Genomic DNA, 96,579 nt, shown 5'->3' on the forward strand with positions numbered 1-96,579 from the left:
CGCTTCGCGCTGACGCGCTCGTCCTCAAACGCCGGACGGGCTGGAAATAGCCCCTCCGGCGTTTGAGGAGCGGGGTCTGGGGCGGAGCCCCAGGAGCAAGGGACGGGAAGGGGCGGAGGGGGCGAACAACCCTCCGACCGGAGCCGCGCAACGAATCTCCGCCAGGTCGGCAACCCGCGCAACGAATCGTCCGCGCACACGCAACGGCTGCTCCTTGTCCCCCCGAGCCCCCCGCCCGTAGCGTCTACCTGGCCCCCAAACCCCTCCGTACCGGCAAGGAACACGCATGCGCACAGCCCTGCTGCAGAGCTCCGGCCGCCCCGGCTCGGTCGTCGAGAACCTGCGGGTCCTCGACGAAGCCGCGGGCCGCGCCGCGGCGGCGGGTGCCGGGCTGCTCGTGGCGCCGGAGATGTTCCTCACCGGGTACGCGATCGGCGACGACATCGGCCGCCTCGCCGAGCCCGCGGACGGCGACGCGGCGGACGCGATCGCCGAGACCGCCTGCCGCCACGGCGTGGCCGTCGCCTACGGCTACCCGGAGCGCTCCGGGGACGCGGTCTTCAACTCCGCGCAGTTGATCTCCGCCGACGGCACCCGGCTCGCGAACTACCGCAAGACCCACCTCTTCGGCTGCTTCGAGCAGGACCACTTCACGCCGGGCGAGCAGCCCGTCGTGCAGGCCGAACTCGGCGGGCTGCGGGTCGGGATCATGATCTGCTACGACGTGGAGTTCCCGGAGAACGTCAGGGCGCACGCCCTCGCCGGCACCGACCTCCTGCTCGTGCCCACCGCGCAGATGCACCCCTTCCAGTTCGTCGCCGAATCCGTCGTGCCGGTGCGCGCGTTCGAGAACCAGCTGTACGTCGCGTACGTCAACCGCACCGGTCAGGAGGGGGAGTTCGAGTTCGTCGGGCTCTCCACGCTGGCCGGTCCCGACGGGGTCGCCCGGGTCCGAGCGGGCCGTGGCGAGCAACTGGTCCTGGCCGACGTCGACCCGGCCTTCCTCGCGGCCTCGCGCGAGGCGAACCCGTATCTGGAGGACCGCCGCCCCGGCCTCTACGGGTCCCTCGTCTGACCCTCGCCTTCCCCTCAAGGGCTTTCCCTCAAGAGCTTCACCGCAAGGAGTCCGTACCCCATGACGTCCACCGTGCCCAACGCCGTCCAGCACGTCGACGTGCAGCAGCCGCCGATCACCATGTTCGGCCCGGACTTCCCCTACGCGTACGACGACTTCCTCGCGCACCCCGCTGGGCTCGGCCAGATACCCGCGACCGAGCACGGCACGGAGGTCGCGGTCATCGGCGGCGGCCTCTCCGGCATCGTGGCGGCCTACGAGCTGATGAAGATGGGGCTCAAGCCCGTCGTCTACGAGGCGGACCAAATCGGCGGGCGGCTGCGGACCGTCGGCTTCGACGGGTGCGACCCCTCGCTCACCGCCGAGATGGGCGCCATGCGGTTCCCGCCCTCCTCCACGGCCCTCCAGCACTACATCGACCTGGTGGGCCTGGAGACCCGGCCGTTCCCCAACCCCCTTGCCGAGAGCACGCCTTCGACAGTCGTCGACCTCAAGGGCGAGTCGCACTACGCCACTTCCGTCGACGACCTTCCGCAGGTCTACCGCGACGTGATGAACGCCTGGAACGCCTGTCTCGAGGACGGCGCCGACTTCTCCGACATGAACCAGGCCATGCGCGAGCGTGACGTGCCCCGCATCCGCGAGATCTGGTCGAAGCTCGTCGAGAAGCTCGACAACCAGACCTTCTACGGCTTCCTCTGCGACTCGGAATCCTTCAGGTCCTTCCGGCACCGCGAGATCTTCGGCCAGGTCGGCTTCGGGACGGGCGGCTGGGACACCGACTTCCCGAACTCCATCCTCGAGATCCTGCGGGTCGTCTACACCGAGGCCGACGACCATCACCGCGGCATCGTCGGCGGCTCCCAGCAACTGCCGCTGCGGCTGTGGGAGCGCGAGCCGGAGAAGATCGTGCACTGGGCGTACGGCACCTCGCTGGCCACGCTGCACGACGGAACCCCGCGCCCGGCCGTGACCCGGTTGAACCGTACGTCCGGCAACCGGATCACCGTGACGGACGCCAACGGCGACATCCGCACCTACCGGGCGGCGGTCTTCACCGCCCAGTCCTGGCTGCTGCTCTCGAAGATCGCCTGCGACGACTCGCTCTTTCCGATCGACCACTGGACGGCGATGGAGCGGACCCACTACATGGAGAGCTCGAAGCTCTTCGTGCCGGTCGACCGGCCGTTCTGGCTGGACAAGGCCGTCGACGACAGGGGAAACCCGACCGGGCGTGACGTCATGTCGATGACGCTCACCGACCGTATGACGCGCGGGACTTATCTCCTCGACGAAGGCCCTGACCGGCCCGCCGTCATCTGCCTCTCCTACACCTGGTGCGACGACAGTCTCAAGTGGCTGCCGCTGTCCGCGAACGAGCGGATGGAGGTCATGCTGAAGTCGCTCGGCGAGATCTACCCGAAGGTCGATATCAGGAAGCACATCATCGGCAACCCGGTGACCGTGTCCTGGGAGAACGAGCCCTACTTCATGGGCGCGTTCAAGGCGAACCTGCCCGGCCACTACCGTTACCAGCGGCGCCTGTTCACCCACTTCATGCAGGACGGACTACCCGAGGACAAGCGGAACATCTACCTCGCGGGCGACGACATCTCCTGGACCGCCGGCTGGGCCGAGGGCGCCGTCCAGACCGCCCTGAACGCCGTCTGGGGTGTCATGCACCAGCTCGGCGGCACGACCGACCCGACCAACCCCGGCCCCGGCGACGTCTACCACGAGATCGCGCCGGTGGAGCTTCCGGAGGACTGAGCCCGCGGCACGGGATCAGTTCAAGGCCCGGTCGAACGGTGTCAGTCCGGCATCGGCGTCAGAAGCATGCGTCCCGCGAAGCCGACCGCTCCGTCCAGCCGGTCGGTGAACTCCTCGGCGAGGTCCGGCAGTCGGCGCAGTGCCCACAGCGCGCGGGCCGTGGACCAGGTGGCGTCGCGGGCCCGGTCCAGGCTCCACGCACCGAGCAGATGAGTCAGCGGATCGGCGATCTGGAGGAGATCGGGACCCGGCATCAGCTCTTCGCGGATGCGCTCCTCCATCGAGACGAGGAGATCGCCCACGCGGTCGAACTCGTCCTCCAGCTCGGCCGGTTCGCAGCCGAGCGTACGACAGGCGTCCACGACCGCGAGCGCCAGGTCGTGTCCGATGTGCGCGTTGATGCCCGCGAGCGCGAACTGAAGCGGACGTACACCGGGATGCCGCCGGAACTGGAGCAGCGGCCGCCAGCAGGCGGGCGGACACCCTTCCTCGGCCACTCGCAGATAGCGTTCCGCGAACCGTACGTCCAGCGTGACCGCGGCCCCGGGATCCGTGAAATCCCCTGCGTGCAGGCGCCGGCCGACCTCCTCGGTGACGGCGAGGTAGACGCGGTTGAACACCGCGATCCCGTCCCGCTCGGGGAGGGTCGCGTCCAGGGTGCGCATACGGGAGACGACCGTGTCTACGGGAGTGGTGAAGTGTTCCAACAGCGCCATGGGGGCAGCGTCCCGGTCCTAGGCTGATCGCAGTGCCGCCGGGCCGGACGCTTCCCCAGAACGGGGGAACCCGTCCGTGGCGGGAGTGGGGGGAGCAGTACGTGTCAGGCTCACGTGCCCAGCGGGCGGCCGAACGCAAGGCCGAACGCGGGAGGGCGGCCCGGCGCGGTGCCATGGTCGCCGCGGCCTCGGTCGTGGTCGCGGTCGGCAGCGTCACGGGGATGATGTCCGCGCTCGGCGACGGGCGTCCGTCCGACGACGCCGGACCCCTGGTGACCCGCGCGCCAAGTCTGCTGCCGCTGCCCGCCGTTCCGACCCCGCCGCCGACCAGCACCTCGGCCGCGCCGTCCCCGTCCAAGTCGCCCCCGTCCGGCTCCCCTTCACCCCGGCGGACCCCGAAACCCTCCATCAGCAAGGAGAAGCCGGCGACCTTGGCCGCCTCCACCCGGCTCTACCGGCACCCGGAGTCCCAGGTACTCGACTGGGTCGCGGCCAATCCGGGCGATTACCGGCGCTCGGTGATCGAGTCCCGGATCGCCGACCGCCCGGCCGCGGTCTGGTTCGCCGACTACACGCCGTCCGACATCACGGCGCGGGTCAGGGCGGTCACGGCGGGCGGTGCCACACAGGGCCGGGTTCCGGTCGTCGTGGCGTACACGATCCCGGGGCGCGACTGCGGCGGCGCGTCGGAGGGCGGGGCTCCCGACCTCGCCGCGTACGACGGCTGGATCGACAACTTCGCGGCGGGTCTCGGCTCCCGCGAGGTCATCGTCATCCTGGAGCCCGATTCACTCGCCCAGGCAGACTGCCTCTCCGCCGCCCAACGGGCAGGCCGGTTCGCCTCGTTGGCCCGCGCCGGACGCGTCCTCAAGGCCGCGAACCCCCGGGCCCGTGTCTACTACGACGCGGGACACTCCGCCTGGAACCCGGCCGTCACCCAGGCGGCGTTCCTCGAACAGGCGGGCGCGGCCTCGGCAGCCTCCTCCGACGGCGTCTTCACCAACGTGTCCAACTTCCACCGTACGAGTACCGAGGCCGCCTACGCCCGGCAGGTGCTGTCCGCTCTCGGCGGCCCCGCGAGCCTGGGCGCCGTCATCGACACCAGCCGCAACGGCAACGGCGCCCCTGCCGACGGCGAGTGGTGCGATCCGTCGGGCCGGAGGATCGGACAGGCGCCGACCCTGAACACCGGAGAGGCACGGATCGACGCCTACCTGTGGGTGAAGCTGCCGGGCGAGTCGGACGGCTGCAAGGGCACTCCGGGGACCTTCTCGCCCTCGTACGCCTACGAGTTGGCGCGCTGATTGTCCTCGTCGTAGGACGAGGTGCCCTCGTCGAGCAGCGGCTCGCGCGTCTTGAGGTGCGCCGGGGCCAGCGCCCGCAGCGCGTGGTACCCGACGATGACGACGAGGGTGCCGAGCGCGATCCCGCTCAGCGAGAAGGTGTCGGTGAACGTGATGGTCACGTTGCCGATGCCGATGATGATGCCCGCGGCGGCCGGTACCAGGTTCAGCGGATTGCGCAGGTCCACGCGGGCGTTGAGCCAGATCTGGGCGCCGAGCAGGCCGATCATGCCGTACAGGATGACGGTGATGCCGCCGAGGACACCGCCCGGGATCGCCGCCACGATCGCGCCGAACTTGGGGCAGAGACCGAAGAGGAGGGCGAAGCCGGCGGCGGCCCAGGAGGCGGCCGTCGAGTAGACGCGGGTCGCGGCCATCACACCGATGTTCTCGGAGTACGTGGTGTTGGGCGGCCCGCCGACCGCCGTGGAGAGCATCGAGGCGACGCCGTCCGCGGAGATCGCGGTGCCCAGCTTGTCGTCCAGCGGGTCGCCGGTCATCTCGCCGACCGCCTTGACGTGGCCCGCGTTCTCGGCGACCAGCGCGATGACGACGGGCAGCGCGACGAGGATCGCCGACCACTGGAAGGACGGCCCGTGGAAGGCGGGCAGGCCGACCCAGTCGGCCTCGCCGACCCCGGAGAGGTCGAGCCGCCAGTGGTCGGTGACCTTGCCGCTCGCGTCCACCGAGTGGATCCGGCCGAAGATCCGGTCGAAGGCCCAGGAGATCCCGTACCCGAACAGCAGGCCCAGGAAGATCGCGATCCGTGACCAGAAACCACGCAGGCAGACGACGGCCAGACCGGTGAGCGCCATCACCAGCAGCGCCGTCCACTGGTCCTGGGGCCAGTAGGTGGACGCGGTCACCGGCGCCAGGTTGAAGCCGATCAGCATGACGACCGCGCCGGTCACGATCGGCGGCATCGCGGCGTGGATGATCCGCGCGCCGAAGCGCTGCACGGCCACGCCCACCAGGAACAGTGCCACGCCGACGACGAACACCGCGCCCGTGACCGTCGCGCTGGTGCCGCCCTGCGCCCGGATCACCGCGGCGACGCCCACGAAGGAGAGCGAGCAGCCGAGGTAACTGGGCACCCGGCCGCGGGTCGCCAGCAGGAAGATGACGGTCGCGACGCCGGACATCATGATCGCGAGGTTCGGGTTGAGGCCCATCAGGACGGGCGCGACGAAGGAGGCCCCGAACATGGCCACCACGTGCTGGGCACCGAGCCCGGCCGTGCGCGGCCAGGAGAGGCGTTCGTCGGGGCGGACGACCGCTCCGGGGGCGGGCGTGCGCCCGTCGCCGTGCAGTTTCCAGCGCACACCGAGGTCCATGGTGAGGCTTCGCTTTCTCTGTGTGTGAATCTGTCCGGACCATTGTCAGGGTCAGCCAGCGGTCCTACGCTCGCACGGTCCCACTCATGAACTGCGTTCATATTTCTGATCGGAGTGTCTGATGAGTGCAAGCCCACGACTGGGCGTGCTTCTTGCGGCCGTGATCACCCTGGCGGCCGTCGTCGTCCCCTCGGCCGTGGCCGAGGCCGCGCCGAAGGCCCCGAGGACCGCGGTCCTCGACGGCGCCGCACTGCGAGAGGCCAAGGTCCGGCTGGACCGCGGCGACCGCCGACTGGGGCGCACCCTCGCGAACTTGACGGCCCGCGCCGACAACTGGCTGGACCAGGGCCCCTGGACGGTCGTCGACAAACCGAGACCCGCCCCCGGCGGCGACGTCCACGACTACCTCAGCCAGGCCCCCTACTGGTGGCCCTCCCAGCCCAAGACCGCCGAGAATCCCTGGGGTTGCCCCTACGTCCAGCGTGACGGCCAGCGCAACCCCGAGGTCGACACCGGCACCGACCGGCAGGACGTCGAGAAGGTCTTCGACTCGGCCTACGACCTCTCACTGGCCTGGTACTACACGGGCAAGAGGCAGTACGCCGAGAAGGCCGCCTCCGTCCTGCGCACCTGGTTCCTCGCCCCCGGCACCCGTATGAACCCGAACCTCGACCACGGGCAGTTCATCCCCTGCAAGTACGACGGCCGGGCCATCGGCATCATCGACTTCTCGCAGTCCTACACGAGCGTCCTGGACGCCATCGCGATCCTCGGCACCGGTGCCCCCGGCTGGTCCAGGACCGACCGCGCCGACATGCTCGCCTGGAACATCGACTTCCGCGACTGGCTGGCCGACAGCCCCTTCGGCAAGGAGGAGGGCGCCGCCAAGAACAACCACGGCACCTTCTACGACATGCTGCTGGCCGGCCTGGCGTACGCGACCGGCGACAACAGTCTCGCGCGGCGGACCGTCCTGGACGCACGGGCCAGGCGGATCGACCCGCAGATCGCCGCCGACGGCAGCCAGCCCCAGGAGCTGGCCCGCACCCGCAGTTGGCACTACTCGACCTTCGACCTGGTCGCCTACACCCGGCTCGCGGCCATCGGCCGGCACGTCGGCGTGAACCTGTGGTCCTACGAAGGCCCGGACGGCCAGAGCCTGTTCAGGGCGGTCCGCTATCTGCTGCCCGCCGCTACCGGGGCCGAGCCGTGGACGTATCCGGAGCTGGAGTTCTACCGGTTCGCGGCGAGTGACGTCGTACACGCGGCGGCCGACGCCGGTGACAGGGCGGCGCGGGCCGCGGTGCCGAAGCTGGAGGCGCCGCCGGGCGGGGACCTGTGGGCGCTGCGGCCGGCGGCCGAGCAGCTGGACTCGATAGCCGGCTGAGCCGGCCGGGCGGGGCGGCGGGTCCCAGGGCCGGTACCCCGGTCGTAGGTCCTGGATCCGGGGCTTCTGAGCGTTTGCTTAGGATGGGGGTGTCCTTTCAGCCACTCGCACCCGTCCCGTAAGCCTCAGGAGCCCCGCCCGTGACCGCCGAAGCCCCGATCGCCCCCGCTCTCGCGTACGGCCGGCTCGTCCCGGTCGCGGTCCACTTCGACGACCTCGACGCGCTCGGGCTGCTGCACAACGCCCGCTACCCCGTGCTGGTCGAGCGCGCCTGGACCGCGTTGTGGACCGAGCGCGGCTTCGGCTTCGACGGCGACTGGGAGGCCGCGGGCGACTTCTGCAACGTGGTCAAGGAGCTGCGGATCAGCTACGAGGCCCCGGTGGACCGGCCGGGCGCGTACGCCGTACACCTCTGGCTGGAACGGCTCGGCAACACCGGACTGACGTACGGCTTCCGCTTCTGCTCGGGCGATGGTGCCCTGACGTACGCGCACGGCACGCGGGTCCTCGTCAGGCTGGACGCCGGAACGCTGCGCCCGACGCCCTGGAGTGACCGGTTCAGGGCCGTGGGCCGGGAACTGCTGCGCCCGGCGGACTGACCTTCGTCCGCTCCCGGTCGCCGCCGCGCAGCACACTCGCGAAGGCGGCGACACCGCACGCCAGCACCGTCACCAGGCCGAACGACACCATCAGGCTGGTCGCCTGCGCCAGCGTGCCGATCGCGCTCGGCGCGACCAGGCCCGAGGTGTACGTGATGGTGGCGACGCCCGCGATCGCCTGGCTGGGGTTGGGGCCGCTGCGCCCCGCCGCCGCGAAGCACAGCGGGACCACGACCGCGATGCCGAGGCCGAGCAGCGCGAAACCGGCCATCGCGACCGCGGGGTGGTCCGCGACGACGATGAGCAGGCCGCCCAGCACCGCCAGGACACCGCTCACCCGCACCGTGCGTACCGCGCCGAAGCGGTTCACCACCGTGTCGCCCACGAGCCGGGCCACCGCCATGGTCAGCATGAAGCCGGTCGTCGACGCCGCCGCGAGACCGGCCGAGCTGCCCAGTTCGTCCTGGAGGTACACCGCCGACCAGTCCAGGCTCGCGCCCTCCGCGAACACCGCGCAGAAGCCGACCGCACCGATCAGCAGCGCCGACCTGGGCGGCAGCGCGAACCGCGGCGGCGGCTCCTCGTCCTCGGTGGGCTGAAGATCGAGCACCCAACGGCAGACGATCAGTCCGAGAACCGTGAGGGTCGCCGCCGCCAGGCAGTGGTGGAGGCGCGCGTCCGAGCCCAGATGCGCGGCGACCGTGCCAGCGGCCGAGCCGGTCAGGGCCCCCGCGCTCCACATGCCGTGCAGTCCGGACATGATCGACTTGTCGAGGCGGCGCTCGACCTCCACGCCCAGCGCGTTCATGGCGACATCGGCCATGCCCGCCGTGGCGCCGTACGTGAACATCGCCAGACAGAGGCTGAGCAGGTCGGGTGCCATGGCGGGAAGGACCAGCGACAGCGTCCACAGCGCCAGCAGGCCGCGCAGCGCGGTGCGGGAACCGAAACGGTGGCTGATCCGGCCGGCCAGTGGCATCGAGACGGACGCGCCGAACGCCGTGAAGGCGAGCGCGAGACCGAGCTGGCCCGTGCTGATCCCCGCGTGGTCCTGGATCCACGGCACGCGGGTCGCGAAGGACCCGGTGACCGCGCCGTGCACCGCGAACACGGCGGCCACGGCGTACCGTGCGCGCTTCAACTCGCGCATGTCGTAGACCACTTCACCCATGGTGCCGCTGCCCTCCCGGACGTCCTCCCCGCACTGCCGACGTAAACTATCAGGAACCCTGCCTGATAAATAGATAATTTACGGCCGGGGCACCGGACCGAGGTCTCCGTGCCCGCACTGATCTGGAAGGATCCCGGCATGCCCGCATCTCCGAGCACCGCCCGGGCCATCAACGACCGGCTCGCCCTGCGTCTCATGCAGCGGGAGGGCCCTTTGACGGCAGGGCAGTTGAAGCAGCTCACCGGACTGTCCCGGCCCACCGTCGCCGACCTCGTCGAACGTCTCACCGCCGCCGGACTGATCGCGGTGATGGGGGAGTCGGGGTCGCAACGGCGCGGCCCGAACGCACGGCTGTACGGGATCGTCGCCGGCCGGGCCCACCTGGCCGCCCTCGACGTCCGCACCGAGGGCGTCGCCGTCGTCGTCTCCGACCTCCTCGGCACCGAACTCGCGCGGGCGTCGGTGCCCATCGCGGACGACGCGGGCACCGGGCCCGCCGTCGAGCAGGCGGTCGCGCTGGTGGAGCGCACCGCCAAGGAGGCGGGGGCCGAGCGGCTGCACACGGTCGGTATCGGTGCCCCCGGTCTCATCGACCCCGCGACCGGCGAGCTCCGCGACTCCTCCGGCCTTCCCGCGTGGCACCGCCGGTTCGTCGCGGCCCTCCAGGAGCGACTCCCCGGCGCCCGTGTCCTGGTCGAGAACGAGACCAACCTCGCCGCCCTCGCCGAACAGCGCGAGGGCGCCGCCCACGACCGCGACACCTTCGTCCTGCTCTGGCTCGGCCACGGCACCGGCGCGGCCGTCGTCCTGGACGGTGTCCTGCGCCGGGGTGCCTCCGGCGGCACCGGCGAGATCGGCTTCCTGCCGGTGCCGGGCACCGCGAAACTCCCCTCGGCGACGGACTGCGAGGGCGGCTTCCACTCCCTGGCCGGGGCGGCGGCGATCGCGGGGCTCGCGGCGGAGTACGGCGTGACGGCGGAGGGGGCACCGCACGAGCCGTACGCGGCGGCGCTGGTCCGGGAGGCGGTGCGGGCGGAGACGACGCTGGTTCAGGGGGCCGCAGGGGAGACGGGCGCGGAGATGGGGGTGGATCGGCGGGCGGGGGAGGCGGCGGTTGCTCAGAGGGTCGCAGGGGCGACGGATGCAGAGGTGGCGGTGGATCGGCGGGCCGCGAAGACGGCGGTGGTCCAAGGAGTTGGGGGTGCGAAGGCGAAGGCGCTGGTGGCCCAGGGAGTCGCGGGGGCGGAGCCCGCAGTCCGGGCGTCACTGTTCCTCGATGCTCTCGCCGACCGCCTCGCCATCGGAGCCGCGTCCGTCGTCGCCGTGCTCGACCCCGGCTGTGTCGTCCTGGGCGGCGAGGTCGGGCAGGCCGGTGGGGGCGTGCTCGCCGCGCGGGTCGGGGAGCGGCTCGCGCGGATGTCGCCGTTGCCCGTGGAGATGCGCGCGAGTGCGCTGGGCGGAAGCGCGGTGCTGCGCGGCGCGCTGCTGACCGCGCGCGAGGGCGCGCAGGACGAGCTGTTCGCGCCGCCGACCCGATAGGTCCTCGCGCCCGGGCCAGTGGCGGGGGCTGTCGCGCCGCAGGTCCCCGGCGACCCGGAGCTGGGCGAGCGGGTCTTCGTGGCGGCGGCCTGTCACCGCCTCCGCCATCAGTGCCACGGCGATGCTGTCGGAGTCGGTGCAGGTGTACCGGGGCCCCGGACGGTTGAAGGCCCGGCGGCGGGGCAAGGGCCTCCGTCACCGCCGCCGGGCCGATCGGGGGCGGGCGCAGCAGTCGCTGATCGTCCGGCCGGTGTTCGCCGTTCGCCGGAGCCGATGATCGCGACCTTAAGAGGACTAGACCAGAGCGGTCAATAGGTATGGACCAGTAGCGGGCCCTGTGGCGACGCGAAGGCCCAGGCGGGCGCGGTGGCGCGGGAGTTGACCGCCTGTGCGGTGGAGTGGCAGTGGAGGCACCCGGTCTGTGAGCCAGCCCACAGACCTTCGCCCGCATGACCGTCGATCGGGCGTGGCACACTGACCGTGTACCAGTAGCAGCGCACTCCGGGGTCGGTGAAAGTCCGAACCGGCGGTTACAGTCCGCGACCCGGTCGCTTCCAGCGGCCGGTTGACCAGGTGAAATTCCTGGACCGACGGTTAAAGTCCGGATGGGAGGCAGTGCGCGGCGGGCGGGCATACGTGCGCGCTGCCGATTGTTTCGACCTGTCCTGACAGGACGAGTCCCTTTCGGCATCGTTCCCGGTGTCGCAGTCCGTTTCATTCTGTCGTCATCGACAGGCCCCGGAGTCCGTGCCCCTTGAGGCAGGAGGACCCGGGAAGTGTTCACCGGAATCGTCGAAGAGCTGGGTGAGATCACCGCCGTCGAGAACCTCGGCGACGCCTCACGCTTCCGACTTCGTGGCCCTGTAGTCACCGAAGGTGCGCAGCACGGCGACTCCATTGCCGTCAACGGCGTCTGTCTCACCGTCGTCGAGCACGAGGGCGACGAGTTCACCGCCGACGTCATGGCGGAAACCCTGGACCGCTCCAGCCTCGGCGCCCTGGCCGTCGGCTCCCGCGTCAACCTGGAGCGACCCACCGCGGTGGGCGCGCGCCTGGGCGGGCACATCGTGCAGGGCCATGTCGACGGCACGGGCGCGGTCATCTCGCGCACGCCGTCCGAGAACTGGGAGATCGTGAAGGTCTCGCTCCCCGCGGACCTCGCCCGGTACGTGGTCGAGAAGGGCTCCATCACCGTCGACGGCATCAGTCTGACCGTCGTCGAGGCGGCGTCCGACTACTTCACCGTCAGCCTCATCCCCACCACCCTCGCGCTGACCACGCTCGGCCTCAAGCAGCCCGGTGACCCGGTCAACCTCGAGGTCGACATCATCGCCAAGTACGTCGAGCGACTCCTCGGCAGCACGGGGGCCACGCCGTGAACTGGCTCAACTCCGAGGCCTTCACCCTCTTCGGCCAGCACATCAAGTGGTCCGACATGATCGGCAACACGATCGGTCTGATCGCCCTCGCGCTCGGCTGGCGCCGCTCCATCTGGACCTGGCCCGCCCAGTTCCTGTCCGGTGCCATCCTCCTCGCCGCCTTCGCCACGGCTCACCTGTCCGGCAGCGCCGGCAAGCAGATCGTCGTCATGGTCGTCGCCGCGTGGGGCTGGTGGCAGTGGAACCGCGGCCAGGGCCGGGCGCAGGACGGCTCCATCGCCGTACGGTTCGCCACCTGGCGCGAACGCGCCTGCCTGGTCGGCGCGGCGGCGGTCGGCACCCTCGCCGTCGGCGGCCTGTTCACCGCCTTCCCCACACTGTCGTGGGACCCCTGGCCGGACGCCTACATCTTCGTCGGCACGGTCGTCGCCATGTACGCCCAGGCGCGCGGCATGGTCGAGTTCTGGTTCGCCTGGCTGCTCGTCGACCTGGTGGGCGTGCCGCTCAACTTCGCCAACGGCTTCGCCTTCTCCGGTTTCGTCTACGTCGTGTACGGCGCGCTCGTCCTGTGGGGCATGCGCGACTGGTGGCTGCGCTCCCGCAAGGCCGGGCAGCCCGTCCTGGAAGGAGCCCCGGCATGACAACAGCGCCGGTCTGGTACAGCAGGGACAACATCGAGGACTTCGCGCTCGACCCGGTCGAGAAGGCTATCGCCGACATCGCGGCCGGCCGCCCTGTGGTGGTCGTCGACGACGAGGACCGGGAGAACGAGGGCGACCTCGTCATCGCCGCCGAGAAGGCGACCCCCGAGATCGTCGCCTTCATGATGAGCGAATGCCGCGGTCTGATCTGCGCCCCCATGGAGGGCGACGAACTCGACAGGCTCAAGCTCCCGCAGATGGTCGACGACAACACCGAGTCGATGAAGACGGCGTTCACCGTCTCGGTCGACGCGTCCGGCGCGCACGGGGTGACCACCGGCATCTCGGCCGCCGACCGTGCCACCACCCTCGCGCTCCTCGCGGACGGCGGCGCCCGGGCGGAGGACTTCGTCCGCCCCGGCCACATCTTCCCGCTGCGCGCCAGGCCCGGCGGAGTCCTGGTCCGCAACGGCCACACCGAGGCGGCCGTCGACCTGGCCCGTCTCGCCGGCCTGCGCCCGGCGGGCGCGATCGTGGAGATCGCGGGCGAGGACGGCCGCATGCTGCGCCTCCCCGAACTGATCCCCTTCGCCCGCAAGCACGGCCTGACGATCATCTCCATCGAGGACCTGATCGCCTACCGCCGCGCCGCCGAGCCCACCGTCCGTCGCGAGGCGAAGACACAACTTCCCACCGCCTTCGGCGAGTTCACGGCGTACGGCTACCGCTCCACCGTCGACGGCGTCGAGCACGTCGCGCTCGTGCACGGCGAGATCGGTGACGGCGAGGACGTCCTCGTCCGCGTCCACTCCGAGTGCCTCACCGGAGACGTCTTCCACTCGCTGCGCTGCGACTGCGGTCCCCAGCTCCAGACCTCCATGGAGCGCATCCAGGCCGAGGGCCGGGGCGTCGTGGTCTACCTGCGCGGCCACGAGGGGCGCGGCATCGGCCTGCTGTCCAAGCTGCGCGCGTACGAGCTCCAGGAGCGCGGCCGGGACACCCTCGACGCCAACCTGGAGCTGGGCCTGCCCGCCGACGCCCGCGACTACGGCGCCGGCGCGCAGATCCTCGACGACCTCGGGGTGACGAGCGTCCGCCTGATGACCAACAACCCCGACAAGACCGACGCACTCGTCCGGCACGGCCTCAGGGTCACCGGCAGGGAGCCGATGCCCGTACAGGCGGGCGAGCACAACCTCCACTACCTGCGCACCAAGCGGGACCGGATGGGCCACGACCTGCCCTGGCTCGACACCACCACCGTGTCGGCCTGCGGCAACCAGTAAGAGCACAAGAACAGCACTGAGGAGAGACGTGAGCGGCAAGGGTGCACCTGAACTGTCCGTACGCAACTGCGGCGACCTGCGCGTCGCGGTCATCGCGGCACAGTGGCACGAAAAGGTGATGGACGGCCTCGTCGACGGCGCGCTGCGCGCCCTGCGCGAGCTGGGGATCGACGAGCCGACCCTCCTGCGGGTTCCCGGCAGCTTCGAGCTCCCGGTCGTCGCGAAGGTCCTCGCGGGCCGCGGATACGACGCCATCGTCGCGCTCGGCGTCGTCATCCGCGGCGGCACCCCGCACTTCGAGTACGTGTGCCAGGGCGTCACCCAGGGCCTCACCCAGGTCTCCATCGACACCGGCGTCCCCGTCGGCTTCGGTGTGCTGACCTGCGACACCGAGGAGCAGGCGCTGGACCGCGCCGGCGTCGAGGGCTCCCACGAGGACAAGGGACACGAGGCGGTGACGGCCGCCGTGGCGACCGCGGTCACCCTCCGCTCGGTATCCGAACCCTGGCACTGAGTGGTACGGCCGAGCGCGTAGGGTTGGGACCACCATGTCCAATAAGACGTTCGAGGAGCTCTTCAGCGAGCTCCAGCACAAGGCCGCCACCGGCGATCCCGCCACTTCGCGCACCGCCGAGCTGGTCGGCAAGGGCGTCCATGCCATCGGCAAGAAGGTCGTCGAAGAGGCCGCCGAGGTATGGATGGCCGCCGAGTACGAGGGCAAGGAAGCCGCCGCCGAGGAGATCTCGCAGCTGCTCTACCACGTCCAGGTGATGATGGTCGCGCGCGGGATCTCCCTCGACGACGTCTACGCCCATCTGTAGAGACGTGCACGCCCACCTGTAGAACAAGCCCGTTCCGCGGAACCCCCCTTCACGCAAAGGAAGCCGACCTCATGCTGCGCATCGCCGTCCCCAACAAGGGTTCCCTGTCAGGACCTGCGGCGGAGATGCTGCATGAGGCCGGCTACCAGCAGCGCAGGGAGTCCAAGGAACTGCGGATCGTCGACCCGGAGAACGAGGTCGAGTTCTTCTACCTCCGCCCCCGCGACATCGCGATCTACGTCTCCTCCGGCCGCCTCGACATCGGCGTCACCGGACGCGACCTGCTCATCGACTCCGGGGCCCACGCCGAGGAGATCCTCCCGCTCGGCTTCGCCCGCTCCACCTTCCGCTTCGCCACCAAGCCCGGCACCGCCAAGGCCGTCGAGGACCTGGCCGGCCTGACGGTCGCCACCTCGTACGAGGGCATCGTCGCCAAGTACCTCGCCGACCGCGGTCTCGACACCTCCGTCGTCCACCTCGACGGCGCCGTCGAGACCGCCATCGAACTGGGCGTCGCCGAGGTCATCGCGGACGTCGTTGAGACAGGTACCTCGCTGCGCAACGCGGGCCTGGAAGTGTTCGGCGACCCGATCATGAAGTCCGAGGCCGTCGTCATCCGCCGCGTCGGGGCCGACGCCGCCGAGGAGGCCGAGCCCAAGATCGCGCAGTTCCTGCGCCGTCTCCAGGGCGTCCTGGTGGCACGGACGTACGTGATGATGGACTACGACTGCCGCGCCGAGCACCTGGAGAGGGCCGTCGCGCTCACTCCCGGTCTGGAGTCGCCGACCATCTCGCCGCTGCACAACGAGGGCTGGGTCGCCGTCCGTGCGATGGTCCCGTCCAAGGAGGCCCAGCGGATCATGGACGACCTGTACGAGCTCGGCGCGCGGGCCATCCTGACCACGGCCATCCACGCCTGCCGGCTCTGAGGGACCTCACACCATGTCGGAACTTCCCGCTATGCCCGTCACTTTCCGGCCGCGGCGCACCCGGGCCGTCCTGGTCGGCACCGGTGTGGCGATCTTTGTGGTGCTGACCACAATCGTGATGCTCCTGGAGCAGCTCGGCCCCGGGGAGAAACTCAGCTTCGTCCTCACCGGCGCGCTGATCTTCGGGGTGCTCCTGATGCTGGCCCGGCCCAAGGTCGTGGCCGACGAGAGCGGCGTCACCGTCGTCAACATCGCCAGCAGCAGACACCTGGCCTGGGCGGAGATTCTGCAGGTCAACCTGCGGCCGGGCGACCCCTGGGTGTTCCTCGACCTCAGCGACGGCACCAGCCTTCCCGCGCTCGGCATCCAGCCGGGCATCGCCAAACAGCGCGCGATCGAGGACGCCCGCGCGCTGCGCGCCCTCGCCGAGGCCCGTTCCACGGATCACTCCGAGGAACATCAGGGCTGACTCTCGGCCTTCCACCCTGCCGCACGGGCCCATGTCTTGATTAACCTGTTGGCGGAGGCGTTCTCACCGCGCCTCCGCCACTGATGTGCCAGCCGGTACTCAGCGGCCCCCAGCTACCCGAGGAGTGACTCCCTCCAGCGATGGACGGATCGTCCTGTAGTACCTGCGCCGCCCCCTTCCGACATATCGAGGCGGCGGCATGACCATCCCCCTGCTGCTCCTAGGCGCGGCATTCCTGCTCATTCTCGCCAATGGCTTCTTCGTCGCGGCGGAGTTCGGCCTGGTCACGGTCGACAGACCCGACGCCGAGAAGGCGGCGGCCGAGGGCGACCGACGGGCCACGACGGTCGTCAACTCGCTCAAGGAGCTGTCCTTCCAGCTCTCCGGCACCCAGCTCGGCATCACCATCACCTCACTCGTCGTCGGCATGCTCGCCGAACCGGCGCTCGCCGAGCTGCTGCACGGGCCTTTCACCGCGACCGGCCTGCCCGAGGGCGCCGTACCCGGCGTCGCCGTGGTCGTCGGCATGCTGCTGGCCGCGGCCGTCCAGATGGTGATCGGCGAGCTCGTGCCCAAGAACTGGGCCGTCTCCAAGCCCCTCCAGGTCGCCCGTTTCGTGGCGGGCCCGCAGCACCGGTTCGCGCGCACGTTCCGGCCGGTGATCGCCGCGCTCAACGCGGTCGCCAACCGGCTCGTACGCGCTCTGGGCGTGGAGCCCGCCGAGGAGCTGGCCTCCGCCCGCACCCCCGGCGAACTCATCTCCCTCGCCAGGCACTCGGCACGGGCCGGCGCCCTGGAGCAGGACACCGCGGATCTCTTCGTACGCACCATGTCGCTGGCCGATCTGACCGCGCAGCACGTGATGACACCGCGGGTGAGGGTCAGCGCCCTCCAGTCCTCGGCGACCGCCGAGGACGTCGTCAACCTCACCCGGGCCACCGGCCTCTCCCGCTTCCCCGTATACCGGGAGCGGATCGACGAGATCGTCGGCATGGTCCACCTCAAGGACGCCCTCGCGGTGCCCGCGCGGGACCGGCTGCGCACCCCCGTCGGCCGGATCGCCCAGACCCCGCTGCTCGTCCCGGAGACCCTTCCGGTGAGGCCGCTCCTGGAGCGGCTGCGCAGCGAGCAGCCGATCGCCGTGGTCGTCGACGAGTACGGCGGCACGGCGGGCGTCGTCACCCTGGAGGACATCGTCGAGGAACTCGTCGGCGAGGTCCGCGACGAGCACGACGGACAGGATCTGCCGGAACTCGCGGCGGTGCCGCCCGAGGACGGGAAGCCCGCGTGGGAGGCCGACGGCAGCTGCCGGGTCGACGTCCTGAAGCGCATAGGCCTCGACGTGCCCGAGGGCCCGTACGAGACCGTGGCGGGCCTCGTCGCCGATCTGCTCGGCCGTATCCCGGCCGCCGGTGACCGGGCCGAACTGCCGGGCTGGCGGCTGCTGGTGCGCCAGGTCGGGCACTACCGCGCCGAACGCGTCCGTCTGGTGCGGACCGTGCCTGTCGCGGAGGCGGTCCGATGAGCGTGCTCCAACTCCTCTTCGCCGCCCTCCTGGTGCTCGCCAACGGCTTCTTCGTCGGCGCCGAGTTCGCGCTCGTCTCCGTACGGCGCAGCCAGATCGAACCGCTGGGGACCGCACGGGCGCGACAGGTGCTGTACGGCCTGGAGCGGCTGCCCCAGATGATGGCGGCGGCCCAGTTCGGCATCACCATCTGCTCGTTGACGCTCGGCGCGGTCGCCGAGCCGACCGTGGCACAGCTCCTCGAGCCGCTCTTCGAGGCCGTCCACATGCCGCACGGCGTGATCCACCCCCTCGGGTACGTCATCGCGCTCGCCTCGGTCGTCTTCTTCCACCTCGTCATCGGCGAGATGGTGCCGAAGAACCTGGCGATGGCCGCGCCCGAGAAGACGGCGCTGTGGCTCAGCCCGGGCCTGGTCGCGTTCGCGCGCCTGTGCCGACCGGTCACCGTCGGCCTCGGGGCCTGCGCGCGGGTGATTCTCAGGCTGTTCCGCGTGGATCCCAAGGACGAGGTCGAGGCGGTCTTCACCAGTGAGCAGCTCAACCGCCTGGTCGAGGACTCGGGTCAGGCGGGCCTGCTCGACCCCGAAGAGCAGGAGCGCCTCGAGGACGCCCTGGAACTGGGCTCCCGCCCGGTCACGGACGTCCTTCTCGACTCCGGCTCGCTGGTGACCGTGGGCCCCTCGGTCACCCCTGGCCAGGTCGTCGCGCTCACCGCCAGCACCGGCTACTCCCGTTTCCCGGTGGTCGCGGAGAACGGCGCCTTCATGGGCTACCTGCACGTGAAGGACGTACTCGACCTGGAGGAGTCGGACCGGGCGGTGCCCCAGCAGAACTGGCACCACATGACGACCCTGCGGGCCGAACTTCCCCTGGACGACGCCCTCACCGTGATGCGCCGCGCCGCGACGCACCTCGCCCAGGTCGCCGACGTGTCCGGCAAGGTCCTGGGCCTGGTCGCGCTGGAGGACGTCCTCGAGCTGCTGGTCGGCGAGGTACGCGACTCGGCGCACCGGCAGGTTCCGGCAGCGCCGGCGAGGGTGTCGGAACCGCGCGCGAGCGAGGCCCCGGAGGAGGCACAGGCACTGGCCGGCTGAGCGGGTTGTCTCGTCCCTTCAGAGGCGCGGGGAACTGCGCGATCTTTCAGGGGGGTCTGGGGGCGCGGCCCCCAGGGACGGGAATGGGCAGGGGCGGCGGGGGCGAAAAGCCTTCGGCCGCCCCCGCTCACATGGCCGAAGGATCCTGTGGCCCTCTACCTGAGAGGACCTCCCCGTACGCCTGCATCAGGTCCGGCAGCCGCAGTGTCGACAAGTCGTCGCGGGACAGCGCGCCCGGGTATCCGGACAGCCGCAGATCGCGATACGCGCAGCTCTTCTCGTACAGCGTCCGCAGGAACCGCCCGTTGCCGAGCTCGTCGATCCACCCCTGGTCGACCACGTGCCCGGCGATCGAGCGCAGCTCGTCCAGCGCCTCCTCGTCCCACACGTCACCGTTCTCGGCGGCCAGCACCTCGCCGATGGAGGTGAGTTCGAGCGGGCGGTACGACGGGAAGTCGACGCGGGTGGTGAACCGGGAGGAGAGCCCGGGGTTGGCCGTCAGAAGGCGGTCCATGCCCTCCGGGTAGCCGGCCAGTATGACGACCAGGTGGTCGCGGTTGTCCTCGGCCCGCTTCAGCAGCACCTGAAGGGCCTCGTCGCCGTACGCGTCGCCCTTGCCGTAGCCGGAGTTGGAGAGGGAGTACGCCTCGTCCACGAAGAGGACGCCGCCGATGGCCGAGTCGATCAACTCGTTGGCCTTGACGGCCGTCTGGCCCAGGTACTCGCCGACCAGGTCGGCCCGCTGGGCCTCCACCAGGTGGTCGCCGCCGAGGAGCCCGAGCGCGTAGAAGACCCGGCCGAGTATGCGGGCCACGGTGGTCTTGCCGGTGCCGGAGGGGCCCGAGAAGACGAAGTGCCGCTTCGGCGGCTGGACCGGGAGGCCCTGCCCGGCGCGCAGCCGCGCCATGTTCAACTGCGCGGAGAGCGCCTTCACCTGGCGCTTCACCGGCTCCAGGCCCACCATGCGTTCCAACTCGGCGAGCGCCTCGTCGAGTAACGCGGGATCGGTCGGCCCCGGCGGCAGCGGCCGCACCGGTACCACGGCCTTCTCGCGCACCACGTCGGTCTCCGGCGGCGGCCCGCCCGGCGGCATGAGACCCGGCTCCGAGAGCTTCAGGTCCCGCCCCTCGGTGCCGAACAGCGGGTCGATGCCGTCGGGCCCCTCCATCACGTCCTGCCCGACCCCGGCGAGCGTGATCGCGGCGAGGTCGCTGACCTCGTCGTATCCGTCGCCCTCGGAGATCGCCGCGAGCCGCGCCGAGGTGTCCATGAAGGCCGGGTCGATCCGGTGCACCGCCCGGTACAGCGGCAGGGCGGCGGCGGAGCGCCCGGTGCCCTCGTGGGCCCGCGCCAGCCAGTACCGCAGCTCCTTGCGCTGCGGCTGCTCGCTGCGGCAGCGCATCAGCGCGGAGGACAGCAGCGGCTCGGCCTGTCCGAACATCTCCAGGCGCACCCGGGCCATCCCGCCGAAGAGGCCGGCCTCGATGCCCAGCATCGCGTCGTGGACCAGCGGGTCCGTGTGCCGGACCAACTGCTCCCAGTCCTTGACCAGATAGGCCCGGCAGGCGTGCAGGAAGCGCACCTGCGGCTCGGTGTCGACCGGTGGCAGACCCGCCAACGACCGGTCGAGCTCGGGGACATGGCGTCCGTCCAGCCAGTGCGAGGCGTGCGCGAGCAGCAGGTCACGCGGGCTTTCGAGCACCGGCTGCACCCACCAGCCCAGCCAGTACCAGGAGTTGAGGGTGCGGCGATGGCGGGTGCGCTGCTCACCGAAGCGCTCCCGGTGCCGGAACATCCTGAGGAGCGCGGTCGTCGTGTCCACCCGGAGCGCGTGCAGTCCGAGCCAGCCGTCCGCCATTCCCGGGTCCATCCGCACCGCGGTACGGAATTCCTCCTCCGCCTGCGGATAGGCGCCCATCGTGTAGGCATCCACCCCCCGCAGCCAGGCGAGGTCGGCCGGGGCCTCCGGGCCCTGCGTGCCGAAGTCCATCACGTCCCCCCACAAACCGTGCCCCCGATGGTCCTCCGCCGGGCCGGTACCCGTCGGCAGCCTTGGTCGAACCGCTGTACCGCGGACGGGAGTTGCGTCGGTGCGCAGAGCAGCCGTCCGAATATCGCACCGAGAGGCATCGTACCTGCGGGGGAGTGCCCGGCCGAAGGGCGCGGCACACCCCGTTCCGCGAGGTGGGAGCGGGCGGGGCGCACTCGGCATGGTGACCGAGGGTGACCGAAATACGCCGTGTGGCGTCCGGAAACGGGTCCGGGGCAGAACGAAGCCCCCGATCACGGGGGAACAACCGGGGGCTTCGCGTCTGCGGGGCGACTTCGAACAGTCGCACATTCAGAACGTAAGACCTGTACGGCCCCCCGGTCAAGCCGAGTTGGAGCACTGAAGGAAGTTCTCAGGGAAGGGTCTTCACAAGTTCAGCACACTGCGGGCGGTCCGTCACCGTGAGTGAGTTACGGGCCGGCTGTGAGGGTCACAGCGGGCCCGGGAAGCAACTCGTACCCCTCGAAACACTGCCGTACCAGAAGGTCGGCGAAGGGTCTCGAGGGATCCTCGACGAAGTGCCGGCGCTCGGCGGAGACCCATTCGCCCCAGAACTCGTCCTGCGCCTCGCCGTCCCGCCGCCGCCCACGCGACCATGCCTCCTCTCGCGGCAACTCCATCCACAGCAGTCGCGCGAGATGCGGGCGCAGCTCGCGGCGGCCCGCGCCGACACCCTCCAGCAGGACCACGGGGGCGGGCGGCAGCTCCCGGACCGGACCGAAGGCCCGGGCGATCCAGTCGTACGGGGCGAAGCGCGCCGTCTCGCCGCGCCGCAGCGGGGCGACGACCTGGTCCAGCAGCCGTCCGGTCCAGGCGAAGAGCTCCTCGTGCGTCGCGATGTCGTCGAGGTGCAGTACGGGTGCGCCGCCCAGCTCCCCGGCCAGCCGCTCGGCGAAGGTGGTCTTTCCGGAGCCGGCGTGGCCGTCGACGCCGACCAGGCGGACGGGGCCGCGGGAGGGCGGCAGCCGGAGCAGGTGCGAGGCGAGGCCGCTGATGTCTCGGACGCCTCGAATGCCTTCGATGTCTCGAATGGGGGATCCCGGGAGGGGTGCGGGCGTGCTATTGGCATATTTCTGGGAAAGGACTCTATACCGGGCGGCCTCCCCGTGTCCGGGCCGCCGCGTTCCCGTGGTGTCAATGGACCTGACCAATATTGGTGGGCGCCGCGAGGCCCGAAGTGCTGGCAGAAGCCTGTGGGGGCATCCATAGTTGGCGCACACCCGCGCATCGGACTTGCCCGTTTCGGATCGGACACCCGGGGGACACCCTTCCATGCCCAGAGCTGAACAGCCGTCCCGTAGAACCGTCCTGACCGCTGCCATGGCCGCGGCCGCGGCGGGCGGTGTGAGTACGGCCGCCGCCGCGGACTCACCCGCGCGCTCGGCGCGCGCCCGGTCGAAGGCGTCGTCGGCCCCCCCGTCGAAGGCGCCGTCGGGCCTGGTGGACAACCGCGCCTGGATCTCGTACTCCGACTGGCGCGGCGGCACCGCGAAGGGCACGAGGGCCGTGCCGGGCGTCCGTCCCGGCGTGGTGATCGCGACCGCGGCGGGTACCAGGACGTACACCGACCCGCACACCAACCGAACCGCCCTGTGGGAGTACGCGACCTGGACCTCCCCGGTCCACGAGCTCGCCGTTCCCGCCACCGAGGCCGTCGCCTCCTGGAACGCGGACACCCCGGCCGGAACCTGGATCCAGGTCGAGCTGACCGGCACGTACTCGGACGGCACCGCCGCCCCCTGGTACGTGCTGGGCCGCTGGGCGGCGGGTGACCAGGACATCAGGCGGACCTCCGTCGACGACCAGAGCGACGGCAAGAGCAGCGTCTGGACCGACACCTTCGCCATCGACGACGCCGCCTCGGGCCTGCGCCTGGACTCCTACCGGCTGCGGCTCACGCTGTACCGCGCCCCCGGCACCAGGGTCACGCCCACGGTGTGGCGCCTGGGCGTGATGGGCTCCGACGTTCCGGACCGTTTCACCGTCCCGGCCTCCACACCCGGCCTCGCCCAGGAGCTGAAGGTCCCGCGCTACTCGCAGGAGACCCACGCGGGCCAGTACCCGCAGTACGACAACGGCGGCGAGGCCTGGTGCAGCCCCACCTCCTCGCAGATGATCATCGAGTACTGGGGCCGCAAACCGACGGCGGACCAACTCGCCTGGGTGGACCCGGACTTCACGGACCCGCAGGTGTGCCACGCGGCCCGCTACACCTACGACTACCAATACGGCGGCTGCGGCAACTGGCCCTTCAACTCCGCCTACGCGGCGACGTACAAGGACCTCCAGGGCGTGGTGACCCGGCTCGGCTCGCTCACCGAGCTGGAGACGCTGATCGCCGCCGGTGTCCCGGCCATCACGTCCCAGTCGTTCCTCGCGTCCGAGCTGACGGGGGCGGGGTACGGCACCTCGGGCCACCTCATGACCGTCATCGGATTCACCGCCGACGGCGACGTGATCGCGAACGACCCGGCGTCGCCCAGCGACAGCGCGGTGCGCCGCGTCTACCCGCGGCGCCAGTTCGAGAACATCTGGCTGCGCACGAAGCGGTACAACGCCGCCGGGAACGTCTCCTCGGGCAGCGGCGGCATCTGCTACCTGTACTTCCCGGCACAGCCGACGCTGCGGCAGCGCGCGGCCCTGATGGCGGTGGGCGTCCGCTGAGGAAGGGGGGCGGGCGGCCCCGAGGAGGGGCCGCCCGCTTGCTCAGCCCTGGACCGGACCGACCACCCAGTCGGGGTGGTCGGGCATCGGCGGCGTCCTCGCGCCGTACAGCCACGGGTGCAGGAAGCCGGCCAGGTCCTCGCCCGCGACCTTCGAGGCCAGGCCGACGAAGTCCCGCGTACTCGCCGTCATCCCGCGGTACTCGGTGACCCAGGCGCGCTCGATCTTCCCGAAGGTCCGCGGGCCGACCCGCTCGCGCAGCGCGTAGAGGACGAGCGTCGAACCGTCGTACCGCATCCGCTTGAAGAGGTTCGGCTCGGTCGGCTCGGCCGGGGCTCCGTAGTCGTGGCGCCACTGGTCATGGCTCTCGTACGCGGTCTTCATGGTGCCCTCGAAGCTCACGCCGCCGTGCTCCTCCGAGTACAGCCGCTCGTAGAAACGTGCGTGGCCCTCGCTCAGCCACAGGTCGGACCAGGTCTCCATGCCCACGCTGTCGCCGGTCCACTGGTGGGCGAGCTCGTGCACCAGGTTCCGTTCGGCGGTCACCCGGTCGCCCAGGAGGTCGGCCTTCGGGACCAGGGAGAGCGTCTGCGTCTCCAGGGCGACGGCCAGGTCGGTGTCGCCGACGAGGACGCCGTACCGGTTGAACGGGTAGGGGCCGAGCCGCTCCTCCAGCCAGGCGATGTGGTCCGCGGTGAGCTTGCGGTACTGCTCGGTCGGCGCCACCAGGCCGTCCGGGACCACATCGCGGATCGGCAGCCCGCGCGGGCCGGTGCTGTCGACGAAGGTGAACCTGCCGATCGCCAGCTGCGCGAGCTGCGCCGCCACCGGCTGCTCGGAGTCGTACGTCCACCGCACCCGCCCGTCGGCCCGCTCGGTGCGGTCGGTGAGTCTGCCGTTGGCCACGGCGGAGAGGCCGGCCGGGGTTGTGACACGGAAGGTGATCGGCGCCCGCCTGCTCGGGTGGTCGTTCGACGGGAAGATCATCTTGGCGCCGTCGGGCTGCGGATAGAGCACCGTGCCGTCGGGCGTCGGAATCCAGCCGTAGTCCTCGATGGCGTCGTCGCGGTGGCGGATCTGGTTCGGGTCGGCGGTGTCGGTGACCTTGACCGTGAAGGCCTTGCCCCGGGCGAGGGCGTTCGCGGGTGTGACGACCAGTTCGTCACCGTCGCGCACGGTCGTGGCTGTCCGGCCGTTCACGGTCACCGTGTGCAGGGTGTTGCCCGCGAAGTCCAGGTTGAAGCGGGACAGCGACTGCGTAGCGGTGGCCCTGATGGTCGTCGAGGCCTCGAAGGGTGTCCTCGGCGCCTGCCAGTCGAAGTCGAGGGTGTAGCGGCTCACCTGGTAGCCGCCGTTGCCGTCGAGCGGGAAGACCGGGTCGCCGAGCCCTGCCGCGCCGGGGGACGGGGCGCCGGAACCGGTGGCAGCGGCTTGTGAGACCGGGCCCGTCAAGGCGGCGGCCACGGTGATCGCGGTCGCGAGGACGAGGCGGGCGTGGCGGCGTGGCGTCCGGAAAGTAACCATCGAGCGCCTTTCGGTCGGCTGATCACTGGCCTGTGAGGAGACGCACACCCCGTGGGCACCGTTGCGGGAGGCAGAGGCTTTCGAAGGTGATCGAAGTGTCCGGCGTGACCAAGGTCTCCACCGCCGAAGCCGTTTCCGGTGGCAAAGTGGTCGAGTCGGTGGGGAGCCGACGGGAGGCGGGGGAGTCCACCGCACCACTACGTCAGCGAGATGCCATGACCGCGACCTCAGCCACCGCCACCCGAGTCCGCGCCCGTACCGGCGGTCCCGAGGACGACGGCCCCAGGATTCTGGAACACGTCGCGGGCTGGACGTTCGTCCTGGTGCTTGCCATGCTCGTCACCCAGCTCGGCCTGCTGTGAGCTGATGCGGCGGACGCTCCCGCCGGCGCCCCGGCGGACGCCCGTCGCGGTTGACGAAGGCCGAACGAGCAGGTGGTGCCTGTCTGCCATACTGCGGGATGTCCCGTCGGCAGCCGGAGACCAGGACCGAAATTGAATAGCAGTCAACAGCGTGCCGTCGAGCCTCTCCGGGCTCGCGGCACCGATCGCTCACTGGCGCGCCGCGCCGAACTCATCGTCATCGGGCGGAAGTTGTTCGCCGACACGTCCTACGACGCGCTGTCGATGGACGACATCGCGCGGCACGCGCATGTCGCCAAGGGGCTGATCTACTACTACTTCAAGTCCAAGCGCGGCTACTACCTCGCGATCATCGAGGACTCGGTGACCGAACTGGTCTCCCGGGCGGCGAGCGGCCTCGAACTCCCCCCGGCGCAGCGGGTGCACCGCACCATCGACGGCTACCTGCGCTACGCCGAGCACAACCAGTCCGCGTACCGCACGATCATCAGCGGCGGAGTCGGCTTCGACGCCGAGGTGCACGCCATCCGGGACGGCGTACGCGAGGTCATCGTCGAGACCATCGCCGAAGGGGCGTACGGGCGGCGCAAGATCGCGCCGCTGCCGCGAATGGCCCTGCTCGGCTGGCTCTACAGCGTCGAGGGGGCGACCCTCGACTGGATCGCCCACCAGGACCAGGTGCTGCCGCGCGACACCATGCGCGAGCTGTTGGTGAAGATGCTGGGTGGTGCCATGCGGGCCGTCGAGGAGCTGGATCCCTCGTACGCGGCCCCGCCACCCGCACGCCGGGACACCTGAGCAAGAGGCGGGAGCCGCCGGACTCCCGCCTCGAGTGACAGCCTCGTGAGGCTAGTTGATCGACCTGATCAGTTCGCCGTTCGTGGTGTCACCGCTCAGCTCCCAGAAGAAGGTGCCTCCCAGGCCCTGCGCGTTCTTGTACGCCATCTTGCTCGAGATGGTCGACGGGGTGTCGTAACTCCACCAGTTCGTACCGCACTTGGCGTACGCCGTGCCGGCGACCGTACCCGTCGCCGGGCACTTCGTCTTGAGCACCTTGTAGTCCTCGATGCCCGCCTCGTACGTACCCGCCGCCGCGCCGGTCGCGGTGCCGCCGGGCGCCGCCTGGGTGACGCCGGTCCAGCCGCGCCCGTAGAAGCCGATGCCCAGCAACAGCTTCGAGGCCGGGATGCCGAGGCCCTTGAGCTTCGCGATCGTCGCGTCGGTGTAGTAACCGGCCCGCGGTATACCGGAGTACGAGGTCAGCGGCGAGTGCGGAGCCGTCGGTCCCGCCGCGTCCCAGGCGCCGAAGAAGTCGTACGTCATCGGGTTGTACCAGTCGACGTACTGTGCGGCGCCCGCGTAGTTCGCCGCGTCGATCTTGCCGCCGCTGGTGGCGTCGGCCGTGATCGCCGAGGTGACGAGATTGCCGGTGCCGAACTTGGCGCGCAGCGCCGCCATCAGGTTCTTGTAGGCGTCCCTGCCGCTGGTGTCACAGTTGAGACCGCACGAGTTGGGGTACTCCCAGTCGATGTCGATGCCGTCGAAGACATCCGCCCACTTGGAGTTCTCGACCAGGTCGTAGCAGGACTGGGCGAACGCGGCCGGGTTCGCGGCGGCCGCGCCGAAGCCGCCGGACCAGGTCCAGCCACCGAAGGACCAGAGGACCTTGAGGTTGGGGTGCTTCTTCTTCAGCTCGCGGAGCTGGTTGAAGTTGCCGCGCAGCGGCTGGTCCCAGGTGTCGGCGACGCCGTCCACGGACTCGGCCGCGGTGTACGTCCGGTCGGTCGCCGCGTACGCGTCGCCCATCGCGCACTTGCCGCCGGTCACGTTGCCGAAGGCGTAGTTGATGTGGGTGAGTTTGGCGCCCGAGCCGGAGGTCTCGATGTTCTTGACGAAGTACTTCCGGTCGTAGGTGCCCCATTCGGTGAAGTAGCCCACGACCTTGGAACCGGCCGCGGCGGCCTGGGCGGTGCCGGCCGGGGATTCCGCCGCGGCGGGGGCCGGCTTGGCCGTGGCGGTGGTCGCGCCCGCCAGGAGGCCCGCGCCGAGAACGGCGCAACAGGCGGCGGACAGGAGCGCCCGGAAGGGGGCGCGGGGAAGGTGCGGTCTGCGCATCGGTGTCTCCTCGTGGGGGAGGGGAGTCCTGGGGGAGGGTGCTGGGACCTGCTGATCGCCGCGGGCACGCATGCCCACTTGGCATGAACGCGGTGAGGCGTGAAGGGAACCCTAGGAGGACTAGACCAGTGCGTCAATGGTTCGGACCAATTTCCCTTTCTTTTAGTAAGCGGTCGTTAACTGGTGACTGGATGCCGCCGATCGGGCATACTCACAGCGCCACCGCCGCTGATCAGCCCCTTCCGTAACCCGGGACGGCAGCATCGGCCGGAGCACGTGAGACCCGCGGGAGCCATCCCACCCAAGGTGAGCGTCCGCCAGTGCCCAACAGGGAGGAGAGCGTCGCCATGCCCGACCGCGCCCCGCAGCCGGTTGACCGTCAGCTGCCCACGGACGAGGCCCGGGATCTGATCTCGCTCGTCCGCGACATCGCGCAGCGCGAGATCGCCCCGCAGGCGGCCGAGCAGGAGGACGCCGGGCACTTCCCGCGCGATGTCTTCCGCCTGCTGTCCGAGTCGGGACTGCTCGGACTGCCCTACGACTCCGAGTACGGCGGCGGCGACCAGCCGTACGAGGTCTACCTCCAGGCACTCGAAGAGCTCGCGGCGGCCCGCCTCACCATCGGCCTCGGCGTCAGCGTGCACTCCCTCGCCTGCCACGCCCTCGCGAACTACGGCACCAAGGAGCAGCGTGCCGAGCACCTGCCCGCGATGCTGGGCGGCGATCTCCTCGGCGCGTACTGCCTCTCCGAACCGTCCTCGGGCTCGGACGCCGCGTCCCTCCGTACGAAAGCCGTTCGGGACGATGGGGGGGACTGGGCGATCACGGGCACCAAGGCCTGGATCACCCACGGCGGAGTGGCCGACTTCTACACCGTGCTCGCGCGCAGCGGCGGCGAGGGCGCCCGGGGCATCACGGCCTTCCTGGTGCCCGGTGACGCGGAGGGCGTGAACGCCGGGCCGCCCGAGAAGAAGATGGGCATGAAGGGTTCGCCCACCGCGCAGGTCCACTTCGACGGCGTACGGGTGTCCGACGACCGGCGGATCGGCGAGGAGGGCCAGGGTTTCGCGATCGCCCTGTCCGCGCTGGACTCCGGGCGGCTTGGCATCGCGGCCTGCGCGATCGGCGTGGCCCAGGCGGCCCTCGACCAGGCAGTGGCCTACGCCACCGGCAGGCAGCAGTTCGGGCGGCCGATCTCGGACTTCCAGGGACTGCGCTTCATGCTCGCGGACATGGCGACGCAGATCGAGGCGGGCCGGGCGCTCTACCTCGCCGCCGCCCGGCTGCGCGACGCGGGCCGGCCGTTCTCCAAGCAGGCGGCCATGGCCAAACTCCTGTGCACGGACGCCGCGATGAAGGTCACCACGGACGCCGTCCAGGTTCTCGGCGGGTACGGCTACACCGCCGACTTCCCCGTCGAGCGCTATCTGCGCGAGGCCAAGGTCCTCCAGATCGTCGAGGGCACCAATCAGATCCAGCGGATGGTCATCGCCCGTCACCTCGCGGGTCCGGAATCACGCTGAACTGCCCGTGGCCGTACATCGTCGAGGGCGACACCAGCCGGACCCACTCCGGGTCGTGGCGCCCCGGCAGGGTGCGGCCGCGATCGGCCCAGGTGCGGATGAGGGCGCGGTAGATGGGTGGATCCTGGAGCGGCGCCGCCTGAACCGGCTGCCGAACCGATTCTGCGGGAGCCGGTGCGCCGGTTCTGCGCCGACGCCCGGTCGGTGAATATGTGGGGGTCATACCGGGGCAACGCCCGGGTGGGCGGGCAGGTCACCGACCCCCCGAATCGAGAGTGAGTTCGCGGCGGGCCCGGACGGGGCTCCGGGTTCGCGGCGCGACACCTGGCCCATGGCGTCCAACTGACGTAGCGTCAACTGCGCCGCCGGGGGTCGTACCCCTGCGGGCGACGTCAACTGCCGCGCGCCCAGGGAGGCCTGCCGTGCCCGACGACCGCCCCGTTGCCCTCGACGAGTACCCCGTGCACCAGGTGCCCCTGTCCATGAAGCATGTCGCGACCGGGGACCGGAACGCCTACGACCGCTGCATCTTCCACGTCTTCGACCACCGGGGGCGGATGCTCCTGATCGTGGGGCTCGGGGTGTATCCGAACCTCGGGGTGATCGACGCGTACGCCACCCTGCGGGACGGGGACCGACTGCACGCGGTACGGGCGTCGGACGCGCTCGGCGACGACCGCATGAAGCTCGCGGTGGGGCCGCTGCGGATCACGGTGGAGGAGCCGCTGCGGCGGCTGAGGCTCCAACTGGACAGCGAGTCCGTGCCGGCGTCCCCTGCGGGGTCCCTGCTGGGCTCTTCGCCCGGCTCCGTGCAGCGCTCCCCGTCGGACTCCCCGCCGGATCCCGGGCCGGCCGCCCGCCCGGATCCCGGGCCGGAATCTCCGTCGGACTCCCTGTCGTACGACCTCACCTGGACCGCCGACTTCCCGGCCCTGTGGGAGCCGCACCACATCCAGCGCCGCGGCGGCCGGCTCACGCTGGAAGGGCGACGCTTCGTGCAGGCGGGCAGCGTGGAGGGCGTGATCCGCGTCGGCGGGAAGGAGACCCCCGTCCTGGCGGGCGAGTGGACCGGCACCCGCGACCGCAGCTGGGGTGTCCGTCCCGTCCCGGGCGAGGAGGGCGGACGTCTGGCCGAGGAGCACCCGACCGAGGGGTTCCACTGGGTCTGGTGCCCGGTCCGCTTCGAGGACCGGTTCCTGATGGTCGTCATCCAGGAGGACGCCGACGGTCACCGCACCCTCAATGACGCGACCCTCGTGCGCGAAGGGCACCGGGACCTCCAACTCGGCTGGCCCCAGGCCGACATCAGCTACCGGCCCGGCACCCGTCACCCCACGTCCGCCGTCATCCACCTCGCGAGTCCGGCGGACCGCAAGCCCACGGAACTGGCCGTGGAGGTGCTCACCTCCTCCCCGCTGGCCGTCGGCGCCGGCTATCCGCCCGCCGACGACTGGCAGCACGGCACCTGGCGCGGCCACGGCTGGACCGACCGCCGCGTCTACGACCTCTCCGGCCCGGCGGCCCATCCCCTCGCCGCGTACGGGGTGATCGACCACGCCGCACGCTTCACGCTGGACGGCCAGGTCGGGCACGGCATCTTCGAGCACGGCTCGTTCGGCCGCCACGATCCCAGCGGCTTCGCCGGATTCGACGCGGTCGCGGGCTGAAGGGGGGCGGCGAGATGGCCACGGCACCCCGCCCGCGCACGACGACACGCGACGTCCAGGAGCTGACCGGACGGCTGACCGGCTGGCTCGCCGCCCGCCTCCCCGGCGCCAGGGCGGTGAACGTCTCCGTCCCCGAGTCCAACGGCCTGTCCAGCGAAACCCTGCTCTTCGACATCGAGCACCCCGAACCACCGCTGCGCGCATGCGCGTTGAGACTGGCGGCGGACCCGGCGGCGTACACCGTCTTCCCCGTCTACGACATTCCCCGGCAGTACCGCACGATGCGCGTGGTCGCCGAGCACACCGATCTGCCGGTGCCGCACGTGCTGTGGCTGGAGGAGGACGCCGGACCGCTCGGGGCGCCGTTCTTCGTCATGGAGCGAGTCGCCGGACGCGTGCCCCCGGACGTCATGCCCTATACCTACGAGGGGAATTGGCTGCACTCGGCGAGCGACGAGGAGCGCGAGCGCCTGGAGGCGGCGTCCATCGGACTCCTGGCACGGCTGCACGACCAAGTGCCGTTGAAGGAGGCGGACTTCCTGTCCTACGTGGGCGACGGCAGCCCATTGAGCCGCCATGTCGAGACCCAACGTGACTACTACGCATGGGTCGTTGACGGACTGTCATGCTCGCCCCTCATCGAGGGCGCCTTCGACCGCCTGGGCGACCTGTGGCCGCGCGACGAGGGCGAGGCGGTCCTCAACTGGGGCGACGCGCGCATCGGGAACGTCATCTACGACGGTTTCGAACCCGCCGCCGTCCTCGACTGGGAGATGGCCGCGCAGGCCCCGCGCGAGGTCGACCTCGGTTGGACCGTCTATCTGCACCGTTTCTTCCAGGACCTCACCGTGGGCTTCGGCCAGCAGGGGCTGCCCGGCTTCCTGCGCCGCGACCGGGTGGAGCGGCGCTACGCCGAACTCACCGGCCACACACCGCGGGACATGGACTTCTACACGCTGTACGCCGCCCTGCGGCACGCCATCGTGATGCTGCGCATCGCCTACCGTCAGGTGCACTTCGGCGAGATCGCCGTCCCCCCGGATCCGGACACACTGATCCTGCACCACGACAGCCTGCGTGCCATGGTGCAGGGCAGCTACTGGGATTGACGAGGCGTCAGTCGCGGAACACGCGAGGACGGTCAGGCGGCCAGGCGGCGCATCTCGGGCACCCGGATCGGGCGCGAGCTCGCACCACCGACGTGCGAGAACGGCTGGGTCCGCCAGTCGAGACCCTGAGGGAGCGTCAACAGCAGTGCCGTGTCCTGCTCCTGGAGTTCCGTGGTGTCGTCCGCGGGCTGTGCGTCGTCCGCGGCCCGGCCCGTGCCGGTGCAGACCGTGAGCCCGAACGGGTTCCACGGGGAGGCGCACAGCGCGTGCTCGGGCAGGACTTCCTCGTCCGCCAGCAGCGCGATGGGCTGCGCGCAGTCCGGGCAGATCACCCGGTACATCTCGAAGGTGTCGTACGCGTCGAACTCCTCACCGTCCAGGGCGTCCGATTCGACGCCCTCCGGCTCGGGGTCGACGACCGGCTGCTGCCGCTTGGGTGCGGTACGACCAGGGCGCTTAAGACTCTGCATGGGCTTCTCCCCCTCGGGTGGGCCGACAAGGCACTGCGACCTCGACCACAGCAAGCACTTCCCGTCCCGTCTCTGCGGTAATCACGAGAACATCACGCACCCGGTTCCAAGTATGTGGCGTTCGTCACATGCCGCCCGCAGGTGCCCGGCCCGGCGGTTTTGTCCCCGGCCGGCGCACCGCTCGTACCTTGTCACATCACGAACCGGGTATGACCTGCGCCGCTCAGGTATCGGGCGGGATCAAGGGCCCTGTAGGTTCAGCGCCATGGAGGAGCTGGACCGACAGATCGTGCAGCTGCTCGTCGCGGACGGGCGGATGAGTTACACCGACCTGGGCAAGGCCACGGGCCTGTCCACGTCTGCCGTGCACCAGCGGGTACGCCGGCTGGAGCAGCGCGGCGTCATCCGCGGTTATGCCGCGGTGGTCGACCCGGAGTCCGTCGGGCTGCCGCTCACCGCCTTCATCTCGGTGAAGCCCTTCGACCCAAGCGCCCCCGACGACATCGCGGAACGCCTGGCCGACGTCCCCGAGATCGAGGCCTGCCACAGCGTCGCGGGCGACGAGAACTACATCCTCAAGGTGCGGGTCTCCACCCCGCACGAACTGGAGGAGCTCCTCGCCCGGCTGCGCGGCCTCGCGGGAGTGTCGACGCGGACGACGGTCGTGCTGTCGACGCCGTACGAGGCGCGGCCGCCGCGGATCTGACGGCCCCCGGCGCCGGGGGCGTGTGACCAGGGGCGAGACTGTTCCCCATGAGTGAGAGCACCGCCTCGTCGGACACCGTGCTGCTGCGCGGTGGAGAAGTCCACAGTCCCGCGGATCCCTTCGCCACCGCGATGGTCGTCGAACGCGGGCAGGTCGCGTGGGTCGGCTCCGAAGGCGCGGCCGACGCCTTCGCGGACGGGGTCGACGAGGTCGTGGACCTCGAAGGCTCCCTGGTCACCCCGGCGTTCACCGACGCCCACGTGCACACGACCGCCACCGGTCTCGCACTCACCGGCCTGGACCTGTCCGACGCCCCCACCCTGGACGCGGCGCTCGCCCTCGTACAGGACTTCGCAGCCTCCCGCCCCGCCGGCCAGGTCCTCCTCGGCCACGGCTGGGACGCGGCCCGTTGGCCCGGCGGACGTCCTCCGACGCGTGCCGAACTCGACCGGGCGGCCGGCGGGCGCCCGCTGTACCTCTCCCGCATCGACGTGCACTCCGCCGTCGTCACCACCGCGCTCCTGGACCTGGTGCCGGGGGTCACCGACCGCGCCGGATACCAGGACGGCCCGCTGACCCGCGACGCCCACCACGCCGTCCGCGCGGCCGCCCTCGGCGCCGTCACCGGCGAACAGCGCACCCGGGCCCAGCGCGCCGCGCTCGCCCACGCCGCCTCGCTCGGCATCGGCTCCGTCCACGAGTGCGCGGGCCCGGACATCTCCTCCGAGGACGACCTCACCGCGCTGCTGCGGCTCGCCGCCGAGGAGCCCGGCCCCAGGGTGGTCGGCTACTGGGCCGAACAGGATGTCGACAAGGCGCGTGCCCTGGGCGCGATCGGCGCCGCCGGCGACCTCTTCGTGGACGGCTCCCTGGGCTCGTACACCGCCTGCCTCGACCACCCGTACGCCGACGCCGGCCACACCGGCGCCGCCTACCTCGACGCCGCGGCCGTCGCCGCCCATGTGGTCGCGTGCACCGAGGCGGGCCTCCAGGCGGGCTTCCACGCCATCGGGGACGCCGCCGTGGCGTCCGTGGTCGAGGGCGTGCGTTCCGCCGCCGAGAAGGTCGGCCTCGCCCGCGTGCGCGCCGCCAGACACCGCGTCGAGCACGCCGAGATGCTCACCCCCGAGACCGTCGCGGGCTTCGCCGAACTGGGGCTCACCGCCTCCGTACAGCCCGCCTTCGACGCGCTGTGGGGCGGCGAGGACGGCATGTACGCCCGGCGTCTGGGCGCCGAACGGGCCCGCACGCTCAACCCGTTCGCGGCCCTGCTGCGCACCGGCGTGCCGCTCGCCTTCGGCTCGGACAGCCCCGTCACCCCCCTGGACCCGTGGGGCACCGTCCGCGCCGCGGCCTTCCACCGCACGGCCGAGCACCGGGTGTCGGTACGCGCCGCGTTCACGGCGCACACGCGCGGCGGATGGCGGGCGGTCGGACGGGACGACGCGGGTGTCCTGGTGCCGGGCGCACCCGCGGACTACGCGGTGTGGCGTGCCGGGGGCCTCGTCGTGCAGGCCCCCGACGACCGGGTGGCGCGCTGGTCGACCGACCCGCGCTCCGGTACCCCCGGGCTGCCGGATCTGACCCCCGGGAACGACCTCCCGGTCTGCCTGCGCACCGTGGTGGGCGGCAGGACCGTATTCGTACGGCCTAACGAGTGATGTGCCGGGGTGGCGCGGCTCCGATCACCGCCCGCCGTCCCGTCTCGCGACCTGCGCATCCTCCGCACCGACCGGCCTCTTGTGGGGAAACGTGCAGGTCAAACGACTGTTGACAGCTGGCCGCAGGTGACGGGTAGGTTCGGCCGGGTCCACCACCGGACGTCCGACCGGGGTATTTCCGCGCGGCCTCGAAGCGCCGCTGGGTCAGGGGTGATGTGCCGCACCGGCGCACCACCACTGGGAGCCAGGCCCAGCGCTCGCGCAACGAGAGGCGAGGGAAACGTTCCGACAAGTCGGCAGGTGTGACCCGGGTGGGGCCCGGACGTTCAGTAGACAACGGCTTTCGGTCGACCCGCAGCCAGCGGGTCCCTGGTCGGCCCGAAGGGCGCCGGGCCCCGATCCGCAGCACGCGTGCTGCGCCGGGCGGGTTTGGTCCTACCCGCCTCTTGGCCGATCGACACCCCCGTAGTGCCGCCACGGCGTGGCAGTGCAGGTTGCGGCCACTATGGTGGACCCCTGCGTACGTACTCGAAGGGGCAGCAGTGAACGACGGCGACGGGACCCTGGCGGCGGAAGCCCAGGGGAGACAGTTCGGCCCGCTCGGCACGACCTTGGTGATCATCCCGACCTACAACGAGGCGGAGAACATCAAGAAGATCGTCGGCCGGGTGCGCACCGCTGTGCCCGAGGCGCACGTGCTGGTGGCGGACGACAACAGCCCGGACGGCACGGGCAAACTGGCCGACGAACTGGCCGCCGGCGACGAGCAGGTCCAGGTGCTGCACCGCAAGGGCAAGGAAGGCCTGGGCGCCGCCTACCTCGCGGGCTTCCGCTGGGGCATGGAGCACGGCTACGGCGTACTCGTCGAGATGGACGCCGACGGCTCCCACCAGCCCGAGGAACTGCCCCGGCTGCTGACCGCCCTCAAGGGCGCCGACCTCGTGCTCGGCTCGCGCTGGGTGCCGGGCGGGCGGGTCGTGAACTGGCCCAAGTCCCGCGAGTTCATCTCGCGCGGCGGCAGTCTGTACTCCCGCGTGCTGCTCGACGTGCCGATCCGCGACGTCACGGGCGGCTACCGCGCCTTCCGCCGCGAGACCCTCGAAGGCCTCGGTCTCACCGAGGTCGCCTCCCAGGGGTACTGCTTCCAGGTCGACCTGGCCCGGCGCGCCGTGAGGGCGGGCTATCACGTGGTCGAGGTCCCGATCACCTTCGTGGAGCGGGAACTCGGCGACTCCAAGATGAGCCGGGACATCCTGGTGGAGGCCCTGTGGCGGGTCACCACATGGGGTGTGGGGGAGCGGCTCGGGCGGATCACGGGGCGCAAGTCCCTCTGACGTCCCTGGGACCCGACGGCGATCCGGCCGGCGTACGGCTGCCGCGACTGCTCCGGTGCCACCAGTTGCCGCCCTCGGTCCACAGGCTCTGTTGATCATCCCCTTATCCCGTACTGAGCCGTGTCCAGGCACACTGGGAACATGACGACTGGCGCTCCGACTCCCACGTATCCCGCCCGCCCCCGGCGCTCGAGGCTGCGCACCTTCCTGCCCCTCGGCATCGCCGTGTGGCTGGTGCTGGAGATCTGGCTGCTGACCGTGGTCGCGGGGGCGGCGAGCGGCTTCACGGTCCTCCTGCTGCTGATCGCGGGCTTCGTCCTCGGCTCCGTGGTCATCAAGCGGGCCGGGCGCCGCGCCTTCCGCAACCTCAGCGAGACGCTGCAACAGCAGCAGAGCGGGGTGGCGCCCACGAGCGGGACGGGCAGGAGCGACGGCAACGGCCTGATGATGCTCGGCGGCCTCCTCATGATGATCCCCGGCCTGATCTCGGACGCCGTCGGCCTCCTCCTCCTGATCCCGCCGGTCCAGAAGGCCCTCAGCCGCTATGCGGAGCGGACCTTCGAACGCAAGATCTCGGCGGCCGGCGCCGGCACGCTGGGCGACGCCTTCCAGCAGGCCCGTCTGCACCGCCCCGGTGGCAAGGTCGTCCAGGGCGAGGTCATCCGGGACGACACGGGCCCCCGGGACTCAGGGCCGCGCCCGCCGCTGAACGGCTGATCAGGCGCCCCGGGACCGACGCGGGCCCGGGGCCGTTTTTATGGACTCCTGGAGCCGTCACGCCCCTTGGAGTGCCCCGGAACGCACAAAGCCGCGGGCCCCGTACCCTCAGGTACGGTGCCCGCGGCTGCGTGCGTGCGTTGTATGCCGCTCAACCCCCGGAGGGGTTACGCGGACTTGCGGCTGTCCCGGGGATGAACCGCGATGTTCATCGCACCGGAGCGCAGAACCGCCAGACGCTCCTCAAGGACCTCTTCGAGTTCCTCTCGGGTGCGTCGCTCCATCAGCATGTCCCAATGCGTACGCGCGGGCTTGGCCTTCTTTTCCTCAGGGCCGTCGCCGTCCACGAGGAGTGCCTGGGCCCCGCAGACCTTGCACTCCCACTCGGACGGGATCTCCGCCTCCACCGAGAAGGGCATCTCAAAGCGATGTCCCTTCTCGCATGCGTACTCCACGGCCTGGCGCGGGGCCAGGTCGATGCCGCGGTCCGTCTCGTAGCTTGTCACCACGAGGCGCGTACCGCGAAGAGCTCGCTCACTCATGAATCGTGCCTCCCGGGCTTGTCGCCCACAGGACAGGTGTCGCTGTCGTCGTCATCCGGTCAACGTCCGGTCGGCGGTAAAGATTCCCGTTCTGGGTCGTGCGTCGCCGTCTAGCCGCCCCTTGTTGTACCCACAGGCGCCCGCTTTGTCACATCTGCGGGCAGATGTGACCCGGCGTTTCAGTAACTTGACACGCAGTAACGGTACGCCTGGCAGGCCAAACGCGTACACTACCGGCCTTTGGCCTCCGGCGCTAAATCCTGTCGGGTACGGGATTTCCCGCGTCGCGTATCGCCTGCCGCACCGGCACCCTCGCGAGCAGGACGAATCCGATGGCGAAGAAGGCCACCAGCGAGATGATGGCGTCCCGATAACTTCCGGTCAGCTGGTAGGTGAGGCCGAAGAGAAGAGGGCCCAGCCAGCTCATACCGCGGTCGCTCATCTCGTACGCGGAGAAGTACTCGGCCTCCTTGCCGCTCGGCACGAGGTGCGAGAACAGGGAGCGCGACAACGCCTGGCTGCCGCCCAGGACGAGCCCGATACCGGCGGCCAGGACGAAGAACCAGACGGGCGCTCCCGCGGGCAGGAAGTAACCGGCGCCGAGCGTCACGGTCCAGGCGACGAGCGAACCGAGGATCGTACGTTTCGCGCCGTATCTGCGCGCCAGACGGCCCATGCCCAGGGCGCCCCCGACCGCCAGCACCTGCACCAGCAGAACGGCGACGATCAGAGTCGACTGGCCGAGGCCCAGTTCCTCGGATCCGTAGATCGAGGCCTGCGAGATGACCGTCTGGATTCCGTCGTTGTAGACGAGGTAGGCGAGCAGGAAGGAGAGGGTGAGCGGTTTGCCGCGCATGTCGCGCACGGTGGCCGCCAGCTGGCGCCATCCGTGCGTCGGACCCGTCCCGGCCGCTGCGGTGCGGCGGTCGCGCAGGCGCTTGAGCGGTACGAGGGTGAAGGCGCCCCACCAGACACCCGCCGAGGCGAGACAGATCCGCACCGCCGTCGACTCCGAGACACCGAAACCGTCGTGGGCCGTGAACAGGATCAGGTTCGCGACCAGGACGAGTGCGCCCGCCGCGTAGCCGAAGGCCCAGCCCCGCGAGGAGACCGCGTCACGCTCCTCGGGCCGGGCGATCTGCGGGAGGTAGGAGTTGTAGAGGACCATCGACACGGCCACCGAGGCGTTGGCGACGATCAGCAGGAGACCGCCCAGCAGATAGCGGTCGCCGTCCAGGAAGAACATGCCCGTGGTGGCCGCCGCGCCCACGTAGGCGGCGATCGCGAGCAGCGGCTTCTTGCGGCCCGTGCGGTCGGCCGCCGCACCGGCCATCGGCATCACGACGATCGACAGGACGACCGACGCCGAGACCGCGTACGCGAAGAAGGAGCCGGCTCGGACGGGGATCCCCAGGGGATGGACGAAGCCGTCCGCGTCCGCCGCCGCCTTGGCCACCGACGTCAGATAGGGGCCGAGGAACACGGTCAGCACGCTCGTCGAGTAGACAGAGCAAGCCCAGTCGTACATGTACCAGCCGTGTTGCTCGCGCCGCCGCCCGACAGCCTCGTCGGCCGCCTCCGCCCGCACGGTGTCAGTGCCCACCCGTGCTCCTCGCTTCCCCGTGAACCAGCCGCGCCGCAGGGCTCAGACCCAGGTGCCCCGGTCCTCCAGAACCCCGCGCAGCGTGTCGATGTGATCGGTCATGATGCCATCGACTCCCAGGTCCAGGAGCCGGTGCATCCGATCGGCGTCGTTGACCGTCCACACGTGGACCTGCAGCCCACGCGCGTGGGCTGCGCGCAGGAAGCGCCGGTCGACCACGGGCACGCCCGACTGGGACACGGGCACCTGGGCGGCGATCGCCGAACCGCGCACCGCCGCCGGTATGCCGTACGAGCGCAGCCGGAGCCCCAGGACGCCGCGGGTGCCGTACGAGGTGGCCAGGCGCGGTCCGGCAAGCCGCTGGGCGCGGAAGACGCGCGCCTCGGAGAACGAGCCGACGCAGACGCGGTCCCAGGAGTTGGTGCGGCCGATCAGGTTGAGCAGGGGGTGGAGTGCGGGTTCGGCCTTGATGTCGACGTTCCAGCGCACCCCGGGGAAGGTTTCCAGCAACTCCTCGAAGAGGGGCACCGGTTCCCTGCCCGCCACGCGCGCGTGGCGCACGTCCTCCCACGGGAGGTCCGCGATCCGGCCCGCCCCGTCCGTCACCCGGTCCAGGGTCGAGTCGTGGAAGGCGACGAGCTTGCCGTCCGCCGTCGCGTGCACGTCCGTCTCGATGTAGCGGTAGCCCGTCTCCACCGCCCGCCGGAACTGGGTCAGGGTGTTCTCCAGGCCGTCCGCCGCCCCGCCACGGTGTGCGAAGGCGATCGGGCCGGGGTGGTCGAGGTACGGGTGGCGTATACGGGTGCTCACCCGGGCAGTATGGCGCGCTCCGGTTGACCGGCGGCAACCACCGTGCTGCCACCCGGTGCCGTGGGAACGGCGAACACGCGCAGGAACAACTGGGCGAGGGGGCCGATCGCGACCGCGTACAGCACGGTGCCGACGCCGACCGTCCCGCCGAGGGCGAAGCCGGTCACCACGACGGCCACTTCGACGACCGTACGCATCAGCCGGATCGAGCGGCCCGTGCGCTGGTGCAGTCCCGTCATCAGGCCGTCGCGCGGCCCCGGACCGAAGCGCGCGCTGATGTAGAGGCCGGTCGCGGCGCCGTTCAGCACGATGCCCGCCACGAGCAGGGGAATCCGTACGGCCAGGGTGTGCGCTTCGGGCAGCAGGGCAAGCGCGCCGTCCATGGCGATGCCGACGACGAAGACGTTGGAGACCGTGCCCAGGCCCGGGCGCTGGCGGAGCGGGATCCACAGGAGCAGCACCGCCGCGCCCACGAAGATCGACACCACGCCGATGGTCAGGCCGGTCAGCTCGGCGAGACCCTGGTGCAGCACGTTCCAGGGCTCCAGCCCGAGGCCCGACTGCACCAGCATGGCCGAGCTCGCGCCGTACAGCACCAGGCCGGCGTACAGCTGGACGAGCCGGCGCGGGAGCCGCCGTCCGGACTTGGATCCGTTCTCCGAGCGGCTGGACAAGAGGAGCCCCCTGTGGTGGTCGTGGCCTGATGCATGACACTCTGTGGCTTGAGAAGTCATCGTATCCATGGCCAATTCGGGGAAGGTGGACTGGGAATCATGACGCAGTGGACTTCGGCGGTGGGGGCCGCTCAGCTCGCCCGCCTCCTCAACTCCCAGCAGGAGCGCCCCGCCGGGCCCGGCACGCGCCGCCCGCCCGCCTACCGCGCCCTCGCCGACGGCGTCCGGCTGCTGGTGCTCGAGGGCCGCGTGCCGGTCGCCGCGCGGCTGCCCGCCGAGCGGGAGCTCGCGCTGTCCCTGTCCGTCAGCCGTACGACGGTCGCCGCCGCCTACGAGGCGCTCCGGTCCGAGGGATTCCTCGAGTCACGCCGCGGAGCGGGCAGTTGGACCTCCGTGCCCGCCGGGAATCCGCTGCCCGCGCGCGGACTGGAGCCGCTGCCGCCGGAGGCCCTCGGATCCGTGATCGACCTCGGCTGCGCGGCGCTGCCCGCACCCGAACCGTGGCTCACCCGGGCCGTCCAGGGCGCCCTGGAGGAACTGCCGCCGTACGCGCACACCCACGGCGACTACCCCGCCGGACTGCCCGCGCTGCGCTCGATGCTCGCCGAGCGGTACACCGCGCGCGGCATCCCGACCATGCCAGAACAGATCATGGTGACCACCGGGGCGATGGGCGCGATCGACGCGATCTGTCATCTCTTCGCGGGGCGCGGCGAACGGATCGCCGTCGAGTCGCCCTCGTACGCCAACATCCTCCAGCTGATGCGCGAGGCGGGGGCCCGGCTGGTGCCCGTCGCCATGGCCGACGGGCTCGCCGGGTGGGACCTGGACCGCTGGCGCCAGGTCCTGCGGGACTCGGCACCGCGACTCGCGTACGTCGTGGCCGACTTCCACAACCCGACCGGCGCCCTCGCCGACGAGGACCAGCGGCGGGTGCTGGTGGACGCGGCCCGGTCCGCCGGGACGGTGCTCGTCGTGGACGAGACGATGAGCGAACTCCACCTGGACGACGACGGCTCGGCCATGCCGCGTCCCGTGTGCGGCTTCGACCCCGCCGGGTCCACCGTCATCACGGTCGGGTCCGCCAGCAAGGCCTTCTGGGCGGGGATGCGGATCGGGTGGGTGCGGGCCGCTCCCGACGTGATCCGCAGCCTGGTCGCCGCGCGCGCGTACGCCGACCTGGGCACGCCGGTGCTGGAGCAACTGGCCGTGAACTGGCTGCTCAGCACCGGTGGCTGGGAGCGGGCCGTGGAGATCCGGCGGACGCAGGCTCGGGAGAACCGGGACGCCCTTGTCGCCGCCGTACGGCGTGAGCTGCCCGAGTGGGAGTTCTCGGTGCCGCGGGGCGGGCTCACGTTGTGGGTGCGGACCGGCGGGCTGTCGGGGTCGCGGCTGGCCGAGATGGGCGAGCGGGTGGGAGTCCGCGTGCCGTCCGGGCCGCGGTTCGGGGTGGACGGTGCCTTCGAGGGGTATGTGCGGCTGCCGTTCACCGTCGGCGGCGCGGTGGCCGAGGAGGCGGCGGCGCGGCTGGCCGCGGCGGCGCGGCTGGTGGAGACGGGGGCCGGTGGGGGGAGCGAGGCGCCTCGGACGTTCGTGGCTTAGGGGAGCTCGCCGCGCCGGCCCCTGCCCGTCCCTGGGGGCTGCTGCCACCAGCCCCCGCTTTCGGCCCGAACGGCCTGGTCCTCACACGCCGGACGGGCTGATCTCCACGGGCAGGGGCTCCGCCTCCGCCGGAGTCGTCCGCGCCGGGAGGAGGTCCAGGACCGCCCTGCGGTGGGCCTCACTGGTCGCGTCGTCGTAGGGGTCCGGGGTGGCCGGGACCTGGAGACGCAGAACGGGGCCGGTACCCAGGCGGGCGTATCCCCGGCCGGGTGGCACGTCGCGGGTGGGAGTGGTGTGCGGGGGCGCGCCGAGCACCGCTTCCAGCTGGGCGGGGGACGCGGGACCGAGCACCACGCGCGCGCGGGTGTGCCGGCGGACGGCGTCGCTGAGGGAGTCGAGGCTCTCGAAGTGCTCGGCGACGACGACCGTGACCCCGGCCGCGCGGCCATGGCGCAGGGGGACCTGGAGGAGCGACTGCGGGTCGTCGCGGCCGTCCACGGCGCCGAAGTGCCCCAGGGCGCTCGGTCGGTCCAGCAGGATCCACAACGGGTGCTTGGTGTCGTCCGGCGCGGCCTGGCCGGCCTGCCGGGCGCGGTTCGCGGCGATGAGGCGCCGCTCCGTCTCGTGGGCGGCCCACTCCAGGGCGGTGAGCGCCCCGGCGAGCCCGCACTCGACGGCCAGGACACCTTCGCGGCCCGTCAGGCACGCGTACTCGCCGGTGCCGGCGCCCTCGACGATCACGACATCGCCGTACTGGAGACACTGAAGGGCGATCGAGCGCAGCAGCGTGCTGGTGCCGCTGCCGGGCTCGCCCGCGACCAGCAGGTGGGGCTCGGTGGAGCGGACACCGGTGCGCCAGACGACCGGGGGGACGTCACGCTGTTCCTCGCCGTAGGTGAGGGGGAGCGTGCGCTGGACGTCGGCCGGGTCGGTGAAGCCGAGGACCGTCTCGCCGGGTGCCGTCACGAACCGCTGGGCGGCGGTGTCCGTGGGTAGCGGCGGAAGGACCGTGATCCCCAGCTCGTTGCCCTCCTCGTCCCACTCGAAGTGGTATTCGCGGCCACGGCCGGACTTGGCGTGCAGGAGCTGCTCGATCCGCGCGCGGGACTCCGCCTCACCGTCGGTGAAGTACGCCGGGTAGCGCAGCAGGAGCCGGGACACCCGTCCGTCGTCGTCGAATTCGTACGAGGCGAAGGCCTTCTCCCAGTCGCCGCCGTGCGCATAGAGGGGAGCGGGGTCCTCGGCCGCGGAGAAGTACGGGACCAGGGCCTCGTACAGGGACTGGAGTCGCTGGGTCTGTGAGTCGTCGGGGCCGGTCGGCGCCGGCTCGACGCGTTCGCGGCCCGCCCAGGCTGCCGCCGCCATCAGCGTGATGGCGGCGAGCAGCGGTCCGTACGGCACCAGTGCCACGACCAGGACCACCGAGGCCACCAGGAACAGCAGTGGCCCGCGACGGTCCTTGGGCGTTTCGGCCCACTTGCGCCGTCCGGCAGCCGCCAGCCGGCGCAGTCCACGAGTGATCGTGATCAGTGGGTGGAGGACGTCGGTGGCGCTGTCGGCTGCCGTCCGGGCCAGATCCCGGCTTCGGGCGATCTCTGCGCTGCCGTTGCTCAGAATGCGGGGGAGAGGGCGCCGGGCCACTGCTGTCTCCTGATGGTGCGTACGAGAAGGGGGACGGACGTCAGAACTTGATCCCGCCGAGGAGGCCCGCGAGGCTCTCCCCGCCGGCCTTGATGCTCGGGGCGATGGCGGTGCTCGCCATGTAGAACCCGAACAGTGCGGCCACCAGGGCATGCGACGCCTTGAGTCCGTCCTTCTTGAAGAAGAGGAAGACGATGATGCCGAGGAGGACGACGCCTGAGATGGACAGAATCATTTGAGCTCTCCTGGTTCGTGGGGACAGTCACCATGAGTTCTTCCAGGATCACAGCATGTATCCATACGATAAAAGGTGCAATTAGGTGAATTTCGCTGGATTTCACCCGAGTGGCGGAGTCGTTCGGACCCCCTGAGCAGGTCTGCCGAGACGCCGAAGTCCGTTGTGATCTTTGCCGCAGGCGGTGCCGGTCATGTACCCCCGGAGCCAGTACTCTGGCGATTCACCCGAACGGTTGCAGAGAGGCGGTCCGGCCGATGAGTGAAGCCCCCGACCCGGAGGTCGTGGAGCTGGCGACCAGGATCTTCGATCTGGCGCGCCGTGGCGAGACCGAGGCACTGGTGGCGTACGTCGACGCCGGCGTCCCGGCGAACCTCACCAACGACCGCGGCGACTCGCTCGTGATGCTCACGGCCTACCACGGCCACGCCGACGCCGTACGCGCCCTGCTGGAGCGCGGCGCCGAGGCCGACCGCATCAACGACCGGGGGCAGACGCCGCTCGCGGGCGCGGTCTTCAAGGGTGAGGAAGCGGTGATCCGGGCGCTCCTGGACGCCGGCGCGGATCCGGCCGCGGGCACGCCCTCGGCCGTCGACACGGCCCGCATGTTCGGCAGGGCAGAGCTGCTCGAGTTGTTCGGAGCGCTCTGACTTGGCAGTTCTGACCAGGTAAAACGTAGAAAACGGGGGAGGCGGAGCGGGGCCGCCGGAAATGCGGTCGCGGCAGGAAGAACCGCTGGGTCATCATGACGTCGTGATTCACGGACGCGATGGCTGGGCAGGTGTTGCCGCACCGCGCGGGCCGTGAGACGGCCCGCATGGGCCCACTGACGAGAGGCAGAGGAAGATGGTCTACAGCAAGCAAGAGACGGCGGGCGCTCCGACGTGTTGTCACGCGGCCAGGTAAGGCAGGATCCCGGTTGCGTCGACGCTTGATGTGAGGCTGTTTCCCATGTTCGATCCGGTCATAGCGCCCAGCGGTACGCTGCTCGGCCTGCTCCAGAGGGGCCGCGGCGACGGCACGCTGCACGCGCTCACCGCACCGCGCGCCGAAGCGCTCGCGGCGCTCAACCACTGTGTGCTGCGCGACCCCCGCCACGACTGGCAGGTGGAGAACCGCTCCCTCTACTACGCCCGCCTCTACCTCGATCTGAGCGGTGAGCTCGACGAGATCGATCGGCATCTCTTCGACGTCGAGGACGTCCTCGACGACTGCGAGTCACGCACCGGGCTCGCCCTCGCGGTCCTCGGGCACCTGGCCTCCTACGGCAGGCAGGACGCGCTGAGACTGCTGCGCAGGTACGCCGCCGCCGGCACCAACTGGGCCTGGGCCCTCGACGAACTGGCCCTGCGCGACGACGACGCCGGCCTGCGGGCCCTCGCCGCCCCCGTGCTCGCCCGGTTCGCGGCCGACCAGGAGGGCGAGGCCGCGCTCGCCGCGACCGTGCGCGACGCGTTCGAGCCCCGGCCCTGGCGGCTGTGGGCCGACGATCCGCGCGAATCGATCGGCACGCGCGTGCGTGCCGCCCGGGAACAGGGCTCCTTCGACCGCTGGCAGCGCCAGATGCGACCGTCCGGGCCCCGCCCCGGCTGGAGCGTGCGAGCCGTGTTCGAGTGGGCCGAGCAGGGCATCGAACGGGGAGCCGCGCTCCATGTGCCCGCCGCCCGCTGCCTCAGCGCCGTCGCCGGCCCCGAGGACCGGCCCGAGATCGTCGAGGCCGCCCGCGACGGCGCCGACGGAGCCCGCAGTACCGCCCTGCGTTACCTCGCCGACAGCAATGATCCGGACGCCCTCGACCTGATCGAGGGGGCTTCGGCCACCGGTTCGGCGGCCGTCGCCGAGGCCGCCGTGGAGGCCTTCGAACGGATGCGGAGTATCGCCGCCGTCGACCGGGCACGGAGCTGGGCCCACCGGCCCGACGCCCTGGGAGCCGCCGCGGGCCGGATTCTCGCCTGCCGGGGCGGTACGCGGGACAGCGATCTGGTGCTGGGCGCGCTGCGCGAAGCCGTACGGGGTGAGGGCCCCGACGCCCCGACGCTGTGGACCCTGGTCGACGGTGCCGGACGGCTCGGCATCATCTGCGCCGCCCCCGTCCTGCGGCACGTGTACCGCGAGACCGCCTCGTCCCATCTGCGCGGGCGCGCCGCCCGCGCACTCGCCGCCACCGATCCGTCCTTTCCCGCCGGATTCGCCGTCGAGTGCCTGTGGGACTGTGAGGAGACCACCCGCGAGGTCGCCGCACGGCACGCCGAGACAGGTGACGCCCGAGTGGTGGTCCAGCTGCGCAGGCTGGCGGCGGATCCGGCCGAGGAGGCCGAAGTGCAGACGGCGGTACGGAGCAGAATCGGGCCGGACATGCCCGCCGTATGAACGTTCGGTGACTCATGAGCCGGAAAGTCGTGGACGCGGACTGACCTGGACGGGTGCGGAGTTCAACGCTCATGGGACGTTCCCCGTGCGGAAAGATCCACGTTGACGCGAGCACGTCCAGCGGGGCGACAACACGGGTATGCGTGTCGTCATCGTGACCGAATCCTTTCCCCCCGATGTGAACGGCGTGGCCCACTGCGCGCTTCAGACCGCCCGGCACCTCGTCGATCGCGGTCACGTTCCCCTCGTCGTCGCCCCGGCCACCGCCGCCGGGAGCGGGCCCGACGCCACCGCGCCGTGCCCTGTCGTCCGTATCCCCTCCATTCCGCTCCCGGGCTACCCCCAGGTCCGCGTCGCTCTCCCCAGCCGACGCGTCGCCGCGGCGATCACCGAACACCGCGCGGACATCGTTCACCTGGCCAGCCCCTTCATCCTCGGCGTCCGTGGCATGGCCGCGGCCGCCCGGCTCGGCATCCCCGCCGTGGCCGTCTACCAGACCGACCTCGCCGGTTACGCCCGTACCTACGTGGGTGCCGGCGAGGCCACCGCGTGGCGGCGCATCCGCTCCGTGCACGCCGCCGCCGACCGGACGCTGGCCCCGTCGAGCGTGGCCCTGCACGACCTGGAGGCTCACGGTGTGCCGCGGGTACGGCTGTGGGCGCGTGGCGTGGACACCGAGCGCTTCCGTCCCGACCGCCGGGACGAGGCGGTGCGCCGGGAACTGGCGCCGAACGGCGAGCTGATCGTCGGCTACGTCGGCCGGCTCGCCCCCGAGAAGCAGGTCGAACTGCTCGCCGGGGTCTGCGGTCTGGACGGCGTGCGCCTCGTGATCGTGGGCGACGGGCCGAGCCAGGCCGGTCTCACCGAGCAACTGCCCGGCGCGGTCTTCCTGGGGCGCCGCACGGGTGACGAACTCGCGCGGATCTTCGCCTCGCTGGACGTCTTCGCGCACACCGGCCCCTTCGAGACCTTCTGCCAGACCGTGCAGGAGGCCATGGCCAGCGGGGTGCCCGTCGTCGCGCCCGCCGCGGGCGGACCGCTCGACCTGGTGGCCCACGGGCGTACCGGACTGCTGGTGCCGCCGCGGGACGCCGCCGCCGTACGCGACGCCGTGCTGACCCTGGCCGCCGATCCGGGGCTGCGGGCCGCCTACGGCGCCGCGGCGCGCGACATGGTCGAGGGCCGTACCTGGGCCGCCGTCGGCGACCAGCTCATCGGGCACTACGGCGACGTGCTCTCGGCGAGGACGGTGATGGCGGCATGAGCCTGCGCATCGTACGGCTCGCCAACTTCGTCGCCCCCTCCTCCGGCGGCCTGCGCACCGCGCTGCGCGAGCTGGGCACCGGCTATCTGGCCGCGGGACACGAGCCGGTGCTCATCGTCCCCGGCGAGCGCCTCACCGACCGGGAGACCGAACAGGGGCGCGTCATCACGCTGCCCGGGCCGGTACTTCCCGGCACCGGCGGCTATCGCGTGCTCACGGACAAGCGGCGGGTCGCCCGGCTCCTGGAGTCGCTCGCACCCGACCGCCTCGAGGTCTCCGACCGGACCACCCTGCGCTGGACCGGCGTCTGGGCGCGGCGGGCCCGGGTGCCCGCCGTGATGGTCTCCCACGAGACCGCCGACGGGGTGCTGCGGACCTGGGGGCTCTCCGAGGGGATGGCCCGGCGCACCGCCGACGCCCTCAACGTGCGCACGGCACACACCTACTCACGTGTCGTGTGCACCACGGAGTTCGCCGAGCGCGAGTTCGTCCGGATCGGCGCGCGCAATGTCGTACGCGCCCCGCTGGGCGTCGATCTGGAGGGGCGGGACCCCTCGCTCCGGGATCCCGCGGTGCGGGCCCGCTACGCGCGCGCGGACCAGGCCCTGCTGGTGATGTGCTCCAGGCTGTCCGTCGAGAAGCGGCCCGGTACGGCGCTGGACGGTCTCGAGGCGCTGCTGCGGCGCGGACAGCGTGCGGTTCTCGTCGTCGCCGGGGACGGACCGCTGCGGGCCCGGCTCGAACAGCGCGCCCGGGAGCGCAGGCTGCCCGTCACCTTCCTCGGACACCTCGCGGACCGCGCGGCGCTCGGCGCGCTCCAGGCCTCGGCCGACGTCTGCCTGGCCCCCGGGCCCGCCGAGACGTTCGGGCTCGCCGCCCTGGAGGCGATGGCCTGCGGCACGCCCGTGGTGGCCAGTTCCCTGTCCGCCCTGCCGGAGGTCATCGGGTCCGCCGGGGCCACCGCCGCGGACAACGGGGACTCCTTCGCGGACGCGGTGCGGCTGCTGCTGGGGCGTCCCGAGTGCGAACGCCGGGAGGCGGCACGCGCGCGTGCCGAGTGTTTCGGGTGGAGTACCGCCGTAGAGGGCTTCCTCGCCGCGCACGACGCGGTGGCCGAGGTGCGGCCGCGCCTTCAGGAGGGCGTGGGATGAGCCCCCTTCGTTTCGTCGCCCTCGGGGACTCGCTGACGGAAGGGGTGGGCGATCCCGTGGGCGACGTGTGGCGGGGGTGGGCCGAACTGCTCGCGCGGGGGCTCGCCCCGGCGGACGCACCCGTGGACTTCATCAACCTCGCGGTCAGCGGCGCCCAGACGCGGGACGTGCTGGAGCGCCAGACGCCGGAGGCGATGGCCCTCGGCGCCGACGTGGTCTCCGTCGTCATAGGCGTCAACGACACCCTGCGGTACACCTTCGACATCCACTCCGTGGCCGCGCGGCTCGACAAGGTGTACGCGGCCTTCCGGGCCCAGGGAGCCGTGGTGATGACGGCCTGCCTGCCGGATCCCGGTTACATGCTCGGGCTGCCGGGTGCGCTGGCGCGGCCGCTGGCCCGGCGGCAGCGGGCCGTCAACGCGGTCGTGCACGCGCTGTCCGAGCGGCACGGGGCGCTGCATCTGCACGCGGCGGAGGAGGACTGGCTCAAGGACCGCGCGATGTGGAGCGCGGACAAACTGCATCCGGGGGAGCGGGGGCACCGGGCGCTCGCGCTCCGGTTCCACGCGCTGCTCGGGGAGCAGGGCGTCGCCACCGGGGTCCGGCCCTCGGCCGAACCGGAGTTTCCCGTGCCCACGCGGTCGGCCAGCCTCTGGTGGCTCGCCACCGCGGGGACCGGGTGGGTCGCCAGGCGGTGCACGGACCTGCTGCCGCAGCTCCTCACCCTGGCCGCCGCCGAAGTACGCCACAAGGCGCGCGGCACCAGCGCACGCCTGGACCTGAGCGCCTCGCATGCCGTGGCCGCCGCGCTGGCCGCCCTGTCGGTGACCGAACAACAGCCGGACGTGGCCTGAGGGTTCGGTCCCGCCCCAGGCCGCCTCATCGTCGTCGTACGGCCGTGAAGCGGACCGGTGTGCCGGGGACGGCCTGAGCCGCCGCCGGGAGGTCGGCCGGGCGGACGACGGCGATCACCGGGTACCCGCCGGTGGTGGGGTGGTCGGCCAGGAAGACGACCGGTCCGCCGTCGGGCGGTACCTGGACGGCGCCCAGGACCATGCCCTCACTGGGGAGTTCGCCGGGGACGGCCCTGTCCAGTGGGGGCCCTTCCGTCCGCAGGCCGATGCGGTTGCTCGCCGACGACACCCGGTAGGCGCGGGTGGTCAGGGTGCGCAGCGCCTGAGCGGTGAACCAGTCGTCGCGCGGGCCGAGCGTCACCCCCAGGACCAGTTCGGACGGCGGCCCCGGGTGCGGGACCACGTCCACGCGCGCGTGGGGCGCGCCGGGGAGGCCCATGGGCAGCACCATGCCGCCCCTGAGCGGCGGAGGGCCCAGGCCCGAGAGGAGGTCCGTGGAGCGGCTGCCGAGGACCGGCTCCACGACGACCCCGCCGGAGACGGCCACATAACTGCGCAGTCCCGCGCGCGCGGTGCCGACGTTCAGCAGCGCGCCGGCGGGAACGCGTACCGGCGCTCCCCAGGGCGCGGGGCGGCCGTCCACGGTGACCGGGCAGGGCGCGCCCGTCACCGCCACGGCGACCGCCGAACGCGGGCGCAGGGCACACCCGTTGAGCGTCGTCTCCAGGACGGCCGCTTCGGAGGGGTTCCCGACGAGACGGTTGGCCAGCGCCGCCGCGGGTCCGTCGAGCGCGCCGGACCGCGGTACGCCGAGGTGCGCGTGGCCGGGGCGGCCCTGATCCTGGACGGTCGTCAGGGCGCCGGCCCGTACGACGGACAGGGCCCGGTCGGTCATGAGCACCTGGTCGGTACGAAGCGGACCCGGGTGCCCGGGGCCAACAGCGCGGCCGGCACGCGCGCGTGGTCCCACAGCACCGCGTCCGTCGTCCCGATCAGCTGCCAGCCACCCGGCGAGGAGCGCGGGTACACGCCGGTGTAGGGGCCGGCGAGCGCCACGGAGCCCGCCGGAACCGTTGTCCGCGGGGTCGCCCGGCGGGGAACGTCGTACTTGGAGGGCATGCCCGTGAGGTAGCCGAACCCGGGCGCGAACCCGCAGAAGGCGACGCGGAACCCGGCCGCCGAGTGGATCTTCGATACCTCGTCGTCGGGGACGCCCCACAGGGCCGCGACGTCCGCCAGGTCGGGACCGTCGTAGCGTACGGGGATCTCGATGGCCTGCTCCGCGCGCGCGGGCAGCGGCGGGATGTCCCAGGAGGCGAGGCGGGCCGCCAGGCGCGCCGGGTCGTCCAGGCCGTCCAGAAGGACGGTGCGGGCCGCGGGGACGATCTCGGCGATCGACAGCGAGCCGTCCGCGCGGCGGCGCAGCAGTTCGGCGTGCAGGGCCTGCGCCTCGTCCCCGGAGGAGACCTCGACGAGCAGGGCACGGTCACCGACCGGCAGTGCCCTCATGCGAACGCCTCCACGCGGATGCCCGCGGACTCCAGCCCGGCGCGTACCCGGCGGGCCATGCCCACGGCGCCCGGGGTGTCTCCGTGCAGGCACAGGGAGCGGGCCCGGACCGCGACGCGCGCCCCGGAGTGCGAGGTCACGACCCCGAAGCGGGCCAGGCCCAGCGAGCGTTCGAGGACGGCGTCGGGGTCCGTGATCACCGCGCCGTCCTGGGTACGCGGCACCAGAGTGCCCTCCTCGGTGTACGCGCGGTCCGCGAACGCCTCGGTGACGGCGGGCAGTCCCGCCTGCTCGGCCAGTTTCAGGATGCGGGAGGACGGGAGACCGAGGACGGGCAGGGAGGCGTCCGCGAGCAGTACGCCCGCGACGACCGCCCTCGCCTGATCCTCGTCGTGCACGACGCGGTTGTAGAGCGCGCCGTGCGGTTTCACGTACGACACGCGTGACCCAGCCGCACGCGCGAAGACCTCCAGGGCGCCGATCTGGTAGGCCACTTCGGCCGTCAGCTCGTCGGGCGGCACATCCATCGCGCGCCGCCCGAAACCCGCCAGGTCGCGGTAGGAGACCTGGGCGCCGATCCGTACCCCGCGCTCGGCCGCCAGTTCGCACACCCGCCGCATGGTGGTCGCGTCCCCGGCGTGGAACCCGCAGGCCACGTTGGCGCTGGTGACGACGGACAGCAGCTGTTCGTCGTCGGTCAGGCGCCAGCGGCCGAAGCCCTCGCCCAGGTCGGCGTTGAGATCGATCGGTGTCGTCATGAGGTTCCGTTCCGCTCCGTCGTGCCGCTCAGGCCACTCGGTACTGTTCGTCACGGGTGTCCGTGACGAACATATGCCCCGGTGCGTGCGTGATGGCGAAAGGCGGCCGGGACGCCATCACGGCAGCCTGCGGTGTCACCCCGCAGGCCCAGAACACCGGGATGTCGCCCGGTTCGGCGTCCACCCGGTCGCCGAAGTCGGGGCGTGTGAGATCCCGGATACCCAGCCCCGACGGCTCACCGCAGTGCACCGGGCTCCCGTGCACGGCGGGCAGCAGACTGGTCTCCCGGATCGCCGCGGCCAGGTGCTCGGGCGGCACCGGGCGCATCGACACCACCATGGGACCGTGCAGCCGCCCGGCCGGACGGCACTGGCGGCCCGTCACGTACATGGAGACGTTGCGGCCCTGTTCGAGGTGGCGCATCGGTACTCCCGCCTGGCTCAGCGCCCACTCGAAGGTGAAGCTGCACCCGATGAGGAACGAGACCAGGTCGCCGCGCCAGTGGTCGAGCACGTCGGTCGGCTCTGCCACCAACTCGCCGTGTTCCCACACCCGGTAGCGCGGCAGGTCGGTGCGCAGGTCCGCGCCCTCGGCGAGCGGAGTGGTCCAGGAGCCGGCGTCGGTGACGTCGAGGACCGGGCAGGGCTTGGGGTTGCGCTGACAGAACAGGAGCATGTCGTACGCCCAGTCGGCGGGCACCGAGATCAGGTTCGCCTGGGTGTGGCCCGCGGCGACTCCGGCGGTGGGACCCGCCAGACCCGAACGGAACCGGGCGCGCGCCTTCTTGGGGGTCCACGCGTGCGCGTGGCTGTCGAGGAGGTTCAACGGGCGGTCCCGGGGGGTCTGGGTCACGGGGATCACAGGGGTCGTGGCAGTCACAGGAGTTCCTTCCCTCGGGTCTCGGGGAGTCCGATCAGCGCCAGCGCCGCGAGGGCGTATCCGATGGCGCCGAAGACCAGCGCACCGCCCACTCCCCAACTGTCCGCCAGGAAGCCGACGGTGGTGGGGAACACGGCGCCCACGGCGCGCCCGGTGTTGTACGTGAAGCCCTGCCCCGTGCCGCGCACCGCGGTCGGGTACAGCTCGCTGAGGAAGGAGCCGAAGCCGCTGAAGATGGCCGACATGCAGAAGCCGAGCGGGAAACCGAGCACGAGGACAAGGGTGTTGGCGCCGCTCGGGATGTTGGCGTACACGAGGATGCACACCGCCGAGAGGATCGCGAAGAGCAGGATGTTGCGCTTGCGGCCCAGTTTGTCGGTGAGGTAACCGCCGGTGAGGTAGCCGATGAAGGCCCCGGAGATCAGAAACGTGAGGTAGCCGCCGGTGCCGACGACGGACAGTCCGCGCTCCGTCTTCAGGTAGGTGGGCACCCAAGTGGCCAGGGTGTAGTAGCCGCCCTGGACGCCGGTCGACAGCAGCACCGCGAAGAACGTGATCCGCAGGAGACCGGGGTCGCCGGCCGACGCGGGCTTGAAGATCGCGGTGAACGAGCCCTTCTTGGCGCTCTTCTTCCGCACGGCGGACGCCTCCGGGGCGTCCTGCACCCGGCGCCGCACCCAGACGACGAGCAGTGCGGGCAGCGCGCCGGTCCAGAACATCACGCGCCACGCGAGGTCGTCGTCGAGGAACTGGAAGACCATCGTGTAGACGATCACGGCCAGTCCCCAGCCGACGGCCCAGGAACTCTGGACCGCGCCGAGCGTGCGACCGCGGTGCCTGGGACTCGCGTACTCGGCGACCAGGATCGCGCCGACCGCCCACTCACCGCCGAAACCGAGCCCCTGAAGGGCGCGGAAAACCAGCAGGGTCTCGTAGTTGGGCGCGAAACCGCAGGCCACGGTGAACACCGCGTACGTGATCACGGTGATCATCAGGGCCTTGACGCGCCCGATCCGGTCGGCGACCACACCCGCGATGGCGCCGCCGATCGCCGAGACGACCAGCGTGACGGTGGTGAACAGGCCGGTCTGACCGCTGTCGAGGCCGAAGTACGCCGCCAGCGCGACCATGCTCAGCGGCAGCGTGAAGTAGTCGTACGAGTCGAGGCCGTAGCCGCCGAACGCGCCGGCGAAGGCGCGGCGGCCACGCGGACCGAGGGCGTGGAACCAGGCGAACGGGCCGTCCTGGGGGGTGGGTCCGGCCCCGTCGGGCCGGTCTTCGGCGGCCAGGGCCTGGGACGGAGGGGTCGTGCTCATGGGCACCTCACAGAGAGGGACGGAGGGTGCTTGGACTGAGCCGTGCCGTGCGGGAGGCGCTCCGCGCCGGTGCGGTGCGGTGTCGTGCGACGGGCGCCTGACTCTTAAGGTAGAGGATCGTTGAACGATCCCTCAATACCCATGTTGTTTCGTTCTTGTATCTGCGATTGAATTCCGGACATGACAGAGCTGAGCGGACTGGCGGACGATCGCGCCCTGTTGGGCCGCACCAGCACCGCCGAGCGGGTCGCGGACATCCTCAGGAGCCGGATCGCCGAGGGGTACTTCCCGCCCGGCACCCGGCTGTCCGAGGACAGCATCGGCGCGGCTCTCGGCGTCTCGCGCAACACGCTGCGCGAGGCGTTCCGGCTGCTCACGCACGAGCGGCTGCTCGTCCACGAGCTCAATCGCGGGGTCTTCGTGCGGGTCCTGACCGTCGAGGACGTCGAGGACATCTACCGCACCCGCGCCCTCGTCGAGTGCGCCGTGGTCCGAGGGCTCGGTGAGCCGCCGTACGCCGTGGACGGCCTGGCGACCGCCGTGGCCAACGGGCAGCGGGCGGCTCGGGAAAGTGAGTGGAAGGGTGTCTCGACCGCCAACATCCACTTCCACCGGGAACTCGTCGCGCTCGCCGGAAGCGCCCGCACCGACGAGCTGATGCGCAGCGTCTTCGCCGAACTGCGCCTCGCGTTCCACGTGGTGGACGACCCGCGACGACTGCACGAGCCCTACCTCGCGCGCAACCGGGAGATCCTCCAGACCCTCCAGAAGGGCGACCGGGACGAGGCCGGGCGGCTGCTCACGGTCTACCTCGACGACTCGCGCAAGGGACTCGTGGCGGTGTACGGGAAGCGGGTGGCCGAAGGGGAGCGGGGAACCGGCTGACCGGCCGCGACGAGCGCGGGGGCCGCTGTGAGCGCCGGTCGCTTCTGCGTCGTTTCGACCGTTGTCAGACCTAGGACCTAGTCTGTGCTCCGTGACTTCGCCTGCATCGACGGACAGTGTTCCGCCCCAGCTCAGCGCGGGGCCGCGCCCCGCTCCGGGCCCGGCCGCCGACGAGGGTCTGGCGCGGCGGCTGCGCGCGCTCGCCTGCACCGCGCCGTTGCACGACCTCGACGTACGCAAGGCGAATCTCGCCGGTGAGTACTCGGTCTACGGGATGGCGGAGGTGGCCCTCGCCGCCATCGACCTCGTCACACTGAACATGGACTTCGACACGGGTGCCGACCACGACCAGATAGTGGCCAGGCTCATCCCGCGCATCGCCGCCCAGGCCCCGCGCCGGCCCGTCGCCGAGCACGAGCGCGTCGCTCGCTGGGTCCTGGAGAACCTGATCAACGTCGGCAGCGTCGACCGCGGCTTCCGGGCCGTATACGGCACCTTCGCGCCCGACGGCTCCTACGTACGCCGTGACTACGACTTCAAGTTGATCGAGGAGGTGCCCGGGTACGGCGGAAGCGTGTATCTCCGTACGACGGACGAAGCGGTCAACGTGCTCGTCGGCGCCCTCGACACGGATGTCACCAGCGCGCAGATCGCCGCCGAGGTCAAGCTGGAGGTGCTGATCAGCCGCGGCAGGCTCGCCGACGCGCAGCTCGCCGCCGAGCAGGCCAGATACCGCACCGTGCAGTACGCGGAGACGCTCCGCAGGGCGCTGGACGCGACCCGGCGCAACGTGCGCGCCGTCGACTGGCTCCAGGCGGTGCCCGACCTGATCGCGGAGGCCCTCGACCACGTCGCCGACCGTTATCGCCACGAGAACGCGATCCTCACCAACATCCGCAAGGCCCGCGACGAGTCCGAGGACGCCGAGCAGAAGCGGCGTGCCGCCGAGCTCGTGGACATCGTCAAGGACTGCATCCGCAGGCATACGCAGTTGCAGTCCCGGCTCCTGGAAGCGGGGCCGCTGTTCCGTGCGGAGCAGGACCGGCAGGCCTTCGGCACGCCCATGACGACCTCGGGCATAGATCTCTACGGGCATCTCGTCGCCCCCGTGCTGCCGTTGCCCGTGGAGCAGGCGCTGCGCGTGACGGACGCGTTCTTCGCGCGCGGGACGGGGCTGCGCACGCCGATGTCGGTGCGGGTCGGGGACCTCGTCGACATACTGCTGACGCCTCCTCTGGAGCGGGAGCATCTGGGCGCCGAGATGCCCGAACCCGACCTGATCGCCACGCCGGACGACAGCCGGTTCAGCGAGGAGCAGTTGACGAGCGCCATGGAACTCCTCGATCTCCCGGCCGACGCCCCGCGCCGGCTGTCCGGGCTGCTGGCCGACGCGCGGCGCCGGGATCCTGAACTCCCGTACCTCGTCGCACTGTTGGCGGTGCACGCGGCCAGCCCGCCGGTCGGTACCGCCTACCGGCAGGGCGAGGGGAAGCTGCTGTTCGCCGTGGACGACGGAGTGGAGCTGGAAGATCCGGAGTTCGGCGGGGCCGATCTCATCGTCGGCATGGCTCTGCTGGACACGGTGGGGATGGCGGCGGGCAGGACGGAGGCGGCGTGATGTCTTTCGGGGTGCCGTACCAGTCGCGGTTCCGGTCGCCGTTCGTCTCGCCGGTCGGGTCACCGCTCGGGTCACCGTTCGGACCGTCGTGCCAGTCGCCGTTGCGGAATCGGCCGACCGGCGCCGGTCGCGTCCGTGCGGTGCGACCGACGGGGCCCAGCGGCCCCTGCCCAGCCGCCCGCCCCCTCGTACACCGGACCAAGGAGTGCCAACCGTGACCGAGCACGTCGAATGGAGTGACCCCGAAGCCGTCGCCGCGCCGGCGACCGCCGCCGTCACCCCGGCCGACGCGGCCGACGCCGCGCGGCTCGTCGCCTTCGGGCTCCAGCCCAAGCTTCAGCCCGCGCGCGACCAGGAGTATGCCGAGCTGTTGCGGCGGTACCGCGAGGACCCGCCGTTCGCGCGGCTCGCGGACGCCGTGGCCGCAGGGCTGGGGCTGGTCGTCCTGGAGGTGTCCCCGCGCGCGGGGATGGCCGTGACCGCGGCCGAGGACTCCGTGTTCGCCGTCCGTATGGGCGACTACGCGCGGCGGGCGTCGGCCGACTCGGGCGACAGGTTCCTGCACGGGCTCGCCCATCTCGCCGTCGCCGCCATGTCGTTCCCCCGCCCCGAGGACCTCGCGGACGACGGCTACATCGGACGGGTCTCGGTCAACGGAGTCGACGCGTTCGTCCGACAGGCCTGCCGCCGGCTGGAGGAGCGGGCCGACGAACAGGGGCAGAACACCGACCCGGCGACGGACGCGCCGGGACTGGAGGCGGCCTGGCGGATCTGGGCGCGGCGCAGCTCCACCGGGGCCACCAAGGACGCCCGAAGACTGGCCGGTTCCACCACCGGGATCGTCGGCAAGGCCGTCGCCTTCCTCACCGACTCCGGGTTTCTCCAGCGCACCGGGGACGACTCCGGGGGGACGTACCGGACGACGGCCCGCTATCAGCTCCAGGTCCGCGACATGGCCGGTAGTGCGGCGATGGCCGAGCTCCTCGAGCTGGGAGTCGTTCCGGTGACGGACGGCACGGCCAGTCTGCTGCCCGCCGAGGACACCGACGACGTGGAGCTGGCGGTCGGCGCGGGTCTGCCCTTCCACTCCTGACCGAGCGACTGAACGCCGACCGGGACGGTCACCGTACGACCGGGTGGCCGACCGGCACGGTCACCGGCCCACGCGGTAACCGACCAACGCGGTGAGCCGGCCAGCGAAGTAACCGACCAACGCAGTAAGCCGGTCAGCGAAGTGACCGGCCAACGCTGCAGTATCCGACCGACTCGACAACCGACCGACCACCTCGACTTCCCTTACGACTACGAGAGTTCGCCGCCATGTACGAGTTGTCCCGGGTCCGCCTCTACTCCATCGGGCCTGCCGGTGCGCGCTATGCCGACACCGTCCTCGACCTGCGAGGAGTGGGTCAGCCGGTGCCCGACCCCGCGCCCACGCAGGCGGAGTTCTTCGCGGAGGAGCCGGTCGGGCCGCCCCGGCGCCCGGCGCCCGCGGGCGTGCTCTTCCTGGAGAACGGCGGCGGGAAGTCGGTGCTGCTCAAGCTGATCTTCTCGGTGATGCTGCCGGGCCACCGGAACACGCTGGGCGGCGCCAGCTCCGGCGTGCTGCGCAAGTTCCTGCTCGCCGACGACTGCGGGCACGTCGCCCTGGAGTGGCAGCACACGCTGACCGGTGAGTGCGTGGTGGTCGGCAAGGTGAGCGAGTGGCGCGGGCGCCAGGTGTCCAACGACCCAAGGAAGTTCGCCGAGGCCTGGTACTCCTTCCGGCCCGGTCCGGGGCTGAGCCTGGACAATCTGCCGGTCGCCGAGGCCACGACCGTACGGCCGCCCGTGGAAGGCGTGTCCGGGGCGCAGGGGCGTCGGCGCACCATGAAGGGCTTCCGGGACGCGATCACGGAGGCGGGCAAGGCGTACCCGCACCTCGAAGTGCACTGGGAGGAGATCCACGACCGCTGGATCGAGCACCTCGGCGACCTGGGCCTCGACCCCGAACTCTTCCGCTACCAGCGGGAGATGAACGCCGACGAGGGCGAGGCGGCCGGTCTCTTCGCGGTCAAGAAGGACTCCGACTTCACCGACCTGCTGCTGCGCGCCGTCACCGACACCCGGGACACGGACGGACTCGCCGACCTGGTCGGCGGTTTCGGCAACAAGCTGGGGCGGCGCGCCGAACTCATCGCCGAGCGGGACTTCACGGCCGGGTCGGTGGACCTGCTCGGGCGGATCGTCGAGGCCGCCGAGGGACGGGCACACGCGCGTGACATCCACGCGGGCGCCGAGCGGCGTACGCGGACGCTGGCCAGGCGTCTGTCCGCGCGTGGTGTGCGTGAGCGTGACCGGGCCGGCGAGCTGGCGCAAGGGGTCACCGGCGCCGCGCGCACCGTCACCGAGGCCGAGGGGGCGCGCTCCACGAGCGCGCTGATCGCGGCCGAACTCGCCTACCGGCACGCCTCGTTGGCCCTCGCCGGAGCCGAGAGGACCGCGGCCGCGCAGAAGCGTGAGCTGGCCGACGCGCGCACGCTGCACTTGGCGTGGCAGGCAGCCGAGGCCGTACTGCGGCACCGCTCCGCCGCCGACCGCTCCGCGCGCGTGGCCGCCGCGATCCGCGAGGCCGAACGGGACGCGGCGCCGGCGCTGGCCGCACGGGCCAAGGCCGCCGTCGACCTCGTGCGGGCCCTGCACCGTGCCGCCGACGGTGCCGAGGCGCTCGCCAACGAGGAGGAGGAGCGGTCCGCCGGGCTCCAGGAGGTCGGCGAGACGGCTCACGCGGACGCCACCGCCGCCGCTACCGCCGCTCAGCGCGCCCGCAGCGAGGTCGGGCACCTGCGCCAGCGCCTGAGCGAGGTCGAGCAGGAGACCACCGAAGCGGTGCGGGCCGGCTGGCTCGACGACAGCGCCCCCGACGCCGACCCGGCACGGGCCGCGCTTGCCGCCAGCGACGCCGAGAAGACGGCCGTCGCCGCCTGGGACAGCGCCCGGGAGGCCTCGCGGCGAGCCTCCGAGCAAGCCCGCGAGGCGGCTTCCGTGGCATCCCGCGCGGAGCTGACGGCGGCCCGCGCGGCGGACGCGGCGACGGCGGCCGAGCGGTCGTACGACGCCGAGCGGGGCACCGCGGAGAGCTTGGCGGGGGAGGAGCGACTGGCCGAGCTGCTGAGCCTGCCGGGTTCCTCCGGCGGCGCGCGAGGCGGGGTGCCGGTCCCCCGGGCGGGAGCGGAGGGTTCCCCGGGACGGGGGGTGGCGGGCAGCGCCTCCGACCGCGCCGGCGACGACACACAGGGCGGTGCCCGCACGGCGCGGGTCCGCTCGGGCGCAGGCGAAGGCCGGGGCGCCGCTGACGGACACGGCCAGGACGGCGTCGCCGCGGTGGCGCGCTCGGGCCGCGGTGCCGGTCGCGCGGACGGGGTCGGCGGAGAGGGCAACGCGGGCAGGGCCCAGGACGAGACCTGGTCGGCGGCCGAAAGCGCCCTTGCACCCGAGCAGTTGGACCACTACGCCGACGAACTGCGAGAGCTGCTCGACGACGGGGTCGCCTCCGCCGAGCGTCAACTGTTCGACCTGCGGACCGCCGCGGCCGACGACGCGCGGATCCTCGGGGCGCTCGGCGACGGAGGGCTGCTGCCGCCCGGCCCTGACGTGCTCGCCACCGTCGAGTACCTCGGGGAGCACGGGATTCCCGCGCTGCCCGGTTGGCGCTACCTCGCTCAGGCCGTCGACCCCGTCGACCACGCGCGGGTGCTGGCCGCCAGGCCCGAGCTGGTCGACGGCGTGATCATCACCGACCCCGCCACCCACGCCCGCGCCCGCGAGGCGCTCAACGACGCCGCCCTGCTGCCGAGATCCGCCGTCGCCGTCGGTACCGCGGCCGCGCTCCTCGCCCCGACTCCGGCGCCCGGTACGGCCGACGGCGACGTCTTCCTCGTACCGCCGAACCCGGCCATGCACGACGAACACGCGGCCGACGAGGAGCGCCAGGCCCTGCGCACGCGCGCGACGCGGCGCGACGAGGACATCCGTGAGCTGGCGGGACGGCTCGCCAAGGACCGAGAGCTGGCGGCACGGCTCGCGTCCTGGCGCACCGGGTGCCCCGCGGGGCGGCTCGTCGAGCTCGCCGCGACCGCCCGGGACGCGCGCGCGTTCGCCGAGGAGGCCGAGGCCGAGCTGACCGAGGCCCGCGCGGTGCGGGCCGAAGCGGACGAGGCGGCGGCCGAGGCAGCCCTCGTCCGGGACGAGCGGCAGGAGGCCGCCCAGCGCGCCCGACGCGCCGCCGACGCGCTCGCCGGGCTCGCGTTCCGGCTGCGCGAGCGGGCCGGCTGGCAGGTCAGGGTACGCGAACTCGCCGACGACGCAACGGAGTCGGAGGCCCGCGCGCAGCTCTGTCTGGAGCGCGCCCGCGCCGCCGACGAGGACCGCCGCGGCGCCCAGCGCGCCGCCGACGACGCACGCCGCACGGCCCGCGCGCTGCGTGCCGAGCGCGCCGAGATCGCGGGCGCCCCCGACGACGTACCTGAGGACGAGTCGACGGCCGCGAAGTCGTCCCTGCCCGCCCTGCGCGAGGCGTACCGGGCGGCATCGCAGCTCTACGAGAAGGTCGGCGTCGGTGCCGACCTCCGCGCCGAGCAGGCGCGCGCCGAGACCGAGGAGAGCGCGGCGCTCGCCGAGTGGGACCGGCTCAGCAACAAGGTGCGTACGCGCGCATCGCAGCTTCTGGAGTCGCCGGACGGTTCCGACGGGCCGTCCCGGCAGGCCGCGGCCGCCCGTGCCGAGGAGCTCGTGCAGCTCTTGGAGACCCGGATGTCGACCGCGAGCGAGCAGCTCGGGCGGCTGCGCGGCGAGGCCGAGCGGCACGCGCCCGAGGACGGCGAGGCGCACACCGGACTGTCCGAGGAACTGGTCCCGCGTGACGCCGAGCACGCGCAGGCGCTGCTGCGCACGGCAACCGGTGAACTCGCCTCCCGCACCGAGGCGTTGAGCCGGGCACGCGAGGCCCACGCCGAACTCCTCGACGCCCACCGGGCCGCCGAGGACGCGGGCGCCGGTTTCGACGAGACCGCCGCTCTGCTCAGGGACCTGCTGCGCGAGCACTCCGAGGAGGAACACGAGGAGACCGAGCCCTACCCCGGAAGCCTTGAGGAGGCCCGGCACTCCGCCGCGGAGGCCCGCCGCTCGCTGCGTGGCTGCGCCGCCGACCTCTCCGCCGCCGAGGCCGCCGTACGTGAGGCGAGTGACATCCTCGTACGGCATGCCAACTCCACGCGCTACGAGCAGGTACGGACCCCGGCGCGGCAGCAGATCCGTGAACTGCCCGCGTCCGCGCTGCCGGAGCACGCCCAGAAGTGGGCGGACGCCTTCGCTCCCCGACTGCGGGTGCTGACGGACGAGTTGGAGCAGCTGGAGCGCAACCGGGACTCGATCGTGGACCGGCTGCGGGGGCTCGTCGAGTCGGCGCTGGCCACGCTGCGGTCCGCGCAGCGGCTGTCGCGGCTGCCGGAAGGGCTCGGCGAGTGGTCCGGGCAGGAGTTCCTGCGCATCCGGTTCGAGGAGCCCGACCAGGCCACGCTCGCCGAGCGGCTCGGCGAGGTCGTCGACGAGGCCACCCGGGCGGCGGTCAAGAAGAACTCGGACATGCGCCGCGACGGCATGTCACTGCTGCTGCGCGGGGTGAGTGCCGCGCTACAGCCGAAGGGCGTCGCCGTCGAGATCCTCAAACCGGACGCCGTACTGCGCGCCGAGCGCGTCCCCGTCGGACAGATGGGTGACGTGTTCTCGGGGGGCCAGCTGCTCACCGCGGCCATCGCGCTGTACTGCACGATGGCCGCGCTGCGCAGCAACGACCGGGGCCGCGACAAGCACCGGCACGCGGGCACGCTGTTCCTGGACAACCCCATCGGGCGCGCCAACGCGACGTACCTGCTGGAGCTCCAGCGGGCCGTGTCGGACGCGCTCGGTGTCCAACTCCTCTACACGACAGGGCTGTTCGACACGACCGCGCTCGCCGAGTTCCCCCTTGTCATCCGCCTGCGCAACGACGCCGACCTGCGCGCCGGGCTGAAGTACATCAGCGTGGAGGAGCACCTGCGGCCGGGTCTGCCGCGTGCGGCCGCCGCCGAGGAGGCCGGGCACAGCGAGATCACGGCGACCAGGATGTTCAAGAGGCCCGCGCCGAGCACCCCTTGAGGGGCGCGGGGAACTGCGCGACCAGCCACGGACGGCCCGCAGTCACCCCACGACAGGAACCTACCCATTCGCCTTCAGCATGTCCGCGCACTTCTCGCCGATCATCATCGTCGTGATGCACGGATTGACGGAGATGAGGTCCGGCATCACCGAGCCGTCCGCCACCCGCAGACCTTCGATCCCCTTGACCCGCAGGCGGGCGTCGAGCGGGGCCGAGGTGTCGTCGTCCGCGCCCATCTTCACGGTGCAGGACGGGTGGTAGACGGTGTTGTGGGTCTTGTGGATGTAGTCGAGCAGTTCGTCGTCGGTGCGGACATCGGGTCCGGGGGCCAGCTCGGCGCCGGTCCAGCCGCTCAGTGCGGGCTGCGACGCGATCTTCCGCGCCAGTTTCAGGCCGTACGTCATCACCCGGGCGTCGTGCTCGTGGGTGAAGTAGCGCGGATCGACCATGGGCTTGTCCCGGTAGTCGCGGGTGCGCAGCCGCACGGTTCCGCGTGACTTGGCGCGGGTCACGTTCGGGGTGAGGCAGAAGGCGTTCTCGGACGTCGGATAGCCCCAGCGCGCGGTGTTCATGTCGAACGGCACCGAGCCGTAGTGGAACATCAGGTCCGGGCGGTCCAGACCCGGTTCGGTGTCGTAGAAGATGCCCGCCTCCCACCACTGGCTCGAGGTGGTGGTCATGGGCTGCTTGGCGTCCCACATGATGACGCCCTCGGGGTGGTCCTGGAGGTTCTCGCCGACGCCCGCCGAGTCCAGCACCACCTCGACGCCGACCTCGCGCAGGTGCTCGGCCGGCCCGATGCCCGACAGCATCAGCAGCTTGGGCGTGTCGATGGAGCCGCAGGACACGATCACCTCGCGGCGGGCGCGCACCGTGCGGATGTGGATCAGGTCCGGGTCCAGGTACTCGGCGCCGACGCAGCGACGCCCGTCGAGGACGAGCTTCTTGGCGCGGACCCCGGTGCGCACCTCCAGGTTGGGCCGCTTGCCGATGACCGGGTGGAGGTAGGCCACCGACGAGGACTGCCGGATGTTGTTCTCGTCGGAGTTGATCTGGAACCAGTTGGCGCCACGGACCACGGTCTTGCCGGTGTTGAAACCGGTGGTGGGAATGCCCGCCTGCGCACACGCCTCCAACAGGGCGGTGCCACAGGGGTCTTCGCCCTTCAGCGTGCGCAGCTTCACCGGGCCGGTGCGGCCGTGGTGGTCGCCGGGAGCGTCGTTCGACTCCAACCGCCGGTAGAGCGGGAAGAGTTCGGCCGCGCTCCAGCCCGTACAGCCCGCCGCGGCCCAGCCGTCCAGGTCTTCGGCGGGTGCCCAGAAGGCGATACAGGAGTTGTGCGAGGAGCAGCCGCCGAGCACCTTGGCGCGGGCGTGCCGCATGAAGCTGTTGCCGCTGGCCTGCGGCTCGATCGGATAGTCCCAGTCGTAGCCGGACTCAAGGAGGCCCATCCAGCGCTCCAGTTTCATCACGTCGTCGTCGCCGACGTCGCTCGGACCCGCCTCCAGCACGCACACCGTGACGGACGGGTCCTCGGAGAGCCTGGCCGCGACCACGTTGCCCGCGGTGCCGCCACCGACCACGACATAGTCGAACTCATCTGCGTTCATGGGGAGTTGACCTCCTTGAGTCGGATGCTTACTTGGTCGCCTACTCGATCGCGGTCACCATCGGGGCGCTCACTCGACGGCCGCGTCGGACGCGGCCGGGGCGGCCGGGGGCTGCGTCAGCTGGTGCTCGGCGAGCACCCCGGTCCGGTGCCGCTGCACGAACCAGTAGTAGGCGAAGCCACCCCCCATCACGATGCCGACGAAGAGGACGGCACCCCAGCGCAGATACCAGTGGAAGGGGGCTGTCGCGTTGTAGACCGCCGCGCGCGGCCAGAGCAGGTTGATCGTCATGGCCGTGCCCCACAGCACCGCGACGATGTTGACGAGCAGGCCCCAGCGGCCGAGCGAGAACTTGCCGTCGCCCGCGGGCTGCCACTTGCCGCGCAGTCGGGCGACCAGCATGGGCACGGTGACCCCCAGATACGCGAGGTAGATCATGATGATGCCGATACTGGTGACCACGGTGAAGATCTGCGGCTGGCGGATGTTGACCACCAGGATCGCCAGCGCCAGGATGCCGATGATGACCGCGGGCAGCACCGGGGTCTGGAACCGCGGATTGACCTTGGCCAGCTTGGACGCGGCGGGCAGGTTGTTGTCGCGGGCCATCGCGAAGGCCAGCCGGATCGCCGCCGTGTGCACGGCCAGGGCACACACCGTGACCGCGATGAACACGCACCACAGCATGGCCTTGCCCGCGTCCTCACCGAGCACGTCGAGGACGATGAACTGCAGGCCGTCCGTGGACAGCTTGTCGCCCTTCAGGCTGGAGACACTCATCAGGGCGAACAGCAGGACGAGCCCGCCGAGCACGAACGAGGCGATGATGGCGCGGAGGATGGCGCGCGGCGCGTTGCGCGAGGGGTCGACGGACTCCTCGCCGAGCGACGCTGCCGTGTCGAAGCCGTACATCACGTACGCGGACGCGAGTGACGCGATCAGGAACGCGCCGAGGTAGCCGCCGGGCATGCCCGCTCCGGTGCCGTTCGTCTCCAGGACGACCTGCGGACCGCGCGTGATGTGCACCGCGAACAGCACGATCAGTACGACGGTCGCGATCAGCTCGATGAAGACGCCCGCCGTGTTGATCCGGGCCATCAGCTTCACACCGAGGGCGTTCACGAGGGTGGTGAAGACGATGAGTACGGAGGCCAGTAGCACGGCGTTGGTGGCGACGTCGTACTTGCCCGTGCCGTCGCCCACGAACTGGAACACGGAAGAGATCTGAGGAAGCGTCAGCTGATACGCGAGGGCCACGGCGGCGATCGACACGATCGAGGCGAGCAGCATCGTCCAGCCCGCGAGCCAGCCCACGTGCGGATTGCCCACCTTCTTCGACCAGTTGTAGACGGAGCCGGCCACGGGATAGCGGGCGGCGAGTTCGGCGAAGCACAGCGCGACCATGAACTGGCCCACGAAGACCATCGGCCACGACCACCAGTAGGCGGGTCCGCCGCTGCCGTAGCCGAAGTAGAAGAGCTGGAAGGTGCCGGTGAGGATGGAGATGTAGCTGATGCCGGCGGCGAAGGTGTGGAAGTTGCCGAGTGTGCGCTTGAGTTCGGGCTTGTACCCGAACTCCGCCAGTTCCGAGTCGTCGTGACTGTGTTTCTCGGGTGGCTGAGCCGTGGTGGTCATGAGCGGCCTCCTGGGAAGGGGGAGTTCTCCCGGACGGGTAGGGGAGTGCGGCTCGTGCGGGGTCGTTGGTGCGCGGGTGCTGGTAGGTGGGGATGAGCGGTGAGTGCTGGATCGTACGCCGGTCAGCGGGTGCCGGACCCTACGGTGGATCAGCGGATTCCGACGCGTACGACTCCCATGAGCGGAGTCCCGTGCCGACGGCTGGTGCGTATGACTGTCCTGGTCGGAGTCCGGGTGCCGACGGCTGGTGTGGATGGCTCCCGTGGGCGGAGCTAGTCGAACCAGCCCTGTGGGCTCGGATTCGTCGTACGCCAGATGTGCTTGGTCTCCCGGTACTCGGCGAGACCGGCGGGCCCGAGTTCCCGTCCGAACCCGGACTGTTTGTAACCGCCCCACTCGGCCTGCGGAACGTAGGGGTGGTAGTCGTTGATCCACACGGTGCCGATGCGCAGCGCGGACGCGACCCGCTGGGCCTTCGCCTCGTCGGAGGTGAAGATGCCGCCCGCGAGCCCGTAGATGGTGGCGTTGGCCAGCCGCACCGCCTCCGCCTCGTCGGCGAACCGCTCCACCGTCAGTACGGGTCCGAAGGACTCCTCCTGGACGACGGACATCCCGCCGGAGCACTCGTCCAGCACGGTCGGCGGATAGTAGAAGCCCTCCGGGTGCGGAGGATCGGCGGGCCGCTCCCCGCCGCAGCGCAGCACCGCGCCCTCCTCCAGGCCCTTGGCGACATAGGCCTCGACCTTCGCCCGGTGCGCCGCCGAGATCAGCGGTCCGGTCTGCGCGTGCTCGTCGAACGGGCCGCCCAGCCTGATGAGTCGGGCCCGGCGCACGACCTCGTCGACGAAGCGGTCGTGCAGCGGGTCCTCCACCAGGAGCCGGGCGCCGGCCGAACACACCTGCCCCGAGTGCAGGAAGACGGCGGTCAGCGCCATGTCGACGGCTGTGTCGAAGTCCGCGTCCGCGAAGACGATGTTCGGGTTCTTGCCGCCGAGTTCGAGGGCGACCTTCTTCACCGTCCCGGCCGCGGCGGCCATCAGCCTGCGACCTGTCTGGAGGCCGCCGGTGAAGGACACCAGGTCCACGTCCGGATGGTCGGCCAGTGGTGCGCCGGCCTCGGGTCCGGCGCCCAGGATCAGATTGGCGGCGCCCGCGGGCAGCCCGGCCTCCGCCAGGAGACGCATCAGATGGATCGCGGTGTGCGGGGTCAGCTCGCTCGGCTTGAGGACGAAGGTGTTGCCCGCCGCGATCGCGGGGGCGACCTTCCACGCCGTCTGGAGCAGCGGATAGTTCCACGGAGTGATCAGCGCGCAGACCCCGACCGGCTCGTACACGACACGGCTGTCGACACCCGCCGATCCCGTCTCCACGACCCGGCCGGCCTCGCTCGCCACCAGCTTCCCGAAGTAGCGGAAGCAGTTCACGATGTCGTCGATGTCGTACTCGCTCTCCACCAGGCGTTTGCCGGTGTCGAGCGATTCCGCGCGGGCGAGCGCGTCCTTGTCGCGTACGAGGAGGTCGGCGACCCGCAGCAGCAGATCGCCGCGCTCGTTCGCGGGTGTCCGCGGCCAGGGGCCCTCGTCGAAGGCGCGGCGGGCGGCGGCGATCGCGTCGGCCGTGTCCTGGCCGCCCGCCTCGTCCACCTCGGCCACCAGCGAGCCGTCGGCCGGACAGCGGATCTCGCGGGTCCGTTTCTCCCGGGCACTCGTCCAGGCGCCGTCGATAAAGAGATCAGCCATCCATGCCTCCCAGCATGCCTATGAGCCACTCGTGGAAGATCCCGATGTGGTGCTCGGTGGGCACCAGGACCCCGCCCCGCCGGTAGGCGCGGGACGCCATCGCGGGCTGCGTACGTTCGCAGGCCTCGAAGTCCTGGGCGTTGACCCGATGGAAGAGTTCCACGGACTTCGACACATCGGCGCCCGACGCGACGACCTCCGGAGCGTAGAGCCAGTCGCACTCCACGACCGTGCGGTCCTCGGCGAGGGGGAACATGCGGTGCAGGATGACATGGTCCGGGACAAGGTTGATGAATACGGTCGGTTTGACGGTTATCGCATAGTAACGACGGTCCTGGTCCTCCGCTACCGCTGGCAGCTTCCCGAAACCCTCGCTGCCGTCGACCGTGAAACCCTTGATCTCCGCACCGAACTCGGCGCCGTGACCGACGTAGTACTGGGCGGCATAGCCCTCCGCGAACTCCGGGAGTACGTCCGTGAGCTCGGGGTGGATCGTCGCGCAGTGGTAGCACTCCATGAAGTTCTCGACGATCAGCTTCCAGTTCGCCTTCACGTCGTAGGTGATGCGCTTGCCGAGAGCGAGGTTCTCGGTGCCGTAGTGCTCGATGGCGGCCGCGTCGCCGAGCCGCTCCACGGCCGCGCCCGTCACCGTCTCCTCGAAGGACGCCGGCTCGTCGGCCAGGCACACCCAGGCGTACCCGAGCCACTCCCGCAGGGCGACCTTGACCAGGCCGTATTCGGTGCGGTCGACGTCCGGCATCCTGACCAGGTTCGGCGCGGCGATCAGTTTTCCGTCGAGGTCGTACGTCCAGGCGTGGTACGGGCACTGGAGATTGCGGCGGACCTCGCCCGCCTCCTCCGTGCACAGCCGGGCCCCGCGGTGGCGGCAGACGTTGAGGAAGGCGCGCAGTTCACCGGTGCGCGAACGGGTGACCAGGACGCTCTCCCGGCCGACCTGGACCGTGCGGAAGGCGCCGGGCCTGCCGAGCTCGGCGGAGCGGACGGCGCAGAACCACATCGACTCGAAGAGTCGCTCCTGCTCCTGCCGGAAGATCTCCGGGTCGGTGTAGTAGTGGCCCGGCAGCGTCGCGATGAGGCTGGGGGGTAGGGGGCTCGGGGAGATGGGGGTCGTCGTCACGTGCTTACTCCTCGGGCGGGCGCGGCGGCGAGGCGGGAGGGGTCGAAGAGGTCGATCGGGTGTTCGGTGGCACCGTTCAGGGCCAGGTCGGCGAGGATCTCGCCGACGACCGGCACGAACTTGAAGCCGTGCCCGGAGAACCCGCAGGCCACCGTGACGGACTCCGGGTGCGCGGGGTGCCGGGCGATGACGAAGTGCTCGTCGGGGGTGTTGGAGTACATGCAGGTGGCGGCCTTCAGGAAGCTGCCGGGGAAGTCGGGGATGCAGCGGGACATGTGGTCCGCCATGCCCCGGATCTCGTCCTCGTGCACGGTCCGGTCGATGTTCTCCGGGGTGCACTCGACGCCCTTGCGGAAGAAGGCGACCTTCGCGCCGAGGTCCGGTCCGTCGATGGCGGGGAAGCCGTAGACCTGGACTCCGGCCGCGTCCTCCCAGATGTAGACGGGATGGTTCTCGGGGACGAAGGGCCCGACTCCCGCTTTCGGCTGGAACCAGTACATGACCTGCCGCTCGATCGTGAACGGCACCCCCAGATCGGTGAGCAGCTGCGGCGCCCACGCCCCTGGGCAGATCACCAACTGGCTTGCCGTGTAGGTGTTTTCGGCCGTGTGGACACGGACGCCGTCCCGGTACGGCTCCCAGCGCGTCATCGGCTCCTCGAAGTGCAGGTCGGCGCCCTGGCGGGTGGCGAGCTGGAGGTGCGCGGCGACGGTGTTCTCGGGGCGGACGAATCCGGCGCGGGCCTCGTACAGCGCGACCTCGTCGTCGTGCGGGTTGAGCGTCGGGAAGCGGCGGCGGATGTCCGCCGCGTCCAGGATCTCGTGCGGCAGGTCCCACTGCCTGGCGGAGCGCAGCGAACCGGCGAAGGTCAGCGAGTCGGGAGGACCGACCATCACGCCACCGCAGAGCGTCGCGATGTCCCGCCCGGTGGCCCGCTCCACCTCGTCGTACAGCTCGTAGGCGCGCAGGAGCAGAGGCACGTACGCCGGGTCCTCGAAGTACGACTGCCGTGTGATCCGCGAACCGCCGTGGCTGGAGCCGCGGTTGTGCACCGGGCCGAACTTCTCCAGGCCGAGCACGCGGGCGCCGCGCGCGGAGAGATGGTGGGCGGCGGCGCTGCCCATACCGCCGAGACCGATCACGATCACGTCGTAGGTCGAAGCCACAGTAGGTCTCCTGATGGTGCGTCAGCAGCGGATACGGGTCATCTTCGGGTCGAAGAGCGGCTCGTCGGCGACGGTCGCGTGGATCTTCTCCCCGAAGTACTCGATGTGCACGCCCGCACCGGTCGGGAGCACCGGCAGCCAGGCGTACGCGACGCAGCGGCCCAGCGTGTAGCCGTACGAGGCGCTGGTCACGTAACCCGCCGGGACGCCGTCGACGTGGACAGGCTCCTTGCCGAGGACGACGGCGGCCGGGTCGTCGAGGAGAAGCGGTGTGAGCCTGCGTGTCGGCTCCGCCCGGGAGATTCCCCGCAGTGCCTCCTGGCCGACGAACCCGTCCTTGTCCATGCGGACGGCGAAACCGACGCCCGCCTCGTACGGGTTGTGCTCGTCGGTCATGTCGACGCCCCAGGCGCGGTAACCCTTCTCCAGACGCAGGGAGTTGAAGGCCGAGCGGCCGGCCGCGACCACGCCGTGCTCCCGGCCCGCCTCCCACAGCGTGTCCCAGAGCCTGAGCCCGAGGTCGGCGCTGGTATACAACTCCCAGCCCAGTTCTCCGACATACGACAGGCGCATCGCCGTCACCGGGACATGCCCGAGGTAGGCCTCCTTCGCGCGGAAGTATCCGAAGCCCTCGTGCGAGAAGTCGTCGCGGGTCAGCGGCTGGACGAGGTCGCGGGCGAGCGGCCCCCAGACGCCTATGCAACAGGTACCGGCGGTGATGTCCCGGATGTGCACGTCGTCCGGCGCGCGCCGGGTCAGCCAGTCGAGGTCCGTGGGGGAGTTGGCGCCCACCTGGAAGCGGTCGGCGGCGAGCCGCGCGACGGTGAGGTCCGAGCGCACACCGCCCGTCTCGTCCAGGAGCAGCGTGTACGTGACCGCGCCGGGCTTCTTGCGGAGGTTGTTGCTGGTCATGCGCTGGAGGAAGCCGAGCGCGCCGGGACCGGTGACCTCGAGGCGGCGCAGCGGGGTCATGTCGTACAGGGCGACCCTCTCGCGGGTCGCCTTCGCCTCGGCGGCCGCGATGGGCGACCAGTAACGGGCCGACCAGGCGTCGCGCTCGGGGAGTGGCGAGAGCGCGTCGACCAGCGGGGCGTTCGCCTCGTACCAGTGCGGGCGCTCCCAGCCGCCCCCCTCCAGGAACCGGGCGCCGAGCTCCTGCTGCCTGGCGTAGAAGGGGCTGACGCGCAGCGGACGGGGCTGTTCCATCGGCTGGAGCGGGTGCAGGACGTCGTACACCTCGACGAACTGCCGCGAACCGCGCTCGCGGACGTACGACGGTGAACGCTGCGCCTCCTCGAACCGCGTCAACTCGCATTCGTGCAGGTCGATGGAGGCGCGTCCGTCGACCATCCATTCGGCGACCGCCTTCGCGACCCCCGCGGAGTGGGTGACCCAGACGGCCTCCGCCAGCCAGAAGCCGCGGAGTTGCCGGGACTCCCCGAGGACCGGCATGCCGTCGGGCGTGAAGGAGAAGACGCCGTTGAAGCCCTCCTCGATCTCCGTGTCGCGCAGGGCGGGGATCAGCCCGCGGCAGTCGTCCCAACTCGGCGCCCAGTCCTCCTCGGTGAAGGGGAACGAGGAGGGCATCTCCATGTCCTTCGCCCGCGCTTCGTCGTAGGGGAGGATCGCGAACGGGTCGACCGGGAGCGGCTTGTGGGCGTAACTCCCGATGCCTATGCGGTCGTGGTGCTCGCGGAAGTAGAGGTCGCGGTCCTGGAAGCGGAGGATGGGTTTCGAGGCCTCGGCCGCCGCCCCGGCCAGCTCGGGGAGTTGCTTCGTCCTCGCGTACTGGTGTGCCAGTGGTTGCAGGGGTACGTCCACTCCGGCCATGCGGCCGATGACCGGGCCCCAGAAACCGGCGGCGGAGACGACATGGTCGGCGGGGAAGGTGCCGCGGTCGGTGACCACGGCGGTGACCCGGCCGTCCTCCCGCTCGATTCCGGTGACTGTGTGGCGGTCCAGGAAGCGGGCGCCGTTCTCGGTGGCCCGTGCCATCTGCGCGCGGGCCGCGAGGAGGGCGCGGGCCAGCCCGTCGTCGGGTGTGTGAAAGCCGCCGAGGACGACCGACTCGTCGATGAGCGGCCAGAGTTCCTTGCAGCGGGCCGCGCTGACGATCTTGCCGCGCACGCCCCAGGAGGCGGCGTAACCGGCCTTGCGGTGCAGGTCGGCCAGGCGCTCCGGGGTGGTCGCCAGTTCCAGGCCACCGACCTGGTTGAAGCAGGAAACCCCGTCCACCTCGAGGGAGTTGAACTTCTCGACCGTATAGCGGGCGAACGCCGTGAGTGTCTTGGAGGGGCTCGTCTGGAACACCAGGCCGGGTGCGTGCGAGGTGGAGCCGCCCGGGGCGGGCAGCGGCCCCTGTTCGAGGACGGTGATGTCTCTCCAGCCGCGGGCGGTCAGCTCGTCGGCGAGTGAACAGCCGACGATGCCGGCGCCCACGATGACCACACGGGGATGGGATTCGAGCGTGCTGGACATGCCCCTCCTTGCCGGGGTGCGGTACGAACGCGCTCAGGAAGTGGGTGGGTTGGGCCACTCGGCGGCGACGGGTGGCACCTTCGGCGACCGGTTGCTCGCAGGACCACCACCGAACGCAGCGAGGACCTCGGGTGGCACGGCTAGCTCCTTTGCTGTTGCGCAATGCACGATGGGTTGCGTGATGAGGAACATATTGAGAACGCCGTCATGGGGTCGTCAAGAGCTGGGGGTTAACCCTTGGCAAAAGGAACGGGCGGTGCGAAACGCGCCCGACACACAGCGGCGCGGGGCCAGGTGATTCCTGGCCTCGCGCCCGGGTGCGGGTGCGGTGCGGGTGCCCGAGGCGGCGCCCCGGGACGGGTCTTGCGGCGCGGGTTTCCCGGCGCGTGGGGTGCCCCCGCCGCGTCGGGTGCCCGCCGCCCGCGATGCGTTGCCCGCGGTGGGCTGAGCGTCGAGCGCTGTGTGTCGACCGCAGTGTGTTCAGCGTCGAGCGCTGTACGTCGACCACTGCGGGCCGGCCGCTGTGAGCCGACCACCGTGTGTCGACCGTTGTGCGTCGACTCCGCGCGTTTTTCCGCCGCTTGGGCCGCCGGGCGTCCCCCGCGGCTTCCGTCAGAAGCCGTAGCCCATCCGGCGGGAGAGCTCGGCCGCGGCGGCGACCGTGCGCTTGGCGAGGTCCGGCAGCCGGTCGGAGTCCAGCCGGTACACCGGCCCGGAGGTGCTGATCGCGCCGATGACCTTGCCGTCGTGGGCGCGCACCGGGGCGGCCACCGCGGCCAGGCCCAGCTCCAGTTCCTCGATCGCGAACGCGTAGCCCTGTTCGACGACCGCCTCCAGTTCGGAACGCAGCGCGGCCGTGCCGGTGATGGTGCGTTCGGTGAACCGTCGCAGCGGGCGGGCCAGCAGGCCCTCGCGCAACGTGGGCGGAAGGTGCGCGAGGAGGACCTTTCCACTGGAGGTGGCGTGCAGGGGTGTGCGTCTGCCCAGCCAGTTCTGCGCGGTGACGGAGGCGGCGCCGCGGGCCTGCATGATGTTGACCGCGGCGTAGTCGTCGAGGACCGCAATGTTGACGGTCTCGCCCAGCTCGTCGGCCAGTTCACGGCAGACCGGTACGCCCTCCTGCGAGATGTCCAGACGCACCGCCGCCGCCCCCGCGAGGCGCAGCACGGCGGCCCCCAGGTAGTACTTCCCGCGGTCCTTGGCCTGCGCCACCAGGCCGCGGTTCTCCAGGACGCCGAGCAACCGGAACGCGGTGGACTTGTGCACCTCCAGCTCGTCGGCGATCTCGGTGACACCCGCCTCGCCGAGCCGCGCGAGGATCTCCAGCACGCTAACGGCGCGGTCCACCGACTGGACGGCGCTGCCGGCCGTCCTGCCCTGTTTCTCCGCCGTCGCCCCGTCGGCCTCGGTCCCCTCGTTCGGCTCGGACTGCTTCTGCGCGCGGGTCATAGCTCGACTCTCACCACCTGGCGGCCCTGTTTGAGCCGCATCTGCGGGAAGCCCTTGACGTGACGGGACCCCCGCGCGGATTCTGTTGCGCATAGCGCTCCCTCGTGCGCCATGCGAAACATCATGTTATCGAAGCGTCCGGAACCCGACAGGACTCGAAGACGAGCACCTCAGGATCGGTTCCCGGACTACCTGGACCTGAGCGGCCGGACGACGTGTCCGGACCGAGAGGGGGGCCCATGATTCCCGTTTGCCGCCTCGAAGACCTCCCCGTGGGCGAATCCGCCCGGATCGAGAGCACGCCGCCCATCGCCGTGTTCAACGCCGACGGAGAGCTGTACGCCATCGACGACACCTGCACCCACCAGGACGCCTCGCTCTCCGAGGGCTGGCTGGACGGCTGTCTCGTCGAATGCCCGCTGCACGCCGCCTCATTCGATCTCCGTACGGGGCAGCCGACATGCCTGCCCGCGCGCCGCCCCGTCCGCACCCATCGGGTCACCGTCGACGACGGCGTCATCCACGTCCACCTGGCCGCGGAGGAGGGCACCGCCGCATGACGTACGAGACCACCGCCGACCACGAGTGGACCGCTCCCGGCGTCGACCACGAGTGGACTGCTCCCGAAGCACCGCCCGGAGCCCGCCTGGCTCGGTGTGCCGCCGACGGGACGGACCTCGTCCCTGCCGTAAGGCACCGAGGGCGCGCCTCATGAGGACCGTGACCGTCGTCGGTGCCTCCCTCTCCGGGATGTACGCGGCCCGCGAACTGCGGGCCCAGGGGTTCGACGGACGACTGGTGATCGTCGGGGACGAACCGCACCGACCCTACGACCGCCCGCCCCTTTCCAAGGACTTCCTCACCGGCCGCGCCGACGAGGACCAACTCGCCCTCACCGACGACGAGGAGCGCGCCGAACTCGACGCCGAGTGGCTCCTCGGCGTACGTGCCCGCGGCCTCGACGTCCGAGGCCGCACCGTCCTCCTCGACGACGGCCGCACCGTCTCCACCGACGGCGTGGTCATCGCCACCGGCGCGGCGGCCCGCCGCCTTCCCGGTGACGACCTCGCCGGCGTCCACACCCTGCGCACCCTCGACGACGCCCGTGCCCTGCGCGCGGAACTCACCCGAGGCCCTCGCCAAGTCGTCGTCATCGGGGGCGGCTTCATCGGCGCCGAGACCGCCTCCTCGTGCGCCGCGCTCGGCCACGACGTCACGGTCGTCGAGGCAGCCGCGCTGCCTCTCGTCCCCCAACTCGGCCCCGACATGGCCGCCGTGTGCGCCGCGCTGCACCGCCGGGGCGGCACCGGTCTCGTCACCGGCACCGGAGTGGAGAGCTTGCGGGGGAGCGGCGCCGCGCGTACGCACCGCGACTCCACCGCGACTTCGCACCATGGTTCCTGCGCCGGGCAGGGGACCGCCGAGGGCATCGCGTCACGGCGTACCGTCACCGGCGTACGGCTCACCGACGGCCGGACCCTTCCCGCGGACGTCGTGATCGTGGGCATCGGGGCCACCCCGAACACCGGCTGGCTCGCGGGCTCGACGCTCGCCCTGCGGGACGGAGTGCTGTGCGACGACGGCTGTGCGACCGGACTCCCGCAGGTGGTCGCGGTCGGTGACGTCGCCCGCGTCGGCGGAACGCGCGCCGAGCACTGGACCTCTGCCACCGAACAACCCCGTGTCGCCGTACACAACCTGCTCGCCGGACGCACCGTGGACACCGTGCGATCGCTGCCCTACTTCTGGTCCGACCAGTACGGCGCACGCATCCAGTTCGCGGGCCGACGGGACCAAGCCGACACCGTCTGCATCACCGAGGGCGCCATCGAGGACGGCGCACCGGCCGAGGGCGGCTTCCTGGCCCGCTACGAACGTGACGGCCGTACGACAGCCGTCCTCTCCGTCGACCGTCCTCGTCCCTTCATGCGGGCGCGCCGCGAACTCGCCCGTGACGCGAGTCCGGTGGAACCGGCGGCACGGTGAGGGCCTGACCGGCCACCGGACGGTCAGCGCCGGCGATCCGCCCGTCGGGCGAGGGCGGCACCCCTAGGGGGTGTCGTTCGGATCGGCCCGGGTCCGCGACGCCTGGCACGGCACCTCGCCGCGTTGTCGCATCACCCGAGTACGTCCAGTACGCGGATGACGCTCCGCCTCGCGACGCACCGCACCAGACGCCGCGGCCTGATCCGGACCGATCCGAACGACACCCCTAGGAGTGCGACAACCGACCGGCCCCGCTCTGCCGGCGTATCCGTTCCTGGGCGCGCTCGTCCGTCCGTGCCTGCCGCCGAGCCCTGCGCACCTCACGGCGCAGCGCCCGCGCGGTGCTGCTCGGTACCGACACCACTCCGTTCCGCTGGTTCCACACCTGACGTGTCACCCAGACGTCGAGGGCCGCCCAGGTGGCCACGACCGTGCTGGCGACGCTGCTGAGGACCATCGGGAAGGCCAGCCAGGATCCCGCGAGGGTGGACAGGAAAGCCACCATGGCCTGGATCAGGGTCACCGAGATGACGAGGAGCGCCCGCACGGCCGCCGTGCGCACCGGATCGGGCAGCCGTCGCCTGGTGGCGGGCTCCTCGACCCACAACGGCCGGTAGTACACCCGCTCTTCGTACCCCTCCGCAGCCGGGTCCTGCCCCTTCGTGGCGCCACGCCTCTCCGCGGTGCCATGGCCCTCTGTGGCGCCATGGGTATCCGGCGCGGGGCGCCGCTCTTCCGTGAGGCCGGACGCGTCTCTCGCGCGGCTGTGCGTCTGCCTCTGTGCCGGGCCGGGCCCGCCCGGCTCTGCCGTGCGGCTGTGCCTGTCCGCGGTTCTGTCCAGCCCGTCCGTGTGGCTGCGCCCAGCCACCGCGACGCCCTGCCCGTCCACCTCGAAGTACCCGCCCGTCACCCCGTGCCGCTCGTCCGACCGATCGTGCCCGTCCGCCGGGATACCGCGATCCGTTGCCTGCCTGGCTGGTTGTACCGCCTCGGGCTCCGCAACGCTGACCCCCGGCGCCCCGCCCCGCTCCGCCGTGTCCATCAACTCGTCACTCCCCACCGCCCAGCAGACCTGTCGCACCGGTGTCAGCTGACCCCGGCTCCCCTTTGGCTGCCCGGCTTGCGCTGTATTACGCCGCCTGGACGCGGCATGCGGCACCTGTGGCCGATTCCGCCCCGTCCCCCGTACAGAAAGACGAACAACGTGCCCTGAAGATTCCCAAGAAGCGAAAAATTCCGGCCAACTGACGATGTTCGCCTCTCCGATGTGATCCGGCCGCGATGCCGGATTCGGGGAGGCAATCTCCCTCAATGAACGGACAACTCCCCATGTTTCGTTCCCTGGATGGGGCGGGTGCTCCTGGACGGGTCTTCGAGTTCCCCGTACGTCGGTAGTAGGCTCACGCCGTTTGTTGACACATGTGTACCCCCGGGCCGGAGGGGGTCGAGCTGGGGGAGGCCATGCGCTTTCGCGGGAAGTCCATCCGCCGGAAGATCGTGGCGCTGCTCCTGGTGCCGCTGGTTTCCTTGACCGCGATCTGGGCGTTCGCGACGGTTCTCACCGGGCGTGAGGCCAACAACCTGTTCAAGGTGTCGGACGTCGTCGAGAAGGTCGGCTATCCCACCGAGGACGCTGTCCGTGTCCTTCAGCAGGAACGCCGCCAGACTCTCGTCTATCTGGCCGATCCCCGTGCCTCCGACGCCCTCGCGGCGCTCAAGCGCAGCCGGACGGCCACCGACGACGCCGTGGCGAAGGTCCGCGAGAACGCCAAGGACCAGGACGTACGCGAGGACATGGGCGAGGGCACGTCCGAGCGCCTCACCACCATCCTGGACGCGTTCGACGGAATCGACTCGCTGCGCCGGAGCGTCGAGGAGGGCACCGTCAACCGGTCCCAGTCCCTCGACCTCTACAACCGCCTGATCGACCCCTGCTATGTCCTGATGACCAACATCCATCTGCTCAACAACGTGGAGATGGACAAGCAGGGCCGCGCACTGGTCAACCTCGCCCGGGCCCGTGAACTCCTCTCCCGCGAGGACGCACTCCTCGGCTCCGCACTCGTCGCCGGCCGCATCACCCAGGACGAGATCCGCGACGCCTCCGACCTCATGGCGCAGCGCTCCCTGATGTACGAGATGAGCCTGCCGCTGCTGCCCTCCTCGGATCGCGAGCGTTTCGAGCGCTACTGGAAGAACGCCGACACCGCGCCCCTGCGGGTGGCCGAGCAGGCCGTCGTCACCTCCGAGCCGGGCTCGCCCAGCGGCGTCACCGCGAAGAGCTGGGACACCGCGGCCGGACATGTCCTCGGTGAACTCGGCACGCTCGACGACCAGGCGACCGACCGCTACCAGGACCGGGTGCACCCCGTCGCCATGGGCGTCATCCTCAAAGCGGCCATCGCGGGCGTCCTCGGTCTCATCGCCGTGCTCTTCTCGCTCTTCATGTCGGTACGCATCGGCCGCGGCCTCATCCGCGACCTCGGCCGGCTGCGCCTCGAGGCCCACGAGGCGTCCGGTGTCCGGCTGCCCAGCGTCATGCGCCGCCTGTCCGCGGGCGAAGAGGTCGACATCGAGACCGAAGTGCCGCGGCTGGAATACGACAGGAACGAGATCGGCGAGGTCGGCCAGGCCCTCAACACCCTTCAGCGCGCAGCCGTCGAGGCCGCCGTCAAACAGTCCGAACTGCGCGACGGCGTCTCCGAGGTCTTCGTCAACCTCGCCCGCCGCAGCCAGGTACTGCTCCACAAACAGCTCACCCTGCTCGACACCATGGAGCGCAGGACCGACGACACTGACGAACTCGCCGACCTGTTCCGCCTCGACCACCTGACCACACGCATGCGCCGCCACGCCGAGGGCCTGGTCATCCTCTCCGGGGCCGCCCCGTCCCGGCAGTGGCGCAAGCCGGTCCAGCTCATGGACATCGTCCGCGCCGCCGTCGCCGAGGTCGAGGACTACGAGCGCATCGAGGTACGCCGTCTGCCGCGGGTCGCCGTCACGGGCCCCGCCGTCGCCGACCTCACGCACCTCGTCGCCGAACTGCTGGAGAACGCCACGGTGTTCTCGCCCCCGCACACGGCCGTCCAGGTCCTAGGCGACCGCGTCGCGAACGGCTTCACCCTGGAGATCCACGACCGCGGTCTGGGCATGGCGGCCGAGACACTTCTCGACGCCAACCTGCGGCTCGCCGAAACCCCGGAGTTCGAGCTCTCCGACACCGACCGGCTGGGGCTCTTCGTGGTCAGCCGGCTCGCGCAGCGGCAGAACGTCCGTGTCTCCCTCCAGCCTTCCCCGTACGGCGGTACCACCGCGGTCGTCTTCATCCCCGACGCGCTGCTCACGGACGAGGTCCCGGACACCAACGGCATCGGCTTCCGTCTCGACCGCGTGCTGCCCACCCGGGAGGGCGAGGTCGAAGCGGATCTCAAGGCCGCGTCCTCCCGCCTCCCGGGCCTGCCCGCCTCGATCCTGGACGGGCCCGTCGAACTGGAAGCACCGGTCGACCTGGACACCCTCAGCGGCTTCCCCAGCGCCCTCGGCGACGACGACAGCGAACGCGGCGGTCTGTTCCGCCCGCGCCGCTCCATCACCGGTGTCCCGGGTGAGCAGCACCAGCAGGTCCGCGACAGCCGGGGCGAGCCCGCCCGATCCGGTGACAGCGGCGAGCCGGACGGGCCGGTGCCGCTCCCCAGGCGCAGGGCGCCCAAGCTCGTCAGCTCGCACGGTCGGCCTGTCGCCCGGACGCGGTCCCGCCGTGACGGGGACGAGGGAGCGGCGGAGGGCTTCGAGCCGGAAGAGGGCCTGGAGCCCGCTGAGGGCCCGAGGCAGGGGGAGCGACGCGGCGTGGCGGAGCCTGATGGCGCGCGGCCGCTCGCGGCCCGGCGCGTCGAGCGCGCTGACACCTCGGCGCGGCGCGGGAGCCCCGAGTCCCCGGAGCGGGGTGGAGCCGAACTCTCGGAATCACTCGGTCCCGTGAAGGCGCCCGGGCAGCGTGAGGCTTCCGGCCGCCAGGCGCCCGAGCTTCGGGGGGCCGCAGAGCTTCGAGAGGCGCCCGCGCTGCCCCAGCGCAGCCGTCGCGCCACCTCGGCACCCGGCCCGCGCGAGACGACCTCGGCCTCCGGGACCACCCCGCGCCCCGAGGCCGCGACAGCGGGGGAGGAACCGGGCGTGGGGCCGCTGCCCCGCCGCGTCCGACAGGCCAGCCTGGCCCCGCAACTGAAGAACGACCACGAGCGGCGCACCGGGCGCGGCAAGGTCCGTACCGGCGACGGCACGGACCCCGCCGAACGCGACGCCGACGAGGTACGCAGCCGGATGGCCTCGCTCCAGCGCGGCTGGCAGCGTGGCCGCGAGGAGAACGCCGCGGGCGACGAGCCCCACGACGGCACAGCACCAGGAACGACAAAGGGGGACGGTCGATGACCGCACCGAAGGCCAACGGGTCCACCACGACGGGTAAGGGGTCGGGGGAGCTGAACTGGCTTCTCGACGACCTGGTGGACCGCGTCGCCAGCATCCGCCAGGCGATCGTGCTCTCCGGCGACGGCCTTCCCACGGGGGTCTCCAAGGACCTGCCCCGGGAGGACGGCGAGCATCTGGCCGCGGTCGCCTCCGGCTTCCACAGCCTCGCCAAGGGCGTCGGCCGTCACTTCGAGGCCGGCAACGTCCGCCAGACGGTGGTGGAACTGGACGAGGCCTTCCTGTTCGTCACGGCCGCGGGCGACGGCAGCTGCCTGGCCGTCCTCTCGGACGCCGACTCGGACGTCGGGCAGGTCGCCTACGAGATGACACTCCTGGTCAAGCGGGTCGGTGTACATCTGGCCGCCGCTCCACGCACCGATCTGCCCTCCGACGGGTAGTGGGGTGACATGAGTGTGAGCGTGAGCGGAGACAGCCAGGGAAGACCCCACTGGTTCGACGACGAGGCCGGACCGGTGGTCCGTCCCTACGCCATGACACGCGGCCGCACCACCAGTACGGCCCAACACCGCCTCGACCTGATCGCGGTGGTCGTGGCGGAGTCGTTCGCCGACGATTCCGAGGCGGACCAGTCGCTGTCTCCGGAGCACGTGGACATCGTCCAACTCTGCCGCGACGCCCCTCAGTCGGTCGCCGAACTCGCCGCCGAACTCGACCTTCCCGTCGGGGTGGTCCGGGTTCTCATCGGGGACCTCGTGGACGAGGAGATGGTCCACGTGACACGTCCCGTACCCCCCGCCGAGCTGCCGGACGAGAGTATTCTGCGCGACGTGATCAACGGCCTCCGGGCGCTCTGAGCAGGGCGGAAGCGGGGAACAGACGTGACAGGCTGGCAGTTCTGGGTCGACCGACGCGGCACCTTCACCGACGTCGTCGCGCGGCGTCCGGAAGGCGGCCCGCTCACACGCAGACCGCTGTCGAAGAACCGGGTGAGATACGCCGACGCGGCGGTCGCGGGTGTATGGGAGTTCCGCGAGGAGGGCGCCGACCGGTCCACTTCCCGGGGGTGTTCGGCCCGGACGGCGACCAGCCACTCGACGAAGCGACCGTCCGCGACCGCGGCCCGCGCCGAACTCCGAACCGAGGACGTGCCCGAGGGCCGCATCCGGATCACCCGCCGGGCCCGACTCCGCTACGACGCCACGGACACGGCACTCACCGTCGAGATCGCCGGAAGTGACGCGACGGACGTCGGCCCCGGCGACGTACTCGTCATCGAAACCCCCGGCGGTGGCTACGGGCCACCGCCGCTCGACCCCCATCAAGCAGGAGAAGAATTCGATGATCTTCGGGCGTTCTGAGCGCGGCAAGCCCCCGGTCGAGCCCGTCACGCTCAAGATCCTCGTGGCCGGCGGATTCGGCGCGGGCAAGACGACCCTCGTCGGCGCGGTCAGCGAGATCAAGCCACTGCGCACCGAGGAGGTGCTCACCGAGGCGGGCCGCCCCGTCGACGACACCAGCGGTGTGGAGGGCAAGCACACCACCACCGTCGCCATGGACTTCGGCCGCATCACCCTCCGCGAGGACCTGGTGCTCTACCTTTTCGGAACCCCCGGGCAGAACCGCTTCTGGTTCCTGTGGGACGAGCTCGCCACCGGCTCGCTGGGCGCCGTCGTGCTCGCCGACACCCGCCGCCTGGAGGACTGCTTCGCGGCCGTCGACTACTTCGAGCGGCGGGCCATACCCTTCGTCGTCGGCGTCAACTGCTTCGAGGGCGCCGCTCAATACCCTCCCGAGACCGTCCGCCAGGCCCTCGACCTCGACCCCGAGGTGCCCGTCGTCCTCTGCGACGCGAGGAACCGGGACTCGGCCAAGGAAGTCCTCATCGGCGTCGTCCAGCACGCCATGGCTTCCGCGTCCGAACAGCGCCAACCGGTCACGACCTGACCTACGGGAGCCGGCTTCGGCCGACTGCCCACGGGTACGGCCCGTACCCCCGCCGACCGGGGTACGGGCCGTAGTCGTGCCACGCGCGCGTGGCTCACGACGAACGCACTCGCGCGTGGACCCTGTTTCAGCTCGGGCCGTCCTCGTGCCAGCCGAAGCTCTTCTCCACCGCCTTGCGCCAGTTGTCGTACTCGCGGTCGCGCACCGAGGACTCCATGGCCGGCGTCCACTCGACGTCCTTCTGCCAGTGCGACTTCAGCTCGTCGAGGTCGTTCCACACCCCGGTCGCGAGACCGGCCGCGTACGCGGCGCCCAGGCACGTCGTCTCGGAGACCTTGGGCCGGATCACCGGTACCCCGAGAACATCCGCCTGGTGCTGCATCAGCAGATTGTTCTTGGTCATGCCGCCGTCCACCTTCAGGGTGGTGATCTGCACCCCGGAGTCCTGGTACATGGCGTCGACCACCTCACGCGTCTGCCAGCTCGTCGCCTCCAGGACCGCGCGGGCCAGGTGCGCCTTCGTGACGTACCGCGTGAGCCCGGTGACCACACCCCGCGCGTCGGAGCGCCAGTAGGGCGCGAACAGGCCGGAGAACGCGGGCACGATGTACGCGCCGCCGTTGTCGTCGACGCTCGCCGCCAGTGTCTCGATCTCGTCGGCGTTGCGGATGATGCCGAGCTGGTCACGGAACCACTGCACCAACGCACCGGTGATCGCGATCGCCCCCTCGAGGCAGTAGACCGGCGCCTCGGTGCCGATCTTGTACCCCATGGTCGTCAGCAGGCCGTTCTTCGAGGGAACAGGCCGGTTCCCGGTGTTGAGCAGCAGGAAGCTCCCCGTGCCGTACGTGTTCTTCGCCGTACCCACGTCGTAGCAGGCCTGCCCGAACACCGCGGCCTGCTGGTCGCCCAGCGCCGACGCGACAGGCACACCGGCGAGCTGGCCCACCGCGCTGCCGTACACCTCGGCCGACGACCTGATCTCGGGGAGGATCGCTTCGGGCACGTTCATCGCGGAGAGGATGGACGGGTCCCACTGGAGTGTCTCCAGGTTCATGAGCATGGTGCGCCCGGCGTTGGTGACGTCCGTGACGTGCCGTCCGCCGTCCGTGCCGCCCGTCAGGTTCCAGATCAGCCAGGAGTCGATGGTGCCGAAGGCGATCTCACCGCGCTCGGCACGCGCGCGCAGCCCCGGGACGTTGTCGAGGAGCCAGGCGGCCTTGGGCCCGGAGAAGTAGCTGGCGAGCGGAAGCCCGGTCTGTTCGCGGAAGCGGTCCTGCCCGTCCGTGCCGCCGAGTTCACTGCAGAGGGCGGACGTACGGGTGTCCTGCCAGACGATCGCGTTGTGTACGGGTTTGCCGGTGGCGCGGTCCCAGAGGACCGTCGTCTCACGCTGGTTGGTGATCCCGAGCGCGCTCAACTGGTCCGCGCGCAGTCCGGCCTTGGCGAGCGCGCCCGCGACCACCGCCTGCACCTTCGACCAGATCTCGGTGGCGTCGTGTTCCACCCAGCCCGGCTTGGGGAAGATCTGGCGGTGTTCGCGCTGGTCGACGGCGACGATCGCGCCGTCGTGGCCGAAGACGATGCAGCGGCTGGACGTGGTGCCCTGGTCGATTGCGGCGACGTACTTCTCGGCATGGTCCGTCATGACGTCCCCTTCGTCAGAATGCTGCGTTGTAGATCAGGGCCCCGATGACGGCGCCGACGATCGGCCCTGCCACCGGGATCCAGGAGTAACCCCACTCCGAGGTGCCCTTGTTGGGAATCGGCAGCAGTGCGTGCGTGAGCCGCGGCCCGAGGTCACGGGCCGGGTTGATGGCGTACCCCGTGGGGCCGCCGAGCGAGAGGCCGATCCCGACGACGAGGAGGGCGATGAGCAGGACGGGCAGCCCCGCGTCCCCGATGCCCGCCACGTGCTTGTCGCCGCCGACCATGGCCAGAATGGGCAGCATCAGGGCGACGGTGGCGATGATCTCGGTGATCAGGTTCTGCACCGGGTTGTTGATCTCGGGCCGGGTCGAGAAGATCCCGAGCGTCTCGATGGACTCCTCCTCCCCGGCGTTGAGGTTGAACTGGCCGAGGTAGAGCAGCCAGCACAGCACGGCCCCGATGATGGAGCCGGCGAACTGCCCGAGGACGTAGAAGGGCACGTCCTCCCACTTCGTTGAGCCCTCGACGGCGAATCCGATCGTCACCGCCGGGTTGATCTGGCCTCCCGAGAGCGGCGCCGCCGTGTAGGCGCCGGCGAGGACGCCGAAGCCCCACCCGAAAGCGATGACCACCCATCCCGCGCCCCGCGCCTTGGACTTGTTGAGGGTGACCGCGGCGCACACTCCCGCGCCGAACAGGATCAGAATGGCGGTGCCGATCAACTCGCCCACAAAGATGTCTGCGTTGCTCATGGCGGCTCCTAGGCCTGGCCCGGGGCGATCGGCTCCGGACCACCGGGCAGGATGCGTTTCCCACGTTTCCCATGGCTGCTTCAGCCGAAGGCGGGGAGGTCCCGCTCCCTGCCCGGTATCCGTGACGAGCGTGTCGGCGCAGTGGAATCGCCCGTGGGAATGGCCCATGGCGCAGGTCGGAAACCCGAGCGGCGCGATGCGTGAAGACGCCCGAATGCGGCGATACCGACTGACACCCGGAAGTGTTCACCGGTGCCCAGGAGGCGTCAAGGTCGAGGACAGCAACGGTTGGAGGCGTCCCGCGGGGCGGCATCGCGGGGGCGAGCCTGGCCGGAAACGGGCTGCCGCGCGCGGTCGGCGCTCACTTGGCTCCACGTGTTCTCAGCCGTCAGCCGTCAGCTGTCAGCCGTCAGCTCTCAGCCGACGAGGTCCGCCGGCCGGGGGTCGAGAGGCGACCGACGGCAGGTGCGCGAACCGGTTACCGCGCGCCCGCGTCCAGGAGGGCGTGCTGCGGCACGTGGGTGTACGGCGGACCTACGTCGACCGTCACCTCCCACGGCAGCCGTCCGGTCTCGCGGCACCGCGTCACGCAGTGCCGCGAGCCCGCCGAGGTCTGCCAGGGTTCCGGCGAACACGTTGACGTGCAACGGCAGCAGGGTCTCCTTGCCGGCCGCCGCCCGGATCGCCAACGCGGCCAGCCGGCCGTCGAGTTCGGGATCGCGGCGGGCCTGGGCCAGGATGTCACCGGCTTCCGGGCGGGCGAGTATCTCCAGTGCGGCAACCCCTCCGGTCGTCAGATTGACGACCCCAGCTGAAAGGCGAAGCGGAGCGTATCCGACAAGGAGGGCACGTCAGCATAATGGCGCCCCCGGCGCACACCCGGTCGCGATTCACGAGCTGTTCACGCAGCAAGTCCCGCTCGTCACAGTGGGTGTGTGGGCCAGCAAGGTCACCGCACGGCGACGACCGACGAACCGTGCCCGAACAGCCCCTGGTTCGCGGTGATCCCCACCCGGGCCCCCGCGACCTGCCGGTCACCGGCGGTGCCGCGCAACTGCCAGGTCAACTCGCACACCTGGGCGATGGCCTGCGCGGGAACCGCCTCCCCGAAGGAGGCCAGCCCGCCGCTCACGTTCACCGGTATTCGCCCGCCCAGGGTCGTGGCACCCTCCCGCAGCAGCTTCGCGGCCCCGCCCTCCGCACACAGCCCCAGGTCCTCGTACCACTGCAACTCCAGCGCCGTGGAAAGGTCGTACACCTCGGCGAGGGAGAGATCCTCCGGCCCGATGCCCGCCTCCTCGTACGCCGCCCGCGCGATGGACGTCCGAAAGGTGTCGGCCGCGGGTTCCACCGAGACCGCGGAGTCCGTGGCGATGTCCGGCAGATCGAGCACCGTGTTGGGATAACGCGGCGTCACCGTGGACACCGCGCGGATCCGCACCGGGTCCGCGACACCGCTGCGCCGCGCGAAGGCCATGCTGGACAGCACGACGGCCGCGCCGCCGTCGGAGGTGGCACAGATGTCGAGCAACCGCAGCGGATCGGCGACGACCGCGGAGCCGGCGACCTCCTCGGCGGTGACCCTCTTCCGGTACCTCGCATTCGGATTCAGCGCCCCCAGGGCGGCGTTTTTCACCTTGACCTGCGCGAAGTCCTCCAGAGTGTCACCGTGCACGGCCATTCGCCGCCGCGCGTACAGCCCGAAGTACGTCGGGTTGGTCGCCCCCAGGACGCGAAACCGCAGCCAGTCCGGATCGTCCGGCCGGTCTCCGCCCGCGGGACGGAAAAACCCCTTGGGCGCCGCGTCGGCACCCACCACGAGCACGACCTCCGCGAGACCCGAAAGTATCTGCGCCCGCGCCGTGTTGATCGCCTGCGCCCCCGACGCGCACGCCGCGTACACACTCGCGACCCGCGCCCCCTGCCAGCCGAGCGCCTTCGCGAACGTCGCTCCGGCCACATACCCCGGATATCCGCCGCGCACGGTGTCCGCGCCCACGATCGAGCCGACATCCCGCCAGTCCAGGCCGGCGTCAGCAAGCGCGGCACGCGCCGCCACGACCCCGTACTCGACGAAGCCGCGCCCCCACTTGCCCCAGGGGTGCATGCCCGCGCCGAGCACCGCCACCTCGCCGCTCACACCGTCACCCCCGTACGCCACACGCCGCTCATGCCGTCAGCCCCATCGGCCGCCAGTGCCATGTCGTCCACGTCGTCTCCTCGTCCTCGTTCAGCACGCCGGGGACGACCTCCACCTCCATGCCCACCGTCAGATCGGCGACGGTGATCCCGGGGACCGTCTGGCCGAGGAGCACGATCCGCTCGCGTTCCAGCTCCACAGCGATCAACGCGTAGGGTTCCCAGGAGAGTTCCGGATCGCTCACATACGGTGACGGCGGCCGGTACCGGCTGTCGGTGTACGACCAGACGCGGCCGTGTCGTGACAACGGCACCTCGGCCAGTTCGCCGCCGCCCGGGCAGCCCGGATTGCGGCAGAAGGCGTCCTCGCGGGGGAAGAAGACCGAGGCGCATACCGAACAGCGCGTACCGAGAAGACGGAAGTCGTCACCGTCCCCGGCGAACCACCCGGCGACCACAGGCGTGCGTGAACGCGACAAGGCCCCTCCCTGACAATGGATCTGACGGAACGTCAGAAGTGTGCCACGGGGGACGGGAAATGGGCAGCCGTCGAGGAGAACCGCGGAAGCGTCCCGGGCGTCGGAGTATCGGTAGGGACGGCCGGGGCCCACGGGGGTGGTTCCGGCCGCCCCTCGCGGCCCGAGGCGCATCAACCGCCGTACCAAACGCCCGTTGGTGTCTTCGCCCTCCGGGGTACGGGGCGCACTCCTACTGAAGATGCCCCTCAAGCGATCGGATACAGTCCGCAGCGTGTCAGCATCCCCATCCCCACACCCAGCCGCCGAGTTCGCGCCGCACTCACACTGTTCGAGCTGTGGAGCACCCTACGAAGAGGGCGTCTCCGGCTGGCCCCGCAACTGTGGCGTCTGTTCCAGCGTGGCCTACCGCAACCCCTTGCCGGTCGCCGTCGCCGTCCAGCCCGTGTACGACGCCGAAGGCACCTCCCTGGTCGTGATCACCCGGACCATCGCCCCCGCGCGCGGGGGCATCGCCCTGCCCGGCGGATTCATCGACCACCAGGAGGACTGGCGGCACGCGGTCGTCAGGGAACTCAAGGAGGAGACGGGCATCGACGCGGCGGGCCGTGAGGTACGGCTCGCCGACGCGATGACCTCCCCGGCCGGACACCTGCTGCTCTTCGGGCTCCTCCCTGAACGCCCCGCCGCCGAACTCCCGCCGTCCGCCGCCACCGACGAGACGGCCGGCTGGCACCTGTTGCGCAGACCGGCCGAACTCGCCTTCCCGCTGCACACCCTGGCTGCACAGGCATGGTTCGACGGGCGGTACATCTGAGCGGACGGTCCGCCCGAAGGTGCGTGCTGTCGGCGCTCAGCGAGCCGCTATGGCGCCTGGAGCCCTCGCACCCGCACCGGATACGCCGGCGCGCTCAGCCCGCCCTCTCCGTCCCGCCGTACGACCACCCGCCGCCCCTCCCAGCGCGTCACATAGCGCTCGATCTCCGGCTCGTCCCACCCATCGGCCGTGTCCGCCACGACGAGCCCGCCCCCGACACGCCCTCGCGCGGGAGCCCACACCTCAAGCTCAAGTCCGCCGTCGGAACCCCGGACGGGCACGACGGCACCGGCACGCGCCAACACCGGAATCCGCGACAAGGGGGCGTCGATCAGGATCTGGGCCGGCCCTTCGTAGGCCTCCTCGGTGACCGTGTCGTACCAACGTCCTCGCGGCAGCTGCACCGCACGCCGGTCCGCCCCGTGGTCGAGCACCGGCGCCACCAGCAAGGAGTCGCCGAGCAGGAAGGCATCCCCACAGTCGCGCAGCGCACGGTCCTCGGGCGTGCCCCACCACACGGGCCGCACGTACGGTGCGCCGGTACGCCGGGCCAGATGCGCCAGGGTCATGAAGTACGGGAGCAGCCGCCGCCGTTCGACGAGCGCCACGCGCGCGTGCTCCAGGACGTCGTCACCGAACTCCCATGGCTCCCTGCGCCCCGCCCGCAGACTCGCGTGCGTACGGAACAGCGGGAGATACGCGCCGAGCTGGAACCACCGCAGATACAGCTCGGGCGACGGACTCCCGTCGAAGCCGCCCACATCGGGCCCCGAGTACGGCACCCCGCACAGTCCGAGCCCCAGCACGAGAGACAGCGACGCCCGTAGTCCCGGCCAGCCGGTGGCCACATCTCCGGACCAGGTCCCTCCGTAGCGCTGCATTCCGGCCCACCCGGAGCGCGAGAGGATGAACGGCCTCTCCTGAGGCACAAGTTCGCGCAGTCCTTCGAAGCCGGCCCGGGCCATGCCCAGCGCGTACACGTTGTGCGCCTCCCGGTGGTCACCACCGCGCTCCTCCAGGGAGTGCAGGGCCGAACGCGGCAGCGTCGACTCCCCGAAGGCCGTGAACGACGTCGGCTCGTTCATGTCGTGCCAGAACCCGGCGAAGCCCTGCGCGAGCCGCTCCTCGTAGAGCCCGCCCCACCACCGCCGCACGCGCGCGTGGGTGAAGTCCGGATGGACCGACTCGCCCGCCCACACGACACCGCGCACGAGCCGCCCCGACGCATCACGGACGAAGGCGTCCTCGGCCATACCACTGTCGTACACCGCGTTGCCGCGCTCCGCCTTGACCGCCGCGTCGACGATCGACACCAGCCGCACACCATCGCGGCGCAGATCCTCCGCGAGCTCCGGCAGCTTCGGGAAGCGCTCCCGGTCGACCGTGAACACCTGGTGCGCGTCGTAGTGGTCGATGTCCAGGTGGACGGCATCGAGCGGAAGGCCACGCTCCTGATAACCCGCGACGATCCGCCGCACCTCCCGCTCACTCCCGAAACCCCACCGTGCGTGATGGTGCCCCAGCGCCCACGCGGGCGGCAGCGCGGGCGCCCCGGTGAGCGAGACCCAGGTGTGCAGCACGCGCGCGGGGGTGCCCACCATCACCCAACAGCGCAGCGGCCCACCGTCCACGCGCAGCTCGCACGACCCGTTCCTGTCGTGCCCGGAACCGGCGCCCTCCTCGCCCTCGCGCAACGTCACCGCGCCGTCCCACGAGGTGTCGTGGAACACGAGATGCGTCGCCGCGTCGGCGACCACCAACTGCACGGGCATGGTGATGTACAGGGGATCGTCGCCGGGTACGAAGGGCCGCCCGGGATCCGTGTTCCACAGCTGGTACGTCCCCTCGCGCAGCCGGGGACCCGCCGCACGCCCGCCCAGGCCGAAGAACCGGGCGTCGGCGGCCACCTCGGAGCGCTGCATCCAGCGTGCCGTGCCGCCGCCGACCGGCTCCCACCAACGGGGCGGCAGCTCGCGGCGCAGCATCACGCCACCGGGGGTGAGCACCTCGACGGCTCCGTGCCGCGACACGGCGACCGTCGCGCGCTCGGCGACGACCCGCCAACCGCCGTCCTTGTCGGGCTCCAGGACGGCCCGTGGGTCCGGCTCCGGACAACGGCCGGCGAGCGCGTACGACGGCTCGGGTTCCGCCCCGTCCCAACCCCAGAACACGGCCCCGTTCACCGCGACCATGATCCGCAGCTCGGAGCGGGCGAACCGGACGACTCCACCGCCGGGACCCGGTTCGACGCCTCGCACCGGTCCCGGCACCCTCGCACGTTCGGCGCCCCGCCGGGGCAGCCCGACGGCATCGGCACGCTTACTGCGCCAAGCGGCGCGCACGGTACGCAACCCCTGGGCCGCCCCCGCCGAACCGACCACCTTCACCGAACGCACCAGGTCACGACCGTTCATGCTGCTCAGCCTGCCATTGACAGGGCCATAAGTGTGAGTCGTTCAACTGCCGTTCACCCGTGGTCAGGGCACATCTTCACGTCGGCGACCATGTGCCACGAACCCTGGTGCCGAAATCGATCACGTGGCATCGTCCATGTCAGCCGCGTGACGCGCACACCCCAGCTCGTGCGCGACAGACGCCCACGACGCGCACAGCCGGGAGCCGCCCCATGACCACCTCCAACCCCTCGCCGCTCTGGCAGCCCACCACGGAGCGCGTCGCCCAGGCGCAGATCACGAAGTTCCAGACCTGGGCGTCCGAGCGGCACGGAGCCCCGTCCGAGGGCGGCTACGCGGCACTGCACCAGTGGTCGGTGGACGAACTGGACACCTTCTGGGAAGCCGTCACCGAATGGTTCGACGTACGGTTTTCGACCCCCCACGCGCGCGTGCTCCAGGACCGCTCCATGCCCGGTGCCAAGTGGTTCCCCGGGGCGACCCTCAACTACGCCGAGCACGCCCTGCGCGCGGCGGACACCCGTTCGGACGAACCGGCGCTCCTGTACGTCGACGAGACCCATGAGCCGGTCCCCATCAGCTGGGCCGAGCTACGGCGCCAGGTCGGCTCCCTGGCGGCCGAACTGCGCGCGCTGGGCGTACGCCCGGGGGACCGGATCTGCGGTTACGTCCCGAACGTTCCGCAGGCCGTGATCGCGCTCCTCGCGACAGCCGCCGTCGGGGGTGTGTGGACGTCCTGCGCCCCCGATTTCGGCGCCCGCAGCGTCCTCGACCGCTTCCAGCAGGTCGAACCCGTCGTGCTCTTCACGGTCGACGGCTACCGCTACGGAGGCAAGCAGCACGACCGCCGCGACACCGTCGCCGAACTGCGCCGCGAACTGCCGACCCTGCGCGCGGTCGTGCACATCCCCCTGCTCGGGACCGAGGCTCCCCAGGGCGCCGTGGAGTGGTCCGCCCTGACCTCCGCCGACACGGAGCCCGTCTTCGAACAGGTCCCCTTCGACCACCCCTTGTGGGTGCTGTATTCCTCAGGCACGACCGGCCTCCCCAAGGCGATCGTCCAGTCCCAGGGCGGCATCCTCGTCGAGCACCTCAAGCAACTCGGTCTGCACTGCGACCTGGGCCCCGAGGACCGCTTCTTCTGGTACACGTCCACTGGCTGGATGATGTGGAACTTCCTGGTCTCCGGGCTCCTCACGGGTACCACGATCGTCCTGTACGACGGCAGCCCCGGGTTCCCGGACACCGGCGCCCAGTGGCGCATCGCCGAACGCACGGGAGCGACACTCTTCGGCACGTCCGCCGCGTACGTCATGGCGTGTCGCAAGGCGGGCGTCCGCCCCTCCCACGACTTCGACCTCGCGCGCGTGCAGTGCGTCGCCACCACCGGCTCGCCCCTGCCACCCGACGGGTTCCGCTACCTCCACGACGAGGTCCGCGACGACCTGTGGATCGCCTCCGTGAGCGGCGGCACCGACGTGTGCTCCTGCTTCGCCGGCGCCGTCCCGACGCTGCCGGTGTACCTCGGGGAGCTCCAGGCGCCCGGCCTCGGCACCGACCTCCAGTCCTGGGACCCCAGCGGCAAGCCCCTCGTCGACGAAGTCGGTGAGCTCGTGGTCACCAATCCGATGCCGTCCATGCCCATCCGCTTCTGGAACGACCCCGACGGCAGTCGCTACCACGACAGCTACTTCGACACGTATCCCGGAGTGTGGCGCCACGGTGACTGGATCACCGTCACATCGCGCGGCTCCGTCGTCATCCACGGCCGCTCGGACTCCACGCTCAACCGACAGGGCGTGCGCATGGGTTCGGCCGACATCTACGAAGCCGTCGAGCGCCTCCCCGAGATCAGGGAGTCGCTCGTCATCGGCATCGAACAACCCGACGGCGGTTACTGGATGCCCCTCTTCGTACACCTCGCCCCTGGTGCCGCACTCGACGAAGCCCTGCTGACCCGCATCAAACAGACCATCCGCGAGCAACTCTCACCCCGTCATGTCCCGGACGAGGTCATCGAAGTCCCCGGCGTCCCCCATACCCTCACCGGCAAGCGCATCGAGGTCCCGATCAAACGCCTGCTGCAAGGCGCCGCCCTGGAGAAGGCCGTCAACCTCGGCTCTGTGGACAACGTCGAACTGCTGCGCTTCTACGAAGACCTGGCGAAAGAGCGCGCCTGACCAGCTCACGACGTGCCGCACGCCCCGACCGCTCGTCACCGGCGACGCGGAGGACCGCCCTCGTCCGCCGACGTTGTCAGTGCCGCCAGTTACTGTGAGTGAGCATTGATCGACTGTGCACAGGGGGAAACATGGCGCACACCCAGCACCAGACCATGCGACGCGTCCTGCGCCGCGAAATCGCGGGCACCATCGGCCTGTTGACCGACGAGGCGGACTTCACGGCGATGCGGTGCTACCGCACGTTCACCTTCGACGACCACACCACCTACCTCAAGCAAGTGGAGTCCTTGCTCAGGACGCTCGCCGCGCAGGGCGGCCACACCACGGTGGCGCTCTTCGACCCAGCGGAATACGCCGAGTTCTGCGCGGACAGTGGCATCGAGCCCGACGCCCCGTCCAGCCGGACACGCTTCACAGCCGAACTGGCGGCGACCGGCCCCACTGTCATGTACGAGGGCCAGCCCTTCGAGGAACTCGTCCCCAACCTGGTCGACGAGGCCGTCCGCCGGGCGACCTGGGAGTACGCGACCACACTCCTGGCCCGCATCGGCGACTGCGCGTCCTGCGGAGAGGACATCGGACGCGCGTCCTTCGCCCGCGCCTCCCACCTGCTCACCCGCATCCTCGAAACCGCGGGATCCGGCGAACTCCATCTCGTATGCAGCGTCTCGGCGGCACCCGAAACACTCCTCGCCGTACTCCGAGCCCACGACGACGCGGGCACCGTCCACCTCGACGAATCAGAAGCCCTCGAGTTCAGCACCGTCCTGGCCCTCGGCATCGCCACTCGGAGCGCCGGCGGACTAGTCATGCGCACCACAGCCCCCGACACGACCGACCGCGTCTACGGATGGCGACTCCGCGGCGAGGACCTGGAGCCCCTCACCGCGGCGGAGGTTTTCGACGCCTACTGCACAGACATGGATTCCGGAGACCTGGTCTCCCCGGAATCAGGTGTCGACTACTGCGTGCCACCCAACCTCGGTGAAGACGGAGGAACGACGGGCCACACGCACTGAACCCGAAGGGGCGCCCCACCGGCAGGTGGAGCGCCCCTCGGCACCAGTCGAACGACGACACTGTCGGGCTACTCGCCGGACAGCACCGCCTGCGCCGCCGAGCGGGCCTCTTCGGCGGTGTCCGCCGCACGCGCGGCGGCGGCGGCCCGCTCGCACTGCGCCATCGTGTACTTGGCGAGCGCTGTGCGGACGTACGGAATCGACGCGGCACCCATCGACAGGGAGGTGATCCCCAGACCGGTCAGCACACACGCGAGCAGCGGGTCCGACGCGGCCTCACCGCAGACACCACAGCTCTTGCCCTCGGCCTTGGCCGCCTCGGCGGACAGCGCGACCAGGTCGAGCAGCGCGGGCTGCCACGGGTCCTGCAGACGGGACACCGCACCCACCTGTCGGTCGGCAGCGAAGGTGTACTGGGCGAGGTCGTTGGTCCCCAGGGACAGGAACTCGACTTCCTGAAGGATCGACCGCGCCCGTAGCGCGGCCGACGGAATCTCCACCATCGCGCCGAACTTCGCCTGGAGCCCGGCCGCCCGGCACGCGTCCGCGAACGCCTTGGCGTCGGTGCGGTCCGCGACCATCGGCGCCATGACCTCGAGGTAGACCGGCAGCCCCTCGGAAGCCTTGGCGAGGGCGGTCAGCTGCGTACGCAGCACATCGGGGTGGTCGAGCAGTGAACGAAGACCCCGAACACCCAGTGCCGGGTTCGGCTCATCCGCCGGAGTCAGGAAGTCCAGTGGCTTGTCCGCACCCGCGTCGAGCACACGCACCACGACACGGCCCTCGGGAAACGCCTCGAGAACCTGTCGGTACGCCTCGACCTGCTTCTCCTCGGACGGCGCCTGCTTGCTGTCGTCCAGGAAGAGGAACTCGGTACGGAACAGACCGACGCCCTCAGCTCCGGCCGCGAGTGCGGCAGGTACATCAGCCGGGCCGCCGACATTGGCCAGCAGCGGCACCTTGTGCCCGTCGGACGTGGCGCCGGGACCGGTGGAGGCGGACAACGCCGACTTGCGCTGCGCCGCGGCGGCCTCCAACTGCGCCTTCTTCTCGGCGCTCGGTTCCACGAAGACCTCACCCGTGCTGCCGTCCACAGCGATCACCGTGCCCTCGGCGATCTCGCCGGCACCAGGCAGCGCGACCACGGCCGGAACGCCGAGCGCCCGGGCCAAGATCGCGCTGTGGCTGGTCGGCCCACCCTCTTCGGTGACGAATCCGAGCACCAGAGTGGGATCGAGCAGTGCGGTGTCCGCCGGCGCGAGGTCGCGAGCGATAAGGACATACGGCTCGTCGCTGTCCGGGACACCGGGCATGGGAACCCCGAGCAGCCGCGCGACGATACGGTTCCGCACGTCGTCGAGGTCGGCCACGCGGCCGGCGAGGTACTCGCCGGCACCGGCCAGAAGCGCACGGTACGAGGCGAACGCGTCGTAGATCGCGCGCTCGGCCGTGCTGCCGACAGCGATCCGCCGTTCCACATCCGCCATCAGCTCGGGGTCCTCGGCCATCATGGCCTGCGCTTCGAGCACTCCCTGAGCCTCGCCACCCGCCAGATTGCCGCGCGCAATCAGGTCCGCAGCCACAGCCTCGACGGCTTTGCGGGCACGCCCCTGCTCGCGCTCCGCGTCCTCCGTCGGGATCTGCTTGGCCGGCGGTTCGAGAACCGCCGTTCCCATGTGCCGAACCTCGCCGATCGCCACACCGTGGCTCACACCGACGCCTCGCAGCGTTGTCTCCATCTCACCCGTCTCCGATTGTGCGGCGGATCGCGCCGCTGTGGTGGTTGTCCTACTTTTCGCCCACGAAGGCGTAGATGTCACTGCCACCCGAAGAGCGCGTCTCCGGCCTTGACATCGCCGTCCTCGCGGACGTCGGAGAGGGATTCGGCGGTGGCCTCGAGTGCCACGACCGGACACACCGGGGACTTGCCGGCCGCCTCGACGGCGGCGGGGTTCCAACGCACGACGGCCTGGCCGCGCGTCACGGTGTCACCCTTGTTGACGAGCAGCTCGAAGCCCTCGCCATTGAGCTGCACGGTGTCGATTCCGAGGTGCGTGAGCACACCATGGCCTTCGCTGTCGACGACGACGAAAGCATGCGGGTGCAGCGAGACGATCACTCCGTCAACGGGAGCGACGGCCTCCGAGGGCTCACGCACTGGGTCGATCGCCATACCGGGGCCGACCATGGCCCCGGAGAAGACGGGATCCGGAACCGCGGCGAGTCCGATGGCGCGTCCTGCAAGAGGGGACGTCACGGTGGTCATGGGAAGCCTCCCGGGGGCGGAGATATATACGGGCCGTCACTGACTGTCCCGGACGGCGCACTGCTCAGCAGCGTATGTCATATGAAGTGCAGGTTCCCTGCGAGAGGACCCGGTTGGCGGCCGTCGAGCAGAGCGGAAACGATTTGCGCCCGCTCCGGCGCCGCATGTAGAGTCGTACTCCTGCTTGGGGCTGAGTGACGCGATCAAGTGTCCTTGCCTGGCAGCATCCAACTTGTCAGATCCTATCTCGGGGTCAACTTCTGCATGTCCGCAGAACGTTGGTCAGAGAGACGGAAATTCACTGATAGTGTTTGGGACACAGAAGGGAAGCGCCCGGAGGAAAGCCTGAGAGAGTCTCTCGGGTGAGTACAAAGGAAGCGTCCGTTCCTTGAGAACTCAACAGCGTGCCAAAAATCAACGCCAAGT

At 71.1% G+C, this 96,579-nt stretch carries 81 protein-coding genes, 1 pseudogene and 1 riboswitch; of the genes and pseudogenes, 46 read left to right on the top strand and 36 right to left on the bottom strand.

All coding sequences use genetic code 11. From position 1 onward, the window contains the following. Positions 1–286: 286 nt before the first annotated feature. Positions 287–1,075, top strand: a complete 789-nt coding sequence (locus ACIBLC_RS36130) for a carbon-nitrogen hydrolase family protein (RefSeq protein ID WP_399215660.1) — start codon at positions 287–289, stop codon at positions 1,073–1,075. Between the two features lie 60 nt (positions 1,076–1,135). Next, positions 1,136–2,845, top strand: coding sequence for a flavin monoamine oxidase family protein (locus tag ACIBLC_RS36135; protein ID WP_399215661.1), 1,710 nt, complete (start codon positions 1,136–1,138; stop codon positions 2,843–2,845). Positions 2,846–2,886: 41 nt separating this feature from the next. Here the strand turns inward: ACIBLC_RS36135 and ACIBLC_RS36140 are convergent, their stop codons facing one another. Next, the gene (locus tag ACIBLC_RS36140; RefSeq protein WP_399215662.1) at positions 2,887–3,561 is read right to left on the bottom strand and encodes a DUF5995 family protein; all 675 of its coding nucleotides are present in this window, start codon (positions 3,559–3,561) and stop codon (positions 2,887–2,889) included. A 173-nt stretch (positions 3,562–3,734) separates the two neighbouring features. Between ACIBLC_RS36140 and ACIBLC_RS36145 the strand changes: the two genes are divergently transcribed. Further along, positions 3,735–4,865 (top strand): glycoside hydrolase family 6 protein, encoded by a 1,131-nt coding sequence (locus ACIBLC_RS36145; RefSeq protein ID WP_399215740.1) that lies wholly within the window; start codon positions 3,735–3,737, stop codon positions 4,863–4,865. On the opposite strand, the gene ACIBLC_RS36150 is transcribed toward ACIBLC_RS36145, so the two are convergent. Further along, on the bottom strand, positions 4,847–6,238 hold the full coding sequence (locus ACIBLC_RS36150; RefSeq protein WP_399215663.1) for a uracil-xanthine permease family protein: 1,392 nt from the start codon (positions 6,236–6,238) through the stop codon (positions 4,847–4,849). The genes ACIBLC_RS36145 and ACIBLC_RS36150 overlap by 19 nt on opposite strands. A 121-nt stretch (positions 6,239–6,359) precedes the next feature. Between ACIBLC_RS36150 and ACIBLC_RS36155 the strand changes: the two genes are divergently transcribed. Further along, the gene (locus ACIBLC_RS36155; RefSeq protein WP_399215664.1) at positions 6,360–7,625 is read left to right on the top strand and encodes an alginate lyase family protein; all 1,266 of its coding nucleotides are present in this window, start codon (positions 6,360–6,362) and stop codon (positions 7,623–7,625) included. Positions 7,626–7,765: 140 nt separating this feature from the next. After that, the gene (locus tag ACIBLC_RS36160) at positions 7,766–8,224 is read left to right on the top strand and encodes an acyl-CoA thioesterase (RefSeq protein WP_399215665.1); all 459 of its coding nucleotides are present in this window, start codon (positions 7,766–7,768) and stop codon (positions 8,222–8,224) included. Here ACIBLC_RS36160 and ACIBLC_RS36165 read toward each other — a convergent pair. Further along, positions 8,184–9,395: an MFS transporter gene (locus ACIBLC_RS36165; RefSeq protein WP_399215666.1), complete on the bottom strand. Its 1,212-nt coding sequence runs from the start codon at positions 9,393–9,395 to the stop codon at positions 8,184–8,186. The two genes, ACIBLC_RS36160 and ACIBLC_RS36165, sit on opposite strands and share 41 nt — an antisense overlap. A gap of 138 nt (positions 9,396–9,533) precedes the next feature. Here ACIBLC_RS36165 and ACIBLC_RS36170 point away from each other — a divergent pair, with 138 nt between their 5' ends. From ACIBLC_RS36170 to ACIBLC_RS36215, 10 genes are all read left to right on the top strand, one after another. Then, positions 9,534–10,934: an ROK family transcriptional regulator gene (locus ACIBLC_RS36170; RefSeq protein WP_399215667.1), complete on the top strand. Its 1,401-nt coding sequence runs from the start codon at positions 9,534–9,536 to the stop codon at positions 10,932–10,934. A 492-nt stretch (positions 10,935–11,426) separates the two neighbouring features. Next, a riboswitch (FMN riboswitch) is annotated at positions 11,427–11,557 on the top strand. 153 nt (positions 11,558–11,710) lie between these two features. Next, complete coding sequence (locus tag ACIBLC_RS36175; RefSeq protein ID WP_399215668.1) at positions 11,711–12,313, top strand: riboflavin synthase; 603 nt, start codon at positions 11,711–11,713, stop codon at positions 12,311–12,313. Further along, positions 12,310–12,954: a nicotinamide riboside transporter PnuC gene (locus ACIBLC_RS36180; protein WP_399215669.1), complete on the top strand. Its 645-nt coding sequence runs from the start codon at positions 12,310–12,312 to the stop codon at positions 12,952–12,954. The genes ACIBLC_RS36175 and ACIBLC_RS36180 overlap by 4 nt, the downstream gene beginning before the upstream one ends. Next, on the top strand, positions 12,951–14,240 hold the full coding sequence (locus ACIBLC_RS36185; protein WP_399215670.1) for a bifunctional 3,4-dihydroxy-2-butanone-4-phosphate synthase/GTP cyclohydrolase II: 1,290 nt from the start codon (positions 12,951–12,953) through the stop codon (positions 14,238–14,240). Before ACIBLC_RS36180 ends, ACIBLC_RS36185 begins: the two co-directional genes overlap by 4 nt. 28 nt (positions 14,241–14,268) lie before the next feature. After that, positions 14,269–14,754 (top strand): 6,7-dimethyl-8-ribityllumazine synthase, encoded by a 486-nt coding sequence (gene ribH / locus ACIBLC_RS36190; RefSeq protein WP_399215671.1) that lies wholly within the window; start codon positions 14,269–14,271, stop codon positions 14,752–14,754. A 34-nt stretch (positions 14,755–14,788) separates the two neighbouring features. Beyond that, positions 14,789–15,061: a phosphoribosyl-ATP diphosphatase gene (locus ACIBLC_RS36195; protein ID WP_217239573.1), complete on the top strand. Its 273-nt coding sequence runs from the start codon at positions 14,789–14,791 to the stop codon at positions 15,059–15,061. A 71-nt stretch (positions 15,062–15,132) separates the two neighbouring features. Further along, positions 15,133–15,990 (top strand): ATP phosphoribosyltransferase, encoded by an 858-nt coding sequence (gene hisG, locus ACIBLC_RS36200; protein ID WP_399215672.1) that lies wholly within the window; start codon positions 15,133–15,135, stop codon positions 15,988–15,990. A 13-nt stretch (positions 15,991–16,003) separates the two neighbouring features. Then, on the top strand, positions 16,004–16,459 hold the full coding sequence (locus ACIBLC_RS36205) for a PH domain-containing protein (protein WP_399215673.1): 456 nt from the start codon (positions 16,004–16,006) through the stop codon (positions 16,457–16,459). A gap of 199 nt (positions 16,460–16,658) precedes the next feature. Continuing rightward, a complete protein-coding gene (locus ACIBLC_RS36210) occupies positions 16,659–17,984 on the top strand; it encodes a hemolysin family protein (protein WP_399215674.1) in 1,326 nt (441 codons plus the stop codon). Next, a complete protein-coding gene (locus ACIBLC_RS36215) occupies positions 17,981–19,078 on the top strand; it encodes a hemolysin family protein (protein WP_399215675.1) in 1,098 nt (365 codons plus the stop codon). The genes ACIBLC_RS36210 and ACIBLC_RS36215 overlap by 4 nt, the downstream gene beginning before the upstream one ends. A gap of 127 nt (positions 19,079–19,205) precedes the next feature. Here ACIBLC_RS36215 and ACIBLC_RS36220 read toward each other — a convergent pair whose 3' ends face one another. Next, the gene (locus ACIBLC_RS36220; protein WP_399215676.1) at positions 19,206–21,068 is read right to left on the bottom strand and encodes an AAA family ATPase; all 1,863 of its coding nucleotides are present in this window, start codon (positions 21,066–21,068) and stop codon (positions 19,206–19,208) included. 470 nt (positions 21,069–21,538) lie between these two features. Next, positions 21,539–22,150 (bottom strand): uridine kinase, encoded by a 612-nt coding sequence (locus ACIBLC_RS36225; protein ID WP_399215741.1) that lies wholly within the window; start codon positions 22,148–22,150, stop codon positions 21,539–21,541. A 250-nt stretch (positions 22,151–22,400) separates the two neighbouring features. Between ACIBLC_RS36225 and ACIBLC_RS36230 the strand changes: the two genes are divergently transcribed. After that, the gene (locus tag ACIBLC_RS36230) at positions 22,401–23,792 is read left to right on the top strand and encodes a peptidase C39 family protein (RefSeq protein WP_399215677.1); all 1,392 of its coding nucleotides are present in this window, start codon (positions 22,401–22,403) and stop codon (positions 23,790–23,792) included. A 42-nt stretch (positions 23,793–23,834) separates the two neighbouring features. Here ACIBLC_RS36230 and ACIBLC_RS36235 read toward each other — a convergent pair whose 3' ends face one another. Continuing rightward, a complete protein-coding gene (locus ACIBLC_RS36235; RefSeq protein WP_399215678.1) occupies positions 23,835–25,316 on the bottom strand; it encodes a M1 family metallopeptidase in 1,482 nt (493 codons plus the stop codon). Positions 25,317–25,402: 86 nt separating this feature from the next. Between ACIBLC_RS36235 and ACIBLC_RS36240 the strand changes: the two genes are divergently transcribed. Then, entirely contained in the window at positions 25,403–25,678 is a 276-nt protein-coding gene (locus ACIBLC_RS36240) for an SCO1431 family membrane protein (protein ID WP_399215680.1), read from the top strand. A gap of 132 nt (positions 25,679–25,810) precedes the next feature. Beyond that, positions 25,811–26,476 carry a TetR/AcrR family transcriptional regulator gene (locus ACIBLC_RS36245; RefSeq protein WP_399215681.1) on the top strand — a complete coding sequence of 222 codons (666 nt, stop codon included), beginning with the start codon at positions 25,811–25,813 and terminating at the stop codon, positions 26,474–26,476. Positions 26,477–26,527: 51 nt separating this feature from the next. On the opposite strand, the gene ACIBLC_RS36250 is transcribed toward ACIBLC_RS36245, so the two are convergent. Beyond that, the gene (locus tag ACIBLC_RS36250; RefSeq protein ID WP_399215683.1) at positions 26,528–27,793 is read right to left on the bottom strand and encodes a glycoside hydrolase family 18 protein; all 1,266 of its coding nucleotides are present in this window, start codon (positions 27,791–27,793) and stop codon (positions 26,528–26,530) included. Positions 27,794–28,140: 347 nt separating this feature from the next. On the opposite strand from ACIBLC_RS36250, the gene ACIBLC_RS36255 reads away from it, so the two are divergent. Further along, positions 28,141–29,316, top strand: coding sequence for an acyl-CoA dehydrogenase family protein (locus ACIBLC_RS36255; protein ID WP_399215742.1), 1,176 nt, complete (start codon positions 28,141–28,143; stop codon positions 29,314–29,316). Here ACIBLC_RS36255 and ACIBLC_RS36260 read toward each other — a convergent pair. Then, on the bottom strand, positions 29,279–29,539 hold the full coding sequence (locus ACIBLC_RS36260; RefSeq protein WP_399215685.1) for a hypothetical protein: 261 nt from the start codon (positions 29,537–29,539) through the stop codon (positions 29,279–29,281). The two genes, ACIBLC_RS36255 and ACIBLC_RS36260, sit on opposite strands and share 38 nt — an antisense overlap. 199 nt (positions 29,540–29,738) lie before the next feature. Between ACIBLC_RS36260 and ACIBLC_RS36265 the strand changes: the two genes are divergently transcribed. After that, positions 29,739–30,983, top strand: a complete 1,245-nt coding sequence (locus ACIBLC_RS36265; RefSeq protein ID WP_399215686.1) for a hypothetical protein — start codon at positions 29,739–29,741, stop codon at positions 30,981–30,983. A 14-nt stretch (positions 30,984–30,997) separates the two neighbouring features. After that, the gene (locus ACIBLC_RS36270) at positions 30,998–32,092 is read left to right on the top strand and encodes a phosphotransferase family protein (protein ID WP_399215687.1); all 1,095 of its coding nucleotides are present in this window, start codon (positions 30,998–31,000) and stop codon (positions 32,090–32,092) included. 32 nt (positions 32,093–32,124) lie between these two features. On the opposite strand, the gene ACIBLC_RS36275 is transcribed toward ACIBLC_RS36270, so the two are convergent. Next, entirely contained in the window at positions 32,125–32,562 is a 438-nt protein-coding gene (locus ACIBLC_RS36275; RefSeq protein WP_399215688.1) for a hypothetical protein, read from the bottom strand. Between the two features lie 265 nt (positions 32,563–32,827). On the opposite strand from ACIBLC_RS36275, the gene ACIBLC_RS36280 reads away from it, so the two are divergent. The 4 genes from ACIBLC_RS36280 to fxsA all read left to right on the top strand — a co-directional run bounded on the left by ACIBLC_RS36280 (position 32,828) and on the right by fxsA (position 36,980). Continuing rightward, positions 32,828–33,268, top strand: a complete 441-nt coding sequence (locus tag ACIBLC_RS36280; RefSeq protein WP_399215690.1) for an Lrp/AsnC family transcriptional regulator — start codon at positions 32,828–32,830, stop codon at positions 33,266–33,268. Between the two features lie 47 nt (positions 33,269–33,315). Then, positions 33,316–34,929, top strand: a complete 1,614-nt coding sequence (locus tag ACIBLC_RS36285) for an amidohydrolase (protein ID WP_399215691.1) — start codon at positions 33,316–33,318, stop codon at positions 34,927–34,929. 542 nt (positions 34,930–35,471) lie between these two features. Further along, positions 35,472–36,263 carry a polyprenol monophosphomannose synthase gene (locus ACIBLC_RS36290; RefSeq protein WP_399215692.1) on the top strand — a complete coding sequence of 264 codons (792 nt, stop codon included), beginning with the start codon at positions 35,472–35,474 and terminating at the stop codon, positions 36,261–36,263. 141 nt (positions 36,264–36,404) lie between these two features. Beyond that, complete coding sequence (gene fxsA / locus ACIBLC_RS36295; RefSeq protein ID WP_399215693.1) at positions 36,405–36,980, top strand: FxsA family membrane protein; 576 nt, start codon at positions 36,405–36,407, stop codon at positions 36,978–36,980. A 167-nt stretch (positions 36,981–37,147) separates the two neighbouring features. On the opposite strand, the gene ACIBLC_RS36300 is transcribed toward fxsA, so the two are convergent. From ACIBLC_RS36300 to ACIBLC_RS36315, 4 genes are all read right to left on the bottom strand, one after another. Next, positions 37,148–37,522 carry an RNA polymerase-binding protein RbpA gene (locus ACIBLC_RS36300; RefSeq protein ID WP_164314920.1) on the bottom strand — a complete coding sequence of 125 codons (375 nt, stop codon included), beginning with the start codon at positions 37,520–37,522 and terminating at the stop codon, positions 37,148–37,150. 253 nt (positions 37,523–37,775) lie between these two features. Further along, positions 37,776–39,125 carry an MFS transporter gene (locus ACIBLC_RS36305; protein ID WP_399215695.1) on the bottom strand — a complete coding sequence of 450 codons (1,350 nt, stop codon included), beginning with the start codon at positions 39,123–39,125 and terminating at the stop codon, positions 37,776–37,778. Between the two features lie 42 nt (positions 39,126–39,167). After that, the gene (locus ACIBLC_RS36310) at positions 39,168–39,935 is read right to left on the bottom strand and encodes a glycerophosphodiester phosphodiesterase (RefSeq protein WP_399215696.1); all 768 of its coding nucleotides are present in this window, start codon (positions 39,933–39,935) and stop codon (positions 39,168–39,170) included. Continuing rightward, positions 39,932–40,678, bottom strand: a complete 747-nt coding sequence (locus ACIBLC_RS36315) for a YitT family protein (protein ID WP_399215697.1) — start codon at positions 40,676–40,678, stop codon at positions 39,932–39,934. The genes ACIBLC_RS36310 and ACIBLC_RS36315 overlap by 4 nt, the downstream gene beginning before the upstream one ends. A gap of 30 nt (positions 40,679–40,708) precedes the next feature. Between ACIBLC_RS36315 and ACIBLC_RS36320 the strand changes: the two genes are divergently transcribed. Continuing rightward, positions 40,709–42,211 (top strand): PLP-dependent aminotransferase family protein, encoded by a 1,503-nt coding sequence (locus tag ACIBLC_RS36320; protein WP_399215698.1) that lies wholly within the window; start codon positions 40,709–40,711, stop codon positions 42,209–42,211. An 81-nt stretch (positions 42,212–42,292) separates the two neighbouring features. Here the strand turns inward: ACIBLC_RS36320 and ACIBLC_RS36325 are convergent, their stop codons facing one another. Next, positions 42,293–43,852: an ATP-binding protein gene (locus ACIBLC_RS36325; protein WP_399215699.1), complete on the bottom strand. Its 1,560-nt coding sequence runs from the start codon at positions 43,850–43,852 to the stop codon at positions 42,293–42,295. A gap of 40 nt (positions 43,853–43,892) precedes the next feature. Then, positions 43,893–44,087 carry a hypothetical protein gene (locus ACIBLC_RS36330; protein ID WP_383682928.1) on the bottom strand — a complete coding sequence of 65 codons (195 nt, stop codon included), beginning with the start codon at positions 44,085–44,087 and terminating at the stop codon, positions 43,893–43,895. Positions 44,088–44,344: 257 nt separating this feature from the next. On the opposite strand from ACIBLC_RS36330, the gene ACIBLC_RS36335 reads away from it, so the two are divergent. The 5 genes from ACIBLC_RS36335 (at position 44,345) to ACIBLC_RS36355 (ending at position 49,726) form a co-directional block, all read left to right on the top strand. Next, positions 44,345–44,737 (top strand): ankyrin repeat domain-containing protein, encoded by a 393-nt coding sequence (locus ACIBLC_RS36335; RefSeq protein ID WP_399215700.1) that lies wholly within the window; start codon positions 44,345–44,347, stop codon positions 44,735–44,737. Positions 44,738–45,038: 301 nt separating this feature from the next. Then, positions 45,039–46,457 carry a HEAT repeat domain-containing protein gene (locus ACIBLC_RS36340; RefSeq protein ID WP_399215701.1) on the top strand — a complete coding sequence of 473 codons (1,419 nt, stop codon included), beginning with the start codon at positions 45,039–45,041 and terminating at the stop codon, positions 46,455–46,457. A gap of 139 nt (positions 46,458–46,596) precedes the next feature. Further along, positions 46,597–47,721, top strand: coding sequence for a glycosyltransferase family 4 protein (locus tag ACIBLC_RS36345; RefSeq protein ID WP_399215703.1), 1,125 nt, complete (start codon positions 46,597–46,599; stop codon positions 47,719–47,721). Beyond that, positions 47,718–48,872, top strand: coding sequence for a glycosyltransferase (locus ACIBLC_RS36350; protein WP_399215704.1), 1,155 nt, complete (start codon positions 47,718–47,720; stop codon positions 48,870–48,872). The genes ACIBLC_RS36345 and ACIBLC_RS36350 overlap by 4 nt, the downstream gene beginning before the upstream one ends. Next, positions 48,869–49,726 carry an SGNH/GDSL hydrolase family protein gene (locus tag ACIBLC_RS36355; protein WP_399215705.1) on the top strand — a complete coding sequence of 286 codons (858 nt, stop codon included), beginning with the start codon at positions 48,869–48,871 and terminating at the stop codon, positions 49,724–49,726. Before ACIBLC_RS36350 ends, ACIBLC_RS36355 begins: the two co-directional genes overlap by 4 nt. Positions 49,727–49,751: 25 nt before the next feature. Here ACIBLC_RS36355 and ACIBLC_RS36360 read toward each other — a convergent pair whose 3' ends face one another. Genes ACIBLC_RS36360 through ACIBLC_RS36380 form a run of 5 tightly spaced genes read right to left on the bottom strand, consistent with a single transcriptional unit; the run spans position 49,752 to position 54,189 of the window. After that, entirely contained in the window at positions 49,752–50,621 is an 870-nt protein-coding gene (locus ACIBLC_RS36360) for a biotin-dependent carboxyltransferase family protein (RefSeq protein ID WP_399215706.1), read from the bottom strand. Further along, positions 50,618–51,235 (bottom strand): allophanate hydrolase subunit 1, encoded by a 618-nt coding sequence (locus ACIBLC_RS36365; protein ID WP_399215707.1) that lies wholly within the window; start codon positions 51,233–51,235, stop codon positions 50,618–50,620. Before ACIBLC_RS36365 ends, ACIBLC_RS36360 begins: the two co-directional genes overlap by 4 nt. Next, a complete protein-coding gene (locus tag ACIBLC_RS36370; RefSeq protein WP_399215708.1) occupies positions 51,232–51,993 on the bottom strand; it encodes a LamB/YcsF family protein in 762 nt (253 codons plus the stop codon). Before ACIBLC_RS36370 ends, ACIBLC_RS36365 begins: the two co-directional genes overlap by 4 nt. Positions 51,994–52,021: 28 nt before the next feature. Next, positions 52,022–52,873 (bottom strand): putative hydro-lyase, encoded by an 852-nt coding sequence (locus tag ACIBLC_RS36375; protein WP_399215709.1) that lies wholly within the window; start codon positions 52,871–52,873, stop codon positions 52,022–52,024. Continuing rightward, on the bottom strand, positions 52,870–54,189 hold the full coding sequence (locus ACIBLC_RS36380; protein ID WP_399215710.1) for an MFS transporter: 1,320 nt from the start codon (positions 54,187–54,189) through the stop codon (positions 52,870–52,872). Before ACIBLC_RS36380 ends, ACIBLC_RS36375 begins: the two co-directional genes overlap by 4 nt. 180 nt (positions 54,190–54,369) lie before the next feature. On the opposite strand from ACIBLC_RS36380, the gene ACIBLC_RS36385 reads away from it, so the two are divergent. From ACIBLC_RS36385 to ACIBLC_RS36400, 4 genes are all read left to right on the top strand, one after another. Continuing rightward, positions 54,370–55,074 carry a GntR family transcriptional regulator gene (locus ACIBLC_RS36385; RefSeq protein ID WP_399215711.1) on the top strand — a complete coding sequence of 235 codons (705 nt, stop codon included), beginning with the start codon at positions 54,370–54,372 and terminating at the stop codon, positions 55,072–55,074. 91 nt (positions 55,075–55,165) lie between these two features. Next, on the top strand, positions 55,166–56,692 hold the full coding sequence (locus tag ACIBLC_RS36390; protein ID WP_399215712.1) for a hypothetical protein: 1,527 nt from the start codon (positions 55,166–55,168) through the stop codon (positions 56,690–56,692). Positions 56,693–56,906: 214 nt separating this feature from the next. After that, complete coding sequence (locus ACIBLC_RS36395; RefSeq protein ID WP_399215713.1) at positions 56,907–57,785, top strand: hypothetical protein; 879 nt, start codon at positions 56,907–56,909, stop codon at positions 57,783–57,785. 227 nt (positions 57,786–58,012) lie between these two features. Beyond that, positions 58,013–62,866, top strand: a complete 4,854-nt coding sequence (locus ACIBLC_RS36400; RefSeq protein ID WP_399215714.1) for a hypothetical protein — start codon at positions 58,013–58,015, stop codon at positions 62,864–62,866. 60 nt (positions 62,867–62,926) lie between these two features. On the opposite strand, the gene ACIBLC_RS36405 is transcribed toward ACIBLC_RS36400, so the two are convergent. The 7 genes from ACIBLC_RS36405 to ACIBLC_RS36435 form a co-directional block, all read right to left on the bottom strand. Continuing rightward, complete coding sequence (locus ACIBLC_RS36405; RefSeq protein ID WP_399215716.1) at positions 62,927–64,477, bottom strand: GMC family oxidoreductase; 1,551 nt, start codon at positions 64,475–64,477, stop codon at positions 62,927–62,929. Between the two features lie 69 nt (positions 64,478–64,546). Beyond that, a complete protein-coding gene (locus ACIBLC_RS36410; protein ID WP_399215717.1) occupies positions 64,547–66,112 on the bottom strand; it encodes an APC family permease in 1,566 nt (521 codons plus the stop codon). A gap of 272 nt (positions 66,113–66,384) precedes the next feature. After that, a complete protein-coding gene (locus ACIBLC_RS36415) occupies positions 66,385–67,851 on the bottom strand; it encodes an aldehyde dehydrogenase family protein (RefSeq protein ID WP_399215718.1) in 1,467 nt (488 codons plus the stop codon). Then, complete coding sequence (locus tag ACIBLC_RS36420) at positions 67,844–68,989, bottom strand: aromatic ring-hydroxylating dioxygenase subunit alpha (RefSeq protein ID WP_399215719.1); 1,146 nt, start codon at positions 68,987–68,989, stop codon at positions 67,844–67,846. Before ACIBLC_RS36420 ends, ACIBLC_RS36415 begins: the two co-directional genes overlap by 8 nt. Continuing rightward, entirely contained in the window at positions 68,986–70,155 is a 1,170-nt protein-coding gene (solA, locus tag ACIBLC_RS36425; protein WP_399215720.1) for an N-methyl-L-tryptophan oxidase, read from the bottom strand. The genes ACIBLC_RS36420 and solA overlap by 4 nt, the downstream gene beginning before the upstream one ends. A 21-nt stretch (positions 70,156–70,176) precedes the next feature. Then, positions 70,177–72,633 (bottom strand): FAD-dependent oxidoreductase, encoded by a 2,457-nt coding sequence (locus ACIBLC_RS36430; RefSeq protein WP_399215721.1) that lies wholly within the window; start codon positions 72,631–72,633, stop codon positions 70,177–70,179. A gap of 612 nt (positions 72,634–73,245) precedes the next feature. Further along, positions 73,246–74,082, bottom strand: a complete 837-nt coding sequence (locus ACIBLC_RS36435) for an IclR family transcriptional regulator (protein WP_399215722.1) — start codon at positions 74,080–74,082, stop codon at positions 73,246–73,248. Positions 74,083–74,321: 239 nt separating this feature from the next. Between ACIBLC_RS36435 and ACIBLC_RS36440 the strand changes: the two genes are divergently transcribed. From ACIBLC_RS36440 to ACIBLC_RS36450, 3 genes are read left to right on the top strand one after another with little or no spacing between them, the layout of a single operon-like run. Further along, the gene (locus tag ACIBLC_RS36440) at positions 74,322–74,642 is read left to right on the top strand and encodes a bifunctional 3-phenylpropionate/cinnamic acid dioxygenase ferredoxin subunit (protein ID WP_399215723.1); all 321 of its coding nucleotides are present in this window, start codon (positions 74,322–74,324) and stop codon (positions 74,640–74,642) included. Beyond that, positions 74,639–74,797: a hypothetical protein gene (locus ACIBLC_RS36445; RefSeq protein ID WP_399215724.1), complete on the top strand. Its 159-nt coding sequence runs from the start codon at positions 74,639–74,641 to the stop codon at positions 74,795–74,797. The genes ACIBLC_RS36440 and ACIBLC_RS36445 overlap by 4 nt, the downstream gene beginning before the upstream one ends. Then, a complete protein-coding gene (locus ACIBLC_RS36450) occupies positions 74,794–76,068 on the top strand; it encodes an NAD(P)/FAD-dependent oxidoreductase (RefSeq protein ID WP_399215725.1) in 1,275 nt (424 codons plus the stop codon). Before ACIBLC_RS36445 ends, ACIBLC_RS36450 begins: the two co-directional genes overlap by 4 nt. Positions 76,069–76,294: 226 nt before the next feature. On the opposite strand, the gene ACIBLC_RS36455 is transcribed toward ACIBLC_RS36450, so the two are convergent. Beyond that, a complete protein-coding gene (locus ACIBLC_RS36455; RefSeq protein ID WP_399215743.1) occupies positions 76,295–76,909 on the bottom strand; it encodes a hypothetical protein in 615 nt (204 codons plus the stop codon). Between the two features lie 620 nt (positions 76,910–77,529). Here ACIBLC_RS36455 and ACIBLC_RS36460 point away from each other — a divergent pair. Genes ACIBLC_RS36460 through ACIBLC_RS36480 form a run of 5 tightly spaced genes read left to right on the top strand, consistent with a single transcriptional unit; the run spans position 77,530 to position 82,437 of the window. Further along, positions 77,530–80,493 (top strand): nitrate- and nitrite sensing domain-containing protein, encoded by a 2,964-nt coding sequence (locus ACIBLC_RS36460; protein WP_399215727.1) that lies wholly within the window; start codon positions 77,530–77,532, stop codon positions 80,491–80,493. Beyond that, the gene (locus ACIBLC_RS36465) at positions 80,490–80,930 is read left to right on the top strand and encodes a roadblock/LC7 domain-containing protein (protein ID WP_399215728.1); all 441 of its coding nucleotides are present in this window, start codon (positions 80,490–80,492) and stop codon (positions 80,928–80,930) included. Before ACIBLC_RS36460 ends, ACIBLC_RS36465 begins: the two co-directional genes overlap by 4 nt. Before the next feature lie 21 nt (positions 80,931–80,951). Next, a complete protein-coding gene (locus ACIBLC_RS36470) occupies positions 80,952–81,347 on the top strand; it encodes a DUF742 domain-containing protein (RefSeq protein WP_399215729.1) in 396 nt (131 codons plus the stop codon). Positions 81,348–81,371: 24 nt separating this feature from the next. Beyond that, positions 81,372–81,851 carry a hypothetical protein gene (locus ACIBLC_RS36475; RefSeq protein ID WP_399215745.1) on the top strand — a complete coding sequence of 160 codons (480 nt, stop codon included), beginning with the start codon at positions 81,372–81,374 and terminating at the stop codon, positions 81,849–81,851. Beyond that, positions 81,832–82,437, top strand: coding sequence for a GTP-binding protein (locus ACIBLC_RS36480; RefSeq protein ID WP_399215730.1), 606 nt, complete (start codon positions 81,832–81,834; stop codon positions 82,435–82,437). The genes ACIBLC_RS36475 and ACIBLC_RS36480 overlap by 20 nt, the downstream gene beginning before the upstream one ends. A gap of 127 nt (positions 82,438–82,564) precedes the next feature. Here the strand turns inward: ACIBLC_RS36480 and glpK are convergent, their stop codons facing one another. From glpK to ACIBLC_RS36505, 5 genes and pseudogenes are all read right to left on the bottom strand, one after another. Continuing rightward, positions 82,565–84,085, bottom strand: coding sequence for a glycerol kinase GlpK (gene glpK, locus ACIBLC_RS36485; RefSeq protein ID WP_399215731.1), 1,521 nt, complete (start codon positions 84,083–84,085; stop codon positions 82,565–82,567). A gap of 13 nt (positions 84,086–84,098) precedes the next feature. Next, on the bottom strand, positions 84,099–84,839 hold the full coding sequence (locus ACIBLC_RS36490; protein ID WP_399215732.1) for an MIP/aquaporin family protein: 741 nt from the start codon (positions 84,837–84,839) through the stop codon (positions 84,099–84,101). Between the two features lie 490 nt (positions 84,840–85,329). Then, positions 85,330–85,689: pseudogene (locus ACIBLC_RS36495) on the bottom strand (diguanylate cyclase); the annotation flags it as partial. Positions 85,690–85,788: 99 nt separating this feature from the next. Further along, positions 85,789–86,979, bottom strand: coding sequence for a lipid-transfer protein (locus tag ACIBLC_RS36500; protein WP_399215733.1), 1,191 nt, complete (start codon positions 86,977–86,979; stop codon positions 85,789–85,791). A gap of 28 nt (positions 86,980–87,007) precedes the next feature. Next, a complete protein-coding gene (locus ACIBLC_RS36505) occupies positions 87,008–87,436 on the bottom strand; it encodes a Zn-ribbon domain-containing OB-fold protein (protein WP_399215744.1) in 429 nt (142 codons plus the stop codon). A gap of 259 nt (positions 87,437–87,695) precedes the next feature. Here ACIBLC_RS36505 and ACIBLC_RS36510 point away from each other — a divergent pair, with 259 nt between their 5' ends. Then, positions 87,696–88,271, top strand: a complete 576-nt coding sequence (locus ACIBLC_RS36510; protein ID WP_399215734.1) for an NUDIX domain-containing protein — start codon at positions 87,696–87,698, stop codon at positions 88,269–88,271. Positions 88,272–88,318: 47 nt separating this feature from the next. Here ACIBLC_RS36510 and ACIBLC_RS36515 read toward each other — a convergent pair whose 3' ends face one another. Then, positions 88,319–90,685, bottom strand: a complete 2,367-nt coding sequence (locus tag ACIBLC_RS36515; RefSeq protein WP_399215735.1) for a TIM-barrel domain-containing protein — start codon at positions 90,683–90,685, stop codon at positions 88,319–88,321. A 212-nt stretch (positions 90,686–90,897) separates the two neighbouring features. On the opposite strand from ACIBLC_RS36515, the gene ACIBLC_RS36520 reads away from it, so the two are divergent. Both ACIBLC_RS36520 and ACIBLC_RS36525 read left to right on the top strand, forming a co-directional pair. Continuing rightward, positions 90,898–92,865: an acetoacetate--CoA ligase gene (locus ACIBLC_RS36520; protein ID WP_399215736.1), complete on the top strand. Its 1,968-nt coding sequence runs from the start codon at positions 90,898–90,900 to the stop codon at positions 92,863–92,865. Between the two features lie 131 nt (positions 92,866–92,996). Next, positions 92,997–93,887: a hypothetical protein gene (locus ACIBLC_RS36525; RefSeq protein WP_399215737.1), complete on the top strand. Its 891-nt coding sequence runs from the start codon at positions 92,997–92,999 to the stop codon at positions 93,885–93,887. 68 nt (positions 93,888–93,955) lie between these two features. On the opposite strand, the gene ptsP is transcribed toward ACIBLC_RS36525, so the two are convergent. Both ptsP and ACIBLC_RS36535 read right to left on the bottom strand, forming a co-directional pair. Beyond that, positions 93,956–95,626, bottom strand: a complete 1,671-nt coding sequence (gene ptsP, locus ACIBLC_RS36530; protein ID WP_399215738.1) for a phosphoenolpyruvate--protein phosphotransferase — start codon at positions 95,624–95,626, stop codon at positions 93,956–93,958. A 77-nt stretch (positions 95,627–95,703) separates the two neighbouring features. Then, a complete protein-coding gene (locus ACIBLC_RS36535; RefSeq protein ID WP_399215739.1) occupies positions 95,704–96,153 on the bottom strand; it encodes a PTS glucose transporter subunit IIA in 450 nt (149 codons plus the stop codon). Positions 96,154–96,579: the final 426 nt, after the last annotated feature.

This window comes from Streptomyces sp. NPDC050535 (assembly GCF_044457665.1).
Classification (GTDB): Bacteria; Actinomycetota; Actinomycetes; order Streptomycetales; family Streptomycetaceae; genus Streptomyces.

What these genes read in the sequence shown, in the direction of transcription:
- ACIBLC_RS36140 (WP_399215662.1), bottom strand. Translation starts at nt 3,561, where the DNA reads ATGGCGCTGTTGGAACACTTCACCACTCCCGTAGACACGGTCGTCTCC.
- ACIBLC_RS36535 (WP_399215739.1), bottom strand. Translation starts at nt 96,153, where the DNA reads ATGACCACCGTGACGTCCCCTCTTGCAGGACGCGCCATCGGACTCGCC.
- ACIBLC_RS36415 (WP_399215718.1), bottom strand. Translation starts at nt 67,851, where the DNA reads ATGGCTGATCTCTTTATCGACGGCGCCTGGACGAGTGCCCGGGAGAAA.
- ACIBLC_RS36135 (WP_399215661.1), top strand. Translation starts at nt 1,136, where the DNA reads ATGACGTCCACCGTGCCCAACGCCGTCCAGCACGTCGACGTGCAGCAG.
- ACIBLC_RS36155 (WP_399215664.1), top strand. Translation starts at nt 6,360, where the DNA reads ATGAGTGCAAGCCCACGACTGGGCGTGCTTCTTGCGGCCGTGATCACC.
- ACIBLC_RS36150 (WP_399215663.1), bottom strand. Translation starts at nt 6,238, where the DNA reads ATGGACCTCGGTGTGCGCTGGAAACTGCACGGCGACGGGCGCACGCCC.
- ACIBLC_RS36230 (WP_399215677.1), top strand. Translation starts at nt 22,401, where the DNA reads ATGCCCAGAGCTGAACAGCCGTCCCGTAGAACCGTCCTGACCGCTGCC.
- ACIBLC_RS36330 (WP_383682928.1), bottom strand. Translation starts at nt 44,087, where the DNA reads ATGATTCTGTCCATCTCAGGCGTCGTCCTCCTCGGCATCATCGTCTTC.
- ACIBLC_RS36220 (WP_399215676.1), bottom strand. Translation starts at nt 21,068, where the DNA reads ATGGACTTCGGCACGCAGGGCCCGGAGGCCCCGGCCGACCTCGCCTGG.
- ACIBLC_RS36355 (WP_399215705.1), top strand. Translation starts at nt 48,869, where the DNA reads ATGAGCCCCCTTCGTTTCGTCGCCCTCGGGGACTCGCTGACGGAAGGG.
- ACIBLC_RS36205 (WP_399215673.1), top strand. Translation starts at nt 16,004, where the DNA reads ATGTCGGAACTTCCCGCTATGCCCGTCACTTTCCGGCCGCGGCGCACC.
- ACIBLC_RS36130 (WP_399215660.1), top strand. Translation starts at nt 287, where the DNA reads ATGCGCACAGCCCTGCTGCAGAGCTCCGGCCGCCCCGGCTCGGTCGTC.
- ACIBLC_RS36275 (WP_399215688.1), bottom strand. Translation starts at nt 32,562, where the DNA reads ATGCAGAGTCTTAAGCGCCCTGGTCGTACCGCACCCAAGCGGCAGCAG.
- ACIBLC_RS36440 (WP_399215723.1), top strand. Translation starts at nt 74,322, where the DNA reads ATGATTCCCGTTTGCCGCCTCGAAGACCTCCCCGTGGGCGAATCCGCC.
- ACIBLC_RS36315 (WP_399215697.1), bottom strand. Translation starts at nt 40,678, where the DNA reads ATGGATACGATGACTTCTCAAGCCACAGAGTGTCATGCATCAGGCCAC.
- ACIBLC_RS36170 (WP_399215667.1), top strand. Translation starts at nt 9,534, where the DNA reads ATGCCCGCATCTCCGAGCACCGCCCGGGCCATCAACGACCGGCTCGCC.
- ACIBLC_RS36320 (WP_399215698.1), top strand. Translation starts at nt 40,709, where the DNA reads ATGACGCAGTGGACTTCGGCGGTGGGGGCCGCTCAGCTCGCCCGCCTC.
- ACIBLC_RS36430 (WP_399215721.1), bottom strand. Translation starts at nt 72,633, where the DNA reads ATGTCCAGCACGCTCGAATCCCATCCCCGTGTGGTCATCGTGGGCGCC.
- ACIBLC_RS36510 (WP_399215734.1), top strand. Translation starts at nt 87,696, where the DNA reads ATGCCCCTCAAGCGATCGGATACAGTCCGCAGCGTGTCAGCATCCCCA.
- ACIBLC_RS36400 (WP_399215714.1), top strand. Translation starts at nt 58,013, where the DNA reads ATGTACGAGTTGTCCCGGGTCCGCCTCTACTCCATCGGGCCTGCCGGT.
- ACIBLC_RS36350 (WP_399215704.1), top strand. Translation starts at nt 47,718, where the DNA reads ATGAGCCTGCGCATCGTACGGCTCGCCAACTTCGTCGCCCCCTCCTCC.
- ACIBLC_RS36300 (WP_164314920.1), bottom strand. Translation starts at nt 37,522, where the DNA reads ATGAGTGAGCGAGCTCTTCGCGGTACGCGCCTCGTGGTGACAAGCTAC.
- ACIBLC_RS36380 (WP_399215710.1), bottom strand. Translation starts at nt 54,189, where the DNA reads ATGAGCACGACCCCTCCGTCCCAGGCCCTGGCCGCCGAAGACCGGCCC.
- ACIBLC_RS36490 (WP_399215732.1), bottom strand. Translation starts at nt 84,839, where the DNA reads ATGAGCAACGCAGACATCTTTGTGGGCGAGTTGATCGGCACCGCCATT.
- ACIBLC_RS36145 (WP_399215740.1), top strand. Translation starts at nt 3,735, where the DNA reads ATGGTCGCCGCGGCCTCGGTCGTGGTCGCGGTCGGCAGCGTCACGGGG.
- ACIBLC_RS36280 (WP_399215690.1), top strand. Translation starts at nt 32,828, where the DNA reads ATGGAGGAGCTGGACCGACAGATCGTGCAGCTGCTCGTCGCGGACGGG.
- ACIBLC_RS36445 (WP_399215724.1), top strand. Translation starts at nt 74,639, where the DNA reads ATGACGTACGAGACCACCGCCGACCACGAGTGGACCGCTCCCGGCGTC.
- ptsP (WP_399215738.1), bottom strand. Translation starts at nt 95,626, where the DNA reads ATGGAGACAACGCTGCGAGGCGTCGGTGTGAGCCACGGTGTGGCGATC.
- ACIBLC_RS36365 (WP_399215707.1), bottom strand. Translation starts at nt 51,235, where the DNA reads ATGAGGGCACTGCCGGTCGGTGACCGTGCCCTGCTCGTCGAGGTCTCC.
- ACIBLC_RS36460 (WP_399215727.1), top strand. Translation starts at nt 77,530, where the DNA reads ATGCGCTTTCGCGGGAAGTCCATCCGCCGGAAGATCGTGGCGCTGCTC.
- ACIBLC_RS36255 (WP_399215742.1), top strand. Translation starts at nt 28,141, where the DNA reads ATGCCCGACCGCGCCCCGCAGCCGGTTGACCGTCAGCTGCCCACGGAC.
- ACIBLC_RS36210 (WP_399215674.1), top strand. Translation starts at nt 16,659, where the DNA reads ATGACCATCCCCCTGCTGCTCCTAGGCGCGGCATTCCTGCTCATTCTC.
- ACIBLC_RS36435 (WP_399215722.1), bottom strand. Translation starts at nt 74,082, where the DNA reads ATGACCCGCGCGCAGAAGCAGTCCGAGCCGAACGAGGGGACCGAGGCC.
- ACIBLC_RS36260 (WP_399215685.1), bottom strand. Translation starts at nt 29,539, where the DNA reads ATGACCCCCACATATTCACCGACCGGGCGTCGGCGCAGAACCGGCGCA.
- ACIBLC_RS36215 (WP_399215675.1), top strand. Translation starts at nt 17,981, where the DNA reads ATGAGCGTGCTCCAACTCCTCTTCGCCGCCCTCCTGGTGCTCGCCAAC.
- ACIBLC_RS36465 (WP_399215728.1), top strand. Translation starts at nt 80,490, where the DNA reads ATGACCGCACCGAAGGCCAACGGGTCCACCACGACGGGTAAGGGGTCG.
- ACIBLC_RS36185 (WP_399215670.1), top strand. Translation starts at nt 12,951, where the DNA reads ATGACAACAGCGCCGGTCTGGTACAGCAGGGACAACATCGAGGACTTC.
- ACIBLC_RS36520 (WP_399215736.1), top strand. Translation starts at nt 90,898, where the DNA reads ATGACCACCTCCAACCCCTCGCCGCTCTGGCAGCCCACCACGGAGCGC.
- ACIBLC_RS36360 (WP_399215706.1), bottom strand. Translation starts at nt 50,621, where the DNA reads ATGACCGACCGGGCCCTGTCCGTCGTACGGGCCGGCGCCCTGACGACC.
- ACIBLC_RS36525 (WP_399215737.1), top strand. Translation starts at nt 92,997, where the DNA reads ATGGCGCACACCCAGCACCAGACCATGCGACGCGTCCTGCGCCGCGAA.
- hisG (WP_399215672.1), top strand. Translation starts at nt 15,133, where the DNA reads ATGCTGCGCATCGCCGTCCCCAACAAGGGTTCCCTGTCAGGACCTGCG.
- ACIBLC_RS36410 (WP_399215717.1), bottom strand. Translation starts at nt 66,112, where the DNA reads ATGACCACCACGGCTCAGCCACCCGAGAAACACAGTCACGACGACTCG.
- ACIBLC_RS36515 (WP_399215735.1), bottom strand. Translation starts at nt 90,685, where the DNA reads ATGAACGGTCGTGACCTGGTGCGTTCGGTGAAGGTGGTCGGTTCGGCG.
- ACIBLC_RS36370 (WP_399215708.1), bottom strand. Translation starts at nt 51,993, where the DNA reads ATGACGACACCGATCGATCTCAACGCCGACCTGGGCGAGGGCTTCGGC.
- ACIBLC_RS36340 (WP_399215701.1), top strand. Translation starts at nt 45,039, where the DNA reads ATGTTCGATCCGGTCATAGCGCCCAGCGGTACGCTGCTCGGCCTGCTC.
- ACIBLC_RS36345 (WP_399215703.1), top strand. Translation starts at nt 46,597, where the DNA reads ATGCGTGTCGTCATCGTGACCGAATCCTTTCCCCCCGATGTGAACGGC.
- ACIBLC_RS36235 (WP_399215678.1), bottom strand. Translation starts at nt 25,316, where the DNA reads ATGGTTACTTTCCGGACGCCACGCCGCCACGCCCGCCTCGTCCTCGCG.
- ACIBLC_RS36165 (WP_399215666.1), bottom strand. Translation starts at nt 9,395, where the DNA reads ATGGGTGAAGTGGTCTACGACATGCGCGAGTTGAAGCGCGCACGGTAC.
- glpK (WP_399215731.1), bottom strand. Translation starts at nt 84,085, where the DNA reads ATGACGGACCATGCCGAGAAGTACGTCGCCGCAATCGACCAGGGCACC.
- ACIBLC_RS36480 (WP_399215730.1), top strand. Translation starts at nt 81,832, where the DNA reads ATGATCTTCGGGCGTTCTGAGCGCGGCAAGCCCCCGGTCGAGCCCGTC.
- ACIBLC_RS36335 (WP_399215700.1), top strand. Translation starts at nt 44,345, where the DNA reads ATGAGTGAAGCCCCCGACCCGGAGGTCGTGGAGCTGGCGACCAGGATC.
- ACIBLC_RS36405 (WP_399215716.1), bottom strand. Translation starts at nt 64,477, where the DNA reads ATGAACGCAGATGAGTTCGACTATGTCGTGGTCGGTGGCGGCACCGCG.
- ACIBLC_RS36385 (WP_399215711.1), top strand. Translation starts at nt 54,370, where the DNA reads ATGACAGAGCTGAGCGGACTGGCGGACGATCGCGCCCTGTTGGGCCGC.
- ACIBLC_RS36450 (WP_399215725.1), top strand. Translation starts at nt 74,794, where the DNA reads ATGAGGACCGTGACCGTCGTCGGTGCCTCCCTCTCCGGGATGTACGCG.
- ACIBLC_RS36195 (WP_217239573.1), top strand. Translation starts at nt 14,789, where the DNA reads ATGTCCAATAAGACGTTCGAGGAGCTCTTCAGCGAGCTCCAGCACAAG.
- ACIBLC_RS36270 (WP_399215687.1), top strand. Translation starts at nt 30,998, where the DNA reads ATGGCCACGGCACCCCGCCCGCGCACGACGACACGCGACGTCCAGGAG.
- ACIBLC_RS36285 (WP_399215691.1), top strand. Translation starts at nt 33,316, where the DNA reads ATGAGTGAGAGCACCGCCTCGTCGGACACCGTGCTGCTGCGCGGTGGA.
- ACIBLC_RS36250 (WP_399215683.1), bottom strand. Translation starts at nt 27,793, where the DNA reads ATGCGCAGACCGCACCTTCCCCGCGCCCCCTTCCGGGCGCTCCTGTCC.
- fxsA (WP_399215693.1), top strand. Translation starts at nt 36,405, where the DNA reads ATGACGACTGGCGCTCCGACTCCCACGTATCCCGCCCGCCCCCGGCGC.